109 protein-coding genes and 1 tRNA gene (1 of these 110 only partly in view) are annotated in these 113,754 nt (G+C 64.5%); 55 read left to right on the top strand and 55 right to left on the bottom strand.

Annotation, left to right across the window (positions count from 1 at the left end; translation table 11 throughout):
* The 3 genes from A9995_RS11085 to coxB all read right to left on the bottom strand — a co-directional run.
* Positions 1-479 carry the 5' portion of an alpha/beta fold hydrolase gene (locus tag A9995_RS11085; protein WP_233998186.1) on the bottom strand. The gene continues 493 nt to the left of window position 1, outside the view, so 479 of the gene's 972 nt are visible here — the first part of the coding sequence; its start codon is at positions 477-479; the stop codon falls past the left edge of the window.
* Positions 480-583: 104 nt separating this feature from the next.
* Positions 584-2,305 (bottom strand): cytochrome c oxidase subunit I, encoded by a 1,722-nt coding sequence (ctaD, locus tag A9995_RS11080; protein WP_067612971.1) that lies wholly within the window; start codon positions 2,303-2,305, stop codon positions 584-586.
* Positions 2,306-2,338: 33 nt separating this feature from the next.
* On the bottom strand, positions 2,339-3,448 hold the full coding sequence (gene coxB / locus A9995_RS11075; RefSeq protein ID WP_082992660.1) for a cytochrome c oxidase subunit II: 1,110 nt from the start codon (positions 3,446-3,448) through the stop codon (positions 2,339-2,341).
* Positions 3,449-3,645: 197 nt separating this feature from the next.
* On the opposite strand from coxB, the gene pyrE reads away from it, so the two are divergent.
* Genes pyrE through A9995_RS11030 form a run of 9 tightly spaced genes read left to right on the top strand, consistent with a single transcriptional unit; the run spans position 3,646 to position 10,131 of the window.
* A complete protein-coding gene (pyrE, locus tag A9995_RS11070) occupies positions 3,646-4,227 on the top strand; it encodes an orotate phosphoribosyltransferase (RefSeq protein WP_067612969.1) in 582 nt (193 codons plus the stop codon).
* Positions 4,228-4,277: 50 nt separating this feature from the next.
* Positions 4,278-5,012: a pyridoxine 5'-phosphate synthase gene (locus A9995_RS11065; protein ID WP_067612967.1), complete on the top strand. Its 735-nt coding sequence runs from the start codon at positions 4,278-4,280 to the stop codon at positions 5,010-5,012.
* Between the two features lie 10 nt (positions 5,013-5,022).
* A complete protein-coding gene (acpS, locus tag A9995_RS11060; protein WP_067612965.1) occupies positions 5,023-5,424 on the top strand; it encodes a holo-ACP synthase in 402 nt (133 codons plus the stop codon).
* Entirely contained in the window at positions 5,421-6,350 is a 930-nt protein-coding gene (gene lepB, locus A9995_RS11055) for a signal peptidase I (protein ID WP_082992659.1), read from the top strand. Before acpS ends, lepB begins: the two co-directional genes overlap by 4 nt.
* Positions 6,351-6,354: 4 nt before the next feature.
* Positions 6,355-7,518 (top strand): AI-2E family transporter, encoded by a 1,164-nt coding sequence (locus A9995_RS11050; RefSeq protein WP_067612963.1) that lies wholly within the window; start codon positions 6,355-6,357, stop codon positions 7,516-7,518.
* Positions 7,508-8,746 carry a DUF3089 domain-containing protein gene (locus A9995_RS11045; RefSeq protein WP_067612961.1) on the top strand — a complete coding sequence of 413 codons (1,239 nt, stop codon included), beginning with the start codon at positions 7,508-7,510 and terminating at the stop codon, positions 8,744-8,746. The genes A9995_RS11050 and A9995_RS11045 overlap by 11 nt, the downstream gene beginning before the upstream one ends.
* Positions 8,725-9,201, top strand: a complete 477-nt coding sequence (ruvX, locus tag A9995_RS11040) for a Holliday junction resolvase RuvX (RefSeq protein WP_067612959.1) — start codon at positions 8,725-8,727, stop codon at positions 9,199-9,201. Before A9995_RS11045 ends, ruvX begins: the two co-directional genes overlap by 22 nt.
* A 47-nt stretch (positions 9,202-9,248) precedes the next feature.
* Positions 9,249-9,719, top strand: coding sequence for a PaaI family thioesterase (locus A9995_RS11035; protein ID WP_067612957.1), 471 nt, complete (start codon positions 9,249-9,251; stop codon positions 9,717-9,719).
* Positions 9,712-10,131 carry a PaaI family thioesterase gene (locus A9995_RS11030; protein ID WP_067612955.1) on the top strand — a complete coding sequence of 140 codons (420 nt, stop codon included), beginning with the start codon at positions 9,712-9,714 and terminating at the stop codon, positions 10,129-10,131. Before A9995_RS11035 ends, A9995_RS11030 begins: the two co-directional genes overlap by 8 nt.
* Here A9995_RS11030 and A9995_RS11025 read toward each other — a convergent pair whose 3' ends face one another.
* A complete protein-coding gene (locus tag A9995_RS11025; protein WP_067612953.1) occupies positions 10,132-12,384 on the bottom strand; it encodes a transglycosylase domain-containing protein in 2,253 nt (750 codons plus the stop codon). It abuts the gene before it with no gap.
* A 49-nt stretch (positions 12,385-12,433) separates the two neighbouring features.
* Entirely contained in the window at positions 12,434-13,426 is a 993-nt protein-coding gene (locus tag A9995_RS11020) for an AAA family ATPase (RefSeq protein ID WP_067612951.1), read from the bottom strand.
* Positions 13,427-13,480: 54 nt separating this feature from the next.
* On the opposite strand from A9995_RS11020, the gene A9995_RS11015 reads away from it, so the two are divergent.
* Positions 13,481-14,326 (top strand): oxygenase MpaB family protein, encoded by an 846-nt coding sequence (locus A9995_RS11015; protein ID WP_369815840.1) that lies wholly within the window; start codon positions 13,481-13,483, stop codon positions 14,324-14,326.
* An 85-nt stretch (positions 14,327-14,411) separates the two neighbouring features.
* On the opposite strand, the gene A9995_RS11010 is transcribed toward A9995_RS11015, so the two are convergent.
* The gene (locus A9995_RS11010; RefSeq protein WP_067612947.1) at positions 14,412-15,005 is read right to left on the bottom strand and encodes a J domain-containing protein; all 594 of its coding nucleotides are present in this window, start codon (positions 15,003-15,005) and stop codon (positions 14,412-14,414) included.
* A 57-nt stretch (positions 15,006-15,062) separates the two neighbouring features.
* Here A9995_RS11010 and A9995_RS11005 point away from each other — a divergent pair, with 57 nt between their 5' ends.
* The 5 genes from A9995_RS11005 to A9995_RS10985 all read left to right on the top strand — a co-directional run bounded on the left by A9995_RS11005 (position 15,063) and on the right by A9995_RS10985 (position 18,721).
* Positions 15,063-15,335 (top strand): BolA family transcriptional regulator, encoded by a 273-nt coding sequence (locus tag A9995_RS11005; RefSeq protein ID WP_067612945.1) that lies wholly within the window; start codon positions 15,063-15,065, stop codon positions 15,333-15,335.
* Entirely contained in the window at positions 15,332-16,060 is a 729-nt protein-coding gene (locus A9995_RS11000; protein ID WP_067612942.1) for a glutathione S-transferase, read from the top strand. Before A9995_RS11005 ends, A9995_RS11000 begins: the two co-directional genes overlap by 4 nt.
* Entirely contained in the window at positions 16,057-16,941 is an 885-nt protein-coding gene (locus A9995_RS10995; protein ID WP_067612939.1) for a pirin family protein, read from the top strand. Before A9995_RS11000 ends, A9995_RS10995 begins: the two co-directional genes overlap by 4 nt.
* A 68-nt stretch (positions 16,942-17,009) precedes the next feature.
* Positions 17,010-17,825, top strand: a complete 816-nt coding sequence (locus A9995_RS10990; protein ID WP_067612936.1) for an SDR family NAD(P)-dependent oxidoreductase — start codon at positions 17,010-17,012, stop codon at positions 17,823-17,825.
* Positions 17,825-18,721: an alpha/beta fold hydrolase gene (locus A9995_RS10985; RefSeq protein WP_067612933.1), complete on the top strand. Its 897-nt coding sequence runs from the start codon at positions 17,825-17,827 to the stop codon at positions 18,719-18,721. The genes A9995_RS10990 and A9995_RS10985 overlap by 1 nt, the downstream gene beginning before the upstream one ends.
* On the opposite strand, the gene A9995_RS10980 is transcribed toward A9995_RS10985, so the two are convergent.
* Positions 18,718-19,803, bottom strand: a complete 1,086-nt coding sequence (locus A9995_RS10980; protein WP_067613279.1) for a DUF2332 domain-containing protein — start codon at positions 19,801-19,803, stop codon at positions 18,718-18,720. The two genes, A9995_RS10985 and A9995_RS10980, sit on opposite strands and share 4 nt — an antisense overlap.
* A gap of 41 nt (positions 19,804-19,844) precedes the next feature.
* Between A9995_RS10980 and hisG the strand changes: the two genes are divergently transcribed.
* From hisG to A9995_RS10935, 9 genes are all read left to right on the top strand, one after another.
* Positions 19,845-20,501: an ATP phosphoribosyltransferase gene (gene hisG / locus A9995_RS10975; protein WP_067612931.1), complete on the top strand. Its 657-nt coding sequence runs from the start codon at positions 19,845-19,847 to the stop codon at positions 20,499-20,501.
* Positions 20,501-21,790, top strand: a complete 1,290-nt coding sequence (hisD, locus tag A9995_RS10970; protein ID WP_067612928.1) for a histidinol dehydrogenase — start codon at positions 20,501-20,503, stop codon at positions 21,788-21,790. Before hisG ends, hisD begins: the two co-directional genes overlap by 1 nt.
* Entirely contained in the window at positions 21,787-22,248 is a 462-nt protein-coding gene (gene nusB, locus A9995_RS10965; RefSeq protein WP_067612925.1) for a transcription antitermination factor NusB, read from the top strand. The genes hisD and nusB overlap by 4 nt, the downstream gene beginning before the upstream one ends.
* The gene (gene thiL, locus A9995_RS10960; RefSeq protein WP_067612922.1) at positions 22,245-23,114 is read left to right on the top strand and encodes a thiamine-phosphate kinase; all 870 of its coding nucleotides are present in this window, start codon (positions 22,245-22,247) and stop codon (positions 23,112-23,114) included. The genes nusB and thiL overlap by 4 nt, the downstream gene beginning before the upstream one ends.
* A gap of 123 nt (positions 23,115-23,237) precedes the next feature.
* Positions 23,238-25,397, top strand: coding sequence for a sodium-translocating pyrophosphatase (locus A9995_RS10955; RefSeq protein WP_067612919.1), 2,160 nt, complete (start codon positions 23,238-23,240; stop codon positions 25,395-25,397).
* A gap of 173 nt (positions 25,398-25,570) precedes the next feature.
* Positions 25,571-26,803 (top strand): GNAT family N-acetyltransferase, encoded by a 1,233-nt coding sequence (locus A9995_RS10950; RefSeq protein ID WP_082992656.1) that lies wholly within the window; start codon positions 25,571-25,573, stop codon positions 26,801-26,803.
* Positions 26,800-27,639 carry a cupin-like domain-containing protein gene (locus A9995_RS10945; protein ID WP_067612914.1) on the top strand — a complete coding sequence of 280 codons (840 nt, stop codon included), beginning with the start codon at positions 26,800-26,802 and terminating at the stop codon, positions 27,637-27,639. Before A9995_RS10950 ends, A9995_RS10945 begins: the two co-directional genes overlap by 4 nt.
* 54 nt (positions 27,640-27,693) lie before the next feature.
* The gene (locus A9995_RS10940) at positions 27,694-28,629 is read left to right on the top strand and encodes an acyl-CoA thioesterase II (RefSeq protein WP_067612911.1); all 936 of its coding nucleotides are present in this window, start codon (positions 27,694-27,696) and stop codon (positions 28,627-28,629) included.
* Between the two features lie 90 nt (positions 28,630-28,719).
* Positions 28,720-29,454, top strand: a complete 735-nt coding sequence (locus tag A9995_RS10935) for an EcsC family protein (RefSeq protein ID WP_067612908.1) — start codon at positions 28,720-28,722, stop codon at positions 29,452-29,454.
* A 168-nt stretch (positions 29,455-29,622) separates the two neighbouring features.
* On the opposite strand, the gene A9995_RS10930 is transcribed toward A9995_RS10935, so the two are convergent.
* The 3 genes from A9995_RS10930 to A9995_RS10920 form a co-directional block, all read right to left on the bottom strand.
* Positions 29,623-30,240: an alpha/beta hydrolase gene (locus tag A9995_RS10930; protein ID WP_145916915.1), complete on the bottom strand. Its 618-nt coding sequence runs from the start codon at positions 30,238-30,240 to the stop codon at positions 29,623-29,625.
* A gap of 700 nt (positions 30,241-30,940) precedes the next feature.
* On the bottom strand, positions 30,941-32,131 hold the full coding sequence (locus A9995_RS10925) for an NAD(P)/FAD-dependent oxidoreductase (protein WP_067612902.1): 1,191 nt from the start codon (positions 32,129-32,131) through the stop codon (positions 30,941-30,943).
* A 17-nt stretch (positions 32,132-32,148) separates the two neighbouring features.
* On the bottom strand, positions 32,149-33,441 hold the full coding sequence (locus tag A9995_RS10920; RefSeq protein WP_067612899.1) for an APC family permease: 1,293 nt from the start codon (positions 33,439-33,441) through the stop codon (positions 32,149-32,151).
* Positions 33,442-33,612: 171 nt separating this feature from the next.
* Here A9995_RS10920 and uvrC point away from each other — a divergent pair, with 171 nt between their 5' ends.
* On the top strand, positions 33,613-35,610 hold the full coding sequence (uvrC, locus tag A9995_RS10915) for an excinuclease ABC subunit UvrC (RefSeq protein ID WP_067612896.1): 1,998 nt from the start codon (positions 33,613-33,615) through the stop codon (positions 35,608-35,610).
* A gap of 173 nt (positions 35,611-35,783) precedes the next feature.
* Here the strand turns inward: uvrC and A9995_RS10910 are convergent, their stop codons facing one another.
* From A9995_RS10910 to A9995_RS17245, 5 genes are all read right to left on the bottom strand, one after another.
* Positions 35,784-36,617, bottom strand: coding sequence for a glutaminyl-peptide cyclotransferase (locus tag A9995_RS10910; protein ID WP_082992655.1), 834 nt, complete (start codon positions 36,615-36,617; stop codon positions 35,784-35,786).
* A gap of 765 nt (positions 36,618-37,382) precedes the next feature.
* Positions 37,383-37,544 carry a hypothetical protein gene (locus A9995_RS17655; RefSeq protein WP_369815839.1) on the bottom strand — a complete coding sequence of 54 codons (162 nt, stop codon included), beginning with the start codon at positions 37,542-37,544 and terminating at the stop codon, positions 37,383-37,385.
* A complete protein-coding gene (locus tag A9995_RS17075) occupies positions 37,489-38,367 on the bottom strand; it encodes a hypothetical protein (RefSeq protein ID WP_233998185.1) in 879 nt (292 codons plus the stop codon). The genes A9995_RS17655 and A9995_RS17075 overlap by 56 nt, the downstream gene beginning before the upstream one ends.
* Before the next feature lie 95 nt (positions 38,368-38,462).
* On the bottom strand, positions 38,463-39,005 hold the full coding sequence (locus tag A9995_RS10890; RefSeq protein WP_145916914.1) for a hypothetical protein: 543 nt from the start codon (positions 39,003-39,005) through the stop codon (positions 38,463-38,465).
* Positions 39,006-39,010: 5 nt separating this feature from the next.
* The gene (locus tag A9995_RS17245; RefSeq protein ID WP_199797260.1) at positions 39,011-39,274 is read right to left on the bottom strand and encodes a hypothetical protein; all 264 of its coding nucleotides are present in this window, start codon (positions 39,272-39,274) and stop codon (positions 39,011-39,013) included.
* On the opposite strand from A9995_RS17245, the gene A9995_RS10885 reads away from it, so the two are divergent.
* From A9995_RS10885 to A9995_RS10850, 8 genes are all read left to right on the top strand, one after another.
* On the top strand, positions 39,257-39,928 hold the full coding sequence (locus A9995_RS10885) for a site-specific DNA-methyltransferase (RefSeq protein WP_233998184.1): 672 nt from the start codon (positions 39,257-39,259) through the stop codon (positions 39,926-39,928). The two genes, A9995_RS17245 and A9995_RS10885, sit on opposite strands and share 18 nt — an antisense overlap.
* Entirely contained in the window at positions 39,925-40,446 is a 522-nt protein-coding gene (locus A9995_RS10880; protein ID WP_067612880.1) for a DUF5681 domain-containing protein, read from the top strand. Before A9995_RS10885 ends, A9995_RS10880 begins: the two co-directional genes overlap by 4 nt.
* Positions 40,443-40,994: a DUF5681 domain-containing protein gene (locus A9995_RS10875; protein ID WP_067612877.1), complete on the top strand. Its 552-nt coding sequence runs from the start codon at positions 40,443-40,445 to the stop codon at positions 40,992-40,994. Before A9995_RS10880 ends, A9995_RS10875 begins: the two co-directional genes overlap by 4 nt.
* Positions 40,995-41,414: 420 nt before the next feature.
* Complete coding sequence (locus A9995_RS10870; protein ID WP_199797259.1) at positions 41,415-43,463, top strand: TonB-dependent siderophore receptor; 2,049 nt, start codon at positions 41,415-41,417, stop codon at positions 43,461-43,463.
* A complete protein-coding gene (locus A9995_RS10865; protein ID WP_233998183.1) occupies positions 43,463-44,713 on the top strand; it encodes a PepSY domain-containing protein in 1,251 nt (416 codons plus the stop codon). Before A9995_RS10870 ends, A9995_RS10865 begins: the two co-directional genes overlap by 1 nt.
* 398 nt (positions 44,714-45,111) lie before the next feature.
* Complete coding sequence (locus A9995_RS10860; protein ID WP_067612869.1) at positions 45,112-46,911, top strand: SLC13 family permease; 1,800 nt, start codon at positions 45,112-45,114, stop codon at positions 46,909-46,911.
* Positions 46,912-46,963: 52 nt separating this feature from the next.
* The gene (locus A9995_RS10855; RefSeq protein ID WP_233998182.1) at positions 46,964-47,959 is read left to right on the top strand and encodes a TrkA family potassium uptake protein; all 996 of its coding nucleotides are present in this window, start codon (positions 46,964-46,966) and stop codon (positions 47,957-47,959) included.
* A gap of 101 nt (positions 47,960-48,060) precedes the next feature.
* Positions 48,061-48,921 carry a mechanosensitive ion channel domain-containing protein gene (locus tag A9995_RS10850; protein ID WP_067612863.1) on the top strand — a complete coding sequence of 287 codons (861 nt, stop codon included), beginning with the start codon at positions 48,061-48,063 and terminating at the stop codon, positions 48,919-48,921.
* Between the two features lie 122 nt (positions 48,922-49,043).
* Here A9995_RS10850 and A9995_RS10845 read toward each other — a convergent pair whose 3' ends face one another.
* The 6 genes from A9995_RS10845 to proB all read right to left on the bottom strand — a co-directional run bounded on the left by A9995_RS10845 (position 49,044) and on the right by proB (position 58,480).
* Entirely contained in the window at positions 49,044-50,162 is a 1,119-nt protein-coding gene (locus tag A9995_RS10845; protein ID WP_067612860.1) for a glutathione S-transferase family protein, read from the bottom strand.
* A 624-nt stretch (positions 50,163-50,786) separates the two neighbouring features.
* The gene (locus A9995_RS10840) at positions 50,787-53,168 is read right to left on the bottom strand and encodes an EAL domain-containing protein (RefSeq protein WP_082992653.1); all 2,382 of its coding nucleotides are present in this window, start codon (positions 53,166-53,168) and stop codon (positions 50,787-50,789) included.
* 551 nt (positions 53,169-53,719) lie between these two features.
* Positions 53,720-54,322, bottom strand: a complete 603-nt coding sequence (locus A9995_RS17390) for a PEPxxWA-CTERM sorting domain-containing protein (RefSeq protein WP_233998180.1) — start codon at positions 54,320-54,322, stop codon at positions 53,720-53,722.
* Between the two features lie 390 nt (positions 54,323-54,712).
* Complete coding sequence (locus A9995_RS16070) at positions 54,713-55,249, bottom strand: PEPxxWA-CTERM sorting domain-containing protein (RefSeq protein ID WP_082992652.1); 537 nt, start codon at positions 55,247-55,249, stop codon at positions 54,713-54,715.
* 1,203 nt (positions 55,250-56,452) lie between these two features.
* Complete coding sequence (locus A9995_RS10830; RefSeq protein ID WP_067612851.1) at positions 56,453-57,238, bottom strand: outer membrane protein assembly factor BamD; 786 nt, start codon at positions 57,236-57,238, stop codon at positions 56,453-56,455.
* 99 nt (positions 57,239-57,337) lie between these two features.
* Entirely contained in the window at positions 57,338-58,480 is a 1,143-nt protein-coding gene (gene proB, locus A9995_RS10825; RefSeq protein WP_199797258.1) for a glutamate 5-kinase, read from the bottom strand.
* 222 nt (positions 58,481-58,702) lie between these two features.
* Here proB and A9995_RS10820 point away from each other — a divergent pair, with 222 nt between their 5' ends.
* From A9995_RS10820 to A9995_RS10810, 3 genes are all read left to right on the top strand, one after another.
* The gene (locus A9995_RS10820) at positions 58,703-59,470 is read left to right on the top strand and encodes a pyrroline-5-carboxylate reductase (RefSeq protein WP_067612845.1); all 768 of its coding nucleotides are present in this window, start codon (positions 58,703-58,705) and stop codon (positions 59,468-59,470) included.
* 40 nt (positions 59,471-59,510) lie between these two features.
* Positions 59,511-60,776 (top strand): glutamate-5-semialdehyde dehydrogenase, encoded by a 1,266-nt coding sequence (locus tag A9995_RS10815; RefSeq protein WP_067612842.1) that lies wholly within the window; start codon positions 59,511-59,513, stop codon positions 60,774-60,776.
* A gap of 290 nt (positions 60,777-61,066) precedes the next feature.
* Positions 61,067-62,035 (top strand): hypothetical protein, encoded by a 969-nt coding sequence (locus tag A9995_RS10810; protein ID WP_067612839.1) that lies wholly within the window; start codon positions 61,067-61,069, stop codon positions 62,033-62,035.
* A gap of 153 nt (positions 62,036-62,188) precedes the next feature.
* Here A9995_RS10810 and A9995_RS10805 read toward each other — a convergent pair whose 3' ends face one another.
* A complete protein-coding gene (locus A9995_RS10805) occupies positions 62,189-63,058 on the bottom strand; it encodes an HNH endonuclease (RefSeq protein WP_067612836.1) in 870 nt (289 codons plus the stop codon).
* 144 nt (positions 63,059-63,202) lie between these two features.
* On the opposite strand from A9995_RS10805, the gene A9995_RS10800 reads away from it, so the two are divergent.
* Positions 63,203-63,754 (top strand): hypothetical protein, encoded by a 552-nt coding sequence (locus A9995_RS10800; RefSeq protein ID WP_168157389.1) that lies wholly within the window; start codon positions 63,203-63,205, stop codon positions 63,752-63,754.
* On the top strand, positions 63,751-64,755 hold the full coding sequence (locus A9995_RS16710; RefSeq protein WP_145916912.1) for a hypothetical protein: 1,005 nt from the start codon (positions 63,751-63,753) through the stop codon (positions 64,753-64,755). Before A9995_RS10800 ends, A9995_RS16710 begins: the two co-directional genes overlap by 4 nt.
* 27 nt (positions 64,756-64,782) lie before the next feature.
* Here A9995_RS16710 and lepA read toward each other — a convergent pair whose 3' ends face one another.
* The 3 genes from lepA to A9995_RS10785 form a co-directional block, all read right to left on the bottom strand.
* Positions 64,783-66,618 (bottom strand): translation elongation factor 4, encoded by a 1,836-nt coding sequence (lepA, locus tag A9995_RS10795; protein WP_067612830.1) that lies wholly within the window; start codon positions 66,616-66,618, stop codon positions 64,783-64,785.
* Positions 66,619-66,674: 56 nt separating this feature from the next.
* Positions 66,675-68,891 (bottom strand): bifunctional diguanylate cyclase/phosphodiesterase, encoded by a 2,217-nt coding sequence (locus tag A9995_RS10790; RefSeq protein ID WP_067612828.1) that lies wholly within the window; start codon positions 68,889-68,891, stop codon positions 66,675-66,677.
* A 130-nt stretch (positions 68,892-69,021) separates the two neighbouring features.
* Complete coding sequence (locus A9995_RS10785; protein ID WP_233998179.1) at positions 69,022-71,256, bottom strand: bifunctional diguanylate cyclase/phosphodiesterase; 2,235 nt, start codon at positions 71,254-71,256, stop codon at positions 69,022-69,024.
* 167 nt (positions 71,257-71,423) lie between these two features.
* Between A9995_RS10785 and A9995_RS10780 the strand changes: the two genes are divergently transcribed.
* The 5 genes from A9995_RS10780 to A9995_RS10760 all read left to right on the top strand — a co-directional run bounded on the left by A9995_RS10780 (position 71,424) and on the right by A9995_RS10760 (position 78,039).
* Positions 71,424-72,731 carry an FAD-dependent oxidoreductase gene (locus A9995_RS10780; RefSeq protein WP_067613275.1) on the top strand — a complete coding sequence of 436 codons (1,308 nt, stop codon included), beginning with the start codon at positions 71,424-71,426 and terminating at the stop codon, positions 72,729-72,731.
* 43 nt (positions 72,732-72,774) lie between these two features.
* Positions 72,775-73,635, top strand: a complete 861-nt coding sequence (locus A9995_RS10775) for an alpha/beta fold hydrolase (RefSeq protein WP_369815838.1) — start codon at positions 72,775-72,777, stop codon at positions 73,633-73,635.
* Between the two features lie 175 nt (positions 73,636-73,810).
* Positions 73,811-75,202, top strand: coding sequence for an MFS transporter (locus A9995_RS10770; RefSeq protein ID WP_233998178.1), 1,392 nt, complete (start codon positions 73,811-73,813; stop codon positions 75,200-75,202).
* A 75-nt stretch (positions 75,203-75,277) separates the two neighbouring features.
* Entirely contained in the window at positions 75,278-77,029 is a 1,752-nt protein-coding gene (locus A9995_RS10765) for an amidohydrolase family protein (RefSeq protein ID WP_067612821.1), read from the top strand.
* Positions 77,026-78,039 (top strand): NAD(P)-dependent alcohol dehydrogenase, encoded by a 1,014-nt coding sequence (locus A9995_RS10760; RefSeq protein WP_067612819.1) that lies wholly within the window; start codon positions 77,026-77,028, stop codon positions 78,037-78,039. The genes A9995_RS10765 and A9995_RS10760 overlap by 4 nt, the downstream gene beginning before the upstream one ends.
* A 126-nt stretch (positions 78,040-78,165) precedes the next feature.
* Here A9995_RS10760 and dnaN read toward each other — a convergent pair whose 3' ends face one another.
* From dnaN to A9995_RS10740, 4 genes are all read right to left on the bottom strand, one after another.
* Entirely contained in the window at positions 78,166-79,293 is a 1,128-nt protein-coding gene (dnaN, locus tag A9995_RS10755; RefSeq protein WP_067612816.1) for a DNA polymerase III subunit beta, read from the bottom strand.
* Positions 79,294-79,488: 195 nt separating this feature from the next.
* Entirely contained in the window at positions 79,489-80,241 is a 753-nt protein-coding gene (gene fabG, locus A9995_RS10750) for a 3-oxoacyl-ACP reductase FabG (RefSeq protein ID WP_067612814.1), read from the bottom strand.
* Positions 80,241-81,194: an ACP S-malonyltransferase gene (gene fabD, locus A9995_RS10745; RefSeq protein WP_067612811.1), complete on the bottom strand. Its 954-nt coding sequence runs from the start codon at positions 81,192-81,194 to the stop codon at positions 80,241-80,243. The genes fabG and fabD overlap by 1 nt, the downstream gene beginning before the upstream one ends.
* 27 nt (positions 81,195-81,221) lie before the next feature.
* Positions 81,222-82,049, bottom strand: a complete 828-nt coding sequence (locus tag A9995_RS10740) for an LD-carboxypeptidase (RefSeq protein ID WP_067612808.1) — start codon at positions 82,047-82,049, stop codon at positions 81,222-81,224.
* Positions 82,050-82,116: 67 nt separating this feature from the next.
* Between A9995_RS10740 and A9995_RS10735 the strand changes: the two genes are divergently transcribed.
* On the top strand, positions 82,117-83,544 hold the full coding sequence (locus A9995_RS10735) for a Mur ligase family protein (RefSeq protein ID WP_067612805.1): 1,428 nt from the start codon (positions 82,117-82,119) through the stop codon (positions 83,542-83,544).
* Between the two features lie 10 nt (positions 83,545-83,554).
* On the opposite strand, the gene A9995_RS10730 is transcribed toward A9995_RS10735, so the two are convergent.
* Both A9995_RS10730 and A9995_RS10725 read right to left on the bottom strand, forming a co-directional pair.
* Positions 83,555-85,276, bottom strand: coding sequence for a diguanylate cyclase (locus tag A9995_RS10730; RefSeq protein WP_168157388.1), 1,722 nt, complete (start codon positions 85,274-85,276; stop codon positions 83,555-83,557).
* A 135-nt stretch (positions 85,277-85,411) separates the two neighbouring features.
* Entirely contained in the window at positions 85,412-86,362 is a 951-nt protein-coding gene (locus tag A9995_RS10725; RefSeq protein ID WP_067612799.1) for a DUF808 domain-containing protein, read from the bottom strand.
* Positions 86,363-86,554: 192 nt separating this feature from the next.
* Between A9995_RS10725 and rpsF the strand changes: the two genes are divergently transcribed.
* The 4 genes from rpsF to A9995_RS10705 all read left to right on the top strand — a co-directional run bounded on the left by rpsF (position 86,555) and on the right by A9995_RS10705 (position 89,383).
* Positions 86,555-86,920: a 30S ribosomal protein S6 gene (rpsF, locus tag A9995_RS10720; protein ID WP_067612796.1), complete on the top strand. Its 366-nt coding sequence runs from the start codon at positions 86,555-86,557 to the stop codon at positions 86,918-86,920.
* The gene (gene rpsR, locus A9995_RS10715) at positions 86,920-87,144 is read left to right on the top strand and encodes a 30S ribosomal protein S18 (protein ID WP_067612794.1); all 225 of its coding nucleotides are present in this window, start codon (positions 86,920-86,922) and stop codon (positions 87,142-87,144) included. Before rpsF ends, rpsR begins: the two co-directional genes overlap by 1 nt.
* Positions 87,145-87,155: 11 nt before the next feature.
* Entirely contained in the window at positions 87,156-87,824 is a 669-nt protein-coding gene (rplI, locus tag A9995_RS10710) for a 50S ribosomal protein L9 (protein WP_067612791.1), read from the top strand.
* Positions 87,825-87,943: 119 nt separating this feature from the next.
* On the top strand, positions 87,944-89,383 hold the full coding sequence (locus tag A9995_RS10705; RefSeq protein ID WP_067612787.1) for an AMP nucleosidase: 1,440 nt from the start codon (positions 87,944-87,946) through the stop codon (positions 89,381-89,383).
* 141 nt (positions 89,384-89,524) lie between these two features.
* Here A9995_RS10705 and A9995_RS10700 read toward each other — a convergent pair whose 3' ends face one another.
* From A9995_RS10700 to A9995_RS10635, 14 genes are all read right to left on the bottom strand, one after another.
* A complete protein-coding gene (locus A9995_RS10700) occupies positions 89,525-90,265 on the bottom strand; it encodes an SIMPL domain-containing protein (protein WP_233998196.1) in 741 nt (246 codons plus the stop codon).
* A gap of 25 nt (positions 90,266-90,290) precedes the next feature.
* Positions 90,291-91,196, bottom strand: a complete 906-nt coding sequence (gene rimK / locus A9995_RS10695; RefSeq protein WP_067613268.1) for a 30S ribosomal protein S6--L-glutamate ligase — start codon at positions 91,194-91,196, stop codon at positions 90,291-90,293.
* A 10-nt stretch (positions 91,197-91,206) separates the two neighbouring features.
* On the bottom strand, positions 91,207-91,671 hold the full coding sequence (locus A9995_RS10690) for a RimK/LysX family protein (protein WP_067612781.1): 465 nt from the start codon (positions 91,669-91,671) through the stop codon (positions 91,207-91,209).
* Complete coding sequence (locus A9995_RS10685) at positions 91,668-92,684, bottom strand: beta-propeller fold lactonase family protein (RefSeq protein WP_067612779.1); 1,017 nt, start codon at positions 92,682-92,684, stop codon at positions 91,668-91,670. The genes A9995_RS10690 and A9995_RS10685 overlap by 4 nt, the downstream gene beginning before the upstream one ends.
* An 81-nt stretch (positions 92,685-92,765) precedes the next feature.
* Entirely contained in the window at positions 92,766-93,545 is a 780-nt protein-coding gene (locus tag A9995_RS10680; protein ID WP_067612775.1) for an alpha/beta fold hydrolase, read from the bottom strand.
* The gene (locus A9995_RS10675) at positions 93,545-94,006 is read right to left on the bottom strand and encodes a GFA family protein (protein WP_082992648.1); all 462 of its coding nucleotides are present in this window, start codon (positions 94,004-94,006) and stop codon (positions 93,545-93,547) included. Before A9995_RS10675 ends, A9995_RS10680 begins: the two co-directional genes overlap by 1 nt.
* Positions 94,003-94,650: a 2-hydroxychromene-2-carboxylate isomerase gene (locus tag A9995_RS10670; RefSeq protein WP_067612769.1), complete on the bottom strand. Its 648-nt coding sequence runs from the start codon at positions 94,648-94,650 to the stop codon at positions 94,003-94,005. Before A9995_RS10670 ends, A9995_RS10675 begins: the two co-directional genes overlap by 4 nt.
* A 19-nt stretch (positions 94,651-94,669) precedes the next feature.
* Positions 94,670-95,263: a hypothetical protein gene (locus A9995_RS10665; protein ID WP_082992647.1), complete on the bottom strand. Its 594-nt coding sequence runs from the start codon at positions 95,261-95,263 to the stop codon at positions 94,670-94,672.
* A gap of 7 nt (positions 95,264-95,270) precedes the next feature.
* A complete protein-coding gene (locus A9995_RS10660) occupies positions 95,271-96,296 on the bottom strand; it encodes an aspartate-semialdehyde dehydrogenase (RefSeq protein WP_067612766.1) in 1,026 nt (341 codons plus the stop codon).
* A gap of 70 nt (positions 96,297-96,366) precedes the next feature.
* Entirely contained in the window at positions 96,367-98,598 is a 2,232-nt protein-coding gene (locus A9995_RS10655) for a S9 family peptidase (RefSeq protein WP_067612763.1), read from the bottom strand.
* A gap of 201 nt (positions 98,599-98,799) precedes the next feature.
* Positions 98,800-99,168 (bottom strand): 50S ribosomal protein L19, encoded by a 369-nt coding sequence (gene rplS, locus A9995_RS10650; protein ID WP_067612760.1) that lies wholly within the window; start codon positions 99,166-99,168, stop codon positions 98,800-98,802.
* 13 nt (positions 99,169-99,181) lie between these two features.
* Positions 99,182-99,916, bottom strand: coding sequence for a tRNA (guanosine(37)-N1)-methyltransferase TrmD (trmD, locus tag A9995_RS10645; RefSeq protein ID WP_067612756.1), 735 nt, complete (start codon positions 99,914-99,916; stop codon positions 99,182-99,184).
* Positions 99,913-100,299, bottom strand: a complete 387-nt coding sequence (locus tag A9995_RS10640) for a type II toxin-antitoxin system VapC family toxin (protein ID WP_067612753.1) — start codon at positions 100,297-100,299, stop codon at positions 99,913-99,915. Before A9995_RS10640 ends, trmD begins: the two co-directional genes overlap by 4 nt.
* Positions 100,299-100,568 (bottom strand): hypothetical protein, encoded by a 270-nt coding sequence (locus tag A9995_RS10635; RefSeq protein ID WP_067612750.1) that lies wholly within the window; start codon positions 100,566-100,568, stop codon positions 100,299-100,301. Before A9995_RS10635 ends, A9995_RS10640 begins: the two co-directional genes overlap by 1 nt.
* Before the next feature lie 102 nt (positions 100,569-100,670).
* Between A9995_RS10635 and A9995_RS10630 the strand changes: the two genes are divergently transcribed.
* Entirely contained in the window at positions 100,671-101,594 is a 924-nt protein-coding gene (locus tag A9995_RS10630; RefSeq protein WP_199797257.1) for an NAD(P)/FAD-dependent oxidoreductase, read from the top strand.
* A gap of 6 nt (positions 101,595-101,600) precedes the next feature.
* On the opposite strand, the gene rimM is transcribed toward A9995_RS10630, so the two are convergent.
* The 5 genes from rimM to A9995_RS10605 all read right to left on the bottom strand — a co-directional run bounded on the left by rimM (position 101,601) and on the right by A9995_RS10605 (position 104,849).
* On the bottom strand, positions 101,601-102,089 hold the full coding sequence (rimM, locus tag A9995_RS10625; protein ID WP_067612747.1) for a ribosome maturation factor RimM: 489 nt from the start codon (positions 102,087-102,089) through the stop codon (positions 101,601-101,603).
* 20 nt (positions 102,090-102,109) lie between these two features.
* On the bottom strand, positions 102,110-102,667 hold the full coding sequence (rpsP, locus tag A9995_RS10620; protein WP_067612744.1) for a 30S ribosomal protein S16: 558 nt from the start codon (positions 102,665-102,667) through the stop codon (positions 102,110-102,112).
* Between the two features lie 33 nt (positions 102,668-102,700).
* Positions 102,701-104,182: a signal recognition particle protein gene (gene ffh / locus A9995_RS10615; RefSeq protein WP_067613263.1), complete on the bottom strand. Its 1,482-nt coding sequence runs from the start codon at positions 104,180-104,182 to the stop codon at positions 102,701-102,703.
* Between the two features lie 176 nt (positions 104,183-104,358).
* Positions 104,359-104,434: transfer RNA gene (locus A9995_RS10610), tRNA-Ala, on the bottom strand.
* 91 nt (positions 104,435-104,525) lie between these two features.
* Positions 104,526-104,849, bottom strand: coding sequence for a TIGR02300 family protein (locus A9995_RS10605; protein WP_067612741.1), 324 nt, complete (start codon positions 104,847-104,849; stop codon positions 104,526-104,528).
* 230 nt (positions 104,850-105,079) lie between these two features.
* Here A9995_RS10605 and aroA point away from each other — a divergent pair, with 230 nt between their 5' ends.
* The 6 genes from aroA (at position 105,080) to A9995_RS10575 (ending at position 111,323) form a co-directional block, all read left to right on the top strand.
* Positions 105,080-106,411 carry a 3-phosphoshikimate 1-carboxyvinyltransferase gene (gene aroA, locus A9995_RS10600; protein ID WP_067612738.1) on the top strand — a complete coding sequence of 444 codons (1,332 nt, stop codon included), beginning with the start codon at positions 105,080-105,082 and terminating at the stop codon, positions 106,409-106,411.
* Positions 106,408-106,689: a permease gene (locus A9995_RS10595; RefSeq protein ID WP_067612735.1), complete on the top strand. Its 282-nt coding sequence runs from the start codon at positions 106,408-106,410 to the stop codon at positions 106,687-106,689. The genes aroA and A9995_RS10595 overlap by 4 nt, the downstream gene beginning before the upstream one ends.
* Positions 106,686-107,318, top strand: coding sequence for a d(CMP) kinase (locus A9995_RS10590; RefSeq protein ID WP_067612732.1), 633 nt, complete (start codon positions 106,686-106,688; stop codon positions 107,316-107,318). The genes A9995_RS10595 and A9995_RS10590 overlap by 4 nt, the downstream gene beginning before the upstream one ends.
* A 422-nt stretch (positions 107,319-107,740) precedes the next feature.
* On the top strand, positions 107,741-109,447 hold the full coding sequence (rpsA, locus tag A9995_RS10585; RefSeq protein ID WP_067612729.1) for a 30S ribosomal protein S1: 1,707 nt from the start codon (positions 107,741-107,743) through the stop codon (positions 109,445-109,447).
* A gap of 118 nt (positions 109,448-109,565) precedes the next feature.
* A complete protein-coding gene (gloB, locus tag A9995_RS10580) occupies positions 109,566-110,321 on the top strand; it encodes a hydroxyacylglutathione hydrolase (protein WP_067612726.1) in 756 nt (251 codons plus the stop codon).
* Positions 110,322-110,348: 27 nt separating this feature from the next.
* Positions 110,349-111,323 (top strand): NADPH:quinone oxidoreductase family protein, encoded by a 975-nt coding sequence (locus A9995_RS10575; protein ID WP_067612723.1) that lies wholly within the window; start codon positions 110,349-110,351, stop codon positions 111,321-111,323.
* An 18-nt stretch (positions 111,324-111,341) separates the two neighbouring features.
* Here the strand turns inward: A9995_RS10575 and A9995_RS10570 are convergent, their stop codons facing one another.
* The 5 genes from A9995_RS10570 to A9995_RS10550 all read right to left on the bottom strand — a co-directional run.
* Positions 111,342-111,911 (bottom strand): hypothetical protein, encoded by a 570-nt coding sequence (locus tag A9995_RS10570; protein ID WP_067612720.1) that lies wholly within the window; start codon positions 111,909-111,911, stop codon positions 111,342-111,344.
* A complete protein-coding gene (locus A9995_RS10565) occupies positions 111,904-112,398 on the bottom strand; it encodes an ATPase (RefSeq protein ID WP_067612717.1) in 495 nt (164 codons plus the stop codon). The genes A9995_RS10570 and A9995_RS10565 overlap by 8 nt, the downstream gene beginning before the upstream one ends.
* A 66-nt stretch (positions 112,399-112,464) precedes the next feature.
* Positions 112,465-112,692, bottom strand: coding sequence for a F0F1 ATP synthase subunit C (locus A9995_RS10560; protein ID WP_067612715.1), 228 nt, complete (start codon positions 112,690-112,692; stop codon positions 112,465-112,467).
* A 40-nt stretch (positions 112,693-112,732) separates the two neighbouring features.
* Positions 112,733-113,518, bottom strand: a complete 786-nt coding sequence (locus tag A9995_RS10555) for a F0F1 ATP synthase subunit A (protein ID WP_067612713.1) — start codon at positions 113,516-113,518, stop codon at positions 112,733-112,735.
* 56 nt (positions 113,519-113,574) lie between these two features.
* Positions 113,575-113,754, bottom strand: a 180-nt coding sequence (locus A9995_RS10550; RefSeq protein WP_199797256.1) for an AtpZ/AtpI family protein, incomplete at its 5' end; no start/stop codon positions are given.

The raw sequence follows: 113,754 nt of genomic DNA, 5'->3' as shown, positions 1-113,754 counted from the left end.
TGGAAATATTCCTGGTAGAAGAAGCGTCCCTTGGCCGTGAAATGCTCACGAAACACCTCGGTGAACGGCCGGCTGGGCACCCCGCCGAAGGGCACCGACAGGCCGGCGACCGCGCGAAAATGCTCGGGGTTCGTAAGCGCCGAGTTCCACACGATCGGCGCGCCCCAATCGTGCCCCACCAGCACCGCAGGGCGCTCGGGCGAGAGCTCCTGCTGCAACCCGACGAGGTCACCGACGATCCGCTCCATCGCATAGGCATCGACCGCCTCGGGCTTGTCCGAGCCGCCATAGCCGCGCACATCGATGGCGCAGGCGGTGAAGCCGGCCGCGGCGACCGGAGCGATCTGGTGGCGCCAGCTGTACCAGCTTTCCGGAAAACCATGGACGAAGACCACCAGCGGTCCCTCGCCGGCAATTGCGCAGCGCAGCGACAGCTCCCCGACATCGATCATGCGCATTTCGGGGCTGGTCGCGGACATGGTCATTTCCTCCTCGGGCAGGTTCGATTCGTTTCGACGCCTATCACAAACACAAACGGCCGGCCCCCGGGGACCGACCGCTCGTTTATCGGGTTGTCCGCCTCTTAGACGGTCGTTTCCCTTTGATCGCCCTGACGGTGATCGTGGTAATCGTGGTGATCCTCGATCACCGGAAGCGTCTCGAACTGGTGGAACGGCGGCGGGCTGGACAGCGTCCATTCCAGCGTCGTTGCGCCCTCGCCCCAGGGGTTGGCCGGTGCCTTCTTGCCGACCGTGTAGGCGTAGATCAGATTGGCGAAGAACAACAGCATCGAGGCGGCCATGATGTGATAGCCAAGCGAGCTGATCTCGTTCCAGTACTGATAGGCCGGGGTGTAGTCGGGGTAACGACGCGGCATGCCCTGCAGACCCAGGAAATGCTGGGGGAAGAAGATCACGTTCACACCGATGAAGAAGCCCCAGAAGTGGAGATGCGCGAGCAGTTCGGAGTGCATCCGGCCGCTCATCTTCGGGAACCAGTAGTAGAAGCCGGCGAAGATCGAGAACACCGCGCCCATCGACAGCACATAGTGGAAATGCGCGACCACGAAATAGGTGTCGTGGACCACATCGTCGATGCCGCCGTTGGCAAGGTAGACGCCGGTCACACCGCCGACGGTGAACAGGAAGATGAAGCCAAGGGCCCAGACCAGTGGGCTCTTGAACTCGATCGATCCGCCCCACATCGTCGCGATCCAGCTGAAGATCTTCACGCCCGTCGGCACCGCGATGACCATGGTGGCGGCGGTGAAATACATCTTCGTGTTCACGTCGAGACCCACGGTGTACATGTGGTGCGCCCAGACCACGAAACCGACCACGCCGATCGCGACCATGGCGTAGGCCATGCCGAGATAGCCAAACACCGGCTTGCGGCTGAAGGTGGCGATGATCTGGCTGACCATGCCGAAGCCCGGCAGGATCATGATGTAGACTTCGGGGTGGCCGAAGAACCAGAACAGATGCTGGTAGAGGACGGGGTCGCCGCCGCCTGCCGGATCGAAGAAGGTGGTGCCGAAATTGCGATCGGTCAGCAGCATCGTGATGGCAGCGGCGAGCACCGGCAGTGCAAGCAGCAGCAGGAATGCGGTGACCAGCACCGACCACACGAACAGCGGCATCTTGTGCAGGGTCATGCCCGGCGCGCGCATGTTGAAGATGGTGGTGATGAAGTTGGTCGCACCCAGGATCGAGCCTGCGCCCGCAAGGTGAAGCGAGAAGATCGCGAAATCGACCGCCGGGCCCTGGCTGCCGGTGGATGAGAGCGGCGCATAGAAGGTCCAGCCGGTGCCCGCACCCGGGCCTGTACCGCCCGGAACGAACAACGAGAAGATCAGGCTGACGAAGCCCGCCACGGTCAACCAGAACGAAACATTGTTCATCCGCGGGAAGGCCATGTCCGGCGCGCCGATCATCAGCGGCACGAACCAGTTGCCGAAACCGCCGATCATCGCCGGCATGACCATGAAGAACACCATGATCAAACCATGCGCCGTGATGAAGACGTTCCACATGTGCAGCGCGGTGTCGAAATCCGCGCTGCCGCCCATGAATTCGGCCCACCAGGTAAGGTACTGGATGCCCGGCTCGGCCAGTTCCATCCGCATGATACCCGAGATCGCACCACCGACGATGCCCGCCATGATCGCGAAGATCAGGTAGAGCGTGCCGATGTCCTTGTGGTTCGTCGACATGAACCAGCGAGCGAAAAAGCTCGGCTTGTGATCGGCATGATCATGCGCGTGATCGTCGGCATGAGCCTGGAATGCGTCGGCTGTGGTGGCCATGATGGATGGTCTCTTCGTTCGCTGGAATTCGGTTTACGTGGTCGGCGACGTGTCTTCGATCGGCGGAGCGCCGGCACCGGGCGCGCCCGGCACGGCACTTTCGGGAGCCTGCAGCGGCGCCAGCGAAGCGTCGGTCGCCGCTGCCGCTTCATCCTCCGGGAAGGTGCCGCCCTGCGCTCGAACCCATGCGCGCCATTGGTCCATCGGCAGCGCTTCGATCGCGATCGGCATAAACGCGTGGCGGGCACCGCACAGTTCCGAACACTGGCCGTAATAGACGCCTGGCTCCTCGATCTCGAGCAGCCGCTCGTTCAGGCGGCCGGGAACGGCATCGAGCTTGAACCACAGTGAGGGAATTGCGAAGCTGTGAATGACATCGGCCCCGGTCACCTGCAGACGGATCGGAACGCCCGCCGGCACGACCATGCGGTTGTCTACCGCCAGCTGCGAAGGCTCGCCGCGTGCGACCGCCTCGTCCTCGTCGAGCATGTTCGAGATGATCTCGAACTCGCCATTATCGGGATAGGTGTACCCCCAGTACCACTGGTAGCCGGTCGCCTTGATGGTGATCGCGTCTTCCCCGGGAACTTCATACTGCTTGGCAAGCAGGCCGATCGACGGGATCGCGATTGCGACCAGGATCAGCACCGGAACGACGGTCCAGACAACTTCGATAAGCGTGTTGTGCGTGGTCTTCGAGGGAACCGGGTTGGCCTTGCGATTGAAGCGCACCACGACATAGAGCAACAGACCCAGCACGAAAACGCTGATGATCGCCATCATCCACACGAGACCGACGTGCAGGCCATATGCGGTCCGCCCGTTGTCCGAAAACTGGTCCTGAAGATCGATCAGGCCATCAACCGGCATACCCTTGCCCTCGACCGGTGCCATCGGCGTGTAGGCATCGGCCCCGGCTGCGACCGCGTCGGAATCGGCAACATCGGCGGCGGCCGCCGGATCGACCTGTTCCAGCGCGGCGGGCGGCGTAATCGCCGGCGCAGGCGCGACAAGGTCGCCGCTTTCAAGGGTCGATTGCGCGCTCGCGGCTTGCCAGCCGAAGGTCAGCACAAGCGCAGCAAGCAAGGCTGCGAAGATCCGGAAGGTCCCGCGATGGGCGGCAAAAGATTGAATGCTCGACATAAAGTCCCGTTTCACTGGCACGGGCGGGATAACCGCCGCTGATACCGGCCCGGGGTATGACACAAGTCACACTGGGGCCGAGTTGAGTGGCCTATAGGCAGGCTTTCCCTGCGCCTCAAGCAGAAGGGGGCAAAAAATGCGCAAGGTCGTTTGCCTCTTGCGCAATCCACGCCAAGTCGCTTTGTGCTCGCGCTGACATGACAGACGAATACATCCTCACCGATTTCCGCAACAGCGAAGCGCTGCTCGAGGGGCATTTCCTGCTCTCGTCGGGCCGCCATTCGGGGTATTATCTGCAATGCGCCCGGGTGCTGATGAACCCCGATCGCGCCGCGCAGCTTGCGCGTGGGCTGTGCCAGAAGATCCCCCGCGAGCTGCGCTCGCAGGTCGATCTGGTGGTCAGCCCGGCGATGGGCGGCCTCATCATCGGCCACGAGGTCGGGCGCTGCCTCGAAAAAGACGCCATCTTCCTGGAACGGCCCGAGGGCGAGTTCCACCTGCGCCGCGGGTTCCGGATCGAACCGGGCCAGAAGGTACTGATGGTCGAGGATGTGGTCACGACCGGCCTGTCGAGCCGCGAGGCGATCGCGGCGGTGGCGCGCGAAGGCGGCGAGGTGATCGCCGAGGTCGCGCTCGTCGACCGTTCGGATGGTGCAATCGACCTCGGAGTGCCCTTCTTCGCGTTGCTCGACATCGGCTTTCCGACCTATGCCGAGGACGAATTGCCCGACGAACTGGCGGCGATCCCGATAACCAAGCCCGGGAGCCGCAAGGCTTGAGCGACCCGACCCGCCCCGACTCGCCTCTTGCAGGTGGGCAGCGCCCCGACTTGTCGCGGCCGGTGCCGCTGCGGCTTGGCGTCAACATCGATCACGTCGCCACCATCCGCAACGCGCGCGGCGGCGATCACCCCGACCCGGTGCGCGCGGCGCAGATCGTCGCGGCGGTCGGCGGCGACGGGATCACCGCGCACTTACGCGAAGACCGGCGCCATATCCGCGATGGCGATCTCAGGCGCATCCAGGAAGCGACCGGGCTGCCGCTCAATCTGGAGATGGCAGCGACCGACGAGATGCTCGCCATCGCGCTGGCGCATCGCCCGCACGCCGCCTGCATCGTGCCCGAGAAACGCGAGGAGCGCACCACCGAGGGCGGGCTCGACGCCGCCGGGCAGGACAACCGTCTCGCCCCGATCGTCGCGCGGCTGCTCGACCATGGGATCCGCGTCAGCCTGTTCATCGAGGCCGATGAACGCCAGCTCGAAGCGGCGCTGCGGCTCAACGCGCAGGTGGTGGAATTCCACACCGGCGAATACGCGAACGCCACCGGCGAAGATCGCGCCCGCGAATTGCGCCGCATCGCCGACATGGCCGCGCTGGCCGCCAAGAACGGGATCGAGCCGCACGCGGGCCATGGCCTCACCTACGACAACGTCCAACCGATCGCCGCCATCCCGCAGATCGCCGAGCTCAACATCGGCCATTACCTCGTCGGCGAGGCAGTGTTTGTCGGGCTCGAACAGGCGGTCCGCCAGATGCGCGAGCTGATGGACGACGCAAGATGAGGCGGGTGCGGTGATCATCGGCCTCGGCTCGGACCTGTGCAATATCGAGCGAATCCAGTCCTCTCTCGACCGTTTCGGTGAACGGTTCGAGAACCGCGTCTTCACCGAGACCGAGCGCGCCAAGGCGCGGCGGCGCCCGTTCACGATCGCGGGCACCTATGCCAAGCGATTCGCCGCCAAGGAGGCCTTCTCCAAGGCGGTCGGCACGGGGTTCCGGCGCGGGGTGTTCATGAAGGACATCGGGGTGATCAACGCCCCCTCGGGCGCGCCGACGCTGGCGCTGGCCGGCGGGGCGGCCAAGCGGCTTGCGGAAATGGTCCCCCCCGGCCATGAGGCGCATATTCATCTGACCCTCACCGACGATCATCCATGGGCACAGGCTCTGGTTGTGATCGAGGCCCTGCCCAAATGAGTTCCGAGACCATCGCCCCCACCAAGCCTTCCGACGAGGATACGTCCGCCCAGAAGCTCGCCCGCAAGCCGGACAAGCCCGTTGTGAAGCAGGACGAGAAGGTCAACTGGTTCGCCGAACTGCGCGGGCTGGCGCTGATGCTGCTCGCGGTGTTCGCCTTTCACAGCTTCGTCGCCAAGCCCTTCTACATTCCCAGCACCTCGATGCTGCCCAATCTGTTCGTGGGCGACCGGCTGGTGGTGAGCAAATATCCCTATGGCTGGAACTGGTCCTCGATCAGCTTTCACCTCGCCCCGCGCGGCGACTGGCGCGTGCTCGCCGATACGCCCGAATATGGCGATGTGGTCATCCCCGTCCATCCCACCCGCGACGAGGATTACATCAAGCGCGTGGTCGCGCTCCCCGGCGATCGCATTGCTGTGCGCGACGGACGGATCATCCTCAACGGCGTAGCGGTGCCGCAGGACGTCGAACCCGCGTTGCGTATACCCGTCGATTACGACCAGCATCTGTGCAATGGCGATCCCTGCATGGCCGATTTTTCGCCCTATCTGATGCGCGAAGCCGACGGGGGTTCGACCTACGAAATCCCGGTGCGGCGCGAGACCCTGCCCAATGGCGCGACCTATCTGATCATCGACCACCAGGACCAGTATCTCGACAATTACGCCGAGATCACCGTGCCCGAGGGCCATGTCTTCGTGATGGGCGACAACCGCGACCATTCGGCGGACAGCCGCGCAGAAATCTTCGCGCAGGGCCTTGGCGGGCCGGTGCCGCTGGAAAACATCGGCGGGCGGGCCGAATTCATCACCTTCTCGCTCGACGGGACCACCAGTCTCAACCCGGTCAGCTGGTTCACCTCGATGCGCGGCGATCGCGCCTGGTCCACGCTGCGCCCGCCGCTCGCCGAGCGGGCCGAGTAGCGCCATGACCACGGCTTCCCAGACTCCGGGCGGACAGGGCGAGGAGGACGGTCGTTTCGCCTCACCCGCCCAACTGGCGCGCGAGGATCTGGGAAACAGCCCGTCGCGCGTGTCCGATCCGCGACTGCAATTCGAGGTCCGGCGGGCCGTCATTTGGACGCTGGTCGTCGGCGGGTTCATTCTCGCGATCTATATTTCCCGTTCGCTTCTGGTGGTTTTCGGCGCGCTCGTTTTTGCCGCTATGATCGATGGGGGCGCGCGGCTGCTCGGGCGGATCCTGCCGATCCAGCGCTACCTGCGGGTCGCGATCGTACTGCTCCTGAGCGTCGCCTTCTTGGTCTGGCTCGGTTATTTCACCGGATCGACGATTTCGCGCGAGGCAGCGCTGTTTCCCGAGATCGTCGAACGCCAGGTGAACGAGGTCATCGACTGGGCGAGGGCCCAGGGGTTCCAGGTCAGCCAGAGCCAGCTACAGAACTACGCCGGCGGTATCACCAGCGGGATCGGCACGCTCACCCGTGCACTGGGAGGACTCCTGGGCGGGCTGACCACGGTAGTGCTGATCGTCATCATCGGGGTCTATGTCGCGCTCGAGCCGCAGCTTTACGAGCGCGGCGTCGCCTGGACCCTGCCGCGCGCGCGCCGCGCATCGTTCTACGTCACCGCGAGCCGCATGGCACAGACGCTTCGTCGGCTGATGGCCGGTCGGCTGCTTGGCATGGTCGTCGAAGGCGTGTTCACCTACGTCATGCTGGCATTCGTCGCCCCGCTGATCGGGATTGGCGCGGTGCCGATGGCGGTGCTGCTGGCCATTTTGACGGGACTGCTTGCCTTCGTTCCCAATCTCGGCGCGATCATCTCCGGCGTGCTGATGGTCCTGGTCGGCTTCTCCGGCGGGGTCGAGATGGGCCTCTACACGGTCTTCGTCTATCTCTTCGTCCAGAATTTCGATGGCTATGTCGTGGTACCGATGATCGCGCGCAAGACGGTCGATCTGGCTCCTGCGCTGGTGCTGGCGGCCCAGCTGGTGATGGGGATCCTGTTCGGGATCATCGGGCTGTTCCTGGCCGATCCTCTGCTGGCGATGATCAAGGTTGCGCTGGAACGGCGGGCCGAGACCGCCGATGCGGAAGACGACGCTCGAGAGGCGGAAACGAATGGCGCGTAAGTTTCTTTATTTTATCGCATTTATCATTGTTGTGGTGATCCTCGGCGGGATTGCCCTGTCGATCTGGTCGCGCGAGGCGACCGAGATCGCCTTCGTCCCGCGCGGCGATTTCGTCGAGCAGGAGGCGCTCGCCGAGAACGCCTATGAGGACCCGGGCATGTGGTACTCGCGGCCCGGGATCGGGACCGACGATCCGGCGCGCTATCAACCCGCTATCGCCGAAACGCCGGAGGATCCCGCGACGCGCGAGCCATCCCCCGAAGCACCCGCTGCCGAACGCACTCTGGGCGAGACCGCGCCTTCCTTCACCCCGGAAAGCAGCCGCCGCGCCGAGCCGGTCACCGCCTCCGAAACGCCCGATTTCGCGGTCTTCTTCGTTCCCCCCACCAGCTACATCCAGGCCGGCGGCGACTGGAATGCCAGCCTCACCGATGCCTCGACCAATCAGCGCGCGCGGATCTTCCTGCGAGGGCTCGCCAGCCCTTTCAACAACGCCGACGAAATCTGGGCCCCCAAATACCGCCAGGCTGCGGTGGGTGCCTTCCTGACCGACCGGCCCGAAGCGCAACTGGCGATCGACGCCGCCTACCGCGATGTCCGCGAAGCCTTTGCCTATTTCCTCGAAAGCGTCGATCCGGCCAAGCCGATCGTCCTGGCCGGTCACAGCCAGGGTGCGCTGCATATCCTGCGGCTGCTAATGGAAGAAGTCGCCGGGTCCGGGCTCGAAGCCCGCGTGGTCGCGGTCTACGCTCCGGGCTGGCCGATCTCGGTCGAGCACGATCTGCCGGCGCTCCCCTTCCCGGCCTGCGCCGCGCCGGGGCAGGTTGGCTGCGTGCTGGGCTGGTCGAGCTTTGCCGACGACAATGATCCCGGCTTCCTGATGCGTCGCTACGGCGCAACCCCTGCCTTCAACGGCCAGCCGCGCGGCGACGGACCGATCCTGTGCGTCAATCCGCTGACCGGCGGCACCAATGGCGAAGCGCCCGCCAGCAGCAATCTGGGCACGCTGGTACCCGACGAGGGTCTGAGCCGCGGCGAACTGGTCCCCGGAGCGGTGCCGGCGCGCTGCGATGCGTCGGGCCTGCTGTTGATCGGCGATCCTCCCGATCTGGGCGAAGGCGTTCTCCCGGGCAACAATTTCCACGTCTACGACATCCCGCTGTTCTGGGCGAATGTGCAACAGGACGTGCTGGAACGGGTGCGGGCGTGGACACCGGCGGGCTCGTAACCGACAGCGCCGCCGCGTTCGACGAGCAATTGCCCGATGGCGGGGTGCTGCTCGGGGTGGATCTGGGCACCCGGACGATCGGGCTGGCGACCTGCGATGCGGGCTGGCGGTTCGCCACCGCCGGGAAAACCCTGCCGCGGGGCAAATTCACCGCGGATTGCGGTAAGCTGCGCGAGCTCGTCCAGCAGCGCTCGATCAAGGGGCTGGTGATCGGTCTGCCGCGCAATATGGATGGCGGCGAAGGGCCGCGCGCACAGGCCAGCCGCGCCTATGCCCGCAATCTGGCCGCGGCGCTGTCGCTCCCGGTGTTGCTGTGGGACGAGCGCTGGTCCACCGCCAGCGCCGAGGCCGCGATGATCGGGCAGGACATGAGCCGCGCCAAGCGCGCCGAACGCATCGACAGCCATGCCGCCGCGATCATCCTTCAGGGCGCGATCGACACGCTGACCAATTAGGGTTTTGCCATTGTAATCGGTCGCCACGCGCGGCAGGGCGAGCGGCAATGGCCGATGAGCAAACCCGTTTCGATCCCGCGCAGGCGACGCCGTTTCTGACGGCGCGGTCGCACAATGGCTGGCTGGGTCTAAGCTATCGCGATCATGGCGAGGACTGGGCCGAGCTCGAGCTGCCATGGCGCGAAGACCTGCTGGGCGAGGACGGGCGCGAGGTGCTTGCTTCGGGGCCGATCATCAGCCTGATGGACATGGCCAGCGGATTGGCGATCTGGACCCGGATGGGCCAGTTCCGCGCCATCGCCACACTCGACTTACGCGTTGACTACACCCGCCCCGCCCGCGGCCGGTCGAGCGTCTTCGGACGCGCGCAATGTTATCGCTTGACCCGCTCGGCCGCCTTCGTGCGCGGCATCGCGCATGACGGCGACCCGGATGATCCTGTCGCGCATATGCAGGCGGTCTTCATGTCGATCGATGCCCGCAGCGACCCTCGCAGCGCGGAGCTGCCCGGTGGCTGATCCGCGCGATATCGAGATCGTCACCCCCTACGCCCGCTCGCTCGGCATCGCGCTCGACCGCTGGGAAGGCGATACGCCCGTGCTGCGGGTCGAATTCTCCGATTCGGTGCAAGGCCGTCCCGGCGCGCTGCATGGCGGGGCGATCAGCGGATTGCTCGAAACCGCCGGCTATGGCGCGCTGCGCGCCGAGCTGGCGCGGGGCGAACGCGAGGCGCAGATGAAGCCGATCAACATCACCGTCCAGTTCCTGCGCAGCGGCAAGACGCGGCCCAGCTTCGCCAGGGCGCGCATCGTCAAGCTGGGGCGCCGCACCGCCAATATCAGCGTCGAGGCATGGCAGGACGACGAGGCCAAGCCGATCGCCAGCGCGGTGATGAACATCCTGATGGTGGATGCGGACGCCGCGGCCTAGCTAGCGGTTTTGCTCTTCGAGCCGCATTCGTTCGGCCTCGTACCGCTCGCGCATCCGCTCCTGTTCCTGTTCGACCCGCAGGCGTGTCGCCTCCTCGGCGCGGCGGCGCACCTCCTCGAACCTTTGCGAATCGACGCGGACACCGTCCTGTCCCATCCGCAGGTCGAGATCGATGCCTTCGACATCGGTCGAATAGATCATCTCGCCATCCTCGAAGCGCAGCCGCGAGCCGTCTTCCATCGGGATGTCGTCAAGATCGGGAACGTCCTGCGGCTCGACCGGACCGCCGGGATCGGCGCGCTGGGTCGGATTGGCCTGCGGTGCGGCGGCACCGCCCGCCTGGCGCATGAAATCCTTCCAGATCTGCGCGGGCAAGCCGCCACCGCTGATACCGTCGAGCGGCGAATTGTCGTCATTGCCGACCCACACCCCGACCACGAGATCGTTGGCATAGCCGACGAACAGCGCATCGCGATTGTCCTGCGTGGTGCCGGTCTTGCCGAAATTGGGCCCGGCCAGCATCGCTGCACGCCCGGTGCCGCGGTTGATCGCGTGGCGCAGCATGTCCTCCATGTCGGCATGGGCGCGGCCCGAGAGCGTGTCGCTGCCATCCCACAACCGCTCCCACCAATTGGGCTCCGCACGCGCGAAGGCATGGGGCTCGACCGGATAGCGATTGCCCGCGACCCCCGCATAGGCCGCGGTGAGTTCGAGCAGGCTCATCGTCGAGGTCCCAAGCGCCAGGCTGGGATCGCCCTCGGCCAGAGCGGAGGTCACGCCCATATCGCGCGCGGTCTCGATCACCGCCTCGGAGCCGACCTCGCCGAACAGCCGCACCGCAGCGACATTGCTCGACTGGGCGAAGGCTTCGCGCAGCGTCAGGCTGTCCGAATAGCGCTCCCGCGAGTTCTTCGGCCTGTAGCTGCCCTCCTCGATCGCGGTGTTGGCGATCCGGTCGTCGGGGTCCCAGCCGGCACGCAGCGCGGCGAGATAGACGAACAGTTTGAAGGTCGATCCGGGCTGGCGCTTGGCCTGCGTCGCGCGGTTGAAGGTCGATTTTCCGTAATCGGTGCCGCCGATCATCGCCACCACCTCGCCATTGGGGCGCATCGCAACCAGCGCGACCTGCGCATCGCCCAGTTCGCTGCGCCCGGTGACCACCCGGGCGATCGACTGGAGGCGACTGTCGAGCGTGGTCGTCAGCGTCTGGCGCGCATAGCCCGAGCTGGTCCGCTCGCGCGCCTCGGGAAGCGCCCAGTCCGCGAAATAGGTGCCCGTGGGAAGGTCGCTCTTTAGCCGCACATCAAGCGCAGGCGGGCGCAGGCTGCGCGCTTCAGCATCGCTCAGATAGCCCGCCGCGACCATGGCCGCGACCACCATCTGCCGGCGCCGCTCCGCGCGGTCGTAATGCTTGACCGGATTGAACCGCGACGGCGCCTGGACCAGCCCCGCCAGCATCGCCGCCTGGCTGGTGGTGAGGTTCTCGGGGCGACGATAGAAGAAATGCAGGCTCGCCGCGCGCAGGCCATAAACATTGTCGCCGAAATAGGCGTTCGAGAGATAGCGCGCGAGGATCTCGTCCTTGGTCAGCCAGCTTTCCAGCCAGAACGCGATCAGCATCTCGCGCGCCTTGCGGGTCAGCGTCTGCTCGGGCGTAAGAAAGGTGAATTTCGCCAGCTGCTGGGTGATGGTCGAGCCGCCGCCAACCCCCATGAACACCGCACGCGCGACCCCGCGCGGATCGACGCCCCAATGATCGTAGAACCGCCGGTCCTCGATCGCCATGAAGGCCTCGATCACATGCGGCGGCAGATCGGCGACCACGACCGGTTCGTCGGTGACCGCGCCGTTGCGCGCGATCGGGGTGCCATCGGCGGCCAGCAGCGTGACCATCGGCGGCGCGATCGGCTGGAGCGATTTGTTGAGCGGCGCGGTAAATGCCAGCCACGCCACGAGCAGGATGAACAGCGCCAGCGCGGCGGCGACGATCCGTCCGGCCCACCAGCGCTTGCGGCGGTCGCGCCAGTAGGGACGGTGCCACCAGCGCTCGCCGTCGCGTGGCTCGCGCTGCACCCGATAGGTCCCGCCATCGCCCTGCGCCCCGGACAGCTGGCGGTCGACCGCATCGAGCCGCGCGTCCCAATCATCGTAATCGGGATCCTCGCCCAGCCCGTCGTGCAACGAGTAATAGCCGCGATGCGGCGCCGGCTGTGGCTCGGGTGGCTTGCGCCGGAAGGAATCGAACAGGCCCATGCTCTACTGTGTTAACAGAACAACACAGGCGGGGCCAGACCCGCCGGCCTCAGTTCTTGCCGACCACGCTCTCGGGCAAATCCTCGCCGAAGACGCGCTGGTAATATTCGGCGACCAGCATCCGCTCTTCCTCGTCGCATTTGTTGAGGAAGGAGAGCCGGAAGGAGAAGCCGACGTTCTTGAAGATCGCGTTGTTCTGCGCCCAGGTGATCACCGTGCGCGGGCTCATCACGGTCGAGATATCGCCGTTGATGAAGCCCTGCCGGGTCAGGTCGGCGACCTTGACCATATCGGCCAGCAGCTTGGGATCGGCATCGGGGTTCTTGGCAGCGACGATCGCCTGCTCGGTTTCGGCGGGGAGATAGTTCAGCCCGATGACGATGTTCCAGCGGTCCATCTGACCCTGGTTGATCGCCTGCGTGCCGTGATAAAGCCCGCTGGTATCGCCCAGACCGACAGTGTTGGCGGTGGCGAACAGGCGGAAATGCGGATCGGGGCGAATCACGCGGTTCTGGTCGAGCAGCGTCAGCTTGCCCTGCTGTTCGAGCACGCGCTGGATCACGAACATCACATCGGGCCGCCCGGCATCGTATTCGTCAAACACCAGCGCCACCGGATGCTGCAGCGCCCACGGGAGCAGGCCTTCGCGGAACTCGGTGACCTGCAACCCGTCGCGCAGCACGATGGCATCGCGCCCGATCAGGTCGATCCGGCTGATGTGCGCGTCGAGATTGATGCGGATGCAGGGCCAGTTGAGCCGCGCCGCGACCTGTTCGATATGCGTCGATTTGCCGGTGCCGTGATAGCCCTGCACCATGACCCGGCGATCGTGCGCAAAGCCCGCGAGAATCGCCAGCGTGGTGTCGCCGTCAAAGACATAGTTCTCGTCGAGATCGGGGGTGCGCTCGTCGGGTTTGGAAAAGGCCGGCACCTTCCAGTCGATATCGATGCCGAAGACCTCGCGCACATCGACCTCGGTGTCGGGTGCGGCCAGCACGGTTTTGGAGGAGGCGTCGAAGCTCTTTTCGGTCATGTCGTTCATCGCGTGGCGGGTTAAGCATTTATCTGCGCCGCGCCAACCCTATATTGGCTGATGATGAGGCAAGCCGACCTATCCGAAAAACTCCGCCAGCGACTGATTGGCAGCGTTCGCGCAGTCTTCAACGACGTCGAGGGCGGCGAGAAATCGGTTCCGCCCTCGGACGAAGCCCTGTTCGAGCGCGATTCGCCGATCCGGCTGGTCCATGCCGATGTGGTGAGCATGATGGTCGGCGGCATCCGCAGCCTGCTGCTGCAGATGCTCCACCCGCATGCGCTGCAGGGCGTGCTCGACCATTCCAACTTCCGCAGCGACATGCACGGACGGCTGCGCCGGACCGCGCGCTTCATCGCCACCACCACTTTCGGGCACCGCGACGAGGCGATGAAGGCAATCGAGCGGGTCAACCGGATTCACGCGCATGTCGATGGCACGCTCCCCGATGGCACGCCCTATTCGGCGCGCGATCCACGCACGCTGGCATGGGTCCATGTCGCCGAGGCGAGCAGCTTTCTGGCCGCCTATGTCCGCCATGTCCGCCCCGACATGCCCAATCACGCCAAGGACGAATATTACCGCCAGTTCGCGGTGATCGCGACGGCGCTGGGGGCCGATCCGGTGCCGCTCGACCGCAAGGAGGCCGAAGCGATCTTCCGCGAATTGCGCCATGATCTGGCGGCGTCGCCGCAGGCGCGCGAGATCGCCGAGCTGGTGCTCAACCAGCGACCCGAAGGCGCGCCGCCCGCGGTGCAGGCCATCCTCGGCTCCGAGGCGGTGGCGCTGCTGCCGCCGTTCGGGCGCTCGATGCTCGGGCTCGACCGGCCGGGGCTGATCGCCCTGCCCGCGCGCGCCGCGACCTGGGGAATGGGCAAGACGCTGCGCTGGGCGTTCCGGCAGAATTGAACCGGGCTCGGGATTGAAGCGGGTGGCGAACGGAATGGCGCCACCGTAAACCTAATTCTTGCCTGAGCTTTAGGTCAGCGCGTTTTCAGCCGATCGCTGAGCTCTTGCGCAGCAGCTGGTAGGCTTCCACCACGCGGCCAAGCCGCGCTTCGAACTTGCGGTCGCCGCCGTTGCGATCGGGGTGGTATTGCCGCACCAGTTCCGAATAGCGCCGCCGCAACCGGGTGCGGTCGGCATCGAGCCCGAGACCCATTTCCTCCAGCGCCTCCGCTTCCTCGCGGCTGAAGCGGCCATCCATCGCCATCTCCGCCTCGCGCCGGGCGCGGCTGCGGATCCCGCCCGCGCGCGCGGTGATCGCCTCGAGCGGATCGTCGAAATCGGCCCAGCGCGGCATGCCGTCGACCCCGGCGGTCGGGCGGAAGGTCGCGCTTTCGGTGCGCCAGCCCGCCGCGACGCCCTGCGCATCGAGGATTTCCTCCGCGCTCATGCCCTCGAACCAGTCGTAGCCCGCGTTGAATTCGCGGACATGATCGAGACACATCCAGCGCCAGTGTCCGGGCCCGTCGAGCCCGTGCCCGTCGCGCCCCGGGGCGCGGAATTCGCCGGGCGCATCGCAGGCCGGATGGTCGCACATCCGCCCTTCCGCTTCGTAGCGGCCATGAAACCTTGTGGTGCGCATTCGCATTAGGATGGGGACGCCATTCGCGTTAGGAAACCCCCGAAAAGGAGAAAACCCATGGCCGGAACCGTTCAGCAGGAAATGGAACGACTGCTCACCGAAGCCTTTACCCCGACGCGGCTGGAGGTGGTCAACGACAGCGCCAAGCACAGCGGCCATTCGGGCGACGACGGCAGCGGCGAATCGCATTTCACCGTGGTGATCGAGGCCCCCGCCTTCGCCGACAAGAGCCGGCTCGAGCGCCAGCGGATGGTCAATCGCGCGCTCGGCGACATCCCCGGCGAACGCGTCCACGCGCTGGCGATCCAGGCCTCGGCGCCGACGCCATGAGCTACGATCTGTGGTACTGGCCGGGCATTCAGGGACGCGGCGAATTCGTCCGCCTGTTCATGGAAGCAGCCGGTATCCCCTATCGCGACCGCGCGCGGCAGGGCGATGCGCAGGCGCTGGTGGAGGATATGGAAGCGCGCGAAAAAAGCGGCGCTTTCGCGCCCTATGCGCCGCCCTATCTGGTCGCCAAAGATGGAGCCGATGAGTTCGCCATCGCGCAGGCGGCGCACATCCTTGCCTGGCTGACCGACCGCCACGATCTGGGCAGCGGCGACCCGCAGACCGATCTCCATCTGATCCAGCTCCAGCTGACCATCACCGATGTGGTCGCCGAGGCGCACGACACCCATCATCCGCTGGGCGGGGGCCTCTATTACGAGGATCAGAAACACGCTGCGGCGACGCGGGCGAAGGGTTTTCGCGAAGATCGGATACCGAAGTATTTCGATCATTTCGAAGCCGCGCTGGGGGTGAACCCGGGCGCCTTTTTCCGCGCCGATCGCTTCGGCCATGTCGACACCTCGCTGTTCCAGCTGGTCGAGGGGCTGCGCTACGCCTTTCCCCGCCGGATGGCCGAACTCGCAGCAGACTACCCGCGGATTTGCGCCTGCCGCGATGAAGTTGCCGAATTACCCGGCATCGCTGCCTATCTGAACTCGGATCGCCGCATCCCCTTCAACGAGGACGGCATCTTTCGCCATTACCCCGAACTGGACGCTCCATGATCACCCAGACCATCGTCCCGACCACCCACGACCTCGGCCAGTTTCAGGTCCGCCGCGCGCTACCGGCACGCGAACGCAGCATGGTCGGCCCCTTCATCTTCGTCGATCAGTTCGGCCCGGCCCAGCTCGATATCGGCGGCGGGATGGATGTGCGCCCGCACCCCCATATCAATCTCGCCACGGTGACCTGGCTGTTCGAGGGCGCGATCGATCATCGCGACAGCCTTGGCAGCCACTCGACGATCCGCCCCGGTCAGGTCAATCTGATGACCGCGGGCCGCGGCATCGTACATTCGGAACGCTCGCCGGATGAGGACCGCAACGCCGGGCCGCGGCTCTATGGCATGCAGACCTGGCTGGCGCTGCCCGACGGGCGCGAGGAAATCGACCCGGCGTTCGAGGCGGTGGTCGATCTGCCGGTGATCGCGGATGGCGGCGCCCGCGCCACCGTGGTGATGGGCGAATTATGGGGCGAGCGCGCCCCGGTGACGACCTATGCGCAGACCATCTACGCCGAGATCATGCTGGAATCGCAGGGCGCCATTCCGATCGAGGTCAGCGCCGACGAGCGCGCGGTGATGCTGGTCGGCGGGGAAGCGAAGATCGAAGGCACCGCGCTCGATCTCTACACGCTGACCGTGCTCGAACCCGGGCGCAGCATGACCCTCAGCTCCGACCGGGGCGGGCGGGTGATCCTGCTCGGCGGCGAGGCGTTTGCCACCCCGCGGCATGTGTGGTGGAACTTCGTCAGCTCGAGCCGCGAGCGGATCGAACAGGCCAAGGAGGACTGGCGCGAGCAGCGCTTTCCGGCAGTTCCGGGCGATCTGGAGGAGCGGATTCCGCTCCCGGAGGGCGCGCCCAAGACCGTCACCTATCCGTAGGCAGCGGCTCCAAAAAGTCCAAAGGCGACCGGGCAACGCAACTGCAATCCAACTATCGGGAGAGTATCATGAGTTTCGAAGGCAAGACGGTCTGGATCACGGGCGCTTCTTCGGGAATCGGCGCAGCACTGGCGCGCGATTGGGCGGGCCGCGGTGCCCGCATCATCCTGTCCGGTCGCGACAAGGCGCGGCTTGACGAAGTCGCCGCCTCGCTCGACACCGAGACGGTCGTGCTGCCCTTCGATGTCCGCGACGAGGACGCGATGCGCGAGGCGACCGCAACCGCGACGCAGGGCCACGGCGTCGATATCTTCGTCGCCAACGCCGGAATCTCGCAGCGCAGCCCGGCGGTCGATACCGCGATGCAGGTCTACCGTGACATCATCGATATCGATCTCACCGCGCAGATCGCCGCGACGCAGGCGCTGCTGCCGCATCTGACCGGGCGCGGCAGCGGCAAGCTGGTCTTCATCTCCTCGATCGCGGGCAAGGTCGGGGTGCCGCTGCGGACCGCCTATTGCGCCGCTAAATTCGGGCTGATCGGCTATGCCGACGCGCTGCGCGGCGAATTGTCGCAGAGCGGGATCGAGGTCCATGTGGTGTGCCCCGGATCGGTCGCGACCGATGTCAGCCGCAACGCGCTGACCGGCGACGGCAGCAGGCGCGGCCGTAGCGACAAGGCGATCGACGAGGGCATCGCACCCGGCGACGCCGCAAAGACCATCGTCGATGCGGTGGAATTGAACCAGCGCGAGATCATCGTCGCGCAAGGGATGGAGGAGGCGATGGGAGAGCTGCGCCGCACCCCCGACCAGCTGTTCGACCAGGTCGCCCAGATGGTCGCCAAGGGCTATATGGACAAGATGACGGCGGAGGAATCGTGATGGAACAGACCCGCGTCACGCTCGCCAACGGGATCGAACTCGACGTGGTGGACGAAGGCCCGCGCGATGCGCCGGTGCTGATCTTCCTTCACGGCTTTCCCGAGAGCCACCGCACCTGGCGCCACCAGCTCGCGCATTTCTCGAAGAATTTCCGCTGCATCGCGCCCGACCAGCGCGGCTATCGCGGCTCGTCCAAGCCCCCCGAGGTTTCGGACTACAAACCCGACAAGCTGGTGGGCGACATCTTCCTGCTCGCCGATGCGCTGGGGGTCGAGCGCTTCACCGTGATCGGTCACGACTGGGGCGGCGCGATCGCCTGGGGGGTGGCACTGATGGGGCAGATGAACGGAAGGGTGACCCGCGCCGTGGTCGCCAATGCGCCGCATCCCGCGATCTTCCAGCGGCTGCTTTATACAAATCCGGTCCAGCGCGAGGCGAGCCAGTATATGCGCGGCTTCCGCGACACCGCCAACGACGCGCTGGTCCGCGAACACGGGCTTGGCGGGCTGCTGCTGCAGGAAATCCGCTGGGATGCGCCCGACAAGATGGAGCCCGAAGAACGCGCGCAATTGCTCGCGGACTGGCAGGACCGCGATGCCGCCTTCGCGATGCTCAACTGGTACCGCGCCAGCCCGATCGACATTCCCGCGCCCGATGCCCCCTACGAACTGCCCGAGGCCTGGACCCCGCCGCCATTGCCGCCGCTGACCATCCCGACGCTGGTGATCTGGGCGCTGGACGATCTCGCGCTGCCGCCCGAGAACCTCGAGGGGCTCGATGAGGTGGTGAAAGACCTCACGCTGGTCGAGGTGCCCGATTGCGGCCATTTCGTCCCATGGGAAGCGCCCGGGGCGGTCAATGCGGCGATGGACGCGTTTCTGGGGCGGACGGCCTAGCCGGTCCACTCCACCCAGGCGCCGTGCGGATGCGCCGTGGCGAGGTTTTGCCATTGCTCGCCGCCCGGCCAGTAGCGGACCGCGAGTTCGTGGCGGTGGGTGTCGCGATCGGCCTCGAGCGAGACCCAGGCGAGCGGCGCCTCCTTGCTCGCGCGCGCCCCCGCCTCGGCCATCAGCGCCTCGATCCGCGCGCGCTCCTCGGGCTGGACATATTGCCAGACCACCGAGTGCATCAGCATCCGCGTCACTCCCGGCTGCTTCGGCTCCGCCAGCACCTCCTCGAGGAAATCCGCCGCACCGCATTTGGCGATGTGCGGCGGGGCAGCGCCCGCCAGCGCGACCGCCGCATCCATCCGCGCGAAGCGGGAGGTGAATTCGGGCCAGATATAGGCCTTCAGCCGCAGCGCCTGCTCGGGGTCGGTCAGATCGACCGGCGCGACATCGCAGCCGCGCGCTGCGACGATTTCGAAACTGCCCCGCGGCGGCCGGTCCCCGCGCCATTCGGGCGCAAGCTGCAGCGCGGCATCCTCGGGACCAGCGGTGACCCCGCCGAGATCGAAGCGGTAGCGATCCATCATCAGGTTGATTCCCGCGCTCGATCCCAGTTCGTGGAGCGCGAAACGCGGCGGCAGGCCCTTGCTGGCAAGCCACAGCATCGCCGCGGCGAACCCCCACGAGCGCCCAGCCTCATTGGTCTGCGGCGGGCCGTCGAGCCACGGCAGCAGGAAGGCCTCGTGCCGCTCCAGCGCGTCGGCAATCCGCCCGGCGGCATCGGTCGGCGCCAGACCTTCGTAGATCGGGCGCAAGGCGGGTTCGGCGCCTGCGAGCTGCAGCGCGTGCAGCCCGCCCGCCACGCGCAACGGCAGCGCATCCGCCAGCGGCGGGCCCGCCCATTTGCGCACCCGCCGCATCGCCGCCCCGCCCCGCTCGCCGTCCAGCAGCGCGCGCAGCCCCTCGCAGACGCTGGCGGTGATCGGCGCCTGATTGTCGCGGCAATAGGCGACCTGGTTCGCGAAGGCGCGCGCCACCGCCTCCGGACCCCGCGCCTGCGGATCGATCGGCTCGTCTGTGGCCTCCGTCATCGCCATTGCCCTTTTACCTGCCGCTGCCTATCTGCGCGACCATGCCCGACCTGCTGACCTTCGCCGTGCCCAAGGGGCGCATTCTCGACGAGGCGCTGCCCGTGATGGCGCGCGCCGGCGTGGTGCCCGAGGACGCTTTCCACGACAAGGCCAACCGTTCGCTGACCTTCGGCACCACCCGCGACGACATGCGGCTGATCCGGGTGCGCGCCTTCGATGTCGCCACCTTCGTCGCGCATGGTGCGGCGCAGGCCGGGATCGTCGGCTCGGATGTGATCGAGGAATTCGATTACGCCGATCTCTATGCACCGGTCGATCTCGACATCGGCCACTGCCACCTCGCGGTCGCCGAGCCCGGGCAGGTTTCCGACACTATCTGCAGCGCCAGCCATCTGCGCGTCGCGACCAAATATCCCAACATCACCCGGCGCCATTTCGAGCGCCAGGGGATTCAGGCCGAATGCGTCAAGCTCAACGGCGCGATGGAGATTGCCCCCGTGCTCGGGCTCGCCGGCCGGATCGTCGATCTGGTCTCCACCGGGCGCACGCTCAAACAGAACGGGTTGGTCGAGACCAGCCGCATCATGGACATCTCCGCCCGGCTGATCGTCAACCGCGCCGCGCTCAAGACCGATCCGCGCGTCGGCGCGCTGGTCGAGGCGTTCCGCGCCGATGCTTCCGCCCGAAAGGCCGCGTGATGAAGTTCCTCGATGCCAATGCTGCGGATTTCGAACAGGCCTTCGCCAGGCTCGTCCGCAACAATCGCGACAGCGATGCCAATGTCGGTCGCGATGTCACCAACATGCTCAACGAAGTGCGCGAGCGGGGCGACGATGCGCTGGTCGAATACACCATGCGTTTCGACGGCCACCGGCTCACCAGCGACGACGACTGGCGGATTTCGCCCGAGCAATGCCGCGCCGCCTACGATGCGCTCGACCCCACTTTGCGCGATGCGCTTCAACTCGCCGCCGATCGCATCCGCGCCTATCACGAGCAGCAATTGCCCGCCGACAGCGACCGCACCGATGCCATCGGGATGCGGCTGGGTGCGCGCTGGCTGCCGGTCGATGCCGCGGGGCTCTACGTGCCCGGCGGCCGCGCCTCCTATCCCTCCTCACTACTGATGAACGCGATTCCCGCCAAGGTGGCAGGGGTGAAGCGGCTCGCGGTCACCACCCCGACCCCCAAGGGCGAGAGCAATGCGCTGGTGCTCGCCGCCGCGCATATTGCCGGGATCGACGAGATCTGGCGCGTCGGCGGGGCGCAGGCGGTGGCCGCGCTCGCCTATGGCACCAAGAGGATCGCCAAGGTCGATGTCGTCACCGGTCCGGGCAATGCCTGGGTCGCCGAAGCCAAGCGCCAGCTCTATGGCGTCGTCGGGATCGACATGGTCGCCGGGCCCAGCGAAATTCTCGTCATCGCCGATGCCGACAATGATCCCGAATGGATCGCCGCCGATTTGCTCAGCCAGGCCGAACACGATCCGACCAGCCAGTCGATCCTGATCACCGACGATATCGGCTTCGCGCGAATGGTCGAGGATGCGGTCGATCTCCAGCTGATGAACCTGCCCACCGCCAAGGTCGCGCGAGCCAGCTGGGAAGCGCATGGCGTGATCATCGTCGTCGATACCATCGAGCAGGCCGTGCCGCTGGCCGACCGGCTCGCCGCCGAGCATGTCGAGCTGGCGGTTGCCGATCCGCAGGCGCTGTTCGACCAATTGCGCCACGCCGGCAGCGTGTTCTTCGGGCGCACCACCCCCGAGGCGGTCGGCGACTATATCGCCGGGCCCAACCATGTCCTTCCCACCGGGCGCCGCGCGCGCTTCGCCAGCGGATTGTCGGTGCTCGACTTCATGAAACGCACCAGCTTCATCAACGCCGGCCCTTCCGCGCTCGCGGCGATCGGCCCCGCCGCGGTGGCGCTGGCCAATGCCGAGGGCCTGCCCGCCCATGCGCGCTCCATCGAACTGAGATTGAAATGAACAAGCCTACCCGCCCCGCACGCAGTCAGGCCCGATCGGCCGCGCGCCTCGCCGCCGTCCAGGCGCTTTACCAGATGCAGATGGAGAAGACCCCGCTGGCGCGGCTGCTCCACGAATTTCACATGCATCGCCTCGGCCACGAGGTCGAGGGCGAGGAATATGCCGATGCCGAGGTCGATTTCTTCGACGATCTGGTCGCCGGGGTCGATGCCCGCCGCGCCGAGATCGACGAGGCGCTGATCGCCAAGCTCGCGTCGGGCTGGACGCTGGCGCGGCTCGACAAGACCATGCTCCAGGTGCTGCGCTGCGGCGCCTACGAGCTCATCGCCCGCCCCGATGTGCCCGTGGGCAGCGCGATCAGCGAATATGTCGATGTCGCCAAAGCCTTCTTCGACGACCGCGAGGCCAAATTCGTCAACGGCATCCTCGATGCGGTTGCGAAAGAGGTTCGCAGCTGACCGAAAGCGATTTCATCGCGGCCCTGCGCGCGCTGGCCGTCGATCCGGCGGCGCGCGGGCTGGCGGACGATGCCGCGGTGCTCGAATTCGGCGGCGAAACGCTGGTCCTGACGCATGATGTGCTGGTCGAGGGCGTGCATGTCCTGCCCGCCTCGGACCCCGCCGATATCGCCTGGAAACTTGTCGCGGTGAACCTGTCGGATCTCGCCGCCAAGGGCGCCGAGCCGGTCGGCATATTGCTTGGTCATATGCTCGGCGATGGCGACGAGCGGTTTCTTCAGGGTCTGCACGCAGTGCTCGACGCCTATGGAGTGCCCCTGCTCGGCGGCGACACCGTCAAGGGCGGCGCGCAGCGCAGCTGGGGCGTCACCGCGCTCGGGCGCGCCACCCACATCCCCGCGCCATCGCGCAGCGGCGCGCAGGTCGGCGACGGCGTGTTCGTCACCGGAACGCTCGGCGCGGCGATGCTCGGCCATGCCGCGCTCACCGGCGGCGCCGAGGCCGACACCATCGCCTATCTGCGCCCCACCCCGCTGCTCGCCGAGGGCCGTGCGCTGGCCCCGCTTGTCAGCGCCATGATGGATGTCTCCGACGGGGTGCTGCTCGACGCCTGGCGACTTGCCAGCGCCAGCGGCGTCACGCTCGAACTCGACAGCGCGGCCATCCCGGTCGCGGACGAAGCCCGGCGAGGCGAATGCCTGCGCTGGGGCGACGACTACCAGCTGCTCTTCACAGCGCCCGCCGATGCTGCGCTGCCCGTCGCGGCCAGCCGGATCGGCACCGTCGCTGCGCACGATAGCGGCGTGCTGCGGCTCGACGGGCACCCCCTCTCTCCCGACGACGGGCTCGGCTACACCCACGGCTGAGCCGCACCGGGTCGCTTCGGCTTCGGGCTTGTCAGGCCCACATGCCGCGATATACCTTCCCCCATCATGCGCCCACACACTCGCGAGGGAGCGCATAAACAATAAGCGGGGAGGGAAAATTTAGTGAACCTAGTTCTTATATCGATCGGGTTGGGACTGCTGGCCATCGTCTATGGCTTCGTCACCAGCCGCCAGGTGCTGCGCGCAGGCGCGGGCAATGAGCGGATGCAGGAAATCGCCGGCGCCATCCAGGAGGGTGCGCAGGCCTATCTCAAGCGCCAATACACCACCATCGCCATCGTCGGGGTGCTCGTCGCCATTCTCGTCGGGGTGTTCCTCGGGATCATTCCGGTGGTCGGCTTCGTCATCGGCGCGATCCTCTCGGGCGTCGCGGGCTTTATCGGGATGAACATCTCGGTGCGCGCCAACGTCCGCACCGCCGCCGCCGCGCAAAGCGGGCTGCAGCAGGGGCTCACCCTCGCCTTCCGCTCCGGAGCGATCACCGGCATGCTCGTCGCCGGGCTCGCGCTGCTCGCGATCGCGGTGTTTTTCTATTATCTCGTCGAGATCGGCGGTCATGCGGCCAACAGCCGCGAGGTGATCGACGGGCTCGTCGGCCTCGCCTTCGGTGCCTCGCTGATTTCGATCTTCGCGCGGCTTGGCGGCGGGATCTTCACCAAGGCCGCCGATGTCGGCGCCGATCTGGTCGGCAAGGTCGAGGCGGGCATCCCCGAGGACGATCCGCGCAACCCGGCCGTGATCGCGGACAATGTCGGCGACAATGTCGGCGATTGCGCGGGCATGGCCGCCGATCTGTTCGAAACCTATGTCGTCACCGTCGGTGCCACCATGGTGCTCACCGCGCTGCTGCTCAGCGGCTTGGGTGACATGCTGCTGCCGATGATGGCGTTGCCGCTGCTGATCGGCGGGGTGTGCATCGTTACCAGCATCATTGGCACCTATTTCGTCAAGCTGGGCGCCAAGGGCCCTGGAGCCACCAATGTGATGGGCGCCATGTACAAGGGCTTCCTCGTCACCGCGGTGCTGTCGGTCCCGGCGATCTGGCTGGCGATGCAGTTCGCGCTCGGCGATCTCAACACCGTGATGGGCGGCGCCAATCTGGGCGCGATCGATGCCGGTGCACCGCTCGCGGAGGAAGGCACCGCGTCCCTCACTCCCTTCACCGGCTGGGACCTGTTCTGGTCGGCGATTATCGGGCTGGTGCTGACCGGGGTGATCATCTGGATCACCGAATATTACACCGGCACCAATTTCCGCCCGGTGCGCTCGATCGCCAAGGCTTCGGAGACGGGCCATGGCACCAATGTGATCCAGGGTCTGGCGATCAGCCTTGAATCGACCGCGCTGCCGACGCTCGCGATCGTCGCCGGGATCATCGGCGCCTACCAGTTCGCGGGGCTGATGGGGATCGCCTATGCCGCCACCTCGATGCTGGCGCTCGCGGGAATGGTGGTTGCGCTCGATGCCTACGGGCCGGTCACCGACAACGCCGGCGGCATCGCCGAAATGGCGAGTCTCGACGACAGCGTGCGCGAGAAGACCGATGCGCTCGACGCGGTGGGCAACACCACCAAGGCGGTGACCAAGGGTTATGCGATCGGTTCGGCGGGCCTTGCCGCGCTGGTGCTGTTCGCCGCCTACACCGCCGACCTCGCCGAGTACTTCCCGGGCGTGGACGTCGATTTCAGCCTCGAGAACCCCTACGTCATCGTCGGGCTGCTGCTCGGCGCGCTGCTGCCCTATCTGTTCGGGGCGATGGGGATGACCGCGGTGGGCCGCGCGGCGGGCGATGTGGTCAAGGATGTCCGCGACCAGTTCCGCGAAAACCCGGGTATCATGGCGGGCACGTCCAAGCCCGACTACGCCCGCACCGTCGATCTCGTCACCAAGGCGGCGATCAAGGAGATGATCGTGCCCTCGCTGCTGCCAGTGCTGGCGCCGATCGTGGTCTATTTCGGGATCACGCTGATCGCCGGCCAGCAGAATGGCTTTGCCGCGCTGGGCGCCCTGCTGCTGGGCGTGATCGTCAGCGGGCTGTTCGTGGCGCTGTCGATGACCGCAGGCGGCGGCGCATGGGACAATGCCAAGAAATACATCGAGGACGGCAATCACGGCGGCAAGGGCTCCGAAGCCCACAAGGCCGCGGTGACCGGCGATACGGTGGGCGATCCCTACAAGGACACCGCCGGCCCGGCGGTGAACCCGATGATCAAGATCACCAATATCGTCGCGCTGCTGCTGCTCGCGGCGCTCGCGGCCTGATCCAGAACGCCACCGGCCACAAGGCAAGCCCTGCCCGCCGCGCTCCCTGTTTTTGCCAGGGACCGGCCGGCAGGGTCTTGCTTACCGGCCGATTAGGCTTTCCTTCACCCGCCCGCGCTAGGTATTGCCCGCGCAAGCAGCAGTTCGAACCGCAGCGGGGTTAGCTTTTCCCAATGGCCACCACGGCGCCATCTTCCACCGGTAGCGAAAGCTGGAGCCAGTCCGCCCGGCTGCCCGCGATACCCGCTGACGCTACAAGATCCGAAATGCGCGTCACGGCGCCGGGCTGGCGCGAGTTCGATTGCCCCGGACAGATCGCGCAATGGGATGCGCTGGCGCAACGCGCGAGCGAGCCCAATCCCTATTTTGAAAGCTGGTTCCTGCTGCCTGCGCTGCGCGCGCTCGACCCGCAAGGTGCGGTGCAGCTGCTGTGCTTCAGCGTCGATGGCGAACTGGCGGGGCTGATGCCGTTCCAGCGCAGCCGGAGCTATTACTCCTACCCCTTCCCCCATGCCGCCAGCTGGGTGCATCCCAATTGCTTCCTCGGCGCGCCGCTGGTGGCGCGCGGCTGCGAAACGGCCTTTTGGCGCGCGGTGCTCGACTGGGCGGATCGCAATGCGCGCAGCGCGCTGTTCCTCCACCTCACCGAACTGCCGCTGGCGGGCGAATTGTACGATGCGCTCGAGGAAGTGATCGCCGAACAGAACCGCCCGAGCGGGATCGTGATGCGCCAGCAGCGCCCGGTGCTGGCCTCGCCGCTCGCCAGCGAACCCTATTTCGAAACCGCCTATTCCTCCAAGCGCCGCCGCGAGCTGCGCCGCCAGTTCAACCGGCTGGCCGATTCCGGCGTGGTCGAATTCGTCTGGCACTGGGACGATGCCGGGATCGCGCCATGGTGCGAGGACTTCCTGCGTCTCGAGGCTTCGGGCTGGAAAGGCGAGGCGGGATCGGCGCTGGGCTGTACCGACGCCACGCGCGCGCTGTTCTGCCAGGCGCTCGAAGGCGCGGCGGGGCGCGGCAAGCTGGTCCGCGTCGCCCTGACGCTCGACCGCCGCCCGATCGCGATGCTCGCCAATTTCGTCGATGCGCCGGGCTCCTTCGGCTTCAAGACCGCCTTCGACGAAAGCTTCGGCGCCTATTCGCCCGGCGTGCTGCTCGAGCGCGAATATCTCAAGGTGCTCGACCGCAGCGACATCGCTTGGTGCGACAGCTGCGCCGCCCCCGACCATCCAGTGATGAGCGAGATGTGGACCGCGCGCCGTGCGATCGGGCGGATCTCGGTGGGGATCGGCGGACCGGTCCGGCGCACCGCGTTCAGGGCGATCCTCGCGCAGGAGCTGGGACGGCAGGACCCTGGCCCGGAGACCAGTGCAGACACCGGCCAGAAGAAGGATGCGCCCGCATGACGGTTTTTCCCCCCGAAATCCGCACGCGCTTTGCGGCGCACTATCCGGAATCGATCTGCGAGCTGCAGCACAGGCTCGGCGACAATCCGCTGATGGAGCTGGAGAGCCTTGCGACTCTGGCCGATTCGCTGCCCGCGAATTCGGTCGAATGCCTCCAGTCCGACCTGCCGATCGGGGTCGACGGCGCGCCCGAACAGACCGGCCGTTCGGGCGGCGACACGATCCGCGACATTGCCGGCGCGCGCAGCTGGGTCATGCTCAAGCGGGTCGAGCAGAATCCGGCCTACCGGCAATTGCTCCACGATCTGCTGGCCGAACTGCGCCCCGAGATCGAGGCCTGCACGGGCCCGATGCTCACGCTGCAGAGCTTCATCTTCATCACCTCGGCGGGGGGGATCACCCCGTTCCACTTCGACCCCGAACACAATATCCTGATGCAGGTGCGCGGGACCAAGACGATCACCATCTTCCCCGCCGGCAATCCGCGTTTCGCGCCGCACGAAATGCACGAAGCCTATCATTGCGGCGGCGGCGCCGAACTGGCGTGGAAGGACGAATTCGCCGAGCATGGCCGCGCGGTGGCGCTCGAGCCCGGGCGCGCGGTCTATGTCCCGGTGATGTCGCCGCATTTCGTCCGCAACGGGCCCGAAGTCTCGATCTCGCTGTCGGTGACCTGGCGCAGCGAGTGGAGCTATGCCGAGGCCGATGCCCGCGGGTTCAACAGCCTGCTGCGCCGCGCCGGGCTGCAACCCGCCCCGCCCGCCCGCTGGCCGCGCTCGAACTGGACCAAGGCCAGCGCCTACCGCATGCTGCGCAAACTCCGCGCTGTGGATTGAGCTTGTCTTGACGCGGTCTTGACCCTGCGCCGGGCGATCCGCACAGCGCCCGTCATGACCGAACCGATCCCCGACGATTCCACCCCCGAACAACTCGTTGCCGGGCTTGTCCGCCTGCTCACCGTGACGCGCGAGGACGAGGATAGTTTCCTCGGCCAGCCGCAGCCCGGCGGGGTCGGACGGGTGTTCGGCGGGCAGGTCATCGGCCAGGCGCTGCAGGCCGCGCAGGCCGCCGCACCCGAAGGCATGGGCGCGCATTCGCTGCACGCCTATTTCCTCCGCGGCGGCGAGGAAGGCGTCGACATCGCCTACGAGACCGCGCGCGATTTCGACGGTCGCAGTTTCGCCAACCGCCGCGTGGTGGCGCGCCAGCAGGGCCGCCCGATCCTCAACCTCACCGCCAGCTTCCAGCAGCCCGAGGACGGGCTGAGCCACGACGACTACGCGATGCCGCAAGTCACTCCGCCCGAGGAACTGACCCCCGATACCGAGCAGCGCCGCGAGTTCGTCGCCAATCTCGACCATGTTTCCGAGCTCCAGCGCGCGCTGATGCTGCGCCCACGGCCAATCGAGATGCGGACCAGCGACAGCCTCCACTGGATGAACAGCGAACCGCGCGCACCGCAGGCGCACAGCTGGTTCCGTACGGTCGCGCCGCTGCCCGCGCTGGCCGATGACCCGGCGATCCATCGCGCGGTGATCGCCTACGCCAGCGATTACACGCTGCTTGGCACCTCCGCCCTGCCCCATGGCCTGAGCTGGGCGCGCGGCGAGCTGAACGGCGCCAGCCTCGACCACGCGATCTGGTTCCACCGCCCCGCGCGCGCCGACGAATGGCTGCTCTATGCCACCGACAGCCCGTGGAGCGGCGCCGGGCGCGGCTTCAACCGCGGGCGGATCTTCGACCGCGCGGGCCGGCTGGTCGCCAGCGTCGCGCAGGAAGGCGTCGTCCGCCGCCGCAAGCGGTCGCCCACCTCCACAGGAGGCTAAGCGCCGATTGTCCGGGAACGGCTTGGCGCTTGTGCCGCTATGCTATCTAAGGGGCGCATTCCTGCCGCCCGCACAGACAAGGACATCGGCATGGATTGGCAGCGCGACCAGCAAAAATACAAGACCAGCAAACCCTCCATGCTCGGGCGGGGAATCGAGCGGCTGACGCACCCCTTCGGCAAGGCGCTTGCCAGCGTCGTACCCAAATCGCTGGTCGAAGCGGTGCTGACCGGGCTCGACCGCGCGGTCGGCGCCAAGCAGCTGGTCAATTTCACCCACGACACCGCCGACCTGCAGGCCGCGCATGACGCCGCCAGCAGCGTTGTCCGCACCGCGCGTGCGGTCAGCGCCTCGACCGGGGCGGCTGCCGGGCTCGGCGGCGCGCTGTCGATGGGGGCCGATATCCCCGCCACCATGGCGATCGCATTGCGCACCATCCGCGACACCGGCCGCGCCTATGGCTTTGCCGGCGAGGGCCCTTCGGAAAAGCTGTTCCGGCTGCAGATCCTCGAGCTCGCCGCGCTCGACGATCCCGACTTGCGCGCCGAGCGGATCGCCGCGCTGGAGGCCGGGATCGGCGCCGATGGCGACCTTATCCATGCCGGGCAGGAACACATCACCCCGGTGGTCGACCAGGCGGTCGAGCGCATCTCGCGCGCGCTCGCCTTCGCGACGATGCGCAGCCGCGCCGGGATGCTGGTGCCGATCGCCGGCTCGCTGGTGGGCGGGATCGTCAATTCCTCGTTCCAGAACGATGTCGGCAAAGCCGCCCGCTTCGCCTTCCTGGCGCGCCGGCTGAAGGAAGCCGAGCGGGGCGCTGGCTGACGCTTGTGAGCGGATTGGCGTGTCCGATTGTCACCGCGATTTGTGAGAGCAGTGGCAAGTTTGCTTGATGAGAGCAGACCCTTATTGTTGCCGGTCCGGAAACGACCCAGTTCTGGTCGTTCCGACGGCCGCCACTCATTGGGCGATGGGTGATGCCTGCGTTCTCATTTAAGGATATTGGCTAATCCATTGCTCCATTTCATTTGCCTCCATCCAGCGAACGCTCAGATGTGGAGGCGAATTGGTCATCTCGTAGAAAGCATGCGCCTGTCGCGGAGACATGCCCATATCGGTGTAGTAGTCGAGATAGAGATCTTTTCTGAACCCACTGAGTGAAGGGTCACCTGCCTGGCGGCCATAGTCGTCACGCCAGCTGTGGACCGCAAATTCCGCACCACTTTCCATGGTGCGCTCTTTCCCGGCCAAGAACAACTCGACCGCGCCCGATCTCGCCGAGCCATGGCTGGGGACATGGGTTTTTAGCCCGGCCTCGCGAATCATCCTGCCTAGCTGGAGATTGGCAATATCGTCGACCGTGCCAGGACCTTCGACAATGTCCAGCCGGTCGAGATTGGGGTGGTCTGCGAGCACTTGCTTGAGCCAGTTTGGGCTCATCGCATCGGTCTCGCGGATCAGTTCGAGCCGCCCGCAGATGACGCGAAACGGGCCGTATTTCGCCGCGATGTAGCGAGCCGCGGACTGATGTTGATGCGTCTTTTTAGCGGACTCCGTTTCGCGCTGCTGCGCCGCAGAAACCGGCTGCACCTGCAAATAGATGAGGGCCAAAGGGACACACAGAGCGAGGGGAATGAGAGTGCGAGGGAGCATGAGAAATCTCCATTATCTGCGACACCTTCAGCTGATGGCCAAGCGTCCGTGAAGCCGCCCAGCCCGGATGTCCGATTGAGCGATTAGCAAAAGAAGAGGGCCGGCCCTTGGCTTCTGAGATGGGGGAAAGCGGGCTGGCCTAATATCCGTTGAGCGTTGCAAAATGGCATTGCTATTCGGCGCGTTCAGATCCGGCAATACGGCCTTAATACCGTATCCTACCAGGCCTCCGAACTTTCCCTTCAAAGCAGACCGAGCAACGTTTGAAGCAGGTCGCTACCAACGCCAGGCAGAGCTCCTCTGGGCAAGGCATGACTGCTTCCGGGTATCGGCGAATGACCGGGTCGCGGGCGCTTTGCTGCCGAGCTTTGCTCCGTGGTTCAACGGCAGCTCTCTAATCTGGTCTCCCAAAAGGAGACCGGAAGCTTACCACCCAATATTGGACCTTCCCGCTCCAACTGCAGAACTCCAAGAGCCGACCATCGGTCTGGCTTCCCCCTTCCGGGCGAAGGCAATCCAGGCGCGACGCGCTGGCCGCATCCGGCGGTCTCCCCTCCCCTTGGGGAGGGGCCGGGGGTGGGGGTACGGCGCGTGTGGCTACGGGCGCCGGGCACCCCCACCGGACCTCCCCCCCAAGCGGGAGGAGACGCAAGCGCAATCACTCCCCAAGCGCGTCTCCTGCGGCGACGCCGCTGGCCCAGGCCCATTGGAAATTGTAGCCGCCCAGCCAGCCGGTGACATCGACCGCCTCGCCGATGGCGTAGAGGCCGGGGTGTTTCTTCGTCGCCATCGTCTGCGACGACAGTTCGCCGGTCGCGATGCCGCCGCTGGTGACTTCGGCCTTGGCGTAGCCTTCGCTGCCATTGGGGTTGAAACTCCAGCGCGCCAGCCGCGCCTCCGCCTCGCGCAGGGCCTTGTCGGGGGCGTTGCCGAGTTCGCTGGCAATCCCGATCCGCTCGGCGAGGATATCGGCCAACCGGTGCGGCAGCGCCTCGCGCAGCAGGCCGCGTAGGGTGCCCCGCGGGGTGGCGCGCTTGGCCGCGAGCAGCCAGCCTTCGCTGCGGTCGGGGAGGAAGTCCACCGTCACCGGATCGCCGGGCTTCCAGTAAGACGAGACCTGCAGGATCACCGGCCCCGAAAGCCCGCGATGGGTGAACAGCGCTGCTTCGTGGAAGGCCTGCTTTCCGGCAGTCGCAGTTACCGGCGCGGCGACGCCCGAGATCTCGCGGAACAGCACATCGTCGCCCCCCAGCGTCAGCGGGACCAGTGCGGGGCGCGGTTCGACCAGCTTGAGCCCGAACTGGCGCGCGAGCTCATAGGCGAAGCCGGTCGCACCCATCTTGGGGATGGAAGGCCCGCCGGTGGCGATGACGAGATTTGCGGCGTGGTAGCTGCCTGCCTGGGTCCGCACGGTGTAGCCGCCGTCCGCCGCGACCTCGGCCACTTCCTCGCCGCAGCGCAGCGTCACCTCGCCGCCGCTCTCGCGCGCCCGCTCGCATTCCGCGAGCAGCATCGCGACGATCTGCTTGGCCGAACCGTCGCAGAACAATTGTCCGAGCGTCTTCTCGTGCCAGGCGATGTCGTGGCTCTCGACCAGATCGAGGAAATCGCGCGCGGTGTAGCGCGCCAGCGCCGATTTGGCGAAATGCGGATTGGCCGAGATGTAGTTCGCCGGCCCGGCGCCCAGATTGGTGAAATTGCAGCGCCCGCCGCCCGAGATCAGGATTTTCTTGCCCGGCGTCTCGGCGCGTTCGAGCACCAGCACCTTGAGCCCGCGCTGCCCGGCGCGCGCGGCGCACATCAGCCCGGCGGCTCCGGCCCCCAGAATGATGGCGTCGTAGTCGGTCATGCTTTTCCCAGTTCGGCTCAGCTCGGCGCCGTTGCGGGCGGGGCTTCCTGCCGCGCCACGAAATAGAGCAGCGTGCCCGCCAGCACCAGCGCGCCGAACACGCCCCAGCTCTGCGCCTCGGCGTGGGTCGCGACCCACAGCGTGCTGATCACGGTGAGCGCGCAGACCAAGGCGCGCACCGGGTGGATGCGCCCCTCGCGGTGTTCGAGCACCGGCAGCGCGAAGGCGGCGATCAGATAGGTCAGCAGCCGCGTCAGCGTGCCCGCCAGCGCCAGCACCATGAAACCCTCCCACAGCCCGAAGGCGATGCTCGCCCCGCCGTAAAACAGGATCGAATTGACCGGAGTGCCGAGTTTTGGCGAAACCGCCATGAACCAGCGCGGCAGCATCCCGCGTTCGGCCATGCCGTAGGTCATCCGCGGCAGACTGATCCCGCCGGCGAAATTGTTCGCGCCGATGCTGAACGCCGCCGCGATCACGATGGCGATAGCGCCCACCGGCCCCATCGCGTCGAGCGCTGCGACCGCCAGCGGATTGTCCGCGCCTTCGCTCACCACCGGGGCGATCGCGATATAGGCCCATATCACCAGCATGTAGAGCAGCGTCACCGCGCCCAGCATCGCGACCAGCGCCAGCGGCACGTCGCGCTTGGGGTTCTTCATCTCGCCCGCGGGCAGGACGACATATTCGAAACCGATGAAGGCGTAATAGGTCAGCAGGACCACGCTCTCGGCAGCGGAGAATTCGGGCAGCACCAGCCCGGCGCTCGGCTCGCCCGCGAACAGCCCGGCGCCGATCAGCGCGAACAGCGGCAGCAGCTTGACCGCGGTCAGCGCGCCCAGCGTCGCCACCGAGCTCTTGAGGCTGAACAGGTTCACCACCGTGATGAAGCCGATGAAGCCTGCGACCACCAGCGGGCGCAGCAGCGCGCCGTCGAGCGCGGGGAACAGCGTGGCGAGATAGGAGACCATGACATGGGTGTTGGCCGCCACCGTCACAATCGCGCTGGCATAGCGCGCCCAGCCGGCCTGGAAGCCGACGAAGCGGCCGAATGCGGCCTCGCCATAGAGGATCGGCCCGCCACTGTGGTCGAATTTTGCCGACAGCCAAGCGAACACCAGCACCAGCGGCAGGAACAGCAGCCCGCCCAGCAGCATCATCCACGGCGCGAATTCGCCCACCGCGAGGAACAGCGTCGCGGGCAGCGCGAATATCCCTGCGCCGATCATCCCGTTGACGGGCAGCAGCGCGGTGCCGAACAAGCCCATGGTGCGTGGGGGAGTGCGTGGAGGCGCGGTCTTGGTATCCATTATGTCGTCCCCTTGCGGCCTTGGGCAGCGGCGGGCCTATGCAGTGGGCTTCGCTGCACCATCAAAGCAGAAACCGGACGCTGGCAACAAGCAGAAGTTTGCTTGCGGCCTTTTGCGCGCGCCAGCGCGCCAGAGGTTCACATTTTCGCGCCCAGCGCATACTTGCATCCCATGGCTCGCACCCCCGCCGGAACCCCGCACGATCCCCGAGGCCAGGAGCGCTTCCACGAGGGCCGTGCCGCGAAGACGGTCGCGGGCGCGCAGCCCGATCTGGCGGCGGGCGTCGCCGCGATCCGCGAGACGGTGCAGACGCTGAAGCCCAAGCCCGGGGTTTATCGCATGCTCGATGTCCGCGGCGAGGTGCTCTATGTCGGCAAGGCGCGCAGCCTCAAGGCGCGGGTGGCCAATTACACGCAGGTCAAGAACCTCACCAACCGGCTCCAGCGGATGGTCGGCCAGACCCGCGCCATGGAGATCGTCACCACCAATTCCGAGGCCGAGGCGCTGCTGCTCGAGGCCCAGTTCATCAAGCGCTTCCGCCCGCCGTTCAACGTGTTGCTGCGCGACGACAAGAGCTTCCCCTTCATCCTGCTGCGGGCCGACCACGGCTTCCCCCGGATCCAGAAACACCGCGGCGCGCGCCGCGCCAAGGGCAATTACTACGGCCCCTTCGCCAGCGCAGGGTCGGTCAACAAGACGCTCAACGCGCTGCAGAAGCTGTTTTTGCTGCGCAGCTGCTCGGACAGCTTCTTTGCCAATCGCGACCGGCCCTGCCTGCTCTACCAGATCAAGCGCTGCTCGGCCCCCTGCACCGGGCGGATCGACGAGGCCGGCTATGCCGAGCTGGTGGGCGAGGCCAAGGATTTCCTCGCGGGCAAGTCGAGCGCGGTGCAGGGGAAGATCGAGCAGCAGATGGCCAAGGCCGCCGAAGCGCTCGATTTCGAGAGCGCGGCGATGCTGCGCGACCGGCTGCGCGCCGCGACCTTCATCCAGGGCAGCCAGGCGGTCAATGCCGCGGGCGTCGGCGATGCGGATGTCTTTGCGCTGGCGGCCAAGGGTGGGCAAATCGGGGTCCAGGCCTTCTTCATCCGCGGCGGGCAGAACTGGGGGCACAAGGCGTTCTTCCCCAAGAACACCGGCGAGATCGACAAGGACGATGTCCTCGCCGATGTGCTGCTGCAATTCTACGAGGAGGTTCCCCCGCCGCGGATGATCCTCACCGACCGCGCGCTGCCCGAGCAGGAACTGATCGCCGAAGCGCTGGCGGCCAAGGCCGGGCATCCGGTGGCGATCTCGATCCCGCAGCGCGGCGACCGGCGGCGGCTGATGGAACAGGCCAGCCGCAACGCCACCGAGGCGCTCGACCGGCGGCTGGCCGAGACCGGCACCAAGGCCACGCTCAACCGCGCGCTGGCGGAATTCCTCGAGCTGGAGGAGCCGCCCAAGCGGATCGAGCTGTATGACAACAGCCATATCCAGGGCACCAAAGCCGTGGGGGCGATGGTGGTCGCGGGACCCGAGGGGTTCGAGACCGGGCAATACCGCAAGTTTAACATCAGGACCGCTGCGGGCAACGACGACTATGCGATGATGCGCGAGGTGATGCAGCGCCGGTTCCGCAGGCTGGCGGAGGGCGAGGAAGAGGCCGGGTCAGAGGGTGACGAAGGCAGTGCGGTCGTGCCAGCGCGCAAACCCGCGCGGGGCCACGAGGCGGTCTGGCCCGACCTCGTCCTGATCGACGGCGGCAAGGGCCAGATGAGCGCGGTGCGCGACACGCTGGCCGAGATGGGGATCGCGGATGTCCCGCTGGTGGCGATCGCCAAGGGCCCCGACCATGGCCGCGAGGGGCGCGAGGTGTTCCATTTCCCCGACGGCCGCGAGAAGACGCTGCCGGTCAATTCGCCGCTGTTGTTCCACCTCCAGCGGCTGCGCGACGAGGTCCATCGCTACGCCATCGGCGCCCACCGCGCCAAGCGCAGCCGCGGCATCACCGCCAGCCCGCTCGACGAGATCCCCGGCATCGGCCCATCGCGCAAACGCGCGCTGCTGCTGCATTTCGGCACCGCGGGCAAGGTGCGGGCCGCCGCGCTCGAAGACCTCACCCGCGTCCCCGGCATCAGCGCCGCCGTGGCGCGGCAGGTGTACGATTTCTACCACGCCGGCGGGTGAGGGGGGGGTAAGAGCTCGTCCCTTTCGGGGAGGCGCGCGCCGGGGGCGATGGTCTGACCACACTCACAGCGATTGGGTAATTTCCAGACTGGGTGGCTGGCTGACTGTCTGCTTTGGGGAGAAACCCGATCAGGCGAGAATGTCAGCTTATGGGGTGGGAACCCGAATGGCGGTCATTGTCCTGCGGAGCGCTCCACCAGCCTGACTTGATACAGCCATGGCCACAGCTTTCCCGTAACAAAGAGACGTCGGCCTTCCGCGTCCCAAGCGATACCGTTCAAGACAGCATCGCGATCACCCGAACGCGCGCCTTCAAGTTGCCGGAGGTCGATTACCTTCCGCACGACACCTGTTTGCGGCTCGATCCCAACAATGAAGTCGCTCATCCAAAGGTTGGCAAAAATCAGGCCATCAACGAGTTCAAGCTCGTTGAGTCGCGAAACCGGACGGCCGTTGAGGGTGGCGGAAACAGTCCGCTTGATGCTGTAATCTTGTGGATCGAGGAAGCGCAGCTTGTCACTTCCGTCGGAGGCAACGAGAGCATCTTCGAAATGTGTCAGGCCCCACCCCTCATAAGGGTATCCTTCATCGCTGCGTAATCGCCTTAAGTCCTTCAGGCTCCAACGATGGATTGCCCCATCCAACCAGGTCAGGCTGATGAGTTCGTCATTCCACAGCGCTAAGCCTTCGCCGAATTGACCTAGGGGAATTTTCTGGGATGCGACGATCTGGCCTGTGACCAAATCGACCTTTCGGATGCTTGATGCCCCCACTCTCCCGGTGCTTTCGAAGAGGGCCCCATCGTGCCACAGGAGACCTTGGGTAAATGCACTAACGTCGTGAGGATAGCGAGCGACGACTTTGACGTCGTAGATTGTCGGCGCGAGTTCCGGTTTGTCCGCGGCCGACGGCGGCTGCCATGCCCGGTCGATTGAGCCGATCGGAGCAGAAAGGAGCGCTACAAGAACGATGAAGCCGCGAAGGATCACCCTTAGTTTTTTATACATGTTCGTTTCGAATGCAATCGAGCGAAGCGAGTAACGGCAGCTGTTGGGTCGTTTGCTGACAGGCAGGTTTTGGCACAGGATTACAGCGAGCTGCCAGTCCGCTTTCGGTCAACGACCGTCGTGGCGCGAATGTCCGATATTGGGTGGAAAGCGGACACCACCAGCTGATCTACAGACAGAGCGACAACACTCGCCGCTGGTCCACACTGCCTACAGAGCAGGCTTCATTTTATCTGACTTCGGCAAATAAACCACTCTTAAACCAAATCAACCGATCCTTGTTCGAGAGTGCTGCGAGGGAACGGCGGACGATGATAATGACAATGCGCGGACATAAGCGCTTCGCTGTTCGACAATCAATTTGTCTGAAGAGGCTACTGGACGGAAGTCAGGCTATAGGCTTGATAATCGAGCTATCCAGCGAGGGGTGCCGCATAAGTGGACTCGGTAGTTGCGACTTTTCGCCCGATGACCAAATCATCGTCGAATGCGATGACATGAAGCTGCGCGGCCGGATTCGTTGGATTAGCTTGGGTATCGCGGGGATCCGTCTGGACAGGCGGTTGCTGCCAAGGGAACTCGACACGCACTTGAGCCGCTTGCGAGGTCTGGAAGTGCCAGACGGCCGCGCGATTGGGCTGAATGAGCAAGAGCCCCTCCGCCGAGCAGGTTGAGCTATCCGCGGATCTGCTGCTTGTCCGCTACTGGGTCGTAACGCGACTGGCGGCTTTTGGTGAAGATCGGGCGATAGCAGCCTGACCGGTTTTAGGCCAAATCATCCCGCACCAGCCGCGCAATGGCCTTCATGTATCGCACCGCCTCCAGCGTCTTGGCGGAGTAGCCGCCATGCTTGCGCGCATTCTGATTGCCTTTAGGCGCGCCGGGATTTGTCCCGCCGTGCATTCTGCACCGCTTCCGCCCTTTCACGGCTGGCGATTGGCACGCCGTTCCTCTGCGGGTCTTCGCTAAGCAGCGAGGGGCCGCTGCCAGAATTTCCGGCTCCATGGGATTGATGCTCATTTTTCGGTGTTCCTCCCCCCTGATTGACGTTCTCGGCAATGACGGCCTGCCCGCCCCGGTTATCGACGTGGACATGCTTCACGACCTGTTCCCCGCCCCGGCGCATTCGCGACAGCGTTTCCATTTGCCCCTGAGAGGTGCGCAGCAGTTTCGTGGCGAGGTTTCCGAATGTCTGGACCTGCGGTGCCCATTCCGCCGATCCGATCTGGCTCAGCGCGCGAATTGCGGCATCATGGGTGACATACATCTGCACCAGCAGCAGCGCCTCGGACTGATCCTGCGGCTTCATGCTTTCGATGAAGGACAGCGCGGCATTATACCGGCTCTCATTATCGGCCCCGACTGAGCCGAGATATTTCAGCAGTTCATTTGCCCGCGCATTCACCGGATCGATCGAATTGGCCGAAAAGGTTTCGTGCAGCTTGAGCAGCGCCAGCATTTCGCTTTTGCCAGCCGGTTCGATGCTCCAGCTGCCATCGGACTTATGGCTTAACTTGACCTTGGCCGGTGAACTGCGCTTGCGAAAATCGCGGACTAGGCGCGACATTTCCGCTCGATCATCCTTGTCGAGATTATCCCAGCCGGGAACCTCACTCGCCAAAATGCTATTGGCCGCGTCCTCGTCGTCCGTATCTGGAAACGGGATTGTCACCGTCCGCTGTTGCGGCTGGTCGCCAGCCTTGCCCTTGCGCGCCGGTTGTTTGCGCTTCGCCTTGGTAGTTTCAGTCATTTCGTCCGCACCTTCTTTTGATCCTCACAAGCCCTCAACCGCACCACACCACCACCACACCCTCTAAAGAGGGGTGTGGGTGGTGCGGACGGGTTTCACAGCGGTTCGCTGCCCGCACTTTCCGCACCTCCCGCACCACACGTTTGGAGGTGCGGGAGGGTGCTAACTTCGCTGGCGTCAACTGACGTCCCGACGATCACGAAAGGAACGTCCCGGCCATTGACCGCTCGATGCTCGACCGACAGCGCACCGTTGCGCTTCCACGTGCGGATGATCGCCTTGATGCGCCCCTTGTCGGTTTCAATGGATAGACCCGCCACGCTGGCGACAAGGTGGCCCACCCAGTCTTTGGCCTGTACGCTTTCACGCCAGTCTCCAGCCGCAAGCCCTTGCTGCACCATGTAGAGGTGCCAATTTGTCAGTCCGTGGAATACGTCCGGCTTTTCCCAGAGCGTGGCCACACCGACAAAATCGGACGGCTCCAGCCCTTCGCCATTTTCGAGACTCTGGCCTTCCAGCTTGATCCAGGTGGCAGCGTCGGGCGGCGCGCGATTGGCCTTGCCGGTATCGATGCGCACTAGCGAGCGCCGCACCTGAGGGTCGGAAATGCCTAGTTCCTCAGCCTCAGCCTTGCTCATGCCGTTTAGAGGCAGCACGATCCGCGCGGCATCGCGCAGGGCGACAGCGCCGCGCCCGTCCTCTGCAGTCGCTTCCCGGTCACCCAGCTTTTTAGTGTGATGCACCAGCACAACCGCGCAGCCGGTTTCCTGAGCCAGCCGAGGGCGAGCACCGGATCGGCTGCGGCGACGGTCGCGACCAGTCGTTTCTTGAAGCCATTGTCGGCGAGGGCGCGAAGGTCGACTGCGCCTTCCTTGATCCGCCCTACAACGTGAAGGTCAATGGCCACGTCAACGCCAAGGGGCGGCACCGTGAGTTCGCCATGGCGTCGGGTGAGATGGACGAGAGCGAGTTCCGCAAGTTTTTAGGCGACACTCTCGGCGCTTGTGCCTCGGTATCCCGGAACGACGCGGTGCACTTCGTGTGCATGGACTGGCGCCACATAGATGACGTCAGTGCGGCGGCAGACAAACTTTACGGTGATCTGCTCAACATCTGCGTTTGGAACAAGAGCAATGCCGGCATGGGATCACTCTATCGCTCCAAGCACGAGATGGTGTTCGTATACCGCGTGGGCGATGCCGCCCACACCAATAATGTCGAGCTGGGCAAGCATGGCCGCAACCGCACGAACGTGTGGGACTACGCCTCGGTAAACTCGCTCCGTGGCAGCCGTCGGGAGGACCTGGCGCTCCATCCCACGGTAAAACCGGTGGCGATGGTCGCCGATGCTATATGCGACGTGTCACGACAGGGTGAGCTCGTGCTCGACATCTTCCTTGGGTCCGGCACCAGCCTCATTGCCGCGGAGCGGGTCGGCCGAGCATTCCGCGGGCTGGACATCGACCCCGCCCATGTCGAGGTGGCGATGACCCGCTGGTCGGATCTCACCGGAAAGACACCTGAGCTGGTGCACCGCGCCGCCAGCGAAACAGCCGCATGAGCAAGGGCCGCGACACCCGGTTCGAGAAGGGCGTATCCGGCAATCCCAATGGCCGCCCGGCGAAGCGGCGGCCGCATGTCTCTGCGTTCGACATCATCTTCGACAAGACGTTGACGTTGACGCAGGGCGGAAAGGAGCGCGAGCTCACGGTCGACGAGGCCCTGCAGATGCAGACCTACCAGGCCGCGCTCAAGGGTAGCAAGATGGCAGTGCGCAAGGTTCTCAAGATGATCGAGAAGCGAGAGGCGGCGCTGGCGAAAAAGACAAGGCCACCTGCCAAAAATATCCAGCTCAGCTGCCACCACTCTTCGGACAATGCGAACGAGGCTCTGCGGCTCTTGGAGATCGCCGATGTTGACCCGGAGTTCACGAGCCGCATCAAGGTTCACACCTGGGCGACACAGGCAGCGCTCAGCCGTCCCGGACGCCGCAAGTTCGCCGGGAAGGATGTCAAGGACATCAAGTTCTTCACCTTCGATTCCGACAAGCTGCGCTGGCCACGCGGGCGGATCGCATGAACGATGCAGAGCCGATCGGCTACGGCCAGCCGCCATCCTCCACCCGGTTCGCCAAGGGCAAATCTGGCAACCCGAAGGGCAGGCCGAAGAACCGTCACCGCGAAATGCCCTACGATGCCGTTCTGGGGCAGATGGTCACGATTAGAGAGGACGGACGCGAGCGCCGCGTGACCGCCGCCGAGGCGTTCCTGCTTCAATTGACGCAAAAGGGGCTTGCCGGTGACAGCGCCGCAGCGCGCTCGTCGCTTGAGGCGATTGAAGCCGCGCGTGCAGCCAGAGGCGAAGATCATGAGCCGCTAAAGGTCATCATCCTAAAGCCAATCCGCAGTGGTGCCGATTCCATACTCGATACGCTCGACCTCGCGCGGCTCAAATATCCGACCGACGAAAAAAGGGCTCGGTGGGAGATCAGCCCCTGGATCGTAGAAGCAGCGCTGGAGCGAATGGGCTCTCGTAAGCTGTCCAAGGAGGAACAGGGCGAGGTATGGCGCAACACACACTCGCCACAAAGGGTCAAATGGCCGGAGTGGTGGGATGTGCGAGGATGAATGACGGCGTTGCGCCCTATTCTCGGACATTCCGACGTTTCTACTGCGGGCCCGAAAGCGGCCGTCCGTTCATGGGGGTCTCGAAGGCAACTTCGAACCCCAAGATCGATCATCCGATTGGTCGCAGCGTAGTTCCCGAACCCGATCCAATTTGGGTGAACTCGTTCGCCAACGGTCCAAGTTCAAGTCCCAGCCCTAACGAACAAACTGAGCGGGACACCTCAGTTGCGATTGATTTGCATTTTCATCACGCCTACGAGCGTTGCGATTGATTCGCAAATAGGGGTTTTCGTGCCAGTGTCTCGCTTTTCTCGCTTAAAAATCGTTCTGCTTACCGGCGCCTTCCTGCCCAGCTCCCTGCTCGCCCAAGAAGTCGGGCAGACCGCAGGAGAGGCGCCTGATGCAACCGTTTCTGCTGGAGTGACGACCGAGGCCGAACAGAGCGGCACCATCATCGTCACCGGGCGCGCCCAGAAGCTATACCGTGTTGAAGAGACCACCAGCGGCAAGCTTGCCACCGCGCCGCTCGAATCGAGCCAGGTCATCACCACGATCACCGAGCAGCTGATCGAGGACCAGGGCGCGCGCGATGCGCAGGATCTCTACCGCAACATCTCGGGCGTCAGCGTCTTCAGCTATGCCGGGGTCACCGCGCGCGGCTTCCGTCAGGAGGAGATCTTCTACGACGGGTTGCGCGGCGATCCCTATGCCGGTTTCTCGGTCCCGCAATTGTTCAACGTCGAGCGGGTCGAGTTCCTCAAGGGACCGGCGGGCATGCTCTACGGCCCCGGCGCGCCGGGAGGGCTGTTCAACTACATCACCAAGAAACCGGACCAGAGGGGCTTCGAAGGGCAGGTCAAGCTGATCGCTGGGACTGAGGAGCGCTTCGGCGGATCGGCCGAGGTCAACGCGCCGCTCGGCGGGGATGTCGCAGTGCGCGGAGGGCTGTTCTACGAGGATCGCGGCACCTTCCGCTTCAACGCCGCCTCGCGCACGATGATTGCCGATGGCGGGGTGGCTTGGGAGCCGGGCCCGGTGAAGCTGGTCCTCCAGGCGACCCGCTACGATCAGGAGCTCGACGCCAACCGGCTGCGCGGGGTGCCTGTGGACGACAATGGCGAATTCCTCACCGATCGCCGCTGGAACCACAACGAGCCGGGCGATTTCCTCAACCTGCGCTCCGACGTGCTGCAGGCGCGCATCGAGTCCGAACCGCTGCCAGGGGTGAGTTTCGACGCTACGCTGCGCTATAATCACGCGGTCGAGACGCAGAACTACCACGAACCGCGCGGGCTGTTCGATTCCGATGGCGACGGCACGATCGACTCCACCATTCGCGAATTCCGCGACCAGATGCGCCAGCAGGAAACATGGTCCTTCGGCACCAATGCGGTCTGGGCCGAGGATCTGGGCGGCGCGCTGTCTAACCGCGTGCTGGTGGGGCTCGACTATTACGAGGCCGAGAGCGCCTTCATGGGCCGTTCGCTGCGTGGGCGGACCACCGACACCGTCGGCCTGCCCAACCCGCTCAGCCTGTTCGACCCGCAATACGGACTTTCCGACCCGGCAACCTACAATCAGGGCCCGTTCCGCGAGACGCTTACCTTGAGCGAGCGTTTTGGCGTCTATCTACTCGACGAACTCACCATTGGACGGCTGATCCTGACCGGCGGCGTGCGGCTCGATAGCTTTACCGATGACTCAAATGGCACGGTGTTCGAGGATGAGGAGATCACCTATCGCCTCGGCAGCGTGTACCGGGTCACCGACGATATCTCGCTGTTCGGCCAATATGCCACCAGCTTCGAACCGCAGAGCGCTGGATCGCAGAACCCGCTAGCGGGCGGACCTTTCGCTCCGACCTCGGGCGACATCATCGAGGGCGGAATCAAGACCGCACTCATGGACGGTCGGGTGCAATCCTCACTCTCCGCCTACCAGATCCGCCGCACCAACATTCTTCAGACCGATCCGCTCGGCGATACCGGAAATGACGGCGTCGACGATCTCGTCTCACTCGGCGAAATCACCAGCAAGGGCTTCGAACTCGACATCGCCGCCGACATCACCCCTGACTGGGTGCTGACGCTGGCCTATGGCTACAACGACACCCGTATCACCGGCGACAACGGCGGCGGCGGCTTTTCCAATGCGATCGGCGAGCGCTTTGCCAATGCACCCGAACACCAGCTCGGTTTCTGGACCCGCTACCAGTTCCCGGCGCAGGGTATGGCGGTGGCGCTGGGCGGCGATTATGTCTCCGACCGGATCAGCATCAGCGACCAGCCGGTGAACGACTATATCGTGTTCGACGCTTCGCTGATCTACGAAACGGGTCCGGTGCGGGCGCTGCTGCGTGTCGACAATCTGTTCGACGCGACCTACGCCGCATCGGGCTTCATCGACCGGACCGGGCATTTCCCCGGCGCGCCGCGCTCGGTCTTCCTTGAGGTCGGCTACCGCTTCTGATGGCCGTCGAGGGCGCCGCGATCGAAGCACGGCCGCGGAACAAGCCCGCTGCCCCCAAACGCGCGCGCAACTGGTGGGTGGTGCACCAATGGGTCGGGCTCAAGCTCAGCCTGTTCCTGACTTTCATTCTGTTCACCGGCACGCTGGCGGTTGTCAGTCACGAAATCGACTGGCTGCTCCAACCCAGCCTGCGGGTCGCCCCCTCCACCATCGAGGGGCCGGTGGACTGGGTGACCATCGCCCGGAACGCCGCGCGCCACGAGGCGACCGGCAAGGTGTTGGCGATCGAGGCGCCGGTTGCCTCGGCCTTCGCCGTGCGGGTGCGGGTCGAGAGAGCCGACGGGAGCCTGGTCTTTCTCCATGCGCATCCGACCACCGGCGAAATTCAGGGGGTCGGCCCCTGGGTCGGCGCGGCGCGGATCCTGCGCAACATGCACCGCCATCTCAACCTGCCGGTGTGGCTGGGCGTGCCGATCGTGACCTCGCTCGCCTTCTTGCTGCTGGCGAGCCTGGTCAGCTCCTTCGTGGTCTACAAGAAATGGTGGCGCGGCTTCGCCAAGCCGCTGCGCAAGCGCGATGCGCGCACCTGGTGGGGGGATTTCCACCGCCTCGCGGGGGTGTGGTCGATGTGGTTTATCGCGCTGATCGTGCTTACCAGCATCTGGTATTTGGCCGAAAGCCTCGGGTTCGATGCCCCGCGCGCACCGCGGGTCGAGGCCACAGCGAGCGTCGAGGATACGGATGTTCCAGCGCCGGAAGTGGCGAACCTGTCCGCCGCGCTTGGCGCAGCGCAGGCGGCCTATCCCAAGTTACGCGCCAAGCAGCTGCTGTTCCCGCGCGAAGGCAGCCCCTATCTCCAACTGCATGGCGACCACGAGGCACTGCTGGTCCGCCCGCGCGCCAATGCGGTTTGGATCGATCCTGCCTCGTCGCAAGTGCTGCTGACTACCGATGGCCGCGACATGGGGCTCCACCAGCGGATCGGGGAAATGGCCGACCCGCTGCATTTCGGCAATTTCGGCGGTTACTGGACCAAGGTCCCCTGGTTCCTGTTCGGCTTGGCCATGACTGGGCTCGCGGTGTCGGGTGCGGCGATTTACTCGCTGCGGATCGCGCGCGAACGGCAGGCGGAGATTCGCGTCTCGCGCAGCTTTGCCGGGATGTGGCGCGGCATGGGGCACTGGCGCTGGCTGTCGCTCGCTCTGATCGTGGTCGGCTTAACCCTGCTCGAGCCGCTTATACAGCAGTAGGCTGACCGGCAGGATCGCATGGGACGAGATAGATGCCAGCGGTTTACGGAGGCTCTGAATTTCAATCTGGCGACGCCCGCGTAACAAGCTGCACTACATGAGAGGTGCCTGTCCGCTCACGGCCCAGCATCCGCTAGGCAGCTACGCGCCCTACAAGCGGTCAGACGTTCGGATACGGAAAGCTCCCGATAGCAGTCGGTCGGTTCCACTAGCGGCCCATGGGCCGTGTGCGAATTTCGCTACCTAGGCCCTTGTCTGATTTGTGATTTGGTCCCTGGTTCCGCAGATGTCCCACCCAACGGTCTGTCATCTTGACCATCTAGCCAGCTGTGCAATCGCCAATGTAAGCATAGCGGCGTGATTCCTCGCCTGCCCCTGAAAAGCATGGTCGCAAAGCCATGATGGAAGCCTTTCTGGCGCAGCATAGCGCCTATATCGGCCTGCTGCTGCTTGTCGTGACGCTTGTCGCCTTCACGATGGAGCGCCATCCTCCCGTTGTGATCGCCGTGCTGGGCGGAGTGGTCATGCTTGCCTTGGGTTATCTTTCGACCGATGAACTTGGCAGCGTGTTCGGCAATCCTGCTCCGGTCACGATTGCAGCAATGTTCGTACTCAGCGGTGCGCTTCTGCGGACCGGAGCTCTTGAAGGGGTTACGGGATGGGTGATCCGTCGCACCCTGCGCAGACCGCGAATGGCGATAACCGAGATAGGGGCGGGAACTCTCTTTGCGTCCGCTTTCATGAACAACACACCGGTTGTGATTGTCATGATCCCCATAGTGAAACGGCTTGCGCGGATCCTCAAAATCGCGGCCACGCGTCTTCTCATGCCTTTGTCTTACGTCTCTATCCTGGGTGGCTCTCTGACTCTCATAGGGACTTCCACCAATCTCTTGGTTGACGGGATCGCGCGACAGGAAGGACAGCTCGGCTTTGGAATATTCGATATAACGGCAGTGGGTCTGGTGGCAGCCGCCGCTGGGTTGACCCTACTGGGCCTGCTTGGACCCAAGCTGCTGCCCGACAGACCGGAGCGAATGTTCGACGAGGAGAGCGAAAGCGACGTTTATCTCTCCCATCTGATTGTCCTCGAGAAAAGCTCTTTTGTGGATCTAAGGCTCGAAGAAACGCCCGTTAGCCGCAGGCCCGGTATCAAAATATTGTCGATCCGGCGGGGCTCCGAATTGAGCAGGCGTGAGTTGGGGTCTTGGAAGCTGGCGGTAGGGGATCAGTTGGTGATTTCGGCGAGCCCTGCCGAACTGGCATCCTTGGCAGAGTCCGGCGATTTCATGACTGGCTTGACCGGTTTTAGCGGTAGCGTGGCGACGGCAGGTCCTGCTCGTCCCGACGACCTGAGGCTGATCGAGGCAGTGGTCTCGCCTTCTCACCCCGTGATAGGTCGCCGGCTTTCGCAAATCCCGCTACTGTCACGCCTCAAGGTTCGGGTGCTGGGGCTTTCCCGGCCCAGACACGTCGCGGGACCCGATCTTGCAACCGCGCGGGTGCGACCCGGCGACCGACTTCTCATTGCTGCAGGAGCAGACGCAGCATTGTCGCTCAAAAGGAACATGGGCTTTGCCGTGGTGGACGACGCTCAAGCTGTTCCCTTCCGCCGCGCCAAGGCTCCGATTGCGCTCGCGACAATTGCATTCGTGGTGATCTGCGCAGCACTTTTCGGATTTCCGATCGAAGCTTTGGCACTGGGCGGCGTCGCCATTGTCCTGCTCACGAGATGCATCGAACCCGAAGAGGCCTGGAGTTCGATTGATGGCGACGTGCTCGTCCTGATCTTCGGAATGCTGGCATTCGGTTTGGGGTTGGCAAATGCAGGCACGATCGAGTTGATCGTTGCGTTTCTCGAGCCCATGCTCCTGTCCGCGTCTCCGCTTGTTCTGCTAATCACGGTCTACGCAATCACCTCCGTGCTCACAGCGACGGTCACCAACAACGCGGTTGCCGTCATTATGACCCCGGTCGTCATCGAGCTCGGGGCCACGACCGGCGTGGACCCACGTCAACTGCTGGTAGCGGTGATGTTTGCTGCAAGCGCAAGCTTTGCTACGCCAATCGGATATCAGACCAACACTCTCGTGTATGGGGCCGCAAACTACCGCTTCATGGATTTCGTCAAAATCGGTTTGCCCATGACCTTTGTGGTCGGCGTGGCTGCCTGCTTGGCTATTACTGTATTTGTCTAATCTAAATGAAACCTGCTTCTGAGAATGAGGGCCGTTTGACATGCTTGAGCACATGACGCTGCAGCGCAGGTCGCCGCTCAGGCCGTGGGTACAATTGTCCATCCGGCTCGGGCTGCTGCTGGCATTGTTCATTCTCATCGTCGGCTTCCATTGGTGGGAGCGCGAGAGCCTGCGCGACAATCTCGATGGGCACGTCAGCTTTACCGATGTCATCTATTTCACGATGATCAGCGCCACCACGACCGGCTATGGCGACATCGTACCGGTGACCGACAGCGCGCGGCTTTTCGATGCTCTGATCGTGACGCCCATTCGAATTTTCTTCATTCTGATATTGGCAGGCACGGCCTATTCTTTTGTTATCAAGCGCATCTGGAGGAAATGGATTATGAGTATTATCCAAAAGAACTTGCGCGGACACGTAGTCCTGGTGGGGTATGGGGTCAGCAATAGCAAAGCGATGCTGGAATTGATCGCTCGAGGTACCGATCCGCAGAAAATTGTGGTGATCGACCAGAACCGCGAAGCTCTGGAACGCGCCAGCGAGTGCGACGCGGCGGTCCTGCTCGGGGATGCATCCGACGAGGACACTCTCAGGGCCGCGCATATCGAGCGCGCCTCTGCACTGCTGGTCTCCGCCGGTCGGGACGATAGCTCGATACTCGTGGTACTTACCGCGCGCAAACTGGCCCCAGAAGTGAAGATCAGCGTCACGATACGCAACAGCGGTAACGAGGATATTGCGCGCCAAGCCGGCGCAGACACCGTGGTAAACCCTGTCAGCTTTGCGGGCTTGTTGCTCGCAAGCTCGCTGGAGGGCCCCCATCGCGCCGAATATCTGACCGATCTCGTTACCACCGAAGGCGGGGTCATGCTGCGCGAGCGGCTCGTAGAGTCGCATGAAGTCGGCAATGCGCCATCTGCGATTTCCACCGGCCAGGCAGTGCGCGTGATCCGCGACGGTAAGCCATTCAAGCCCAGCGATCCAAGCTTTCTGGCACTTCAGGCCAACGACCGGATCCTGGAAATTGTCGATACGGCAGAATAGGTGCGAAATGCCCCTTCAGCCAATCTTTGGCGCCTACCTTAGTGTGACCTGGCATAAGTCAACACATCACTGATATTCTACAATTGATTGAATTGAGACCGATGAACTCGACTATCTTTGAGCAACTTTATAGCTCCGATGCCTTAGCGTCGGCAGTCCTCGTTATTTTCCTGCTAACCCTCCGGCTGGTGGCAGGGCATGCGTTGAAGGGCCGCGAAAACCTGACGCCGCAGGTTGTCCGCCGATGGACCGCTAACGTCCGCAATCTGCTTCTGCTCATAGGCGTACTGGGCTTGATCCTGATCTGGGCGCCACAGCTGAGGACTTTTGCCCTGTCGCTGACGGCTGTCGCCGTCGCACTGGTGGTAGCCACCAAAGAACTGATTCTTTGCCTTTCCGGCTCCGCCTTTAGGACCTTTACGCGAGCCTATTCGGTGGGAGATCATGTGGAACTCGGCGGGATCCGGGGAGAGGTCCTGGACTACAATTTGCTGGCCACCAGATTGCAGGAGTTCGAGAACCGGGACGGTTCTTTCGTGACGACCGGCCGCGCGGTCATCATTCCCCATAGTCTGCTTTTTACGTCACCCAGCCGCGTCGATGGGGAGGCAGGAGGCCGGGTACGCCATGTTTTCCAGCTCACTTTCGAGCCCGTGGTCAATTTGTTTGCCGAGCGTGTCAGCCTCGAGGAAATCGCCAGTGAAGCCCAGAGGCGCTGCGAAGAGATCTGCAAGGAACACTTGCATCTCTCGAACTCAAAACCGGGACAAGGAGTTGATTTTCCGGCGGTCCAGGTTGGTCTCGCGACCACCGATATCGGCAAAACCCGGCTTCAGGTGACAACGTTTGCTCTGCCGGATGTCGTTTCGGAAACGGAAAATGCCATAGCCTGTGCTCTGGGCGATCAGATCCATCGCTGGATCGATGAAAAGACGACAGCTCAGAGCAATGCGCCGAGTTGACCCGAACCCACCGCACCCTCGTTATTGGCTATTGCGATGAAAACGTATTTCGCAGAGGCCCCGCAGATAAGGTCTTCCGACCATTCCCTATGAAGCCCCGGCCCAATTCTTGGCCCAGCCAATCAGGTGAGATTCCCCCAGACTTCTATATTGTCGTTCCGCTCGACGCGGATCGGTAGTCGCGCCTCGAGGAGTGCTGAAAGGCCATGCGCTGCAAACAGGTCGCGTACGGCGTCGCTGTTACCCGCAACGTCGCGCAGCCTTTGCCACAGCAGAAATGTGTAGGGCTGCACGCTGCCGGTATAGGCAATGCCGCGAAACGACGTTTCTGCCTGACCGATGGTCCGCTGATGGGGTTTGGCAGTCACGGGCTGACCGGGTTCGGCAGCGCCGCCAGCGACATGAGCGCGCAAGACCTCAAGCCGATCGGTCAAGCCTGGCAGCAATTCGTCCGCAACCTGCTTTAAAACCGGGCCGAGGGTTTCGGGTATTCTGTCGCCGGGCATAAAGCCCCCCGCATCGCCATCTGGGGAGTATTCAACCCGGTCGAGATCCGGCGCATGCATGCGTTCGACCCACCGGAAAACCTTGGGCGCTTCGCTCTGCATGATAGCCAGCGGAACAGGATCGCGCCCGAGATGCGCGAATAGCGGTCCGAATAACGAATAGTCACCGATCGATGGTTGGTCGCCGAGCAGGTAGGCATGCTGAGCGAAATGTGCATCCAGCCCTGCGAGCAATTGGCGGTAGCTCTCCTCGATCGCTGGTATAGTGTCTTCCGACACTCCCAGCATCGGCAGATAGCTGTTCATTCGCGCCATCGTTGCGCCGGTTCGCTCTGGGTTGCCGCCGACACCGAAGGCATCGCGCAGAAACTGCTCCTGGTGGGCCAGATAGGACCAGCGGTAGTGCATGGCATGGCGCGTGAGGCTGACGGCTGAATAGAGTTCGAACAAATGCGCGACAGCGCGCTGGCGCTTTGTCTCGGGGTAGGCCGTATAGCGAACACCGGCCTGTTCGAAGTGGTCGATGATATCGACAGTATCCTGCACCACGGAGCCATCGGCCAGTTCTATGACCGGGATGATGACCCGGCCGATCTTGGGCAGCACGATCTTTGTGAAATGCGGGTCGCTTGGGGGTCTCTCGCGATAGGCGATGTCCTGCTTGCGCAGATAGCTGCGCACTTTCCCGGTATAGAGCGAATGCGGCAGGCCATAGAGAATGGGGGGTGTTGCCATGATACGTGACTGACTCCTCGAAGCGTATTTCGGCAGACCCAGCGTGCGTTTGGCGAGCTCAAGGTCGGCTCGCCTGAATGAGTAGCCCCTTGCGTGCCGGTCATACAACACTCCCCGCCGGATTGTCCCTAACTCCTCCCCCGCGACTATACCGCGAGACCGGGCGCCTCCTAAAGCGCTTTGCAAACGGTCCAATTTGTTATGGTCCACTGTGAGCAGGATGGCGGCTATCGGCCCTAGAGCAGTCATCTGCCGGGTCACGGCCGAACGTCCGCTTGCCACCCAATTTCGGAAAGGCGCGCCGCGGCAAGCATTTCTCGAAAGCGGACTGACGGCTTGCTGCGATCCCGTGCTAAAAGCAGCCTGACAGGAAACGGCCCAAGAGCGGATGATAGGCGTGCGTCGAACAAACGGCCGGTTTCGAACAGCGGCCGGGGTTTCACTTTTGGCCGCTATTGGGTCGGCACCAGAAATGCGGGTCTTGGCGGATTTCAGGCCGTAGCCGCCAGGCCGGTTCCAGGGTCGAGGAGGACCATCAGGAGCGGCGTGAATTGGGGTGGTGAGCTGGCCGTCTGTTTTCGGGCGTTCAGATGGTGTAAGTGAACGTTTGTTGTGCCAAGCGCTTCATGCACCGAAGCGGACTTGACGCCTGACTTTGGGCGCCGGTCCAGTGCCATCGAAGGCCATATGCTTTTCGACAAAAAAGGCGTGCAAGTCCTTCTCAGGCAGCGCCTTCGAAAACAGGAAACCTTGAAGTTCATTACAGCCGGCGATCTGAAGTAAGCACTCCTGCTCCTCCGTTTCTACCCCTTCGGCAGTGACAGAAAGAGCCATCGCATGCCCTAGAGCAATCACCGCCTGCACGATTGCATTTGCCTCGGGATCGTGGCCGAGACGTCTTATGAAGCTCTTGTCTATCTTGATCCGATCGACCTTGAACTTCTTCAGGTAGCTCAGGCTCGAATACCCTGTACCGAAATCGTCAAGAGCAATTCGAAATCCTGAGGCGCGCAAGCCCTCCAGCGCCGTTTTCACAGCTATATCATCCTCGACGAGGATGCTCTCGGTCACCTCCAACTCGATTTGCTCAGGTTTAACGCCAGCCTCTAATACGATCGATTGGATCGAATGAGCCACGTCGGGGGTTCGAAATTGCATAGGAGAGATGTTGACTGCCATCGAGAGCTTCGGCCATTGGCGCGCTACGCGACAGGCCTCGGCAAGCACCCAGCCGCCTACTGCATTGATGAGCCCGCATTCCTCGGCGACCGGGATAAACGCGTCGGGCGCCAAATTTCCGCGAGTGGGATGCTTCCATCTCACCAGAGCCTCCAATCCCAATATGCGGCGCCCCGTGGCGTCTAGCTTCGGCTGATACTCCACGAAGAGTTCTCCGCCCGAGCGCAAAGCTGCTCTCAGCTCGTCTTCGATGACGCGTCGGCCGGCGATGCTCTCGTCCATCTTGGCGGTGAAGAAGCGATAGTCGTTGCGACCGGCTTCCTTAGCCTTGTACATCGCTATGTCGGCCTTCCTTAGCAGCTCGGTCCTCTCAGAGCCCTGGAAGGGGGAAATCGCCATGCCGATGCTGCCACCCACATGCACCGATGAGCCCAAGATCTCGAACGGCTTACGCAGCTCGCTGAGAATAGCGTTCGCAGCGTCCGAGAAATCATCCGAGACACGCCGATCGGCGAGGCAGATGGCGAATTCATCGCCACCAAGGCGTGCGACGACATCGCAGTCGCCTACGCAGTTGACGAGGCGAGCCGCCACCGCCTGGAGCAGCTGGTCGCCCGCCAAGTGACCTAGCGTATCGTTGACCTGCTTGAAGCGGTCGAGGTCGATCAGCATCACGCCGAGCAGCGTATCCAATCCAGCTGCGCCGATCGCTTCATCGACGAACCTGCTGAACGAGGCTCGGTTTGGAAGACCAGTCAACGCGTCATGGTTGGCGAGGTAGAGAGCTTGCGCCTCTGTAGCCTGCAGCTCCGATCGCGCTTCTTCAAGGCGCTGGATGGACTTCGCATCCTTGGACATTAGCCGGCCTACGCTGGCAGTCAGTGCCGCGAGTAAACCCAATAGGGCAAGGAGCGCCACTCCTCCCTGGAGTAGCACCGAACGCAGAATTCCCTTGCCCGGCATCTCGGGTAGCCACGTAAAATAGCCGATTGGCTTACCGTCCCACGAAGATAGGGCGACGCTGTACACAGCGGAGCTATCGATAGCGGGTGACTTGGTCACACGTGCACCGACAATCCCCCGTTCGCGCTGGAGATTTTGCATAAGGCTCGTATTCAAATAGCGGATGCTAATGAGCAGCGGCTCTGTGCCGGTGGTAGCGCCGGCTCCATACGAATCTGGCATCATGCGCATGACGCTCGCGGCCGCCACTTTCCCCTCGATATCAACCAGGTCGGTCGCATGCACTGCAAAAGGGGACGTGCGGACGGTACTTTGTGGATGGATCTCTTGATTCGGAAGACGCTCATGCGGGTTTGCCTGGTCGCTGCTTTGCCCGCGCGCCTCAGCTATCAGGAAGGCTACTCCCTTCTGAACGCGCAGGAATATCTCTGGATTGACCCGAACACCGTGTTTCATCGCGTAGAGAGGGCGATCTTGGCCGTCCACGATGATGTCAACTTCGTGATTGAACACGTAGTTCAGCCACGTTCCAACATTCTGGTCCAGCCAATCCAGGTCAGGCTTTCGCTTGCTCACTTCGGCGAAGGCTGGATCCCAAATGGCAACCCCTGCCTGACTTTGAGCGAGTTCGTCGAGCGTTGCGCCAATCGCAAGGCGTACCTCCCGCACCTGCCTGTCACGGGTCACTGCATCGCTCTTCTCTGCAGTGATCCACAAACTCCAGAGGCCGAACAGTACCAGTGCTCCAGCCAGGCAGATGGCAGGTAGCGCGACGAACACGAGAAAACGCTGTCGAGGCTTTGCAATGTGGAAGAGCCGAAACTGGTACATCGAAGCCTGCGCGGGATAAAGAGGGAGAAGCATCAATCCCCGGTCGCTTTTTCAAGCCTAGCCTAATTTGGCTCGAGGTGCCCCAAACTGTAATTATAGGCGAGTTTGCTGCTGGTGGTACGCTCCTGTCGATATGCGCTCGGTGATGCGAAGGAGGCTGCCCAGCTTAGTTACTCAAGATCCATGCTCGGGGGACCGAGGTATCGAAGCTGGCTGTTGCGCACACATCATGCCGCGCACATACCTAGCTCGGGCGTGCCACGGCCGTTGAACGGGCGTCCGTTTTGAACAGCACTGCTATCGGAGCTGTAGTCCGAGATTTGGGGTGTCAGCGGTCCTTCCGTCTACGGACAAGCGAACGACCGCTGTCGCGAACAGCGGCGATCGTCCTGAACGTCCGCAACTGGGTCGTTTGCTGACAGGCAGGTTTTGGCACAGGATTGCAGCAAGCTGCCAGTCCGCTTTCGGTCAATGCTCGTCGCGGCGCGAATGTCCGATATTGGGTGGAAAGCTGCCGCTCCCCCGGACAACAAAGCGCCGCCAGTCTTTCGACCAGCGGCGCTAAGTGCATGTTACGAATGTAATCAGGCGGAGAAGCGCAGCCGCAGCTTATTTTGGTTTTCGTCGCGACGGCGGCGCATTGCCACCCCGACAAAGCCAAAGCCAAGCAGCATCATCGCCCAAGTAGCAGGCTCCGGTACAGCATTAGAAACTGTGATGTTGTCCACGATCGCGTCGACGTTATTCAAGCCAGCACTAGTCACGTTAAAGTTTGTGGTGCCGCCAGTGCCTAGGAATGAAAAGCCACCGCTTTGGAAGGCCAGATTGTTGTTAGCAACTGGATTGAAGATAAATGATTGCCCCCCCGCATTAAAAGTGAGTGGCTCGGTCCCTTGGCCCAGTGCGCTAAAATTGAAGGTGACAGAGTATAACTGGCCCAGCATCGTGTCGAAGGACGTCGCCAGCGAACCGCTCGCCGCGTTGCCTCTGCCAAACGTCACGAACGTGTTGCTCGTGTCATTCGGCGTGCCGCAGCATTGGACGTAGTCAGCACTAGTGTTGAGAAGTGCATTACCGTTGAGCGTAAAGACCCCCGGTCCACTTTCAAAGTCCTCTGAAATGATAATCGCGGCGTTGGCCGAGGTGGCGGCCATACCAAAGCAGGCAGCGAACAGCGCTTTTTTCAACATAAATAAGCCTTAGGAGCTATCACACACCGTGCGCGATTTGAGAGTGAAGCTGCGTTAAGTTATCGTTTATTATGCGCAATCCTGTTTCGCCGCTCAAATAGCTGTGTTCCAAATTGGGACAGGTCTGGCAGGGCCTACGCTAGAGGCAATGCTCAGCGCTTGCTCACTGGCTCGGGACAACGCGCCAAGCAAAAACTCTGTTCGTGGGTCGTTACGCGACAGGCAGCTTCTGATAAAAATCAGGCGATAGCAGCCTGAACGGTCCCAGGGTCGTCACTAGCCACCGGGAACGGCGTGAATTGGGGTGGTTAGCTGCCATGTCTCTCGCACACCAAAACGCCGCCAGTCGTTAGACCAGCGGCGCCCTCACTACGCTTGGAGTACCGATCAAGCGTAGGAGACAGTAACCTTTTGCCTCCGCTTAGCAGAACGCATTGCTCCGCCAACGAAACCAAAGCCCAGCAACATCATTGCCCATGTTCCAGGCTCAGGAACTGGCGCGGCAACCTCTGAGATGACAAGAGTGCTATTCGAGGAAGGCGCGAACGGATTAGTCAATTGAAAGGTGCCACGTGCGAAGACTGGTGCACTACCTGGGCCTGAAAAGAGGGGCCCGCCATTCGCAAATTGAGTGAAGCCAAGTCCTGAAGCAACGACATTAAAGTCAGCAATCAAAGATGTTCCGAAGCTAATCAGGCTGATTGTGGATTCCAGACCGTTGACAGTTCCCTGAGCATTTCTGAAAATTGCCTGCTCGCCTACGAAGCTGCTTCCAAAGCTGTCTGGTATGGGGTTTGAGTCGAGTTCGAACGTAACATTGCGCCCTCCAGTAAGCTCAAACAGTAAGGTCGCGGCGTTTGCTGGTACCGCTATCGTTGCAGCGAGGGACGCTGCTGTCGTGGTCAATAGGGTCTTTAACTGCATAAATAAATTCCGATTCTTGAGGTAATCTTCTGATGCGGGTGGTGAACGAAACTTACCCGCGGCGTCGTGACAGGTCCGTGCGACCTGCGACCATAAAGAAGATACCCGGGAGAGGCCCCACCGGATGCAGCAGCTTGAACATTTAATTATTTTTTGATATTTGCTTGCCTGTGCATCCTCCGACAGATTGTTTATTTAGCGACAACCCTCTGTTAACCTTATTGGTATTTGGAGATTTCATCGGTCGCTCAATCAGGATCTCTCGCGTGAGGATTGAAGAGTCTCACCAATCGCCGGCTGAGCGCGGGAGTGTTAGAGTGTTAGTGCGGCCGGACCATTTTTAGGAGTGAGGCCCAGAAACCGCTCTTGGGTCGTTAGCCAACAGGCCGCTTTTGGCAGCCAATCCCAGAAATCAGCCGGTCCGCTTCCGGTGAACGCCGGTTGAAGCCGGAATGTCCGAAATTGGGGTGGTTAGCTGCCACAGACCGAAGGCTCAGCGCTTTACATTCGACTCGAATCTTCAATCAACGCAGCCTCTAATCGAAGCCTCAATTGAGTCTGCGAGTGCGGCATCTGAGCTAACTTTGAGGACGGTCGATCCATCATCTTCAATCAGCGTTAAACGAGTTGCATTTCCCCGGTCGCTGAAGGACTTATTCCATAATTTTGAACTTCGGGTAGACAGTAATTCCCCCATCCGTTTTCTCTTTATGAATGCCTGAATTGCGGGGCATTTAAGAATATCAGCTTCGGTTTGGGAGCTTCGTAATTCTAATCGAACCCGTGGGTTGCTTCCCGTTGGACCCACCGAACCAACCCAAATCGCTGTTAAGACGGCAAAGCTCAAAACAAGACTAAGCGGAAAGGATCAGCGCATAGAGCGAGGTTATAGCCGATCATCGATGTCTGCAATTGGGTCGCTAGCCGACAGGCAGCTTTTGGAAAAAATCCCATCAACCAGCCAGCCCCCTACCGTGGACTGCCACTTTCGCAGTAAGTATCTTCCCTCTCGTCATTGCGAGGAGCGTAGCGACGCGGCAATCCATGGCGCGACTTCGCGGGCCGCCGCTGCGGTCGTGTCGGGCGGAAGGCGTCGGTCGTGGCTTGCCGCACCGCCTGCGGCGGCTCGCAATGACGAGGGAGATCACAAGGCCGGGGCAACGGATCCCGCTCGGGAGACCCACGCCACCGGTAGCGCCCCGATCAGCTCGCGGTCACGCCTGCGGCATGGTCCTGCACCAGCTCGTAGGCGCGGTCGTACCATTCGTTGCCAGGATAGTTGGAGCCCAGCACCGCGGCGTATTTCACCGCTTCTTCGGGAATCCCCAGCGCCAGGCTGCTCTCGGTCAGGCGATAGAGCGCCTCGGGGGCGTGGCTGGTGGTCTGGAAGGTGTCGACCACGTTCTGGAACCGCATCTGCGCCGCGATCCAGCGGCCGCTGCGCTGGTAATAGCGGCCGATTTCCATCTCCTTGCCCGCGAGGTGGTCTTCCACCAGGTCGAGCTTCAACCGCGCATCGGCAGCGTATTCGCTCTGCGGGAAACGGCGGTTGACCTCGGTCAGCGCGGTGCGCGCCTGCTCGGTGATCTTCTGGTCGCGCTGGACGTCGCTGATCTGCTCGTAATAGCTCAGCGCGATCAGGTAGTAGGCGTAGGGCGCGTCCTTGTTGCCCGGGTGGATCGTCAGGAAGCGCTGCGCCGACTGGATCGACTTGTTGTAATCGGCGCCGGCGTAATAGCTGAACGCGCTCATCAGCTGCGCGCGGCGGGCCCAGGGCGAATAGGGGTGCTGGCGCTCGACCTCGTCGAACAGCGCCGCTGCCAGAGTCGGCTGCCCGCGATCGAGCCGCTGCTTGGCCACCGAATACAGCGATTCGACATCGCGCGCGACATAGGCGGTGTCCTGTTCGCCGCCCCCGGTGGAGGCGCAGGCGCCGGTGAGCAGGGTGGCGCCCGCGAGCGCGGCGGCGAGGATCGGCTTTGTTGTCATGGGGACGGCCTATAGCCAGCACCGCGCTGAACGCCAAGTGAAGGTGTGGGCCCGGATGCGCTTAATGCCCGCCGCAGAACCTGCGCTGGCTGTCTGCGCTCAGTTCACCCCTTCGGGAGCGTCCCACAGCAGATGGCGGTTTTCCAGCAGCACCAGATTGTTGCTGCGGATGATCTCGCCCTTGGTGCGATAGCCGAGCAATTGCTGTTCGTCGGTGTCGGGATTGCTGAGCAGCACGCGCAATTCCTCGGAGGAAAAATCGCTCAGCCCTCGCGCCCGCTCGATCCCGGTGCCGTCGTAGATATGCAGCACATCGCCGCGCGCGAAATCGCCATCCATCGAAACCACGTCGTCGCGGCAGATCGGCCGCTCGCCGCTGGTCAGCGCATTGGCCACGGCCTTGCTGACCGACAGGCTGCCGGCCATCTGCAGCCGGTTGGCGATCCAGCTGTCCCAGCCCGACATCGGATTGGGATGCGGCAGGATCCTCGTCGCGCGGCGCTCGCCGGACAGCACGGTGCTGAGCGGGCGGTCGGCCTCGCCCTGCGCGATCCAGGTGGTGCAACCCGCCTCCTGCGCCATATTGGCGGCCAGCAGCTTGGTCTCCATGCCCCCGGTGCCCAGCGTGCTCTTGCCCTTGGTGGCCTGCATATATTTCGAGACGTCCTCGACCTCGGGTACGAAAACGGCCTCGGGATCGTCGGGATTGCGGTCGTAGAGGCCATCGACCCCGGTGAGGATGATCAGATCCTTGGCGCCGATCATCTGCGCGACCTTGGCTGCCAGCCGGTCGTTGTCGCCGACGCGAATCTGCTCGGTGGTGATGGTGTCGTTCTCGTTGACGATCGGCAACACCCTCGCCTTCAGCAGGCGATGAACCGTGTTGCGGGTGTTGAGGAATCGGCGATGGTCCTCGAAATCCCCCAGTGTCAGCAGCACCTGCGCGATTTCCATGCCGAATTCATGCCCCACCTGACGATATGCGTTGAGCAGGACCGGCATTCCGCAGGCGGCAGCCGCCTGCTTGTCGGAAAGACCGGCGCTCTCGGGCGTTTCCCCCATGAGACGCAGCCCCAGCGCGACCGAGCCCGAGGAGCAGACGATGACGTCATAGCCATCGGCGCGCAGCCGGTTGATGTCCTCGAGCAGCCGCTGGAGGAAGCCGAACCGTGGGGTAAGCAGGTCCTGGTTGGCCAACAGGGCTGAACCGATTTTTACGACTACGCTGCGTTTGGTGGTCACAATAGAATTTCCGCTGGGTTGAAAACGATACGATTTCCACATAGATAGCGATGGTGCAGTGCACAACCCGCGTGATTGAAATCTCTTCGGTCGTCGCGATATATCAAACACCCTGGCGCAGCGAAACCTATTCGTTATCTATTGAATCGGAAACCCGGTGAAATAGATTGAAGCTCGAAAAATTATCGCGAGGAGCGACTTATCACTTTTTCCAAAATACTCATGATCGGTTGCGGCAAGATGGGCGGCGCCTTGCTCGACCACTGGATGACCGGCGATGAGAACTTCACGATCGTCGATCCGGGCCTCGAACACGCCCCCGACGGAGTGCGCCTGTTGGCGGATCGCGCCGCGCTGGGCGACGAACGTTTCGATGTCGTGGTCGTCGCGATCAAGCCGCAGATGATCGCCGACCTGATCCCGCCCTATCGCGACCATCTCGAACCGGGCGGCTATGCGCTCTCGATCGCTGCGGGCACCTCTGCAGCGCGGATCGCCCAGGCGATGGGCGGCGCGCCGGTCGTCCGGGTCATGCCCAACCTCCCCGCCGCGGTCGGTCGCGGGGTCAGCGGGCTTTACGCCGATCCTGCCGCCGAAACCGCGCCGCTGACGCATGCCGAGGCGATGATGCGCCGCGCAGGCGCCACCGTCAGCGTCGACAGCGAGGACAAGCTCGACAGGGTCACCGCGGTTGCGGGCTCCGGCCCGGGCTATGTCTTCGAGATCGCCCGCGCCTATGTCGCCGCGGCGACCGGGATAGGCTTCACCGAGGACGAGGCGCGCGCGATGGTGCTGGGCACGATGGGCGGCGCGGTCGCCATGGCCGAAGCGCATGGCGCGCCCGATCTGGAAACCCTGCGCAATTCGGTGACCAGCAAGGGCGGCACTACCGCCGCCGGGCTCGACGCGCTCAATGGCGACGACCTCATTTCGGCCCGGATGCGCGAAACGCTCGCTGCGGCTTACAACCGGGCGGTCGAGCTGCGCTGATCAGCGCCTCTCCCGCCCCTCCTCCTGCAAGGAACTCACGATGAACGACCAGACACTCGACCCGCAACTCCATATCCACGAACTCGGCAGCCGCGCCCGCGAGGCCGCGCGCCAGTTGCTCACAGCCAGCACCGAGGCCAAGAACAAGGCTTTGATCGAGGCGGCCAAGGCGCTGCGCGCAGCGATGCCGACGCTGCTGGAAGCCAATGCCAGGGATGTCGCCAGCGTTGCGGGCAAGAAGGACGCCAGTTTCATCGACCGGCTCGAACTCGACGAGGCCCGGATCGAGGGCATGGCATCCGCGCTCGAGCAGATCGCCGAGCTGCCCGACCCGGTGGGTCGCCAGCTGGCGCAGTTCGATCGCCCCAACGGGCTCAAGATCGAGCGTGTCGCGGTGCCGATCGGGGTAATCGGGATGATCTACGAATCGCGCCCCAATGTCGGCGCGGATGCCAGCGCACTGTGCCTCAAATCGGGCAATGCGGTGATCCTGCGCGGTGGCAGCGAGAGCCGCCATTCCACCCGCGAGATCGTCGCCTGCATGCAGGCCGGGCTCGAGGCCGCCGGGCTCCCCGCCGATGCCGTCCAGACCGTCCAGACCACCGACCGAGCCGCGGTCGCCGCGCTGCTCCAGGCCGATGAATTCGTCGATCTGGTGATCCCGCGCGGCGGGCGCGGGCTGGTCGAGCTGGTCCGCGACCAGGCCAGCGTGCCCACGCTGCTGCACCTCGATGGCAATTGCCACAGCTATGTCCACGAGGCCGCCGACATCGACAAGGCGGTCGCGATCATCCGCAACGCCAAGATGCGCCGCACCGGCGTCTGCGGCGCGACCGAGAGCGTGGTGGTCGACCGCGCGGTCGCCGCGCAGGTGATCCCCAAGCTGGCCGACGCGATGGCGGGCGAATGCGAATTGCGCGGCGATGCCGAGGCGGTGAAGATCGACTCGCGGCTCACCCGCGCGAGCGAGGAAGACTGGGACACCGAATATCTCGGCCCGATCGCCTCGGTGAAGATCGTCGAGGGCCTGGAAGAGGGCATCGCCTGGGTCGACACGCACTCCTCGCACCACACCGACGCCATCCTCACCGAAGACGCCGATGCCGCGCGCCGTTTCATGACCGCGATCGACAGCGCGGTGGTGATGCACAACGCCTCGACCCAGTTCTCCGACGGCGGCGAATTCGGCATGGGCGCCGAGATCGGCATCGCCACCGGCAAGATGCACGCCCGCGGCCCGGTCGGGCTCGAACAGCTCACCAGCTTCAAATATCTGGTGCATGGCGACGGGCAGACGCGGCCGTAGTTTGTTTTTTGTTTAGCCTCAGGCGCCGACGGGGCCATCCGGCCTCTTAGGCTTGTCCTCGCATAAGCTCGGGCGGGCGGTCGGCCTTGCGACGCTTGCGGCGTCGTCCGAGCGCGAGCCATTGGCCTGGTCCGCAGAACGGACCCGCTAGGGTCCGCAAGGCCGACCGGCCGCCCGCAGGCCCGCGAGGGCCGAGGATATCGCGAGCGCGGAGGCGCTTGCGCAAACAAAAAACTCCGCCCGCCCACATCTGTTTTCCTACACGCGACAAATCTGCTTCATCATCGCGGATGACCGATCCCGACTCGCAAACCGCGCCCCCCGCCCCTGACTCCCTCGCCCCGCAATCGCCGCGCGGTACGCTGCCGGCCTTCGCGCCGGTGCCGCGGCTCAAGCAGCGCTCCAACGGCTGGACCGCTGCGGTGCAATGCGCCTTTATCGAGGCGCTGGCCGACACCGGCAGCGTGGCGAGCGCCTGCCGCGCGGTCGCGCGCGCCGATCACGGCGCCTATCTGCTGCGCCGCCACCCCGAGGCGGACGAGTTCCGCGCCGCCTGGGATGCCGCGCTCGATCTCGGCATCCGCCGCATCGAGGACGTCGCGATGGACAGAGCGCTCAACGGGGTCGAGGTCCCGGTCTATTCCTATGGCAAGCTCGTCGGCACCCGCGTGGTCTACAACGACCGCCTGCTGATGTTCATACTGCGCAACCGCGCGCCCGAGCGCTTCACCGAGGGCAAGCCAAAGGGCCTGAACGCGGTCGACGCGGCGGAGATGAGGCGGCGCAAGCAGCAGTGGCGCAGCGAGTGGGAGGAGGAGCAGAAGCGCGCCAACAGCTACGAGGCGGAGGACGAGGTGCTCGCCTCGATCGACCGCAAGCTCGCCTCGATGCGCAAGAACTGGCTGTACTATATGAGCCCGCGCACCCGCGCCGCCTACGACGAATTCGCGCGGCTCGAGCACGAGGACAAGGCCGCGGGCTACGACTGCCGCCAGGACCCCGAGCACCCCAGCTCGCGCGCCTATCAGGACCGCCAGCGCGAGGAGGAAGACCGCGCCCGCGAGGCCGCCGGCCTCCCCCCGATCCCGGAGGAGACCGGCGAGATGCCGACGATCATCCACTATCAGGCGGAACTGGACAAGGAGACCGAAGTCTTCCTCGCCGAGGAACGCGCGAAGGACAAGGCGGCGGCGGAAGCGGTGGCGAGGCGAACGGCGGAGCCGGGTGTGCGGGGGTTCAAGGATGAGGGGTGGGATTGATGCGCTCTACCTAGCTGGAGAGCGCAAGTCCGGGCCGCGCCAGCGGACCGCAAGGGCGACCGCCCGCCCGAGCTTATGCGAGGAAAGCCAAGGGGCGCGGATGCGCCCCGCCCGGCGCCTGAGGGCCCAAACAAAAAACTCAAGCCACAAGCGCTAGAGCTTGAAGCAATGCTCCCGATGCCACGCGAGGAACGCCGGATGCGGGCGCTCCGCTTCGCGGCTTGGCGCCACTGCCCGCCGCGTCGGATTGATAATCGCCTCGATGCTTGCCGGATCGTTGACCTGCCGCGACACCATGATGTCGAGATCATCCGACAGCCCGATCAACCCCCGGTCGAACATCCAGTGCGCGGTGCCTGACAGCGCCAGCCCATTGCGGATGCTGTCGGGTCCGCCATGCTCGACCGGGCGGATATGCGCCGCCTCGGCCTCCAGCCGGCCCCCGCCGTTGACGAGCTTCCACCCCGTCACCGCGCAGCGCCCGTCATAGGCGTTCAGCACCGCGCGCCGGAACGCCCGGTCGCGGAACGGGCGGTTGAGCAACGTCTGCACCATGGGCCGCTCGACCTCGAACGGCATTTGCGGATTGTCCCGTACAAGGTTCAGCGGTTGGAGATCGCCGGTGCGTGGCAGCGTATCGTCCTCGGGCAGGCCCAAGGCGATGATGCGCGCGAAATCGGAATTGGAGAGCGGGCGCACAGCAGCCTGCGCGTTGGCCAGATCGCGTTCGACTGGCTGGCCATCCACTACGTGCGGAACGGTCGGCGAGAACGGCAGATAGCTGCCCTCTTCGATCAGGGCGCGGTAGCGATCCGATATGTCAGGATCAGGAATGATCCGCTCGACCTTCGCCACAGCGAAGAAGCCCTTGGACTGCGGCAGCTTGACCGGCTCGCGATAGACTATCCAATCGCCGACCACCTGCTTGGCGCGGCTGAGATAGCTCTTCGGAAACTGGTAATGCACCTCGGGGATGTCGTCGTAGATCGATCCATCCTTGTGCATGAAAACACCAAAGGTCACTTAAACCTGTCCATTTTCCCCTCTGGGATTGATAAACCGCCGTCGACGAGCCCATACGTATCGACTGCGAAGATTGGAAGGCAAGCAAGAATGTCGAAACCTTTACTCACATTCAATTTGAATGCGTTTCTCAAAATCTACTCGATGGATACCGCGAAACAGATTTCAGAAATCGGACGCAGGTTACAGGGCGAGGGCTCGGGATACGACTATTACAAAAACTTTGCGATGGCGGTTCGTGCATTCGCTTCCAAAAAATCTTCTGATGAAATTGCTTACATTTTAGAAAGCGCCAGCCGCCCTGACGAGGTAAGCTACAACAAAGCTGCCTTCACCAATTTTAAGAAACGTTTTGGAAGCAAGAAGACCCTGGAAAACTTCACGAAGGTCGGGCGACTCCAATTGGCCGACGGGCAATTGGAAGTCCGTTCAACCCCACTGATTTCATTCGAAGCTTCTGGAACGCTCTCTGTCGTTCATTTTTGGTGCTCGCAGCAGCCACCAATGGACAAGGCGAAGGCGAACATAGCTTGCTACATTTTACAACAATCGTTTGCTAAAACCGCCCCGAATTACAAGTACTGCCTATTTGACGCAGTAAATGAGAAATTATATACTGGCACAAACAACACCGCTAGCCAAGCAGTTGATATAATTGCCAAAAATATAGTTAGTATAGCGAAAAGCCATCGGTGAGAAAGCTTCTCATATTTGGCAACGGGCTAGGGATGTCCATCTCCCCGTTGGCTTTCGACCTCCGTCTGGTCATGACCAAGGTCTGGCGAGGCCAATTTTTGTCGGATGAGCAACGCGAATTGATGATGGCGTGCCTTCCGGCGGGGCTAACTGAACCCTCATCGGAAGACCAGTTAGCAACTCTACAGGAAATTGTGGCAGCTTGCGAAACACTCCTGAAAATTAGATCGGAAGGCCCTCAACACTGGCTAACAGAGCAGGGTCAGGATTTTCCAAATGCAGTGCAACGGTTCGCTTTCGAAGTTTCGCGCGCTATGTACGTTGCGAAGCATCCTCATGGTCTAAATGAGGGGGAGTCGTGTGGGTTGCCTGGACACTTCGCGGGACCGCTAAATGAGTTCGTTCGCACAAGTCAATCACATGTTGCCACTCTAAACTATGATGGACTTCTTGTTCGGAGCTTTCGGCAAGCTGAGCTTTTTAATGGCGCCCCTCCAATTCTAAGAGACGGGTTCGTCGATGATACTTTTGCACGGACGAACCTATTTCGCGAAGGTGAGTTCGGTGGGTGGTACATGCATTTGCACGGGTGCCCCCTTTTTCGTGACAAAGGAGTTGAGACATTTGGGAAGCTAAGCGAAGCTTCCCTGCGTCGTGACACGTCAAGATTAAAAGGCGTGGGCACACATGTGGTGCTCACTCACGCGATGCAGAAGCCGAGTGTGATAAGCGCATCAAGACTACTAGAAACGTACTGGGAGTTTCTTCGCCTAGCGATTGACGAAGCCAGTGAGGTTGTGTTGTTAGGTTACAGTGGCAATGATAACCACCTGAATAGACTGATCGCACAACGTGCTGCTGATAAACCCATTCGAGTCGTCGAATGGCTCGGCGCTGGCGCGGCTACACTTCGTGAGCCATTCTGGAAAACTCAGCTAGGTGGCAACAACGTAACGCTGGTGCAGAAAGAAGATGTGCTCCTGTTTACCGACTGGACCTGAAATCAGTTTCGGCAGGCCATCTTACCTCTACTCCTCCCCCATCCGCAGCGCCGCGATAAACGCCTCCTGCGGAATGCTCACATTACCATACTCGCGCATCCGGGCCTTGCCCTTCTTCTGCTTGTCGAGCAGCTTCTTCTTGCGGCTGATGTCGCCGCCGTAGCATTTGGCGGTCACGTCCTTGCGCAGCGCGGCGATGGTTTCGCGGGCGATCACCTTGCCGCCGATCGCGGCCTGGATCGGGATCTTGAACAGGTGGCGCGGGATCAGGTCCTTGAGGCGCTCGCACATCCCGCGGCCGCGCTCTTCCGCCACCGCGCGGTGGACGATCAGGCTGAGCGCGTCGACCGGCTCGTTGTTGACGAGGATGCTCATCTTGACGAGGTCGCCCTCGCGCAGGCCGATCTGCTCGTAGTCGAAGCTGGCATAGCCGCGGCTGATGCTTTTGAGGCGGTCGTAGAAGTCGAACACCACCTCGTTGAGCGGCAGCTCGTAGCTCACCTGCGCGCGGCCCGCGACATAGGTGAGATCGGTCTGGATCCCGCGGCGGTCCTGGCACAGTTTCAGGATCGAGCCGAGATAGTCGTCGGGGGTGTAGATCACCGCCTTGATCCACGGCTCCTCGATCATCTCGATCCGGCTGGGGTCGGGGTAATCGGCCGGATTGTGCAGCTCGATGACCTTGGCGTCCTCGTTCTTCGTGTGGCCGAGCTGGATGCGGTAGACCACCGATGGCGCGGTGGTGATGAGGTCGAGATCGTATTCGCGGGTCAGCCGCTCCTGGATGATCTCGAGGTGCAGCAGGCCGAGGAACCCGCAGCGGAAGCCGAAGCCCAGCGCGGCGGAGCTTTCCATCTCGAAGGAGAAGCTGGCGTCGTTGAGCCGCAGCTTGCCGATGCTCTCGCGCAGCTTCTCGAACTCGGCGGCGTCGACCGGGAACAGCCCGCAGAACACCACCGGCTGGACTTCCTTGTAACCCGTCAGCGCCTTGGTGGCGCCGCCCTTGACCGTGGTGATGGTGTCGCCGACGCGGGCCTGCTCGACCTCCTTGATCTGCGCGGTGATGAAGCCGATCTCGCCGGGGCCCAGCTCGGGCAGTTCGACCCGCTTGGGGGTGAAGGCGCCGACGCGGTCGATCAGGTGCTGCGTGCCGCCCTGCATGAAGCGGACATTGAGACCCTTCTTGAGCACGCCGTCGATGACCCGCACGAGGATGACCACGCCGAGATAGGGGTCGTACCATGAGTCGACCAGCATGGCCTTGAGCGGGGCGTCGCGGTCGCCCTTGGGGGCCGGGATGCGCTTGACCACCGCCTCGAGGACATCGACGATGCCGATCCCGGACTTGGCGCTGGTGAGCACCGCGCCGCCATCGCGCCAGTCGCCGCTGGCGGTCAGGCCGATGATGTCCTCGATCTCGGCGCGGACCTTGTCGGGGTCGGCGGCGGGGAGGTCGATCTTGTTGATGACGGGGACGATCTCGTGGTCGTGCTCGATCGACTGGTAAACATTGGCGAGCGTCTGCGCCTCGACGCCTTGCGCCGCGTCGACCACCAGCAGCGCGCCCTCGCAGGCGGCGAGGGAGCGGGAGACCTCATAGGCGAAGTCGACATGGCCGGGCGTGTCCATGAGGTTGAGGTGGTAGGTCTCGCCATCCTCGGCGGTGTAGCGCAAATTGACCGTCTGGGCCTTGATGGTGATCCCGCGCTCGCGCTCGATGTCCATGTTATCAAGGACTTGCTCGGACATCTCGCGCAGGGTGAGCCCGCCGCACTGCTGGATCAGCCGATCCGCCAGCGTGGACTTGCCATGGTCGATATGCGCGATAATGGAAAAATTGCGGATCTTGGAAAGGTCAGTCATCCCCCCGCGCATAGCCGCGCTGGCACCCCGCGCCAAGCGACAGATTGGCGGGGCGATCAGTCCGTGCGGAGGGGTTGTGCCGGGGCTTCGCTCGCCAGCTTGAACTGGGGGTAGCTGCGGGGTGCTTCGCCGATGCTAGACTTGCCAGGCGGCAGCGCTTGCAGGGGCGCACCCGCAGCGGCGAGCTCGTAGGGACTGACCCGAGACCGTGTGCACAGTCCGCCCGCGCCATCGTCGACCAGCACCTCCTCGAACTCGACACCCTGGGTATCGTTCATCGTCCGGGTGACGGTGCACACCGCGAGCTGGCCTTGCCCGAAATCGAGCACGAACAGCGTCCCCACCGGCACGTCGCACAGCCCCTGGATCATCGCACCCGAGCGCGACAGATTGCGCAGCGTGACCTCGTAATAATGGTCTTCGTGGATTACCCCGACCTTGCGGAAGACGGTGCGCCGGCTGGCGCGCTGGTTGCCGCTGTCGGTGGGTGCAAGGCGCCATTCGCCGCAGGCGATTTCCTCCAGAACCTGCGGCGCGGCAAGCGCTTCGGAGAACACGAAGCCCTGCGCTCCGGCAAGGCCGAGCGACTTCAATTCCTCGAGCAGGCCCAGCGCGTGGACCCCGGTCGCATGGGTTTCCATCCCCAGCGCCCCGGCGAGCGCGACGATTGCGCCGACCATGCCCATGTCGCCATGCTCGTGGCGCACCGAGCTCTCGAAGAAGCCCGCACCGATCGTGACCGCCGTGAACGGCGCGCGGCGCAGATAGCCGAGCGAGGTAAAGCCGGTGCCGAAGTCGTCGAGCGTGAGACGCACACCGAGCTTGAACAGCGCCGACAACGTGGTGTCGACCGCACAGGCATCGCCCTGAAGGATCGCTTCGCGCAGTTCCAGCTCGAGCCGCGCCGGATCGAGTCCGGTCTGCTCGAGCACTTGCGCGACCATGGCCGCGAAACCGTTGGCGAAGAACTGGACCGGGGAGATATTGACCGCCACGCGCAGGCTGGCGGGCCAGCCGAGCGCATCCTCGCAGGCCTTGCGCAGCGCCCATTCGCCGATCGGAACGATCAGCCGGCTGCCCTCGGCGACGGGGAGGAAGGTCTCCGGGCCAACCCGACCGCGCTCCTCGTCCTGCCAGCAATATTGCGCTTCGAGACCGACCACGCGGTTGTCCGCGAGCGCGACCTGCGGCTGGTATTCGAGCGAGAAATGCCCGCTCTCGAGCGCCTGCGCCAGATCCGCTTCCATCCGCTTGCGCAGCTTGGCTTCGTGTTCGAGATCGGCGGCGTAGAAGCGGAATTGTCCGCGCCCGCCGTTCTTCGAGGCGTAGAGCGCCAGATCCGCAGCGCGGGTCAGCTCTTCGCGTTCCACCCCGTCATAGGGGGCGATCGCGATCCCCACCGAACAGCCGATGGTGCAGCGCCCCTCGTCCACCGAATAGGGCTGCGAGATCATCGCGATGATCTTCTTGGCCAGTTCGCCCAGCTCGCCGCGATCGTCCATGTCGGGGATCAGCAGCTGGAATTCATCGCCCCCCAGCCGACCGATCTCGCCGCGCCCCGCGACCACCGCGTGGAGCCGCTCGGCAACTTGCTGGAGGAGCTGATCGCCCGCCGCATGGCCGAGCGTATCGTTGACTTGCTTGAAGCGATCGAGGTCGAGCATCAGGACCGCCGCCTGGCGCTTGGCGGCGCGGAAGGCGGCCAGGGTCGAATCGATCCGCTGTTCCATCCGGTGGCGGTTCGCCAGCCCGGTCAGCGAGTCGAACTTGGCCAGCCGCGCGGCTTCTTCCTCGCCGCGAAACTCTTCGGTGATGTCGAAGCCGGTGCCGCGAAAGCCAAGGAATTCTCCATCGGCGTCGTAATGTGGCCGGCCCGACAGCCGCAGGACCAGATCGACCGACTCCATCGCCGACCCCACGGTGAGACTGGCGAAGGATTTGCGCGTGGCGAGCTTGAGCCCGAGCGAGCGGCCGTCGGCCTCGCCATCGGCAGGGACGAAATGCGCCTGCAGCGGATCGCCGACCAGCTCTTCGGCCGCGAGCCCGAACCGGGCCGGAATTGAGGGGCTGAGATAGGCGATGCGGCCTTGTGCATCGGTGGACCAGAACAGGCTGGCCCCGCTCGCTTCGAGCTGCTCGACGAGCGCGAGCTTCTCGTGATCGACCAGTGCGACGGCTACACGATCGACCACGCCGTCTGCCGCAGCCTCGGCGGACGGCGGGACGGTGCTTTTTCGTGCCTTGAACAATTCGGAAAAGGGCATCGCCCCCATGGTCCGTCAGCCTTCCTGCGATGTAACTCGGACGCTCGCGGGGTCTCTCCGGACCAGCCTTCAGGCCTTTAGCGAGCCTGCCCGGAAGTAAGCGCCAATGGTTAGCTTTTCGATAAGGGAGCCTGTTCGATCAGGCTGCGTGACGCGTGCCCGTTATCGCCCGCGGAGGGCCCACTTCGACCTCGACGAACTTGCGCTCGCGGGAATTGCGCGACTGCTGTTCACCGAACAGCATGGTGTAGGCATCCTGCGGCAGAGCGGTAAGCGGTCGGCCCGCGGCTTCGATCTCGTAAGGCGAAACGCGATGACGCGTGCACCAGCCCTCGGCACCGTCGCTGATCAATGGAGTTTCGAACTCGACCCCCTGAACCGATTTGCGCGAACGACGCACGGTCGCGACCGCGAGCTGCCCGCCGCCCAGATCGAGCACGCAATTGGTACCGAGCGGGACCTCTGCCAGGCCTTCGATCATCGCACCGGTCTTGGACAGATTGCGCATCACCGCCCGGTAGCGGTAATCCTCGATGATAACGCCGATGCGACGAAAGACGGTGCGCCGGTCCGCGCGATATTTCTCCGGCCCACGCGCTTCGTATTCGAGGGAATTGCTTTCGAGCCGCGCGACGACCTCGTCATTGGGCATGGCGGCGGAAAAGATATAGCCCTGGACGTGACTTGCGCCGCGCTTCTTGACCAGTTCGAGTTCGTCCTTGGTCTCGACCCCCTCGGCCACGGTCTGCATGCCCAGCGCCTCGGCCAAGCCAACGATCGCGCTCATGATCGCGCGGTTGTTGTTGCCGGACTCGGTCGCCCCGCGCACGAAGCTCTGGTCGATCTTGATCTTGTCGAACGGGGCGGTCCGCAGATAGCTGAGCGACGAATAGCCGGTGCCGAAATCATCCAGCGCCAGCCGGACGCCGATCGCCTTGAGCTCCTCGAACATCCGCTGGGTACGCCCCGTGTCGCCCAGAAACACCGATTCGGTAATTTCCAGCTCCAGCCGGTCGGGGGCGAGGCCGGTCGATTTGAGCACCCGGTCGACGATAGCGGAAAAATCGTCATGGACGAACTGGATCGCCGAGACGTTGACCGCGACGCGCAACGGCACCGGCCAGGCCGCTGCATCGCGGCACACCCGCTCCAGCGCCCAGTCGCCAAGTGCCTTGATATGGTTGATTTCCTCGGCGACCGGGATGAATTCGGCGGGCGGGATATTGCCTTTATCGGGGTGCTCCCAGCGCATCAGCGCCTCGAAGCACGACACCTTGTTGGTTTCGACATCGATGATCGGCTGATAATGCATCGCCATCTCATCCTTGGCGAGCGCGTCGCGCAGATCCTCCTCGACTTGGCGACGGTGATTGGCACCGTCCTTCAGATCGCTCGAATAAAAGCGGTATTTGCCCCGCCCGCTGCCTTTGGCGCTGTAGAGCGCAAGATCGGCGGCCTTGACGATCTCCTCGGAATCGAGGCCATCATAGGGCGCGATCGCCACTCCGATCGACGCGCCCACGACCGCGCGCAAACCGTTGATGGAATAGGGCTGCGACAGCATCTGGATCAGCTGGCCGCTGAGATCTCCGAGCACCCCGCGGTCGTCGATATTGGGGAGCATGATCTGGAACTCGTCTCCCCCGACCCGGCCGATATCGCCCATATGCCCGACCATCTGCTGCAGCCGCGCCGCGAACTGCTTGAGCAATTCGTCGCCAGCGGGGTGCCCGAGGGTATCGTTGACCTGCTTGAACCGGTCGAGATCGAGCATCATTAGCGCGCAGCACTGCTTGGAGTTGCGATAGGACTTGAGCGTCTTGTCGAGCCGCATCTCCATCCGGCGGCGGTTGGACAGGCCGGTCAGCGAGTCGAATTGCGCCATGCGCTCGGCGTCGCGCTGCTTCTCGCGGCTGGAGGTGATATTCTTCGCGCTGCCGCGATAGCCGGTGAATTCGCCAGCATCGTCGTGCTGCGGTTTGCCGGCAATCTCCCAAAAAGTTGTCTCGGTCGCGCGCTTGACCGTGACGGGCAGTTCGGAAATCGAGTTGCGCGCGCCGAGCAGGAACGCGAGCGGGCGACCCTCGCGCTCGTCGGCGCCATCGGAATCGGTGGTGAAAAGCTCGGTCAGCGGCGTTCCGATGATATCCTCGGGCGCCCAGCCATGCGCTTCGCAGGCGGAGCGGGTAAGATAGGTCAGCCGGCCATTGGCATCGGTCGCCCAGAACCAGCCGAGCCCCGCCTTTTCGAAGGTATCGAGCAGTTCGAGCCGACGCACAGCATCGTCGCTCGCGATGGGGACGACCTGCCGCATCGGGCCCGCCCCGTCGTTCGCTCCTGCATTGCGCGAAACGCGCGAAAAAAATCCGCCCATGGCCATCTGCCAAGGCCTCCTGAATTGCATGCTGCCGGTCGCGAACCGTTGTTATTAAGCCACCGCATTAATGCCCAATTCTTGACGAATGCATAACCGACACCGACTCGCCGTTGCGCTTGCCAGCGCCGAACCTGCGCGCCATGTTCGCGACTGGAGGGTCGAACATGCGCCATATTGCGATCATCGGTTCCGGACCCGCCGGCTATTACACGGCGGAGGCGGCCCAGAAGCGCTGGGGTGAAGCGGTCCGGGTCGACATCTTCGACCGGCTCCCGGTGCCCTTCGGCCTGATCCGCACTGGCGTCGCGCCGGATCACCAGTCGATCAAGGGCGTGGCGCGCCGCTACGAGAAAACCGCCTTGACCGATCACGTCCGCTTCGTCGGAAATGTCACCATCGGCGACCAGGTCGGGGTCGGTGAATTGCAGGCGCTGTACGACGCGGTGATCCTGGCGACGGGCGCACCCGAAGATCGGACGCTTGGCCTGGAAGGGCAGGACCTGCGCAATGTGTTCGGCAGCGCGGGTTTCGTGGGCTGGTACAACGGCCATCCGCAATTTGCAGCGTTGGACCCCGATCTCTCGGGCAAGCACGCAGTGGTGATCGGCATGGGCAATGTTGCGCTCGATGTGGCGCGAATCCTTGCCAAGACCGAGCGCGAATTCTCGGCTTCGGACATCGTCGCGCATGCGCTCGACCGACTCAAGACGAGCGGGATCGAGACCATCACGATCCTTGGTCGGCGCGGCCCGCACAACATCCTGATGACGCCCAAGGAATTGGGCGAACTGGCACAACTCGAAAGCGCCAGCCCGCGCGTGGACCCGGCCGATCTGCCGCCGATCGACGAGGATGCCATCCTCGAGCCGGGCCTGCGCAAATCGGTCACCCATCTGCGCAGCTTCGCAGCCATCCCGCAGAGCGAGCACGCAGGCAAGCCGGTCGGCATCCATTTCGATTTCTATGCCAGTCCACAGGCTCTGCTTGGTGATGACGGCCGGGTTCAGGCGGTGCGGGTCGAGCGCACCGCGGTGATGGGAGGGCGCCCGATCGGCACCGGCGAGACCTACGAACTGCCTGCCGATCTGGTGGTGAGCTGCATCGGCTATCGCACCACGCCCATTCCCGATGTGCCTTTCGACGAGCGCGGAGGCCATTTCGCCAACGAGCATGGCCGCATCTCGCCCGGCCTTTATTGCGTCGGCTGGGCCAAGCGCGGACCCTCGGGCACGATCGGCACCAACCGGCCCGATGGCTATGCGGTGATCGATCTGGTCGCCGAGGATATCGCTGACGGCGCCGACAAGCGCGGCCGCGAGGGCTTCGACGAGCTGGCCCAGGCGCGCGGACTGAAGGTGGTTACCTTCAGCGACTGGCAGAAGATCGAACAGGCCGAAATCGCTGCCGCCCGCGAAGGCGCACCGCGCGAGAAATTCGTCGATATCGCCAGCATGATTGCCGCGCGCGACTGATTGGTCGATGAGGCCGCCTGAACCCGCAAGACAGGAACACCGCGTGACCCGATCCAAGAAGAAGGCGATGACCGCCACCATCGAAATGATCGAGGCAGGCGGGCGCACACTGCGCGTGGCGCATTGGCGGCTCGACGAGCCATCCGATCACCCGCCGATCCTGTTCTTCAACGGTATCGGCGCGAATATCGAGGCGGTCGCTCCGCTTGCCGAGCGGCTGACCGACCGCGGCTTCGTGATGTTCGACATGCCGGGCACGGGCGAGAGCCCCGAACCCTCGGTGCCCTACAATCCCTCCACCATCAGCTGGACCGCCACGCGCATCCTCGACCGGCTCGGCCTCGACGAGGTCGATGTGATGGGGATCAGCTGGGGCGGTGCGATCGCGCAGCATTTTGCGCTCCAGCATCCCGGGCGCACCCGCCGTGTCGTCCTGGTGGCGACCACGGCGGGGATGCTGATGATACCGGGCGATCCCACAGCGATGGCCAAGATGATCGATCCGAGCCGCTACAGCGACCCGGAATTCCTGAACGAGCTTTTCATGTCGCTCTACGGCGGGATGGCGAAGCGCGCGGGCAGCAAGGCCGAACATCTCGGCAAGCTCACTCCGCCTTCTCCGCTTGGCTTCGGCTATCAACTGCTCGCCATGATGGGCTGGAGCAGCCTGCCGGCGCTGCCCTTCCTCGACAAGGAGGTGCTGATCATGATGGGCGCGGAAGACACCCTCGTCCCCCCGATCAACGGCAGTATCCTCGCTGCCGCGATCCCCAATTCGCGACTGGAGATATTCGAAGACGGCGGGCACCTGTTCCTGTTGACGCATGGCGATGAAAGCGTAGCCTGCCTGCGTGAGTTCCTCGACGCCCCGGACACCGAGGCGGAGCTGAAACGCGCGGCATAACACATGGTACGGCGGTTCAACGTCGGCCACTACTGTTGGGAGTTCGATGGAGTCAGCGCAACCGGATCCGCTTATCAGGCCGATATCGAGTCAATTCCCTCCCACCACTGAAGCAAGCTCCCGCGCCGCCCTCGGCGAAGGCGGCGCGCTCGACCGGAGCGGGTTCGCCTGGGCTGTGTTCGAATGGGCGCGCAACCCATACTACATCCTCATCGTCATCTATGTCTTCGCACCCTATTTCGCGCGCGACATCATCGGCGCCGATCTGCTCGCCAGCGGCGCGCTTTCCGATCTCGACCCCGACACCGCTCTGGCCATCGCCAATGCGCAAGGACAGGCCACGATCGCTTCGGTCACCAAATGGGCTGGCATCATCGCCGCGCTGACCGCACCATTCCTGGGCGCGGCACTCGACCGCGGCGGGCGGCTCAAGCCGGTCCTCGCGGTCGCGCTGACGACGATTGCGGTGAGTTCGAGCCTGCTGTGGTTCGCCATGCCCGGCGGACAGGGCCTGCCGATCCCGGGGATCATGGCGTTGCTGGTGATCGCCTATGTCGCCTTCACCTATTCCGAGGTCACGCATAACGCGATGCTCAGCGTCTCGGGGCGACCCGACCGGCTGTCGATGATTTCGGGGCTCGGCCTCGGGCTCGGCAATCTCGCCGCAACGCTCATCTTTATCGCACTGGTGCTGCTGTTCGTCCTCCCCGCGCTGACCGGCTGGCCCTTCGCCGCGCCGCTGTTCGGGATCGATATCGGCGAGTTCGAGCATATCCGCCTCGCCGGACCGATCTGCGGCGTCTGGCTGCTGGGCTTCTCGATCTACTTCTTCCGCCACGCCAAGGACCCCGGCGTGCCCGGTGCCAGCTGGCGCAAGGCGCTGGTCGAAGGCGCCAGGAGCGTGCTGCGCACGCTTCGCGAAGCGGCCAAATATCGCGAGCTGATGAAGTTCCTGGTGGCGCGGATGTTCTATGCCGATGCGATGGCGGCCTTGCTGGCGCTGGGTGCGGTCTATGTCGCGCTGTTCTTGGGCTGGGGCTTCCTCGAGATGCTCTGCTACGCGATCTTTGCCTCGGCCTGCGCCTTTGCCGGCGGGCTGTTCGGCGGCTGGCTCGACACCAGGATCGGGGTGAAGCGCGCACTGGTAGTCGAGATCGTCGCGATGATGATCGCCATGACCGCGCAGTTGAGCATCACCCGCGACAGCCTCGGCTTCGGTCTGATCGAGAACTACACCGTGTGGGACGGTCTGGCGTTCCAGACGCTGTCCGACATCGTCTATCTCTCGCTCATCAGCGTGGTCGCAATAGCCGCCACCGCGAGCCTCTCTTCGAGCCGGTCGATGCTGGTCACCTTGGCACCGCCGGGGCGCAGCGGCGAGTTTTTCGGGCTCTACGCCATCGCCGGCACGATCACCGTGTGGATGGGGCCGCTGCTGGTCCAGTATTTCACGCTGTGGTTCACCGACCAGCGGATTGGCATGGCCTCGATCGTCATCCTGTTCCTGATCGGGCTGACGACGCTCCTGTTCGTGCGCATGCCCGAGCGTGGCATTCGCACGGCCTAGCCTGCCTCGCGCGACAAGCGTCTGGACACATCGGTTGCAATGTGGAACCTTCCTCTGCGGAGAGAGGAGCACAATATGCCCGCATTCGACCTGATCATTCGCAACGGCACCATCGTCGATGGTACCGGGGACAACCGCTTTACCGGAGACATCGCCATCAGGGACGGCCTGATCGCGCAGGTCGGCACGGTCACCGGCGACGCCGCCGAGGAGATCGATGCCGCAGGCCATCTGGTCACGCCCGGTTTCGTCGATATCCACACCCATTACGATGGCCAGGCGACCTGGGACCAGGAAATGGCACCCTCGAGCTGGCACGGCGTCACCACCGTGGTGATGGGCAATTGCGGGGTCGGCTTTGCACCCGCGCGTCCCGACCAGCATGAATGGCTGATCGGGCTGATGGAAGGCGTCGAGGACATCCCCGGCACCGCCCTGGCCGAAGGAATGACCTGGAAGTGGGAGAGCTTCCCCGAATATCTCGACGCGCTGGAAGAACTCCCCCGGACCGTCGATGTCGCCACCCACGTCCCGCACGGCGCGGTGCGCGCCTATGTGCTGGGCGAGCGCGAGCGGCCCGGCGCGGTCCCCACGGCGGACGACATCGCGCAGATGGCGCAGATCGTCGAGGAAGGCGTTCGCGCCGGAGCGCTGGGCTTTTCGACCAGCCGCACGGTTATCCATCGCGATATCGATGGCGAGGTCGTTCCCGGCACCACCGCCACGGCGGAGGAACTGATCGAGATCGGCCGTGCGATGGGCCGCGCAGGCCACGGCGTGTTCGAGATGGCCAGCGACATGAAGCGCGAATGGGACGAATTCGGCTGGATGGGGAAGATGAGCCGCGAAACCGGCCTCCCCGTCACCTTCGCCGCGCTACAATCGATCGCCAAGGAAATGCCGCTCGACGAACAGATCGCCGCGATGCGCGCCGAGAACGACAACGGCGCGAATATCGTCGCGCAGATCGCCTTGCGCGGCAATGGCATCGTGATGGCGTGGCAGGGCACGGTCCACCCCTTCCGCTTCCGCCCCAGCTTCCAGGCGATCGAGGAACTGCCGTGGGAAGAACAGCGCGCAAAGCTGCTAGACCCCGAGTTCAAGGCCCGGCTACTGGCCGAGCAGAACGACCTCTCGCAGGTCAACCAGGACATCCTGCCGCTGGTGATGGTGGTCTGCGGTGGCTGGGCGATGCAGTACCGGATGGACCCGGATTTCGATTACGAACCCCAGCCCGACGAAAGCGTGGCTGCGCACGCACAAGCGGCAGGCAAATCGGGCGAGGAATACGCCTACGACCTGCTGTGCAGCGACGATGGCAAGGGCTTCATCTACCTGCCGATCCTCAACTACGCCGATGGCAATCTCGATTTCCTCGAGACGCTCCAGCAAGACGATGACACGGTCAATTCGCTGTCCGATGGCGGCGCGCATTGCGGGACGATCTGCGATGCCGCCTCGCCCACCTTCATGCTCCAGCACTGGGTGCGCGATCGCACGCGCGGGACCATCGGACTCGAGAACGCGATCAAGCGGCAATGCGCCGACACCGCGCGGCTCTATGGGCTGGACGACCGGGGCATCATCGCGCCGGGTTACCTCGCCGATCTCAACATCATCGATTTCGAACGGTTGAAGCTGGGCAAACCCTGGCTCGCCTTCGACCTGCCCGCGGGCGGCAAGCGATTGCTCCAGAAAGCCGAGGGCTATGTGGCCACCATCAAGAACGGCGCGGTCACCTTCCGCGAGGGCGAATGGACCGGTGCCGCGCCCGGTGGATTGATCCGCGGTCCGCAACGCGTCGAGCTGGCGGAGGCCGCAGAATGAAAGCCATCCGCACCGGCGCGGCGCCATCGACCCTCGATGCGCTCGAATATGTCGATATCGACGAGGCCCCTGCCCCCGGCCCCGGCGAGATCACCGTGGCGATCAAGGCCAGCTCGCTGAATTATCACGATTATGCGGTGGTGAAGGGCATGATCCCGACCCCGCAGGGCCGCATCCCGATGTCCGATGGCGCCGGCGAGGTGACCGCGGTGGGCGACGGCGTGACCGAGTTTTCGGTCGGCGACAGCGTCGTCAGCACCTTCTTCCCCGACTGGCTCGACGGCGCCCCGCTGCGATCCGCCTTCACCCGCGTGCCGGGCGACGGGATCGACGGCTACGCCCGCGAGAGCGTGACCGCGCCAACCTCCGGCTTCACCCGCGCGCCCGCCGGTTTCTCGCATGCCGAGGCGGCGACGCTGACCTGCGCCGCGGTGACCGCGTGGCGCGCGCTGTTCGTCGATTATTCGCTCAAGCCGGGCGATACGGTGCTGGTACAGGGGACCGGCGGGGTCTCGATCTTCGCGCTGCAACTGGCCAAGGCGGCGGGGGCGACGGTGATCGCCACCAGTTCTTCGGATGCCAAGCTCGAACGGGTCCGGGAACTCGGCGCCGACCATCTGATCAACTACAAGGAAGTCGAGGCCTGGGGACCCAAGGCGCTGGAACTGACCGGTGGGCGCGGGGTCGATTGCGTCGTCGAGATCGGCGGGGCCGGCACGCTCGACCAGTCGATGCTGGCGACACGGATCGGCGGGCATGTGGCGCTGATCGGGGTATTGGCCGGAATGGCCGGACCGGTCCAGACCGCGCTGCTGTTCTCGAAGAACCTCAAGGTTCAGGGCCTGACGGTTGGCAGCCGGGCGATGCAGCAGGACCTGATTGCCGCGATCGAGGCCAATGGCATCCGTCCGATAATTAGCGACACCTTTGCCCTGCAGGACCTCGCCGAGGCCTTCCGCCACCAGGCGGCCAACAAGCACTTCGGCAAGATCGCGGTGGAAATCGGATAGCAAACCGCCTGCAATCGGCTTTGAATCCGGTTGCAATCGATATCGGCTGCCCGGCCATCATGGTCGGGCAGCCGAAATTCGCACCATGGTAATCTGAGGCGAAGCCCAGCCTCGCCGGGCCCGGGTTCAGACCCGCATCGGCATCAGCACGTAGAGCGCAGGCGCGTCCTCGCTCTTGCGGATCAGCGTCGGTGCGCCGGCATCGGCGAGGTGGAGTTCCACCGTATCGCTGTCGATCTGGCTCAGGATATCTTTCAGATAGCTGGCGTTGAAACCGATCTCGAACGGCTCGGAGGAATATTCCGCCGACAGTTCCTCGGCCGCTGTGCCATTGTCGGGGCTGGTCACGGTGAGCGTGACCTTGTCCTTCTCCAGCCCCATCTTGACCGCGCGGGTCTTCTCGGTGGCGATGGTCGCGACGCGGTCGACGCCCTGGAAGAAGCTGCGCGGGTCGACCCTGAGCAGCTTGTCGTTGCCGGTCGGGATCACCCGGCTGTAGTCGGGGAAGGTGCCGTCGATCAGCTTGCTGGTCAGCACCACGCCGCCGGTGCCGCCGAAGGTGAAGCGGATCTTGCTGGCGGAGAGATCGATCCGGACGTCGCTGTCCATCGCTTCCTCGAGCAGCTTACGCAGTTCGGCGACCGCTTTGCGCGGGACGATGACGTCGGGCATGCCCTCGGCGCCTTCGGGGCGCGGCAGCGTGAAACGCGCGAGCCGGTGGCCGTCGGTGGCGGCGGCTTTGAGCACCGGCTGATCCTCGTCGGAGACGTGGAGGAAGATGCCGTTAAGATAGTAGCGCGTTTCCTCGGTCGAGATCGCGAACCGGGTGCGGTCGATCAGCTCGGCCAGCGTCTTGGCGGGCAGCGCAAAGCTGGTCGGGAGGTCACCCTCGACGATCATCGGGAAATCGTCGCGCGGCAGCGTCGGCAGCTTGAAGCGGCTACGCCCGGCCTTGACGTCCATGCGGTTTTCCGCGGTTTCGAGGCTGACCTGGCTGCCTTCGGGAAGCTTGCGGGCGATGTCGAACAGGAGGTGCGCCGAAACGGTGATCGCGCCGGGCTCGTCGACGCTGGCGGCGGCCATGTGCTCGACCACCTGCAGATCGAGATCGGTCGCCATGACCTTGAGCGAGCTGTCGGTGCCCGCTTCGATCAGTACGTTGGAGAGGATCGGGATGGTGTTGCGCCGCTCCACGACCGACTGGACGTGGGAGAGGCAGCGCAGCAGCGTCGCGCGTTCGATGGTGGCCTTCATGGTATCGACTATCGTCCCTCTGAAGGGCGCAGGACAGGCCGGAATCGCCCCACCAGCGCCGGAATATGTCAGGGGGACCTTAGCGGGGCTGCCACACCGGGCAAGGTTCAACCTGTAGTGCGCGGGATTCCTTGGGGATAAAGCAAGCGAAACCGGCCTGCGGCACGCTTTCGCGCCACCGCCAGCCGGATACGCTCAGCCCAGCATCGCCATCCCGCCGTTCACATGCAGCGTCTGCCCGGTGACATAGCTCGCCTCGTCGCTGGCGAGATAGGCCACCGCCGCGCCGATATCCTCGCCTTCGCCCATCCGGCCCATCGGAATGCGCGCGTTGAGCGCCTCCTTTTGCGCCTCTGGCAGTTCGCCGGTCATCGCGGTGCGGATGAAGCCCGGTGCGACACAATTGACGGTTACCCCGCGGCTGGCGAGCTCCTGCGCCAGGCTCTTGGACATGCCGGTCAGCCCGGCCTTGGCGGCGGCATAGTTCATCTGCCCGGGATTGCCCGTCGTGCCGACCACGCTGGTGATCGAGACGATGCGGCCATGGCGCGCCTTCATCATCGGCCGGGCAGCAGCGCGCATCAGCCGGAAGGCGGCTTCGAGATTGATCCGGATGACTTCGTCCCACTCCTCGTCCTTCATCCGCATCGCGAGATTGTCGCGGGTGATGCCGGCGTTGTTGACCAGAATGTCGATCTTGCCGAGCGTGTCGATGGTGGCAGGCACCAGTTCCTCGACCTGCTTGGTGTCCGATAGGTTGCAGGTGATCTCGACATGATCGCCGCCGACCTCTTCCATCAATTGCTCGCGAAAGGCGCGCAGCTTGCCGCCGTTCGATCCCGACAGCGCCAGCCGCGCGCCCTGCCGTGCCAGCGCATAGGCGATCGACGAGCCGATCCCGCCGCTGGCACCGGTGACGAGGGCGGTTTTTCCTTCGAGCGAGAACATCACGAGCACTCCTTTGCAAAAGCTTCGAGGTCGGCCATCGTCACCAGGCTGCTGACCTGCGCATCGCTATCGATCCGCCCGACCATCGGGCCCAGCACCTTGCCGCCCAGTTCGACGAAATGCTCTACCCCGTCAGCGCGCATGGCAAGCACGCTTTCGCGCCAGCGGACGCGCCCGGTGACCTGGCGGACCAGCAGATCGCGTTCCTCCTGCGGGTCGGTGACGCGCGCAGCGGTGACATTGGCATAGAGCGGCACGGCAAAACCCTGCGGCGGGGTGCGTTCGAGCGCCTCCGCCATCCGTTCGGCGGCGGGCTGCATCAGCGAGCAATGGAACGGCGCGGAGACCGGGAGCTTGATCCCGCGCTTGATGCCATGATCTTTGGCCAGCGCAATCGCGCGCTCGATCGCCTCGGCATGGCCGGAGATGACAACCTGCGTGGGATCATTGTCATTGGCAATTTCGCAGACCTCGCGAGTGTTTGTAGGCGTGATGGCGGCAGCCGCGGCCAGCGCCGTCGCCTTGTCGATATCGGCGCCGAGCAGCGCGGCCATCGCGCCGACGCCGACAGGCACCGCCTCCTGCATCGCCTCGCCGCGCAGCTTGAGCAGCCGCGCGGTGTCGCCCAGCGTAAAGGCGTTAACGGCGCACAGCGCGGTGTATTCGCCCAGCGAATGCCCGGCGACGCAAACAGCCTTCTCGGCCAGCACAACGCCGAATTCGCGCTCGAGCACGCGCAAGGTGGCGATGGCATTCGCCATGATCGCGGGCTGGGCGTTGGCGGTCAGCGTCAGCTGGTCCTCGGGGCCCTCGCGCATGATCGTGGACAGCTTCTGCGCCAGCGCGTCGTCGACTTCCTCGAACACCTCGCGCGCATGCGCGCTGGCCGCGGCGAGATCGACGCCCATGCCGATTTTCTGGCTTCCCTGGCCGGGAAAAATGAATGCTTTCATGCCGGTTCTCCTCTGGGGGCAAGGCCCCTATGCGGCGTGCGGCGCTTCGACAAGTCCGAAGGGGACGATCCGATTGTGCGCGTTGTGTCCGATCTGCGCGCGGCCGAGATAGGGGATGTCCGAGCGGCTGCACCAATCCTCCACGATTGCCACGCCATCGCTGCCGAACGGGCGATCGTTCTCGGGCACCCTGGTCACCTCGCCCAGCCTGATTCCTGCCACACCATCAAGATGCTGGGTCACATGGAACATCATCCGGTCGATGGCATAGATATGCTCAGCGACTTCCTCGATCATCACCACATGTCCGGCAAGTGGCGGCATGAATTCGGTGCCGACGAGCATCGCCAGCGTCATCAGGTTGAATGCCACCGCAGGCTTACCGCCGACGCTCTCTTCCTGACCCGAGGGGTCCCCCGCAAGCCAGTCGAGCGAGCGACGCACGGCAGCTTCGCCGCCCTCGCGCTTCAAATCGACCGGCATGGGTGCGTGAACCGGCTGGCCGATCCCGGCGCGATAGAGCGCGCCCAGCATGGTGCCGCAGTCGGAATAGCCGAGGTAGCTCTTGCGCGCCGCGTGCTGGTTCATCCCCGCAAGCGCGGCGCGAGCGATGCGGTTCGAACCATAGCCGCCCTTGGCGAACCAGACCGCGTCGAAACCGGGATCGTTGGCGCATTCGAGCAATGCGGCGAGCCGCACCGCATCCGATCCGGCGAAATGCCCCTCGCTGGCGAAGCACTGTTCGTGGAAGCTCAACTCGAGCTGAGGATAGTCCTTCACCGCCAACTCGGCGACCCGCTGGGCGAGCTTGCGCTTGAGCGGGGTGGCGGGGGCGCAGATGGCGACGCGTTTCATCGTGCACCGCTCTAGCGCGCCTCTCCCGGCTTGTCATTGCCGGCACAACTCAATAGCGGATCGCACAATGAGCGACTTTCCCACCCCCGACGAACTGCTGGCCCGCCCCTTTTTCTTCGTCGGAATCGGCGGATCGGGAATGCTGCCGCTGGCGCAGATCCTGCGCGGGCGCGGCGCGGTGGTGGCGGGGTCCGACCGCAGCTTCGATCAGGGCCATTCGCCCGAGAAATTCGCTGCGCTTGAGAGCCAGGGTTTCGCGCTCCACCCGCAGGATGGCAGCGGCATCGTCTCGCGCGACCAGATCGTGGTCGCCTCGGCCGCGGTCGAGGACACGGTGCCCGAGATCGCCCGCGCCAGGGATCTCGACTGCCTCCGCCTGACACGAGCCGAGCTCAACTCGATCCTGTTCAACACCAGCGGCGCCGGGCTTGCGGTCGCGGGCACCAGCGGCAAGTCCACCGTCACCGGGATGCTCGGCTGGATTCTCCACGCCACGGGTCGCGAACCGACGATCATGAACGGCGCGGTGATGACCAATTTCGTCTCGCCCGAGCGCCCCTTCGCCAGCGCGGTGGTGGGTGGCCAGAGCCTTTATGTCAGCGAGGTCGACGAGAGCGACGGTTCGATCGCGCTCTACCGGCCGGCGGTCGGCGTGCTGCTCAACGTCAGCCTCGACCACAAGAGCATGGAGGAACTGCGCCAGCTGTTCGGCGACTATCTGGCGCGCAGCCGGATCGCGGTGGTCAATGCCGACGATCCCGAGGCGCTCGCATTGCTGCCCCATGCAAGCGAGGCGATCACCTTTGGGATCGCGCAGGAGCAGGCGCAGATCGGGATCGTGCCCGGTTCGATCGCCGAAGGGCCGATGCGCCAGGCGGCGCTGGTGGTGGACCGTCACGACGGCGGCGAACATCCGCTGCGGCTGGGCCTGCCGGGGCGGCACAATCTCTCCAACGCGCTCGCCGCGATCGCCGGAGCGGCGGCGGCGGGCGTTCCGGTGGCGGCCGCGGTCGAGGCGCTGGCGGGTTTCGACGGACTGTCGCGCCGCTTCGAACTGATCGGCGTTTCGCCCGCAGGCATCACCGTGATCGACGATTTCGGCCACAATCCCGAGAAATGCGCAGCGACTCTGCGGACGCTGAAATCGCATAAGGGCCGCGTGCTCGCGTTCTTCCAGCCGCATGGCTACGGGCCGCTGCGCCAGATGGGCGACGAGCTGGCTGCAATTTTCGCAGATCTGCTCGATAGCGAGGACAGGGTATTCCTGTGCGATCCGGTCTATTTCGGCGGCACGGTCGATCGCAGCGAGGGCAGCGAGCGGATCGTGGGGCTGATCGAGCAGGCGGGAGGCATGGCAGAGCATATCCCGAGCCGAGCCGATGTCGGCGAGCGACTGGCGCAGCTGGCGCGACCGGGCGACCGGATCGTGGTGATGGGCGCGCGCGACGATACGCTCTCGGTGTTTGCACGAGAGCTTTACCGGCGGCTGGCGTGAACACGACCGGCTAGGCCGGGTCCATGGTATCGTAAAGCCGTCCGCCGTGGCGCTTGGCGGTCCCGGCATTGTACAAGACGCTGCAATCGCGACCGCCGTCCTTTGCTCGATAGAGCGCGGCATCGGCATCGGCAAAGGCCTGGTGCATCAATTGCCCCTGCCCCATCACGGCTCCGATGCTGACCGTCACCGCAGGCAGATCGACCGGCGACTCCGCGCCATCGACCCTGATCAGGGTCAGCCTGAGCTTCTCGGCGAGTTGCATCAGTTCCTGCCCGTCCACCGTGTCGGCGACGATTGCGAATTCCTCCCCGCCCAGGCGATAGACCCGCGCGCCCGACTGCTCGTTGAGCGCATCGCGCAGGATCGCGGCGACGTGGCACAGCACCGCGTCGCCGACCTGATGCCCGTGCTCGTCGTTTACCGCCTTGAAGCGGTCGATATCGGCAAGCAGCAGCCCCTGTCCGCTCTTGAGCCGCGCAACCATGTCGAAGGCACGCCGATTGGCGAGGCCGGTGAGCCCGTCGGTATTGGCCATCTGGCCCAGCCTGATCGCCTGGGTACGCGCTTGGTCGCGATCGTCGCGCAGCGCCAGGAAACGATCGCCGACGCCGAGCGAGGTGAAGATGGCGAGCACGACCATCGCAACGAAGACGCCGTCCTCGAGCGCAAAACCGAATTCGACCAGACCCAGCGCGACCAGCAGCCGCAGCAATCCGACCGCCATCAGCACCGACAGCCCGAGCGCCGCCCAGCGCGCGCCGCGGCTGCCACGCGACAATGCCAGCGCGACCGCGACCGCGACCATCAGCGCGCTGGGTACGAGACTTGCCATCAGCCAGGCGTTGACCGTTATCCGCAGCGCCTCGCCGCCGATCAGCGCGACGATCTTCACCAAGATCGGAATCATCGCCGCGACGATCAGCGCCGCATTGATGCCATGGCTCAGCAACCGGTCCTCGATCAGCCCGCGCACCACCATCACCGCGCTCGACAGCGCGAGGACGAAGGCCAGCGCCGTCGCCCGCCAGCGCAGACCCAGTTCGAGATCGGGAAGGAGTTCGAAGATCAGCCCCGACTGGAGCAGCGTGTAGCAGGTCATCGCGCCCACCATGCCCAGATGCCAAAGCACGAAAGGCTGCCGCAGGATGCGGTAGAACAGCAGGTCGTAAATCAGCGGGAGAATCAGCAGACCGATAACCAGCACATAGGCCAGCGAACGCAGATAATGCGCCTCGGCGCTCCGGGCCTGGGTGAGGATTCGCGCCTTGGCGGTGGTGGCCGCCGAATAGGGCCGCTCCACCACAGTATCCACCGCGACCAGCCGCGCGGCTTCGTCGGGGATCGGCACGCTGAAGCGGTTGCCGGCAAACCAGTTGCGCGCGGCCATCTGGCGATCGACATCGATCAGACGCTGGGTCCCGTCGGCATAGGTGAAACGCACCAGCATCGAGGAGAAATCCGAGGCCTCGGTCTGCCACACCAGCCCCTTGCTCCCGGGCAGGAGCCGGCTCGGCACCTCCACGAAAGTCCGGACGAAGCGATCGCGATGGCTGAAGCGCTTGCCGCTGCACCGCAATTGCCCGCGCGGGATGTCGAAAGCGGCGCTGGCCGATTCGGCCCCGGCGGTGCAGGTCAGCGATTTGAGCGGCAGCGGCTGCGCAGCCAGCGGCGCGGCCCACAGCAGGCCGAACGCGCACACCATCGTCGCCAGAAGTCGATACAGCCCCACCGGCTCTCCCATCCCATTCGAGAGCCATGCCCGGCAACTTTGCTGCCAGCCGTTTCCTCTCCCGTCGCTGGTGTACCAATTCGGGAAACCGAATGGCCAGCGGTTTCCGTATAGCTTAACCATATGGCGGTCGAACTAGTGAGCGCCCGCTTCGTTTCCGATCTTGAGAACCTTGTGGAGTATCAGGGCGATAACCACCCCCAGCGCCAGCCCGACCAATGCCGACAAAGCGGCATAGGTAGCCCAGCCCAGAACCCCGGCGAGACCGCCGGTGGCCCCTTCGACCGCCACTTGCGCATCATGCGCCCAGTCGGACAGGGTGTGCAGGCCAAGCTCGTGCATCCCGTGGAGAATGATCCCGCCACCGACCCACAGCATCGCGATCGTGCCCACGAAGGACAGCGCCACCAGCAACACCGGCATCGCCTTGAGCAGCCCGCGCCCGACGCTGCGGGCGAGTTGCGACGGCTTTTCGGCCAGATGCAGGCCGAGATCGTCCATCTTCACGATCAGCGCCACCGCCCCATAGACGAACACCGTCACCGCGATCCCGACGACCGCCAGCACCCCGGCGCGGGTGACGAAATCCTCGGCGGCGACCTCGTTGAGCGTGATCGCCATGATTTCCGCCGAGAGGATGAGATCGGTGCGGATCGCTCCCGCGACCCGCTGCTTCTCGAACTTGGCCGGATCCTCGATCGGGTCGTCGAGCGTCTTGCCATGCTTGGCGCCGCCCAGCTTCTCCATCACCTTTTCCGCGCCCTCGTAGGAAAGATAGGCGCCGCCGGCGAGCAGGATGAAGATGATCGCCGATGGCAGAAAGAAGCTGAGCAGGAGCGCGCCCGGCAACAGGATCAGCAGCTTGTTCTTGAGGCTGCCCTTGGTGATCTGCCAGATGATCGGCAGTTCGCGCGCCGGCTTGAAGCCGGTGACATAGGACGGCGTCACCGCGGCATCGTCGATCACCACGCCGGCGGTCTTGGTCCCGGCCTTGCTCGCGGCTATACCGATGTCGTCGATCGACGCGGCCGCGGCGCGGGCAATTACGGTTACATCGTCGAGCAGGGCGACCAGTCCAGCGGGCATCGAGAAATCCTTTGTGGTGTGCTTGCGGTGGCCCCTGCCCTGCCCGCATCATCCCGACAAGCCTTGCTTTCTGCACCGACCGCGTTATGTGCCCGGCTTCCCCGCCTGCGCGGGGATTCGAAGAAAGCCGGAGGGGCCCCGCGGAACCGCTGCGGACAAGCCAGCGATCGGTGTTAGTGAAAGGACCAAGGCATGGCTCTTTATGAGCATGTATTCTTGGCGCGTCAGGACCTCTCCCAGAGTCAGGTCGACCAGCTGGCCGCCAATGCAACCGAAATCGTCGAGAAGAATGAAGGCCGGGTCACCAAGACGGAGACCTGGGGCCTCAAGAACCTCGCCTACAAGATCGACCGCAACCGCAAGGCACACTTCGTGATGCTCAACATCGAGGGCCCCGGCGCCGTCGTGCACGAGCTCGAGCGCCAGACGCGCATCAACGAAGACATTATCCGCTATATGACCATCCGCGTCGACGAGCACGAGGAAGGCCCCAGCGTGATGATGCGCAAGAACGAGCGCGACAAGAAGCGTCGCAGCGACCGCGAGGAGCGCAACTGATGGCCCGCCCGTTTTTCCGCCGCCGCAAGTCCTGCCCGTTCTCGGGCAAGGGCGCTCCCGCGATCGACTACAAGGACGTGCGTCTGCTGCAGGGCTTCATGTCCGAGCGTGGCAAGATCGTCCCCAGCCGTATCACCGCCGTCAGTGGCAAGAAGCAGCGCGAGCTGGCCAAGGCGATCAAGCGCGCCCGCCAGATCGGCCTTTTGCCCTACATCGTGCGCTGAGGAGAACAGACATGGATATCATACTCCTCGAACGTATCGGCAGCCTCGGCGGGATTGGCGATGTCGTCACCGTCAAGGACGGCTTCGCGCGTAACTTCCTGCTCCCGCAGAAGAAGGCCCTGCGCGCCAACGGCGCGAACAAGAAGGTCTTTGAAGCCAATCGCGAGCGTCTCGAAACCGAGAATGCCGATCGTCGGACCGAAGCCCAGGCTGCTGGCGAAAAGATCGCCGGTGCCGAAGTGGTGCTGATCCGCGCTTCGTCGAACGCCGGCCAGCTCTATGGCTCGGTCAACGTCCGCGACATCGTTGCCGGGCTCGAGGCCCAGGGCCACGAAGTCGACAAGAAGCAGGTCATTCTGGGCAGCCCGATCAAGATGCTGGGCATGCATGAAGTGACCGTGGCCCTCCACCCCGAGGTCCACATCACGGTCAAGGCCAACGTCGCTCGTTCGCAAGACGAAGCCGACCTGCAGAGCCAGGGCGTCGACGTTCTTGCCCAGGCATTCGAAGACGACCAGGCCGAGATCGAGAAGATGGCCGACGCCAACCGCACCGATCCCGACCTCGAGCCGGGCGAAATTCCGTCCGACATGCTCGAAGACGGCGTCAGCACGGATGACGACACGAGCCAGCGCGAAGCACTGATCGAAGCGACCGACCCGGACGCCGACGACAGCTGATCGCACTCTCATCGACAACAAATGGGCGCGGCGGCTTCGGTCTCCGCGCCCTTTTTGTAAGCCGCGCAATCGGCTAGTTGTCACGCCACCAGAACAAAAGCCGGGCTAAGGGGCCGAATATGGAATCGATCGACCAGATCCTCGACAAGCTGCAGTCCGTTTACGATGCGGCGGTGGAGCGGCTGCGCAGCGATGTCATGGCCTTCGGACGCGATCGCACGCTGCCCCCGCCCGAACGCCGCAAGGACGGTTCCTACGCCTATCCCGAGCTGCGGCTGCGTTTCCGCGGCGGCGACCAGCCTGCGGATCGCAGCCGCGCCTTCGGCCGGCTCAACGCGCCCGGGCTCTACACCACCACCGTCACCCGGCCCGCGCTGTTCCGCGACTATCTCGCAGAACAGCTCCAGCTGATCTCCTCCAATTACGAGATCGAGGTCGAGGTCGGTTCGTCGCAGCAGGAAATGCCCTTCCCCTATGTTCTCGACGGCCAGGCCGGCGCGGAACTGGCGGGCGTCGATCCCAACGAGGTTGCGCGGTATTTCCCCTCAACCGATCTCGCCGACATCGGCGACGAACTGGCCGACGGGATCGAGCTGGAGCACCCGGACGATCCGATTCCGCTGTCGCTGTTCGACGGGCTCCGCACCGATTTCAGCCTCGCCCGGCTGGCGCATTACACCGGCACGCGGCCCGAGGACTTCCAGCGCTTCATCCTGTTCACCAACTACCACCGCTATGTCGACGAATTCGTCGACTGGGCGGGCGCACAGCTTGGCACGGGCGGCTATACCGAGCTCGCCGGCGCCGGCGGACTGCGGCTGTCCGAACAGACCGCCAATGCCAGCGCGCAATTGTCCGACACCGCCTGGCGGCGCCACCAGATGCCCGCCTATCACCTGGTCGGCGAAGGCCGCGGCGGGGTGACGCTGGTAAATATCGGGGTCGGCCCCTCCAACGCCAAGACGATCTGCGACCACCTCGCGGTGCTGCGCCCCGAAGCTTGGCTGATGATCGGCCATTGCGGCGGGTTGCGCCCCAGCCAGAAGATCGGCGACTATGTGCTCGCGCACGCCTATCTGCGCGACGATCACGTGCTCGATCCGGTGCTGCCCCCCGAAATCCCCCTCCCCGCGATCGCCGAGGTCCAGCAGGCGCTGGCCGGCGCGGCGGAGGAAGTCTCGGGCGAACACGGCTCCGACCTCAAGCGGCGCTTGCGCACCGGCACTGTCGTCACCACCGACGATCGCAATTGGGAACTGCGCTACACCAGCTCGGCGCGGCGGCTCTCGCTCAGCCGCGCGGTCGGGATCGATATGGAAAGCGCCACCATCGCGGCGCAAGGCTACCGGTTCCGCGTGCCCTACGGCACGCTGCTGTGCGTCAGCGACAAGCCGCTGCATGGCGAGATCAAGCTGCCCGGCCAGGCCAACAAGTTCTACGAAGAGGCGATCGCCGCGCATCTCCAGATCGGGGTGACCGCCTGCCGCCGACTGCGCGAGGAAGGGCCGCGGCTCCACAGCCGCAAGCTGCGCGCCTTCAACGAACCGCCGTTCCGCTGAGCCGGCTGGGAGGGGCAAATACCCCTCCCCCCGCCGGCTTGTTCTTCGGCGCCCGCAAAGCGCGGAAGCTGCCACGCGCTTCCTGCATGGCAACAGCAACAAGCTCCGGTTCGGAGGCTCAGCGGTGCGGGGGCGCGCGGGTCAGCGCCCCGGAAGCGGCACCAGCGCAAATTCGAGGCCGTAACGCGCCTCGATGGTGATCTCGCCGGGTTCGATCGGCGTTTGCGCGATGCGCGCGCCGGTCACCACGATCGAACCGCTCCCCCTCCCGAGCTGGACCTGACTGTCCGAAACCAGCAGCACCCTTGCGACTCTCATCCCGAGCGCGCTCGCGGTCGCATCCGCCTGGGCGCGCGCCTCGCGCAGGGCTTCGGCTTCGGCCCGCCGCGTCAAGCGCTCGACATTCTCCTCGGCGACCGCGAACTCCGGCCCGCTGATCGAATTGGCCCCGGCATCGAACAGCGCGCTGACCAGATCGCCGGCGCTTGCCAGATCGCGGCTTTCCACCGTCACCGCACTGCTCGCGCGAAATCCCAGGATGCGGTCGGCACTCGCGTTTCGAGTGTCGGCGAATTGCGGATCGACCGACAGCCCCGAAGTCTGGATCTGCTCGGGCGGGATGCCCGCCTCGCGCAAGGCCGCGATCACCGGGGCGAGCTTGCGATTGTTGGCATCGAGCGCGGCGGCCGCGCTCTCGCCGGTGGTGACCACTCCCAAGGTGATTGTCATCACTTCGGGCACGGCGGCAATCCGACCGGTCCCCTGCACCCGCAGGATCGTCTCGTTCGCGGCAATAGAAGGGCGCGCCATCTCGGTTTGCGCTGCCAGCGGCGGAGCAAATCCCAGCGTGAGAGCACCAAGACCAAGCAATCTCATTTTCATCACGAGTACCCCTCCCTTTCGGACTTCAGCCCGCCCCCTTGGTCTTCGTCTTGCCCGCCTGGGCATGGGCAACCATGAAATCGATGATCTGGCCGGCGATATCCTTTTCGGTCGCCTTCTCGATGCCTTCGAGCCCCGGCGAGGAATTCACTTCCATGATCACCGGGCCGTGATTGGAGCGCAGCATGTCGACGCCGCAGACGTTGAGTCCCATTCGCTTGGCCGCGCTGACTGCGGTCGAGCGTTCGGCGGGGGTAATCTTGATCAGCTGCGCGCTGCCGCCGCGGTGGAGGTTGCTGCGGAAATCGTCGGGCGCGCCGGTGCGCTTCATCGAGGCGACCACCTTGCCGCCAACCACCAGTGCGCGGATGTCGGTGCCGCCAGCCTCCTTGATGAACTCCTGGACCAGGATGTTCACATTGGCGCCGCGGAAGGCCTCGATTACGGATTTGGCGGAGGACATGGTCTCGGCGAGCACCACGCCGATGCCCTGCGTCCCCTCGAGCAGTTTGATCACCACGGGCGGGCCCTTGACCGCCCGGATGATTTCCTCGGCCTGCTTGGGATCGTTGGCATAGGCGGTAAGCGGCAGGCCCAGCCCGTATTTGGCGAGGATCTGCATGCTGCGCAGCTTGTCGCGGCTCCGCCCGATGGCGACGCTTTCGTTGAGCGACCAGGTGCCGCGCATCTCGAACTGGCGCAGGATCGAGAGACCATACTGGGTGATAGAAGCCCCGATCCGCGGGATCACCGCGTCGTAGCTTTCGGCCGGCTCGCCATTGTAGAACACTTCGGGCCGGTGGCTGGCGATATGGACTGTGCAGCGCAGCGTGTTGAGGATGTCGAGCTGGTGCCCGCGTTCCTCCGCGGCTTCCTTGAGCCGTCGGTGCGAATAGAGGTTCGCATTGCGTGCGAGCATGGCAATTTTCATCGGGGGAGCCTCACGGTTTGTGGCCTGCGACGACATCGCGACCATGGGTCTGCAGCCAGGAATAGCCTGAATCGACGAGGAAATGGCGGCGCAATGCGGAGCGCCCAATCAACATCGGAAATTTCATGTCGGAGCGATCGGCCAAGCTGATCTCGGCGCGGAATTCGACATCGCCGATCAGGATGGGGGTCTTGATGATCATCCGTCGCTGCGTTTCGCCGTTCGAGCTTGTGATCCCGCGCCAGTCGACATGCACCGCCTCGCAGACCTGCCGGACATGCTGCTGCGCATAATCGACCGCGAAACGGACATAGGCTTCGCCGTCGCGCTCGAATTGCTCGATGATCGTGCCGTGGAGCGAGGAGGTGCGCGCGCCGGTATCGATCTTGGCCGGAATCGCGGTCAGCCCGAGCTCGGGCAGCGCCACCAATTCGCGCCAGCCGACGACCGGCAGGGCTTTGCGCTCGTCTGTCACGGGAGGATCGCCAGGCCATCGCCACCGTCACCGGCGGCCAGTCGGCGGAGCACACGCCCGCTGGCGTAATCGACCTCGGCGATGGTGTCGTCGCCGGTTTCGGCAACGTAGATCCGATTCCCATCCTGCGACCAGATCACCGTAACCTGCATGCGCTCCTGCGCGCCGTCCGGCCCACTCACCGCGATCGAGCGGGTCACTTCGGCGCGCGCCAGGTCGATCACCGAAAGCCCGCCATCGGCGAGGTCGGAGGTAACCGCGACATCGCCCTGCGGACGGATCGCGAGCCGCAGCGGGAAGGTGCCGGTATCGAGCTCGCTACGGATCTCGAGCGACATCGGGTCGAGGGCGAAAGCCTTGTCGGACCCGCGCGCGCTGACCCACAGCGTCTGGCCATCGGGGGCAAGCGCGATCCCTTCGGGCTCCACCCCGACCGCGACCGAGAGCGGCGCGCGGCGGGTGACCAGATCGACCCGCGTGACGGTCCCCGAGCCCATGTCCACCGTCCAGGCGTGGCGCGCATCGGCCGAGACGGCGAGCATGTGGCTGCCTTCCTGCCCGGTGCCGGATTCGAAAGTCTCTGCCCGGCCCAGCGGATCGCGGACCCAGACCACCGAATTGCGCCCTTCGGCGGTCGCGTAGAGCGCGCCATTGGCGTGCCACACGATCCCGTGCGGGCGGGCGTTTTCGCCCAGCTCCACGCTCTTGACCCGGACCAGATCGCTGATGCGGAAGATATCGAGACTGGTGCCGCCGTAGCAGGCCAGCGCCACATGCGCGCCATCGGGCGAGGTCGCCAGCTCGTGGGGATTGGTGCAGCTGGGAACGCTCACAACCTCCTCGCCGCTGGCGAGATCGATCTTGGTCAGCGTGTTGCCGAACTTGTTGGCGACGAACAGCGACCCCGTTTGCCCGTCGACGCCCGAAGCTGCGGGGGCCTCCGCGAGCGGCTGGCCGATCGGAGCGCAGGCGGCAAGGCCCAGCGCGATGGCGAGGGTCGAGATAATGCGCATGATCGTGGAGCTCCCGTGATTCGGCAAAATCTGCCGCGTCCTTCTGCGATAGACTGCCAGTCTACCTGCAGGGGGCAACGCTCACAAGCGGCGCCCGGCGTCCTCTGCCGGGCCAAGCCATTCGGCCATCGCCTGCCCGAGATCGGGCTTGGTGACGCTGCCCATATGCGTGCCCGGCACCTCGACATAGGTCGCATCGGGCAGCATCGCGGCAAGCTCCTCCGCCGAGCCATTGTCGCGATCCTCGTCGCCGCACACCACCAGCGTGGGCATGGCGACATTCGCCAGCTGCGCCAGATCGAGATCGGGCATGGTGTCGAGCAGCAACCGCGCCGCGACCCGGTCGACCCCTTGCGATTTGAGGAACTGAACCGAGAAATAGGCCGGGTCGCCCTTCCCGATGCTGTCGAACTCGTCGATGACGCGTTTGAAATGCGCCACGCGCTTCTGCCACTCGCCCAGCCCCGCGGTGCCCATCCCGCCGACGATCAGCCGCTGCGGCGTCAGCGCCCCGGTGGCAACGCCATGCAGCGAGGTCCGCGCGCCGAGCGAAAAACCGCCCAGATCGTAATCCTCCAGCCCGAGATGCGCGACCAGCGCCGCGACATCGCGGACCAGCACATTGGCCGGATAGGCCTCGGGCGTGCGCGGCGAAGCGCTCTCGCCATGAACGCGGAAATCGAGCATCAGCACTTCATAACCCAGCTCCGCGATCCTGCGGTCGTGGCCCCATTTGATCCAGTTCATCTGCGCGCTCGAGAACAGCCCGTGCAGCAGCACCAGCGGCCGCCCCGCCCCCACCCGGTGCAGCGCGAGCTCGGTGCCATCGAAACTGGCAAAGCGTTCGGTGGTCGTATCCATCAATCTGTCCCTGTCAGGAAAGCCACCCAGCCCGAGCTTGTGTCGGGCTGGGTTTGGTGCGTTTTCGCTTCGGGTGGAAGGATGATCCACGGCTGCTTGCTGGCGACCCAGAAATGCGCATGAATTTCAAGCAGCGCGCTGTTGTCGAGCGTGCCGCAGCGCAGCGAGCCGAAGCCCGGATTGCGGTCGTTGGTCGCATAGATACGCGCCAGACATGTCTCGCATCCATGGATGGTCGAGACCGCACCGCTGGGCTGGACCATGGTGCCCGCCTTCACCGGTCCTTCGAGAGTTATGTCCCTCTCGGCGAAGAGCATATGCTCGCTGAAGGCACTTCCGGTGCGGGTCTGGCAATCCGTGCAGTGGCAGGCATAGGGCGGCAACCGCATGCCTTGGGCCAGGCGGTAACGGACTGCCCCGCAATTGCACCCGCCGGTCAGTTCGCCATGGGGCGGGCTCATCGCTGGACCAGCCCCCGCTGCTCCATTCGCCAGCGCACCATCTCGATGCGGTCCTGGCCGAAGAAGGGTTCGCCCTCGAACACCAGCGTCGGCACGCCCCAATGGCCCGCGGCCTCGAGCGCGTCCTGATTGGCGGCGATCTCGGCGTCGAGCGTCTGTGCGTCGCGCTCGGCCTCGACGTCGAGTTCGGCGAGATCGAGCCCGGCGCGGGTCGCGGCGCCGGCGAGGTGATCGCCCTCGTTCCAGCCCTCGGCCCCGCCCCAGATCAGCCGGCCCGCCTCATGCGCGAAGGCAAGGCCCTTGCCGCGACGCGCCGCCGCCTGGCCGAGCCTCGTGATCCGGCGGATATGCGGCTGGTCCTCGGCGATCCGCCTTGTGGCGGTGTCCTGGACGATGGGGTCGGGCCGTGGAGGGCCGAAGGGAATATCGTGGAATTGCGCCACGCGCATCATGTCGCGCATGGTGTAGCCCAGCCAGTTGGGATGGTTGCGCTCGAAGAAATCCGGCTGGCGCACCGCCAGCGGCCAGACCGGGCGCAGTGCGATGTCGAGATCGCAGGCCTCCGCCATCGCGCGGTAGCGGCCCACGGCGAGATAGCTATAGGGCGAGCGGAAGCTGAAATAGAGCTCGGCAGTGAGGGTCATCGCGCCATTCTCGCGCAGGTCAGCGGAAGAAGCAATTCGTGCCCGCGTGGAGCGATTCCACCTGCCGCGCGGCGCCCTCGCCGGTGAGGAAACCGAAGACACCCGCAGGGGTGGTGAATTCCTCGCCCAGCGTGCTGTCCGCGATCATCTCGACTTCGTAGGCCTCGGCGAGTTCGGCTTCGCTGCTGTCGAGCGCGATCCCCTCGGCGGTGGCGATATCCGCGCTGTCGCCGTCTTCATCATCGCGCAGCGACCAGCCGACCAGCGCACCGTCCTGAAAGTTCAGCGTCAGACCGCCGGGATATTCGGTGAAGGCCATCGGTCCGGCGCCGCATTCGGTGTTGGTCCCGGCGTCGCGAGCTTCGCTAAAGACCTTGGCCAGTTCCGCTTCGACAGGCGCGCGCTGGCTTCCGAAGGTCAGCATGGTGCCGAGCGGGCCGGTGACCTCGAGCCCGTCGCCGCGCAGGCGGACGACGCCAGCCGGATCGGCGGGCAGATTGGGAGTTTCCTGCATCGCGACCTCGGAGCCTTCTGCAGCATCCTCAGGCGCGTTCTCGCTGCAGGCAGCAAGCGCCAGCGCCGCCACGCCGATCATCGTCCAACGCATGGTCATCGCAGCCCTACCCCTTCTTGAGACACTCGCGGCCGAGCAGTTCCGCGATCTGCACCGCGTTGAGCGCAGCGCCCTTGCGCAGATTGTCCGACACGCACCACAGATTGATCCCGTATTCCACCGTCGGGTCCTCGCGCACCCGGCTGATATAGGTCGCGCTGTCGCCCGCGGCCTCCACGGGCGTGACGTATCCGCCGTCCTCGCGCTTGTCGATCAGCATGATCCCGGGCGCCTCGCGCAGGATATCCTGCGCCTGTTCGGCGGTCATTTCCTCTTCGAACTCGATGTTCACCGATTCCGAATGGCCGACGAACACCGGCACCCGCACGCAGGTCGCGGTGAGCTTGATCTTCGGGTCGAGGATCTTCTTGGTCTCGACCACCATCTTCCATTCTTCCTTGGTCGAACCGTCGTCGAGGAAGCTGTCGATATGCGGGATGACGTTGAAGGCGATCTGCTTGGTGAAAGCCACGGTCTCGACCGGATCGCCGACGAAGATCGCGCGGCTCTGCTGGAACAGTTCGTCCATGCCTGCCTTGCCCGCGCCCGAAACCGACTGGTAGGTCGCCACCACCACGCGCTTGATCCGCGCGACATCGTGGAGCGGTTTCAGCGCCACCACCAGCTGCGCGGTCGAGCAATTGGGGTTGGCGATGATGTTGCGCTTGGAATAGCCGTGGATCGCTTCCGGGTTCACCTCGGGGACGATCAGCGGCACATCGGGGTCCATGCGGTAGAGCGAGGAATTGTCGATCACCACGCAGCCCGCCGCCGCCGCCTTGGGCGCGAATTCCTTGGCCGGGCCGCTGCCCGCGGCGAACAATGCGATATCCCAGCCGGCCCAGTCGAAATGCTCGATATTGCGGCATTTCAGCATCTTGCCGGTGTCGCCGTATTCGACCTCGAGGTTGTGGCTGCGGCTCGATGCGACCGCCGCCACCTCGTCGATGGGGAACTCGCGCTCGGCCAGCACCTGCATTATCTCGCGCCCAACGTTCCCGGTCGCTCCGACGACTGCCACACGATAACCCAAATGCTGTCTCCTAGAGGTTTGCATGCGGGACATAGCGATGCCGCCGCCGTTCACAACCGCAAGCTGCCGCTCACTCGGGCGGCGCCACCCCATGGCTCTCGAAGAAGCGGAACACCGTGTTGTAACGATGCGGCGAGATCTGCTCGCCCGACACGCGGTGGGTGTAGCCGGGGTAGAGCATCATCTCGAAGGGCACATTGCCCTCCTGCATCGCGGCGATCACCTCGGTGGCATTTTCGAACACCACATTGTCGTCCGCCATGCCGTGGATCACCAGCAGCGGATCGATGATGCTGGTCGCCTCGGGAATGGCGGAAGCGGCAGTATAAGCAGGTCCATCTGCTTGCGGCGTGCCCATGTAGCGCTCAGTATAATGCGTGTCGTAAAGCTCCCAGCGGGTGACCGTTGCGCCCGCAACCCCGGCAGCGTAGAGCCCCGGATCGGCCTGCAACTGCTTGAGCGTCATGTAGCCGCCGTAGGACCAGCCATCCAATGCGATCTTGTCGGGATCGACGAAATCGAGCGTCTTGAGGAACTCGGCGCCCAGCTTCTGGTCGCGCACCTCGACCCCGCCCATCCCGCGATAGATCGGCTGTTCGAAGGCGACCCCGCGATTGGCCGAGCCGCGGTTGTCGAGCGCGAACCAGATATAGCCCTTGTCGACGATCGCCTGTTCGAGCGGCGCGCTCCAGCCCCGCTGCACCACCTGCGGGCCCGGCCCACTGTAGTGGTAGTAATAGACCGGATAGCGTTTGCCCGGTTCCATTGCGGGGCGGATCATCTTCCAGTGCAGCTCGGTGCCGTCCTCGGCGAGGATGGTCCCGAATTCGGGCGCCCGGTGGCTGGCGAGGTGGGGCGCGTAGGGATGCTCGGCATCCACCGCGTTCTCCTCGATCCAGGTCAGCCGCTCGCCACCGGTGTCGGCGATATAGCTTTGCGTCGGCTGGTCGGGCCTGGAACGGCTCACCAGCAGCGTCTGCGCCTTGCCATCCATGCTCGCCGAATTGACATAGCCGGGATCGGTCAGCCGCGCGATCGCGGAGGGATTGTCGAGATCGAAGCTGTAGACCTGCTGCGCCAGCACATCGTCCATCGTCCCCTGGAAATAGACCCGGCCCGCCTGCTGATCGACCCCGACCAATTTGGTGACCATCCACTCGCCTCGCGTGAGCTGGGTCCAGGCGCCATCGGCATAGCGATAGAGATGGCCGAACCCGTCGCGTTCGGACCACCAGATCAGCGATCCGTCGTCGAGCCATTTGTAATCGTCGGACAGGTTGATCCAGTAATCCTCGACCGCCGCGCGTTCGGTGAACACCACTTCGCTCGCGCCGGTCGCGGGATCGACCCGCAGCATGTCGAGCACGGTCTGCTCGCGGTTCTGGCGCTGGACGTAGAGCGCGCTGCCATCGGGCGCCCAGTCGACCCGCGCGAGATAGATATCGGTCTCGGCACCCAGATCGACCTTCACCCGGTTCTGGCCGTCGGGATCCATGACGAAAAGCTCGACCAGCGCATTGGCGCTGCCCGCCACGGGATAGCGCTGGTCATAGACTCGCGTACCGGTCGCGCCGATCGCCGCGCGGGTAACCACGCCGACTTCGCTCTCGTCGAAGCGTTCGACCGCGATCCGCCTGTCCTGCGGGCTCCACCAGTAGCCGGTGAGCCGCGCCATCTCCTCCTGTGCCACAAACTCGGCCTCGCCCCAGCGCACGTTCTCGTTCTCCTCCTGCGGAGTGATCGGCGCGGCCTCGCCGCCGACTTCGCCCACCCAGAGCCGCCGGTCGCGCACGAAGGAAACATATTCACCCGTTTCGCTCAGCGCCGGGTTGAGTTCGCTTTCCTCGGTGTCGGTCAGACGCAGCGTGCTGCCGTCGAGCCGCGCGAGATAGAGATCGCCATCGAGCGGGACCAGCACGCCCGAACCGTCGCTCGTCCATTGATAGTCGATGATGCCCTTGAGGCTGCCCACCCGGGCGCGCTCGCGCTGCATCTTCTCGTCCTCGGACAATTCGCGCCCCGTCCCCAGCGCCTCGCTGTCGACCAACATCCGCCATTCGCCGCTGGTCCGGTCGTAGCCCCACAAATCGTAGCGCTCGCGGTCGCTCTCGCGGTTGCGCAGCAGGGTGAGGAACCGCCCGTCGGGCGACAGCTTCGCCTGACGCGGGCTCGGCCCGTCGAGGTCGGGGCTGGCGAAGACGCGTTCGAATGTCAGTTCGGGAGCGGCGGTCATCGCGTGATCGTCCGCGAGCGCGGGAGCGGCAAGGCAAAGCGCGGCGGTGGCAAGCAGCATTGAACGCATGTCAATTCAAACCTCGTCATTGCGAGCGAAGCGAAGCAATCCAGGGCGCGTCCTGGATTGTCGCGCAACCTCCGGTTGCTCGCAATGACGACAATTTGTCCGGTTTGCAAAGGCGCGTTTGCAAAGGTTCAGTGCCGCGCCCAACGCAAAAGGCGCCCCGGCCGAAACCGGAGCGCCTTTCGTATTGCGATGGCGAAAGCCTTATGCCTTGGGCGCGTTGTCGCGGCGTTCGGCGATACGGGCGCGCTTGCCGGTGCGGCCGCGCAGGTAATAGAGCTTGGCGCGACGCACGATGCCGCGGCGAACCACGGTGATCGAATCGACGATCGGCGAATAGAGCGGGAAGACGCGTTCCACGCCTTCGCCGAAGCTCATCTTGCGCACGGTGAAATTCGATCCCATGCCGCGGTTGGAGCGCGCGATCACGACGCCTTCGAAGTTCTGGACACGCTCGCGCGCGCCTTCGACGACCTTCACGCCGACGCGAACGGTGTCGCCCGCGCGAAATTCGGGAATATCCTTGCCGAGGTTCTCGATGGCTTCCGCCTCGAGCGTTTGAATCAGGTTCATCGACCTAAGTCCTTCAGTCTTTATGCCGCGCGCCAGAGGCAGGCTGGTCCCGAACGCCACTGCGGCATTCCCAAAGGTCCGGCCTGCGTAACCGTGTGTCGTGTTCGCTGCGTGACTGGCGCCACGCAGCGATCTTCGCATGATCCCCCGATCGCAGCACTTCGGGGATCGTGCGCCCTTCCCATTGCTGAGGTCGGGTATATTGCGGGTACTCGAGCAGGCCGTTCTCGAACGACTCTTCGGTCCCGCTGGAAGGCGCGCCCATTACGCCGGGAAGCAGCCGAATGCAAGCATCCAGTATCGCCAGCGCGGCGGGCTCGCCGCCGGACAGCACCAGATCGCCCAGGCTGACCTGCTCGATTGCCGGACGCGCCTCGAATAGGCGTTCGTCGAAACCCTCGAACCTTCCGCACAGGAGGGTGAGCCCGGGCCCATCCGCGATGGCACGGATGCGCGCCTGGCTGATCGGCGCACCGCGCGGGGTCATCGCCAGGACTGGGGCCTCGGGCCTAAGCTCGACCGCGCGATCGACCGCCGCGGCGACCACATCGCATTTGAGCACCATGCCTGCGCCACCGCCCGCAGGCGTGTCGTCGACGGTGCGGTGCTTGTCGGTGGCGAAATCGCGGATCTGGAGCGTCTCGCACGACCAGTCCCCCCGCTCGAGCGCACGCCCGGCAAGCGACACCCCCAGCGGCCCGGGAAACATCTCGGGGTAGAGCGTCAGGATGGTGGCGGCGAAGCTCATCGGGTCCAGTTCTCCGTGGCGAGGCCGGGGATATCGGCAAAGTCGCGCGGATTGTTCGTTACCAGCGTGCGGTCGAGTGCCAGAGCGTGCGCGGCGATCAGGCGGTCGAAACTGCGCCGTTTCATTTCGAGATGTTGCATGATCTGCCCATAGCTGGATGCCGCCACGGAATCGAACGCTTCGACTTCGATCCCGGCCAGAAAAAGATCCAGCCGCCGCTCGTCATTCTTGGGATCGGCGGAGGATCTGCTCCCGACCCGCAATTCGGCGACGGTGATCGTCGAGACCGAAAGCCGCCCGAACTCCTCGGCCATTCGAATGGGAATGTCCGAAGAGCGAGAAAGCAGGAACTCGATGCAGATGTTGGTGTCGAGCAGATACATCAGCGGCTGGCCGAAGCCTCGCTGCCGCTCCAGTCGCGGCGATCCTGCTCGTTGGCGGGGCGGCCTTCTGCCATCCACCCCTGCGACATGCTCCCGGCCAGCGCCAGGAAGCCTTCCTTCAAGCGGCTGACCGGCGTCGCCGTCAACGAGCCGTCGCCATGCTTGACCAGCCGGAATTCCTCCCCGGCTTCGATGCCGAGTTCGGCCGGCATCCGGATCGCGATCGAATTGCCGGATTTGAAACTCTTGGCGGGATAGTTTTCACCCATTTGCGCTCTCCGTATATACTTCGAGTATATACAAATCCGGTACTGGCATCAAGCCGCGCTTCCGGGCAGAGTCGAGCGCACCATCAGGAGGGTTCAATCGGCATGACGGACACCATCGACGATTGCATCATCGTGGGCGCGGGGCCGGCGGGGCTCACTGCGGCGATCTATCTGGCGCGCTATCACCTTGCGATCCGCATGTTCGACTGCGGCACCAGCCGCGCAAGCTGGATCCCGATGAGCCACAATCACGCGGGCTTTCCCGACGGCATCAGCGGACCGGACCTGCTAGAGCGGATGCGCGACCAGGCGGCGAAGTACGGTGCGCTGCGCGAGCCTAAGCGGGTGACCGAACTGGCGCGCTCCGGAGACGGCATTTTCACCGTGCGCTGCGACGACGAGACCTATCGGGCACGCTCGGTGCTGCTCGCCACCGGGGTGGTCAATCGCCGCCCCGAGGGGATGGCGGACGAGTTCCACGACGAGGCACTGGCGCGCGGGCTGCTGCGCTATTGTCCGGTCTGCGATGGCTACGAGGTCACCGACAAGCGCGTCGCGGTGCTGGGCACGGGCGATCACGGCACCGCCGAGGCGCAGTTCCTGCGCGGCTACACCGCCGATCTGACGCTGATCTCGCCGCATGGCGATCACGACCTGTCCGACGCCTGCAGCGCCGCGCTCGACGAGGCGGGGATCGCCCGCGTCGCCGGCCCCTGCAGCGAGTTCGCGCTCGACCACGGCGGGATCGGCGTCGCAACCGGCGACGGCTGGATGCGCTTCGACAGCGTCTATCCGGCGTTGGGGTCGGACATTCGTTCGGGGCTGGCGTCGGCTTGCGGTGCCACAACCTCCGACGATGGTTGCATCCTGGTGGACGACCATCTCGAGACCGATGTCCCGGGCCTGTTCGCCGCGGGCGATGTGGTGGTCGGGCTCGACCAGATCAGCCATGCCATGGGCCAGGCAGGCGTCGGCGCCACTGCGATCCGCAATTTCCTCGGGGAGCAGCGCCCGCTGCGCCGCTGACGGCGATTACTCTTCGACGAAGCCCGCCGCGACCACCAGCCGCTCGTCGTCCCACTCGGGAACCGCCTCGCGGGTCAGCGGGACCATTACGGTCTTGCCGTCGGGTTTCTCGATCTCGATGACATCGGTGGCGCCGAAATTCTCGACCGCCTTAACCAGTCCGACCGCCTCGCCGGCGTCGGTCACCACCGCCAGATCGAGCAGGTCGGAGAAGTAGAACTCGCCCTCCTCAAGCGCCGGCAGGCTGGCGCGCAGGACGGTGAGCGTGGTGCCGCGCAAGGCCTCGGCGGCATTGCGATCCGCGACCTCGGCGAAGCGCGCGACCGCGCCGCCCTTGCCATCGCTGCGGATTTTTCCGAGCGTCAGCGCGCCGCCGTTGAAGGCCTTGTGCGGCTTCAGGCTTTCCCAGCCATCGCCGAACAGTTTCAGACGGACTTCGCCCGCCACGCCATGCGCGCCGGTTACGGCGGCAAGGGTGACGGGCTTGTCGGTCATCGCGGACTTGGACAGAAGGCTCAGCCCTCCGCCTTGTCCTCGCTCTTGTCGTTAGCCTTGGCGTCTTCAGCCGGAGCTTCCTCAGCCTTGGCCTCTTCGGCAGGCGCTTCGTCAGCCTTGGCTTCCTCGGCGGGGGCTTCCTCAGCCTTGGCTTCCTCGGCGGGAGCCTCTTCAGCCTTGGGCTCTTCGGCGGGCTTGGCGGCGGCTTCGGCCTTGGCTGCCTCTTCGGCTTCCTTGCGCTCGGTTTCCTTGGTCGCACGCTCTTCGGCGCGCTCGGTCGCCTTCTCGCCCGGCTTGGCCTTGTTGGGGTTGTTGCGCGCCGCACGCTCGCGGACACCCGCAGCGTCGAGGAAGCGGGCGACGCGGTCCGAAGGCTGCGCGCCGACTTCGAGCCAGTGACGCGCACGGTCTTCGTTGAGCTTCACGCGGGCGGGATCGTCCTTGGCGAGCAGCGGGTTGTAGATGCCGATCTGCTCGAGATATTTGCCATCGCGCGGCGAACGGTTGTCGGCAGCGACGATGCGATAATAGGGGCGCTTCTTGGCGCCGCCACGGCTGAGACGAAGTGCAATTGCCATTGTATCTTACCTTTCAAGATCAATTATTTGAATTTACTTGTTTTCTAACAGTTTTCGCAGGTCGGGGGGCAGCGTGTTGGGATCGACGCCGGGGCCCTTCTTGCCGCCCATTCCGGGCAACCCGCCCGGACCGGGGCCATCCATTCCCGGGATGCCGCCGCCGCCCATTCCGCCGCCGCCACCGAACATCGCGCCGAGGCCTTTGAGGCCCCCCATCTTCTTGATCTGCTTCATGGCGCGGGACATCTCCTGGTGCATCTTGAGCACCTTGTTGATCTCCTGCACCTGCCGCCCGCTGCCCGCCGCGACACGCTTCTTGCGCTTGGCGTTGAGCAATGCGGGGTTGGCGCGTTCCTTGCGCGTCATCGAGCCGATGATCGCATCCATGTGGACCAGAACCTTGTCGTCCATCCCGCTGGATGCCATCGCCGCCTTGGCCTTCTTCATGCCCGGCATCATCCCGGCGAGCATGCCCAGCCCGCCCATGTTCTGCATCTGGCGCAATTGCATCCGCAGATCGTCGAGATCGAACTGGCCCTTGGCCATCTTGCGCGCGAGCGCCTCGGCGTCTTCCTGGTTGACCGCCGCTGCGGCTTTCTCGACCAGGCTGACGACATCGCCCATGCCCAGGATGCGGCCCGCGACGCGCTTGGCATCGAAGGCCTCGATCGCGTCGAGCTTCTCGCCGGTGCCGGCGAACTTGATCGGCTTGCCGGTGACATAGCGCATCGACAGCGCCGCGCCGCCGCGCGCATCGCCATCCATCCGCGTCAGCACCACCCCGGTGAGCGGGACCTCGTCGGTGAAGCTCTTGGCGACATTGACCGCGTCCTGCCCGGTCAGGCTATCGACCACCAGCAGCACTTCCATGGGGCTGGAAACTCCGGCGACCGCCTTCATCTCCGCCATCAAGGCTTCATCGACATGCAGCCGGCCCGCAGTATCGAGCAACAGCACGTCGGCGGATTGCAGCCTGGCGCTCTCCATCGCACGGCGGGCGATATCGACCGGCTGCTGACCCTCGATGATCGGCAGCGTCGCGACCGAGACCTGCTGGCCGAGCACCGCGAGCTGTTCCTGTGCCGCCGGACGGTTGACGTCGAGCGAGGCCATCAGCGCCTTCTTGCCGTGCTTTTCCTTCAGCAGGCGGGCGATCTTGGCGGTGGAGGTGGTCTTGCCCGACCCTTGCAGGCCGACCATCATGATCACCACTGGCGGCTTGGCATCGAGGTTGAGCGTCGCGGGTTCGTCGCCGCCAAGCATCTCGACCAGCTCGTCGTTGACGATCTTTACGACCTGCTGCCCGGGAGTGACCGAGCGCAGTACATCCTGGCCGATCGCCTTCTCGGTGACTGAATCGATGAAGCGGCGGACCACGGGAAGCGCAACGTCGGCCTCGAGCAGCGCGATCCGCACTTCCCGCATCGCATCGCGGACATCCTGTTCGGAAAGCGCGCCACGGCCCTTGAGCCGATCGAAGACGGTGCCAAGCCGATCTGACAAATTGTCGAACATGCTGAACCAACTCCTTGCGAGCGCGCCCGTCCCGATGAGCGACTCCGAGCGCGATGGCCCGAACATAAGCAAAAAACGCCGGCGGACGAAAACTCGTCGGCCAGCGTGCGGACCTCGCGATGAGAGCCGACTTGATCTGTCTTCGCCATCTCACCGCAAACCGGCGAGGTGGGAAATGGTGGAGCCTAGCGGGATCGAACCGCTGACCTCAACACTGCCAGTGTTGCGCTCTCCCAGCTGAGCTAAGGCCCCATACATTTCGCGGGCACGGCACCCTTGCGGATGCGCAGCCCTTACGGGAAGCGCCCTTTATGCAGGGCGCCTCCCTTTTGCAACCGCTAAATCAACTCTCTACGCTGTCTTCGTCGCCCTTGCCCTTGGATACGCCGAGATCGTCATCGCCGCCGAGATCGACTTCATTGTCGGGCGAATCGTCGTCATCGTCGATGTCTTCCAGATCGTCATCTGCCAGATCGGAGTCGGCCTTGCCTTCCTTCTCCTTCTTCTCTTCCTCGAAGGGGATCGGCTGCTTGGACTTCAGCACGGGCTCGGGATTCCATTCCTCGCCGCACTCGATGCAGGTCGCGGGCTCGTCCTTGTTGAGATCGTAGAAGCGGGTGCCGCATTTCGGGCAGGTCCGCTTGGTGCCCCATTCCGGTTTGACCATGTGTAATCCTTGGCTGGGCCCCGCCGATCGCGGCGGGACTGAATGATTTGCTACTTACAGGATGGGATCGCGCTGACCCAGAATCAAGCGTAGGGCAAGCGCGCGATCGACTGCGCGCGCGCCTTGCCAGATGGCGATGCCACTGTCAAAGACCGGCGCTTACCCGCCCTCCCCGGCGCGCCGCAAGCCTGGCTTGCATCCGCGCCCACCAGACCCAGCGAAAGCCGCGCGTGTCCGCCCATCGCTCCTTCCCCCCCCATCGTTTCCTCCCGCAGGGCCCGCTCACGGGTCGCATCCGCGTGCCCGGCGACAAGTCGATCAGCCATCGTGCACTGATGTTCGCCAGCCTGGCGATCGGCGAGACCGTGATCGACGGGCTGCTCGAGGGCGAGGATGTCCATGCCACCGCGCGCGCGATGCAGCAGATGGGCGCGCGGATCGAGAAGGACGAGACAGGCCGCTGGCGAGTCCACGGGGTCGGCGTCGGCGGATTGCTCGAACCCGAAGCCCCGCTCGAGATGGGCAACAGCGGCACTTCGACCCGGCTGCTGATGGGGCTGCTCGCCAGCCACGGCTTTGCCGCCAGCTTTACCGGCGATGCCAGCCTCTCGGCGCGGCCGATGGCGCGGGTGATCGCGCCGCTCTCGCAGATGGGCGCCCGATTCACCGCGCGCGCCGGCGACCGGCTCCCCATCCTGATGGAAGGCGCGCATCCGGCGGTGCCGATCGAATATCGCCTCCCCGTCGCCAGCGCGCAGGTCAAAAGTGCGGTGCTGCTCGCTGCGCTCAACACGCCCGGCACCACCACCGTGATCGAACCCGTGCCGACGCGCGACCACACCGAACGGATGCTGAGCGCCTTCGGGGTCGAAGTGGCAATCGGCGAGGACGCCGACGGCGCGCGGACCATCGCGATCCACGGGCCCTGCGATATGAGCCCCTGCACGCTCACCGTGCCGGGCGATCCCTCTTCCGCCGCCTTCTTCGCAGTTGCCGCGCTGCTGGTGCCCGGCAGCGATCTGGTGATCGAGAATGTCGGGCTCAACCCGACCCGCGACGGGATCTTCCGGGTTTTGCGCGCGATGGGCGGATCGATCGAGGAACTCGACCGGCGCGAGGTGGGCGGCGAGCCGGTCGCCGATCTGCGCGTGCGCCATTCTGCGCTCAAGGGGGTGGAGGTCGATCCCGCCATTGCGCCCAGCATGATCGACGAATTCCCGGTGCTGTTCGTCGCTGCCGCGCTGGCCGAGGGACGCACCGTCACCTCGGGGCTGGACGAATTGCGCGTCAAGGAAAGCGACCGGCTCGCCACCATGGCTGCGGCGCTGACTGCAGTGGGCGCGCAGGTGGATGAGCGCGCCGACGGGCTCGTCATCGAAGGTTCGGCAGGCGCAGCTCTGGTGGGCGGCGGTCCTGTCGCGACAAGGCTCGACCACCGCATCGCCATGAGCATGGCGGTGGCGGGGCTCGCCAGCGCCGAGGGTGTCGCAATCGACGATGCCGCGCCGATCGCGACCAGCTTTCCCGATTTTCTCGACCTGCTCGCGGAGGCCACCCGATGATCGCGCCCTCGATTGCCGCATTGATTGCCCCCGAGGTCGCCACCTTCGTCGGTTTCCTTGGCATGGCCTGCATCATCGCCGCCTATGCCTATCTCACCTGGAAAGCCGATCCCAACCCCTTCCTGCTCCACGGAACCAACCTTGCCGGTGCAGCGCTGCTGACGGTATCGCTTGTGGTCCACACCAACTGGCCCAGCCTGGTGCTCGAAGGTTTTTGGGCAGCGATCGCGCTGTGGGGCTTGGCAAAGGCGCTGCGCGACCGCAGGAGTAAGACATGATTATCGCCGTCGACGGCCCCACTGCCAGCGGCAAGGGCACCATCGCCAAGGCGCTTTCGGCGCATTTCGCGGTCCCGCATCTGGACACCGGACTGCTCTATCGTGCGGTCGGGCGGCAGGTGCTGCTCGACGGCGGCGACCCCGACGATGCGCAGGCCGCGCTGGCCGCGTGCCGCTTCGAGGACAGCCTGCTGGGCGATCCGGTGCTGCGCGACGAGGAGACCGGCGGGCTCGCGAGCCGGGTGTCGGTCCATCCGCAGGTCCGCGAGGCGCTGTTCGAGCGCCAGCGCGCCTTCGCCACCCAGCCCGGCGGCGCGGTGCTCGACGGGCGCGACATCGGCACGGTGATCGCTCCCGAGGCCGAGGCCAAGCTGTTCATCACCGCCAGCGTCGAGGCGCGCGCGCACCGCCGCTTCCTCGAAATGCGCGAGCGCGGGGTCAAGGTGGCGCTGATCGAGATCCAGGACGATCTGCGCCGTCGCGACGAACGCGACCGCAACCGGGCGGTTGCCCCGCTTCGCCCCGCCGCGGACGCGATGGTAATCGACACCAGCGCACTCGACCGCGACGAGGCGGTTGCCGCGGCGATCGAGTCCGTCACTTTGGCGTTGGGCGACGCGGAGCGCTGAGCCGGGGCGAAGTTGGGCCGAAGTTGGATTCCCCCTGCGGTAATCCAACAAGGGGCGCCAAATCGTGTCGCCACGTCCGTGTCAGAGGTGTCAGATCGCGCGCCGGATCAGCCCGTCGCCCGCCCGGAGATCGGCCTCATTTCACTTGCCTGCAGCGCCCTGTTCCGCTAAGCGCGCCCCCGTTCGACGGGCAGAAAAAGGTCCGCGGCAGGTCAAGCGACAGGACCGATATTCCGCGAGGGTGCCATGCGCCCCGCACCTCGCTTTTCCGCCGCCCTCCCCATCCACCCGCAGAACCTGCGCGACGGCACCCGGTCCCGCGCAGACAACGGCCTCTTGGCCCACCAAGGCAATCCCGCCGCGGTGGAGAAAGACCCCGGTAGAACCGGCGGCCGGAAATTCGAAACAGGACGACCACATATATGGCAACTGCAGCCAATCCCACCCGCGACGATTTCTCCAAAATGCTCGACGAGCAGCTTGGCTCTGCCGATGACGGCGGCTTCGAAGGCCGCGTCGTCAAGGGTACCGTCACCGCCATCGACAATGGCATGGCGACCATCGATGTCGGCCTCAAGAGCGAAGGCCGCGTCGATCTCAAGGAATTCATGCGCGGCAGCGAAGAGCACGGCCTCACCGTCGGCTCCGAGGTCGAAGTCTATGTCGACCGCGTCGAGAACGCCGATGGCGAAGCGATGCTCAGCCGCGACCGCGCCCGCCGCGAAGCCGCTTGGGACAAGCTGGAAAGCGAGTTCGGCGAAGGCAAGCGCGTCGAGGGCCGCATCTTCGGTCGCGTCAAGGGCGGCTTCACCGTCGATCTCGACGGCGCCGTGGCCTTCCTGCCCGGCAGCCAGGTCGATATCCGCCCCGTGCGCGACATTACTCCGCTGATGGAAATGCCGCAGCCCTTCCAGATCCTCAAGATGGACCGTCGCCGCGGCAATATCGTCGTCTCGCGCCGCGCCGTGCTCGAGGAAACCCGTGCCGAACAGCGCAGCGAGCTGATCAATGATCTCGCCGAGGGCCAGGTCATCGACGGTGTCGTCAAGAACATCACCGATTACGGCGCCTTCGTGGATCTGGGCGGCATCGACGGCCTGCTCCACGTCACCGACATGAGCTACAAGCGGGTCAACCACCCCAGCGAGATCATCGAGATCGGCCAGACCGTGACCGTCCAGATCGTCCGCATCAACGAGGAAACCCAGCGCATCAGCCTCGGCATGAAGCAGCTGGAAAGCGATCCCTGGGATGGCGTCGGCGCCAAGTATCCGATCGGCATGAAGCTCACCGGCACGGTGACCAACATCACCGAATACGGTGCCTTCGTCGAGATCGAAGCCGGCATCGAAGGCCTGGTCCACGTCTCCGAGATGAGCTGGACCAAGAAGAACGTCCACCCCGGCAAGATCGTCAGCACTTCGCAGGAAGTCGATGTGATGGTCCTCGAGGTCGACAGCGAGAAGCGTCGCATCTCGCTCGGTCTCAAGCAGGCCCAGGGCAACCCGTGGGACGATTTCGCCGAGAAGTATCCGGTCGGCAGCAAGGTCGATGGCGAAGTCAAGAACGCCACCGAATTCGGTCTGTTCATCGGTCTGCCCGGCGACGTCGACGGCATGGTCCACATGTCCGACATCGCCTGGGGGATCTCGGGCGAAGACGCGCTGGCGCTGCACCGCAAGGGTGAAGAAGTCGAAGCCATCGTGCTCGATGTCGATGTCGACAAGGAGCGCATCAGCCTCGGCATGAAGCAGCTCGAAAAGGGTGCGCCGAGCGAAGGCGCTGCCACCGGTTCGCTGCGCAAGAACGAGACGGTCACCGTCAGCGTTCTCGAAGTGCGCGACGGCGGGCTCGAAGTGCAGGTCGGCGAAGACGGTGCGACCGGCTTCATCAAGCGTTCGGATCTCGGCCGCGACCGCGACGAGCAGCGTCCCGATCGCTTCCAGGCCGGTCAGAAAATCGATGCGCTGGTCACCGGCTTCGATCGTTCGAAGAAGCCGACCTTCTCGATCAAGGCGCGTCAGATCGCCGACGAGAAGGAAGCCGTGGCGCAGTTCGGTTCGTCCGACTCGGGCGCTTCGCTCGGCGACATCCTCGGCGCCGCGCTGAAGAAGTCCGACGATTCGTGATCCGCGCGGGGGTTGAGCCACAGGCCGCCCCTTCCGCAACCGACAACGGCAAGGCCCGCCCTCCCCATCCGGGAAGGCGGGCCTTTCCTTTTGGGCATGGCCGCGTAAACTTGCCGCCATGCTCCAGATTCACCAATTCCCCTGCCTGACCGACAATTACGGTTTCCTGCTCCACGATCCCCACAGCGGCGAGACCGCCGCGATCGACACCCCTGACGGCGCGGAGTATCTCCGTCAGGCCGAGGCGAAAGGGTGGCGGATCACGCAGATCTGGAACACCCACTGGCACCCCGATCATGCGGGCGGCAACGCGGCCATCGTCGAGGCCAGCGGAGCGACCGTGGTTGCCCCTCAGGAGGTCGAACGGCTGTCGCCGATCGACCGGGAAGTAACCGATGGCGACACGGTAACGCTTGGCGAGCATGAGGCGCGGGTGATCGACGTCTCGGGCCACACCAACGGCCATATCGCCTATCATCTGCCCGCCGACGGCATCGCCTTTGTCGGCGACAGCGTCTTCGCGCTGGGTTGCGGGCGAATGTTCGAGGGCGAGCCTCAGCAGTTCTGGGACAGCCTCCAGCGGATCAAAGCCATGCCCGCCGATACCGTGCTTTATTGTGCGCACGAATACACGCAGGCCAATGCCCGGTTCGCTCTCCATGCGGATCCCGACAACAGTGCCCTGCAGGCCTATGCGCGCGAGATCGACGAGAAGCGCGAGCGAGCCGAACCGACGGTACCAACCCGGCTGTCGCGCGAACTCGAGACGAACCCCTTCCTGCGCGCCGACGATCGGGCGATGCGGGCAAGATGGGGCGGCGAGACCCCGGCGGAAACCTTTGCGGCACTGCGCGAGGCCAAGGACAATTTCTAGGCCGCAGGGCCCCGGCGGGAGGGCGTCTTGAAGGCGTTGCGGGTCACCGCGCTCACCCCCGACCTCTCGGGATTGGCGTTAGCCGACATACCGCAACCCGAACCCGCCGAAGGCGAGGTTCTGGTTCGGGTGCGCGCCGCTTCGCTCAACTATCCCGACCTGCTGATGACGCGCGGTGAGTATCAGTTCAAGCCGCCGCTGCCCTTCGTCTCGGGGCTGGAGATGGCAGGGGAAATTGTCGCGGCCGATACCGCCAGCGGCTTCGCTCCCGGCCAACTGGTGATGGGCGGCGCGAAGACAGGCGCGATGGCGGAATTCATTGCGCTGCCTCTTGGCGCGCTTCGCCCGGTACCGAACGGGCTATCCTGCGCGCAGGCTGCAGCGATGGGGGCGGCCTACCACACCGCCTATGTCGCGCTGGTCGAACTGGGACAGCTGGAGCGAGGACAGACGGTGCTGGTTCATGGCGCAAGCGGCGGAGTCGGACTCGCCGCCTGCGATCTTGCTCGCGCGCTCGGCGCAAGGGTTATCGCCGCCACCCATCGAACCGACAAATATGAGGCGCTGGCGGAGATAGCCAGACCGGAAGCGACGATACTCAATACTGGCAGGTTTCGCGAGGACGTCTCAGAACTGACCGGCGGGCGCTTGTGCGATCTCGCCGTCGATCCGGTTGGCGGCGACGTCTTCGACGAAAGCACCCGCTGCGTCGCGTTCGGTGGCAAACTGCTCGTGGTGGGCTTCGTTGCCGGACGGATACCGCAGATTGCGGTCAATATTCCGCTGATCAAGGGTTTTTCGGTGGTCGGGGTCCGCGCGGGAGAATACGCCCGCCGCTTCCCCGAGCGCGGCAAGCGAATTGCCGCGGCTCTCGATCGGCTGGCGAGCGAGGGCGCGATTACCCCGCATATCGATCGGGTACTCCCGCTCTCTGCCTGGCAGGAGGGTTTTCAGGCGATGGAGCGCGGCGAGATCGTCGGCAAGGTCGTGCTCGAGCCGTAAGGCGCAGAACCGTAGCGCTCAGAGCCCGCCGATGATCTCGTCGGCCAGTTCGCGGTCCTTGGCAGCGTCGTGCTGTTCGGCGATCAGCTTGCGGCTCGCGCCGGTCGCGGCCTGCGCGGCGCGGTTGCGCACGTCCTTGATCGCATCACGCTCGGCGGCGGCGATCTTGTCTTCGGCCATCCGCTGGCGACGCGCCACCATCTCGGCGCTGTCTTCCTCGGCGCGCTGCATTACCGCATCGGCCTCGGTCCCCGCATTCGCCAGCATCGCTTCGGCATCTTTCTGCGCATCGGCGATCTTGGCGGCGTATTCGTCACGCAGGGCCTCGGCCTCGGCGCGCAGCTTCTTGGCTTCGTCGAGCTGATCGCGGATCGCGGCGATCCGGTTGTCGAGCCCGCCACCGATGGTCTTGTGCACCTTGGCGCCAAAAAAGGCGATCAGCAGCAGCACCATCATCGCGATCGAGACCCACTGATAGGGCGCGAGGCCCAGCAGCATGGGATCGATGTGCTTGGCCGCACCCGCATCGACCTCGGTGTAGGCCTCGCCGGGTTCAGTGGTGAAAACTTCTGGGGCAGTGTTAGCCATGAGCAAGCGATTCCTTCACGGCCTGGGTCGCGACCGGCCGACTTACCTCGACCCCGGCGAGCCGAAGGACGATATCCTGCGTCGCGTCCGCGGCAACCGCTTCGACTTCGGTCATTGCTTCGGTCCGCGCAACGTCGATACGCTGCTCGGCCTCGGCCAGCCGTGCGTCAAGACGCTCCTGCGCCTCCGCGAGTTTCAGCCCGGACCGGGTCGCTGCATCCGCCTTGGCCTTGGCGATAAGCTCGTGCGCCGCCGCACGGTTGGCGTTTTCCCGCTCGCGCCAAGCCGCTTCCTCTTCGTCGGCGCGGTGGCGTGCGCTCTGGGCGGCAGCCAGATCGTCGGAGATCTGCTTGTCGCGCAGGGACACGGTTTCCATCACCCGCGGAACCATGCCACGGCCGACGACGAAAAAGGTAAAGCCGAAAAATACCAGCAACCAGAACAGCTGGCTGGAGAAGGTTTCGGCAAACTGGGCAATCTGGGGCATGAGGCGGGCTCTTGCAGCGGAGGCGGGCCGGAGAGCATCCCCGGCCCGCGCCCGATTGTTCGTGTCTTAGGCGACGAAGATCAGGATCATCGCGACGACGAAGGCCAGCAGGCCGAGAAGCTCGGCAGCGGCGAAGCCGATGAACAGGCGACCCTGCTGGCCGTCGGCGGCACCCGGATTGCGCAGCGCGCCTTCGAGGTACTTGGCAAAGACGTTGCCGACACCGAGCGAAGCGAGGCCCGCACCGATAGCGGCGAGGCCGGCTCCGAGCATTTTGGCTGCTTCCATATCCATGAGATGTTCCTTTCGTTGAAGTACTTGAGTGGGTTGAGGCTTAGTGAAGATTCTCGGCGTCGTTGATGTACAGAGCCGTCAACAGCGCGAAGACATAGGCCTGGATGCCGGCAACGAGCAGTTCGAGCGCGCAGATACCGACCATCAGGATGAAACTGGGCACGCCGACGAGCAGGCTGAACCCGAAGCCGGCATTGCCGCCACCAATCACGAAGCTGGATAGCACCTCGAGCAGAAGGTGCCCCGCCATCATCGCAACGAACAGCCGCAGCGCAAGGCTGAAGGGGCGAACCATGAAGGACACGAACTCGACGAAGGCAATGAACGGGATCATCGGCAGCGGCGTGCCATGCGGCACGAACAGGCTGAAAAACTTGAGGCCGTGCTTCCAGAAGCCGACACCCAGCACGATCGAGAACGACATCACCGCGAGGATACCGGTGACCGTGAAATGGCTGGTGAAGGTGAATGGGTGCACGCCGACAAGCCCCAGCGGCATCAGGCCGAGCAGGTTGGCAAAGAGAATGAACATGAACAGGCTGAAGACATAGGGGACATATTTGCGCCCGGCCTTGCCGATGTTCGCTTCGAGCATGTTGTCGATGAAACCGGTGAAACTTTCCACCATCATCTGCCAGCGCCCGGGCACCAGCTCGCGCTTCATGCCCAGCGCCATGAACGCGACCAGCAGCACCGTGGTGATCATCATCCACAGCGCGCTATTGGTGAAAGCGATATTGTAGCCCGCGACTTCCCAGCCTGCCGTGCCGCCAAGCGGCTCGATCATGAACTGGCGCATCGGATCGACCTTGGCTTCTTCTGCCACGTGAAGAAAAACCCCTAACCTTGTGGTCCCGAATTCGGCGTGTTCCCGTTACGGGTTCACTCGTCCGAACTCCGGTTCGCGGAACGGATGACGTTTCTGAAGGCCACGACTATCCCGAGGAACAGTCCGGACAACAGGCCCCAGGGCAAGGTACCCGCCAGCCAGTCAAACAACCAGCCGAGCACCAGACCACCGAGAATCCCGCCGAGCAAATCGGCCAGAACGCGGTTGCCGCT

Source organism: Erythrobacter sp. QSSC1-22B (genome assembly GCF_001678665.1).
In the GTDB taxonomy this organism is placed as follows: Bacteria; Pseudomonadota; Alphaproteobacteria; order Sphingomonadales; family Sphingomonadaceae; genus Qipengyuania.
The sequence above is the reverse complement of the archived record's forward strand: the minus strand, read 5'-3'. Positions and strand labels throughout refer to the sequence as shown.

Bases quoted from the DNA above. Each gene is read 5' to 3' on its own strand.
- ctaD (WP_067612971.1), bottom strand. From the start codon at position 2,305: ATGGCCACCACAGCCGACGCATTCCAGGCTCATGCCGACGATCACGCG.
- coxB (WP_082992660.1), bottom strand. From the start codon at position 3,448: ATGTCGAGCATTCAATCTTTTGCCGCCCATCGCGGGACCTTCCGGATC.
- pyrE (WP_067612969.1), top strand. From the start codon at position 3,646: ATGACAGACGAATACATCCTCACCGATTTCCGCAACAGCGAAGCGCTG.
- lepB (WP_082992659.1), top strand. From the start codon at position 5,421: ATGAGTTCCGAGACCATCGCCCCCACCAAGCCTTCCGACGAGGATACG.
- A9995_RS11050 (WP_067612963.1), top strand. From the start codon at position 6,355: ATGACCACGGCTTCCCAGACTCCGGGCGGACAGGGCGAGGAGGACGGT.
- A9995_RS11045 (WP_067612961.1), top strand. From the start codon at position 7,508: ATGGCGCGTAAGTTTCTTTATTTTATCGCATTTATCATTGTTGTGGTG.
- A9995_RS11035 (WP_067612957.1), top strand. From the start codon at position 9,249: ATGGCCGATGAGCAAACCCGTTTCGATCCCGCGCAGGCGACGCCGTTT.
- A9995_RS11025 (WP_067612953.1), bottom strand. From the start codon at position 12,384: ATGGGCCTGTTCGATTCCTTCCGGCGCAAGCCACCCGAGCCACAGCCG.
- A9995_RS11020 (WP_067612951.1), bottom strand. From the start codon at position 13,426: ATGAACGACATGACCGAAAAGAGCTTCGACGCCTCCTCCAAAACCGTG.
- A9995_RS11015 (WP_369815840.1), top strand. From the start codon at position 13,481: ATGAGGCAAGCCGACCTATCCGAAAAACTCCGCCAGCGACTGATTGGC.
- A9995_RS11010 (WP_067612947.1), bottom strand. From the start codon at position 15,005: ATGCGCACCACAAGGTTTCATGGCCGCTACGAAGCGGAAGGGCGGATG.
- A9995_RS11005 (WP_067612945.1), top strand. From the start codon at position 15,063: ATGGCCGGAACCGTTCAGCAGGAAATGGAACGACTGCTCACCGAAGCC.
- A9995_RS11000 (WP_067612942.1), top strand. From the start codon at position 15,332: ATGAGCTACGATCTGTGGTACTGGCCGGGCATTCAGGGACGCGGCGAA.
- A9995_RS10995 (WP_067612939.1), top strand. From the start codon at position 16,057: ATGATCACCCAGACCATCGTCCCGACCACCCACGACCTCGGCCAGTTT.
- A9995_RS10990 (WP_067612936.1), top strand. From the start codon at position 17,010: ATGAGTTTCGAAGGCAAGACGGTCTGGATCACGGGCGCTTCTTCGGGA.
- A9995_RS10985 (WP_067612933.1), top strand. From the start codon at position 17,825: ATGGAACAGACCCGCGTCACGCTCGCCAACGGGATCGAACTCGACGTG.
- A9995_RS10980 (WP_067613279.1), bottom strand. From the start codon at position 19,803: ATGACGGAGGCCACAGACGAGCCGATCGATCCGCAGGCGCGGGGTCCG.
- hisG (WP_067612931.1), top strand. From the start codon at position 19,845: ATGCCCGACCTGCTGACCTTCGCCGTGCCCAAGGGGCGCATTCTCGAC.
- hisD (WP_067612928.1), top strand. From the start codon at position 20,501: ATGAAGTTCCTCGATGCCAATGCTGCGGATTTCGAACAGGCCTTCGCC.
- nusB (WP_067612925.1), top strand. From the start codon at position 21,787: ATGAACAAGCCTACCCGCCCCGCACGCAGTCAGGCCCGATCGGCCGCG.
- A9995_RS10950 (WP_082992656.1), top strand. From the start codon at position 25,571: ATGGCCACCACGGCGCCATCTTCCACCGGTAGCGAAAGCTGGAGCCAG.
- A9995_RS10945 (WP_067612914.1), top strand. From the start codon at position 26,800: ATGACGGTTTTTCCCCCCGAAATCCGCACGCGCTTTGCGGCGCACTAT.
- A9995_RS10940 (WP_067612911.1), top strand. From the start codon at position 27,694: ATGACCGAACCGATCCCCGACGATTCCACCCCCGAACAACTCGTTGCC.
- A9995_RS10935 (WP_067612908.1), top strand. From the start codon at position 28,720: ATGGATTGGCAGCGCGACCAGCAAAAATACAAGACCAGCAAACCCTCC.
- A9995_RS10925 (WP_067612902.1), bottom strand. From the start codon at position 32,131: ATGACCGACTACGACGCCATCATTCTGGGGGCCGGAGCCGCCGGGCTG.
- A9995_RS10920 (WP_067612899.1), bottom strand. From the start codon at position 33,441: ATGGATACCAAGACCGCGCCTCCACGCACTCCCCCACGCACCATGGGC.
- uvrC (WP_067612896.1), top strand. From the start codon at position 33,613: ATGGCTCGCACCCCCGCCGGAACCCCGCACGATCCCCGAGGCCAGGAG.
- A9995_RS10910 (WP_082992655.1), bottom strand. From the start codon at position 36,617: ATGTATAAAAAACTAAGGGTGATCCTTCGCGGCTTCATCGTTCTTGTA.
- A9995_RS17075 (WP_233998185.1), bottom strand. From the start codon at position 38,367: ATGACTGAAACTACCAAGGCGAAGCGCAAACAACCGGCGCGCAAGGGC.
- A9995_RS10890 (WP_145916914.1), bottom strand. From the start codon at position 39,005: ATGAGCAAGGCTGAGGCTGAGGAACTAGGCATTTCCGACCCTCAGGTG.
- A9995_RS10880 (WP_067612880.1), top strand. From the start codon at position 39,925: ATGAGCAAGGGCCGCGACACCCGGTTCGAGAAGGGCGTATCCGGCAAT.
- A9995_RS10875 (WP_067612877.1), top strand. From the start codon at position 40,443: ATGAACGATGCAGAGCCGATCGGCTACGGCCAGCCGCCATCCTCCACC.
- A9995_RS10865 (WP_233998183.1), top strand. From the start codon at position 43,463: ATGGCCGTCGAGGGCGCCGCGATCGAAGCACGGCCGCGGAACAAGCCC.
- A9995_RS10860 (WP_067612869.1), top strand. From the start codon at position 45,112: ATGATGGAAGCCTTTCTGGCGCAGCATAGCGCCTATATCGGCCTGCTG.
- A9995_RS10855 (WP_233998182.1), top strand. From the start codon at position 46,964: ATGACGCTGCAGCGCAGGTCGCCGCTCAGGCCGTGGGTACAATTGTCC.
- A9995_RS10850 (WP_067612863.1), top strand. From the start codon at position 48,061: ATGAACTCGACTATCTTTGAGCAACTTTATAGCTCCGATGCCTTAGCG.
- A9995_RS10845 (WP_067612860.1), bottom strand. From the start codon at position 50,162: ATGGCAACACCCCCCATTCTCTATGGCCTGCCGCATTCGCTCTATACC.
- A9995_RS10840 (WP_082992653.1), bottom strand. From the start codon at position 53,168: ATGCTTCTCCCTCTTTATCCCGCGCAGGCTTCGATGTACCAGTTTCGG.
- A9995_RS16070 (WP_082992652.1), bottom strand. From the start codon at position 55,249: ATGCAGTTAAAGACCCTATTGACCACGACAGCAGCGTCCCTCGCTGCA.
- A9995_RS10830 (WP_067612851.1), bottom strand. From the start codon at position 57,238: ATGACAACAAAGCCGATCCTCGCCGCCGCGCTCGCGGGCGCCACCCTG.
- A9995_RS10820 (WP_067612845.1), top strand. From the start codon at position 58,703: ATGATCGGTTGCGGCAAGATGGGCGGCGCCTTGCTCGACCACTGGATG.
- A9995_RS10815 (WP_067612842.1), top strand. From the start codon at position 59,511: ATGAACGACCAGACACTCGACCCGCAACTCCATATCCACGAACTCGGC.
- A9995_RS10810 (WP_067612839.1), top strand. From the start codon at position 61,067: ATGACCGATCCCGACTCGCAAACCGCGCCCCCCGCCCCTGACTCCCTC.
- A9995_RS10800 (WP_168157389.1), top strand. From the start codon at position 63,203: ATGGATACCGCGAAACAGATTTCAGAAATCGGACGCAGGTTACAGGGC.
- lepA (WP_067612830.1), bottom strand. From the start codon at position 66,618: ATGACTGACCTTTCCAAGATCCGCAATTTTTCCATTATCGCGCATATC.
- A9995_RS10790 (WP_067612828.1), bottom strand. From the start codon at position 68,891: ATGGGGGCGATGCCCTTTTCCGAATTGTTCAAGGCACGAAAAAGCACC.
- A9995_RS10785 (WP_233998179.1), bottom strand. From the start codon at position 71,256: ATGGGCGGATTTTTTTCGCGCGTTTCGCGCAATGCAGGAGCGAACGAC.
- A9995_RS10780 (WP_067613275.1), top strand. From the start codon at position 71,424: ATGCGCCATATTGCGATCATCGGTTCCGGACCCGCCGGCTATTACACG.
- A9995_RS10765 (WP_067612821.1), top strand. From the start codon at position 75,278: ATGCCCGCATTCGACCTGATCATTCGCAACGGCACCATCGTCGATGGT.
- A9995_RS10760 (WP_067612819.1), top strand. From the start codon at position 77,026: ATGAAAGCCATCCGCACCGGCGCGGCGCCATCGACCCTCGATGCGCTC.
- dnaN (WP_067612816.1), bottom strand. From the start codon at position 79,293: ATGAAGGCCACCATCGAACGCGCGACGCTGCTGCGCTGCCTCTCCCAC.
- fabG (WP_067612814.1), bottom strand. From the start codon at position 80,241: ATGTTCTCGCTCGAAGGAAAAACCGCCCTCGTCACCGGTGCCAGCGGC.
- fabD (WP_067612811.1), bottom strand. From the start codon at position 81,194: ATGAAAGCATTCATTTTTCCCGGCCAGGGAAGCCAGAAAATCGGCATG.
- A9995_RS10740 (WP_067612808.1), bottom strand. From the start codon at position 82,049: ATGAAACGCGTCGCCATCTGCGCCCCCGCCACCCCGCTCAAGCGCAAG.
- A9995_RS10735 (WP_067612805.1), top strand. From the start codon at position 82,117: ATGAGCGACTTTCCCACCCCCGACGAACTGCTGGCCCGCCCCTTTTTC.
- A9995_RS10725 (WP_067612799.1), bottom strand. From the start codon at position 86,362: ATGCCCGCTGGACTGGTCGCCCTGCTCGACGATGTAACCGTAATTGCC.
- rpsF (WP_067612796.1), top strand. From the start codon at position 86,555: ATGGCTCTTTATGAGCATGTATTCTTGGCGCGTCAGGACCTCTCCCAG.
- rpsR (WP_067612794.1), top strand. From the start codon at position 86,920: ATGGCCCGCCCGTTTTTCCGCCGCCGCAAGTCCTGCCCGTTCTCGGGC.
- rplI (WP_067612791.1), top strand. From the start codon at position 87,156: ATGGATATCATACTCCTCGAACGTATCGGCAGCCTCGGCGGGATTGGC.
- A9995_RS10705 (WP_067612787.1), top strand. From the start codon at position 87,944: ATGGAATCGATCGACCAGATCCTCGACAAGCTGCAGTCCGTTTACGAT.
- A9995_RS10700 (WP_233998196.1), bottom strand. From the start codon at position 90,265: ATGAAAATGAGATTGCTTGGTCTTGGTGCTCTCACGCTGGGATTTGCT.
- rimK (WP_067613268.1), bottom strand. From the start codon at position 91,196: ATGAAAATTGCCATGCTCGCACGCAATGCGAACCTCTATTCGCACCGA.
- A9995_RS10685 (WP_067612779.1), bottom strand. From the start codon at position 92,684: ATGCGCATTATCTCGACCCTCGCCATCGCGCTGGGCCTTGCCGCCTGC.
- A9995_RS10680 (WP_067612775.1), bottom strand. From the start codon at position 93,545: ATGGATACGACCACCGAACGCTTTGCCAGTTTCGATGGCACCGAGCTC.
- A9995_RS10675 (WP_082992648.1), bottom strand. From the start codon at position 94,006: ATGAGCCCGCCCCATGGCGAACTGACCGGCGGGTGCAATTGCGGGGCA.
- A9995_RS10670 (WP_067612769.1), bottom strand. From the start codon at position 94,650: ATGACCCTCACTGCCGAGCTCTATTTCAGCTTCCGCTCGCCCTATAGC.
- A9995_RS10665 (WP_082992647.1), bottom strand. From the start codon at position 95,263: ATGACCATGCGTTGGACGATGATCGGCGTGGCGGCGCTGGCGCTTGCT.
- A9995_RS10655 (WP_067612763.1), bottom strand. From the start codon at position 98,598: ATGCGTTCAATGCTGCTTGCCACCGCCGCGCTTTGCCTTGCCGCTCCC.
- rplS (WP_067612760.1), bottom strand. From the start codon at position 99,168: ATGAACCTGATTCAAACGCTCGAGGCGGAAGCCATCGAGAACCTCGGC.
- trmD (WP_067612756.1), bottom strand. From the start codon at position 99,916: ATGAGCTTCGCCGCCACCATCCTGACGCTCTACCCCGAGATGTTTCCC.
- A9995_RS10640 (WP_067612753.1), bottom strand. From the start codon at position 100,299: ATGTATCTGCTCGACACCAACATCTGCATCGAGTTCCTGCTTTCTCGC.
- A9995_RS10635 (WP_067612750.1), bottom strand. From the start codon at position 100,568: ATGGGTGAAAACTATCCCGCCAAGAGTTTCAAATCCGGCAATTCGATC.
- A9995_RS10630 (WP_199797257.1), top strand. From the start codon at position 100,671: ATGACGGACACCATCGACGATTGCATCATCGTGGGCGCGGGGCCGGCG.
- rimM (WP_067612747.1), bottom strand. From the start codon at position 102,089: ATGACCGACAAGCCCGTCACCCTTGCCGCCGTAACCGGCGCGCATGGC.
- rpsP (WP_067612744.1), bottom strand. From the start codon at position 102,667: ATGGCAATTGCACTTCGTCTCAGCCGTGGCGGCGCCAAGAAGCGCCCC.
- ffh (WP_067613263.1), bottom strand. From the start codon at position 104,182: ATGTTCGACAATTTGTCAGATCGGCTTGGCACCGTCTTCGATCGGCTC.
- A9995_RS10605 (WP_067612741.1), bottom strand. From the start codon at position 104,849: ATGGTCAAACCGGAATGGGGCACCAAGCGGACCTGCCCGAAATGCGGC.
- A9995_RS10595 (WP_067612735.1), top strand. From the start codon at position 106,408: ATGATCGCGCCCTCGATTGCCGCATTGATTGCCCCCGAGGTCGCCACC.
- A9995_RS10590 (WP_067612732.1), top strand. From the start codon at position 106,686: ATGATTATCGCCGTCGACGGCCCCACTGCCAGCGGCAAGGGCACCATC.
- rpsA (WP_067612729.1), top strand. From the start codon at position 107,741: ATGGCAACTGCAGCCAATCCCACCCGCGACGATTTCTCCAAAATGCTC.
- gloB (WP_067612726.1), top strand. From the start codon at position 109,566: ATGCTCCAGATTCACCAATTCCCCTGCCTGACCGACAATTACGGTTTC.
- A9995_RS10570 (WP_067612720.1), bottom strand. From the start codon at position 111,911: ATGGCTAACACTGCCCCAGAAGTTTTCACCACTGAACCCGGCGAGGCC.
- A9995_RS10565 (WP_067612717.1), bottom strand. From the start codon at position 112,398: ATGCCCCAGATTGCCCAGTTTGCCGAAACCTTCTCCAGCCAGCTGTTC.
- A9995_RS10560 (WP_067612715.1), bottom strand. From the start codon at position 112,692: ATGGATATGGAAGCAGCCAAAATGCTCGGAGCCGGCCTCGCCGCTATC.